The 112,967-nt window shown below is 72.8% G+C and carries 96 protein-coding genes, 1 tRNA gene, 8 pseudogenes and 1 riboswitch (2 of these 106 only partly in view); of the genes and pseudogenes, 49 read left to right on the top strand and 56 right to left on the bottom strand.

Annotated elements, in window-relative coordinates; genetic code table 11:
• Positions 1-1,356: the 3' portion of a glycogen debranching protein GlgX gene (gene glgX, locus ACX25U_RS34460; protein ID WP_454385883.1), read on the top strand. The gene continues 795 nt to the left of window position 1, outside the view; 1,356 of the gene's 2,151 nt are visible here — the last part of the coding sequence; its start codon lies off the left edge, out of view; the stop codon is at positions 1,354-1,356.
• A 59-nt stretch (positions 1,357-1,415) separates the two neighbouring features.
• Here the strand turns inward: glgX and ACX25U_RS34465 are convergent, their stop codons facing one another.
• Positions 1,416-2,213: a VOC family protein gene (locus ACX25U_RS34465; RefSeq protein WP_454385884.1), complete on the bottom strand. Its 798-nt coding sequence runs from the start codon at positions 2,211-2,213 to the stop codon at positions 1,416-1,418.
• A gap of 185 nt (positions 2,214-2,398) precedes the next feature.
• Between ACX25U_RS34465 and ACX25U_RS34470 the strand changes: the two genes are divergently transcribed.
• Positions 2,399-2,740: an ANTAR domain-containing protein gene (locus tag ACX25U_RS34470; protein WP_454385885.1), complete on the top strand. Its 342-nt coding sequence runs from the start codon at positions 2,399-2,401 to the stop codon at positions 2,738-2,740.
• A gap of 58 nt (positions 2,741-2,798) precedes the next feature.
• Here ACX25U_RS34470 and ACX25U_RS34475 read toward each other — a convergent pair whose 3' ends face one another.
• The gene (locus ACX25U_RS34475) at positions 2,799-3,590 is read right to left on the bottom strand and encodes a SigB/SigF/SigG family RNA polymerase sigma factor (RefSeq protein WP_454385886.1); all 792 of its coding nucleotides are present in this window, start codon (positions 3,588-3,590) and stop codon (positions 2,799-2,801) included.
• 331 nt (positions 3,591-3,921) lie between these two features.
• Here ACX25U_RS34475 and ACX25U_RS34480 point away from each other — a divergent pair, with 331 nt between their 5' ends.
• The 4 genes from ACX25U_RS34480 (at position 3,922) to ACX25U_RS34495 (ending at position 6,801) form a co-directional block, all read left to right on the top strand.
• Positions 3,922-4,392, top strand: a complete 471-nt coding sequence (locus ACX25U_RS34480) for a MarR family winged helix-turn-helix transcriptional regulator (protein WP_454385887.1) — start codon at positions 3,922-3,924, stop codon at positions 4,390-4,392.
• Entirely contained in the window at positions 4,389-5,249 is an 861-nt protein-coding gene (locus ACX25U_RS34485) for an ATP-binding cassette domain-containing protein (protein ID WP_454385888.1), read from the top strand. The genes ACX25U_RS34480 and ACX25U_RS34485 overlap by 4 nt, the downstream gene beginning before the upstream one ends.
• A complete protein-coding gene (locus ACX25U_RS34490; protein ID WP_454385889.1) occupies positions 5,209-6,069 on the top strand; it encodes an ABC transporter permease in 861 nt (286 codons plus the stop codon). Before ACX25U_RS34485 ends, ACX25U_RS34490 begins: the two co-directional genes overlap by 41 nt.
• Positions 6,070-6,270: 201 nt before the next feature.
• Positions 6,271-6,801, top strand: coding sequence for a hypothetical protein (locus tag ACX25U_RS34495; protein WP_454385890.1), 531 nt, complete (start codon positions 6,271-6,273; stop codon positions 6,799-6,801).
• A gap of 29 nt (positions 6,802-6,830) precedes the next feature.
• Here ACX25U_RS34495 and hemC read toward each other — a convergent pair whose 3' ends face one another.
• Positions 6,831-7,766, bottom strand: coding sequence for a hydroxymethylbilane synthase (gene hemC / locus ACX25U_RS34500; RefSeq protein WP_454385891.1), 936 nt, complete (start codon positions 7,764-7,766; stop codon positions 6,831-6,833).
• Positions 7,767-8,029: 263 nt separating this feature from the next.
• Here hemC and ACX25U_RS34505 point away from each other — a divergent pair, with 263 nt between their 5' ends.
• Both ACX25U_RS34505 and ACX25U_RS34510 read left to right on the top strand, forming a co-directional pair.
• On the top strand, positions 8,030-9,259 hold the full coding sequence (locus ACX25U_RS34505; protein ID WP_454385892.1) for an RNA-guided endonuclease InsQ/TnpB family protein: 1,230 nt from the start codon (positions 8,030-8,032) through the stop codon (positions 9,257-9,259).
• A gap of 61 nt (positions 9,260-9,320) precedes the next feature.
• Positions 9,321-9,605, top strand: a pseudogene (locus ACX25U_RS34510) (TauD/TfdA dioxygenase family protein); the annotation flags it as partial.
• A 697-nt stretch (positions 9,606-10,302) separates the two neighbouring features.
• On the opposite strand, the gene ACX25U_RS34515 reads toward ACX25U_RS34510, so the two are convergent.
• The gene (locus tag ACX25U_RS34515; protein WP_454385893.1) at positions 10,303-10,923 is read right to left on the bottom strand and encodes an L-threonylcarbamoyladenylate synthase; all 621 of its coding nucleotides are present in this window, start codon (positions 10,921-10,923) and stop codon (positions 10,303-10,305) included.
• Between the two features lie 359 nt (positions 10,924-11,282).
• Here ACX25U_RS34515 and ACX25U_RS34520 point away from each other — a divergent pair, with 359 nt between their 5' ends.
• Together ACX25U_RS34520 and ACX25U_RS34525 are read left to right on the top strand one after the other, a co-directional pair.
• The gene (locus ACX25U_RS34520) at positions 11,283-12,842 is read left to right on the top strand and encodes a helix-turn-helix domain-containing protein (protein WP_454385894.1); all 1,560 of its coding nucleotides are present in this window, start codon (positions 11,283-11,285) and stop codon (positions 12,840-12,842) included.
• A 642-nt stretch (positions 12,843-13,484) separates the two neighbouring features.
• Positions 13,485-14,798, top strand: a complete 1,314-nt coding sequence (locus ACX25U_RS34525; RefSeq protein WP_454385895.1) for an MFS transporter — start codon at positions 13,485-13,487, stop codon at positions 14,796-14,798.
• A gap of 654 nt (positions 14,799-15,452) precedes the next feature.
• On the opposite strand, the gene ACX25U_RS34530 is transcribed toward ACX25U_RS34525, so the two are convergent.
• Entirely contained in the window at positions 15,453-15,929 is a 477-nt protein-coding gene (locus tag ACX25U_RS34530) for a TIGR00725 family protein (protein ID WP_454385896.1), read from the bottom strand.
• A gap of 170 nt (positions 15,930-16,099) precedes the next feature.
• Between ACX25U_RS34530 and ACX25U_RS34535 the strand changes: the two genes are divergently transcribed.
• Both ACX25U_RS34535 and ACX25U_RS34540 read left to right on the top strand, forming a co-directional pair.
• The gene (locus ACX25U_RS34535; RefSeq protein WP_454385897.1) at positions 16,100-17,449 is read left to right on the top strand and encodes a transaminase; all 1,350 of its coding nucleotides are present in this window, start codon (positions 16,100-16,102) and stop codon (positions 17,447-17,449) included.
• A 49-nt stretch (positions 17,450-17,498) separates the two neighbouring features.
• On the top strand, positions 17,499-17,939 hold the full coding sequence (locus ACX25U_RS34540; protein ID WP_454385898.1) for an Lrp/AsnC family transcriptional regulator: 441 nt from the start codon (positions 17,499-17,501) through the stop codon (positions 17,937-17,939).
• A 10-nt stretch (positions 17,940-17,949) separates the two neighbouring features.
• On the opposite strand, the gene ACX25U_RS34545 is transcribed toward ACX25U_RS34540, so the two are convergent.
• Entirely contained in the window at positions 17,950-19,062 is a 1,113-nt protein-coding gene (locus tag ACX25U_RS34545; protein WP_454385899.1) for a PP2C family protein-serine/threonine phosphatase, read from the bottom strand.
• Positions 19,063-19,149: 87 nt separating this feature from the next.
• Positions 19,150-20,349 carry a beta-1,3-glucanase family protein gene (locus tag ACX25U_RS34550; RefSeq protein ID WP_454385900.1) on the bottom strand — a complete coding sequence of 400 codons (1,200 nt, stop codon included), beginning with the start codon at positions 20,347-20,349 and terminating at the stop codon, positions 19,150-19,152.
• A 320-nt stretch (positions 20,350-20,669) separates the two neighbouring features.
• On the opposite strand from ACX25U_RS34550, the gene ACX25U_RS34555 reads away from it, so the two are divergent.
• The gene (locus ACX25U_RS34555) at positions 20,670-20,948 is read left to right on the top strand and encodes a GlsB/YeaQ/YmgE family stress response membrane protein (protein WP_454385901.1); all 279 of its coding nucleotides are present in this window, start codon (positions 20,670-20,672) and stop codon (positions 20,946-20,948) included.
• A gap of 143 nt (positions 20,949-21,091) precedes the next feature.
• On the opposite strand, the gene ACX25U_RS34560 is transcribed toward ACX25U_RS34555, so the two are convergent.
• Positions 21,092-21,322 carry a hypothetical protein gene (locus ACX25U_RS34560; RefSeq protein WP_454385902.1) on the bottom strand — a complete coding sequence of 77 codons (231 nt, stop codon included), beginning with the start codon at positions 21,320-21,322 and terminating at the stop codon, positions 21,092-21,094.
• A 219-nt stretch (positions 21,323-21,541) separates the two neighbouring features.
• Here ACX25U_RS34560 and ACX25U_RS34565 point away from each other — a divergent pair, with 219 nt between their 5' ends.
• The gene (locus ACX25U_RS34565; RefSeq protein ID WP_454385903.1) at positions 21,542-22,360 is read left to right on the top strand and encodes an SAM-dependent methyltransferase; all 819 of its coding nucleotides are present in this window, start codon (positions 21,542-21,544) and stop codon (positions 22,358-22,360) included.
• Positions 22,361-22,370: 10 nt separating this feature from the next.
• On the opposite strand, the gene ACX25U_RS34570 is transcribed toward ACX25U_RS34565, so the two are convergent.
• Positions 22,371-23,294, bottom strand: a complete 924-nt coding sequence (locus ACX25U_RS34570) for a helix-turn-helix domain-containing protein (RefSeq protein WP_454385904.1) — start codon at positions 23,292-23,294, stop codon at positions 22,371-22,373.
• Positions 23,295-23,392: 98 nt separating this feature from the next.
• The gene (locus ACX25U_RS34575) at positions 23,393-23,623 is read right to left on the bottom strand and encodes a DUF397 domain-containing protein (RefSeq protein ID WP_454385905.1); all 231 of its coding nucleotides are present in this window, start codon (positions 23,621-23,623) and stop codon (positions 23,393-23,395) included.
• Positions 23,624-23,809: 186 nt separating this feature from the next.
• Here ACX25U_RS34575 and ACX25U_RS34580 point away from each other — a divergent pair, with 186 nt between their 5' ends.
• From ACX25U_RS34580 to ACX25U_RS34590, 3 genes are all read left to right on the top strand, one after another.
• Complete coding sequence (locus tag ACX25U_RS34580) at positions 23,810-24,355, top strand: hypothetical protein (protein ID WP_454385906.1); 546 nt, start codon at positions 23,810-23,812, stop codon at positions 24,353-24,355.
• Positions 24,356-24,662: 307 nt separating this feature from the next.
• Positions 24,663-24,908, top strand: a complete 246-nt coding sequence (locus ACX25U_RS34585; protein ID WP_454394646.1) for a WhiB family transcriptional regulator — start codon at positions 24,663-24,665, stop codon at positions 24,906-24,908.
• 144 nt (positions 24,909-25,052) lie between these two features.
• Positions 25,053-25,310 (top strand): DUF5133 domain-containing protein, encoded by a 258-nt coding sequence (locus ACX25U_RS34590; RefSeq protein WP_454385907.1) that lies wholly within the window; start codon positions 25,053-25,055, stop codon positions 25,308-25,310.
• Between the two features lie 77 nt (positions 25,311-25,387).
• Here ACX25U_RS34590 and tgmB read toward each other — a convergent pair whose 3' ends face one another.
• The 3 genes from tgmB to ACX25U_RS34605 all read right to left on the bottom strand — a co-directional run bounded on the left by tgmB (position 25,388) and on the right by ACX25U_RS34605 (position 27,041).
• Complete coding sequence (tgmB, locus tag ACX25U_RS34595) at positions 25,388-26,371, bottom strand: ATP-grasp ribosomal peptide maturase (RefSeq protein WP_454385908.1); 984 nt, start codon at positions 26,369-26,371, stop codon at positions 25,388-25,390.
• Between the two features lie 15 nt (positions 26,372-26,386).
• Complete coding sequence (gene tgmA / locus ACX25U_RS34600) at positions 26,387-26,578, bottom strand: putative ATP-grasp-modified RiPP (RefSeq protein ID WP_454385909.1); 192 nt, start codon at positions 26,576-26,578, stop codon at positions 26,387-26,389.
• 121 nt (positions 26,579-26,699) lie between these two features.
• Positions 26,700-27,041, bottom strand: a complete 342-nt coding sequence (locus tag ACX25U_RS34605; protein WP_454385910.1) for a YkvA family protein — start codon at positions 27,039-27,041, stop codon at positions 26,700-26,702.
• 205 nt (positions 27,042-27,246) lie between these two features.
• On the opposite strand from ACX25U_RS34605, the gene ACX25U_RS34610 reads away from it, so the two are divergent.
• A complete protein-coding gene (locus ACX25U_RS34610) occupies positions 27,247-28,278 on the top strand; it encodes a hypothetical protein (RefSeq protein ID WP_454385911.1) in 1,032 nt (343 codons plus the stop codon).
• A 39-nt stretch (positions 28,279-28,317) separates the two neighbouring features.
• On the opposite strand, the gene ACX25U_RS34615 is transcribed toward ACX25U_RS34610, so the two are convergent.
• The 4 genes from ACX25U_RS34615 to ACX25U_RS34630 form a co-directional block, all read right to left on the bottom strand.
• Positions 28,318-29,541, bottom strand: coding sequence for a hypothetical protein (locus tag ACX25U_RS34615; protein WP_454385912.1), 1,224 nt, complete (start codon positions 29,539-29,541; stop codon positions 28,318-28,320).
• A gap of 149 nt (positions 29,542-29,690) precedes the next feature.
• Positions 29,691-30,554, bottom strand: a complete 864-nt coding sequence (locus ACX25U_RS34620) for a hypothetical protein (RefSeq protein WP_454385913.1) — start codon at positions 30,552-30,554, stop codon at positions 29,691-29,693.
• A gap of 155 nt (positions 30,555-30,709) precedes the next feature.
• Positions 30,710-31,072, bottom strand: a complete 363-nt coding sequence (locus tag ACX25U_RS34625; RefSeq protein WP_454385914.1) for a hypothetical protein — start codon at positions 31,070-31,072, stop codon at positions 30,710-30,712.
• Between the two features lie 37 nt (positions 31,073-31,109).
• The gene (locus tag ACX25U_RS34630; protein ID WP_454385915.1) at positions 31,110-32,219 is read right to left on the bottom strand and encodes a YihY/virulence factor BrkB family protein; all 1,110 of its coding nucleotides are present in this window, start codon (positions 32,217-32,219) and stop codon (positions 31,110-31,112) included.
• 401 nt (positions 32,220-32,620) lie between these two features.
• Here ACX25U_RS34630 and ACX25U_RS34635 point away from each other — a divergent pair, with 401 nt between their 5' ends.
• Entirely contained in the window at positions 32,621-33,226 is a 606-nt protein-coding gene (locus ACX25U_RS34635) for a DUF4097 family beta strand repeat-containing protein (RefSeq protein WP_454385916.1), read from the top strand.
• 11 nt (positions 33,227-33,237) lie between these two features.
• Here ACX25U_RS34635 and ACX25U_RS34640 read toward each other — a convergent pair whose 3' ends face one another.
• A complete protein-coding gene (locus tag ACX25U_RS34640; RefSeq protein ID WP_454385917.1) occupies positions 33,238-34,602 on the bottom strand; it encodes an FAD-dependent oxidoreductase in 1,365 nt (454 codons plus the stop codon).
• Positions 34,603-34,756: 154 nt separating this feature from the next.
• Between ACX25U_RS34640 and ACX25U_RS34645 the strand changes: the two genes are divergently transcribed.
• Positions 34,757-35,635: a DMT family transporter gene (locus ACX25U_RS34645; protein ID WP_454385918.1), complete on the top strand. Its 879-nt coding sequence runs from the start codon at positions 34,757-34,759 to the stop codon at positions 35,633-35,635.
• Positions 35,636-35,767: 132 nt separating this feature from the next.
• Positions 35,768-37,426: a catalase gene (locus ACX25U_RS34650; protein ID WP_454385919.1), complete on the top strand. Its 1,659-nt coding sequence runs from the start codon at positions 35,768-35,770 to the stop codon at positions 37,424-37,426.
• 81 nt (positions 37,427-37,507) lie between these two features.
• On the opposite strand, the gene ACX25U_RS34655 is transcribed toward ACX25U_RS34650, so the two are convergent.
• The 5 genes from ACX25U_RS34655 to ACX25U_RS34675 form a co-directional block, all read right to left on the bottom strand.
• Positions 37,508-38,353, bottom strand: a complete 846-nt coding sequence (locus tag ACX25U_RS34655; RefSeq protein WP_454385920.1) for an RNA polymerase sigma factor SigF — start codon at positions 38,351-38,353, stop codon at positions 37,508-37,510.
• 140 nt (positions 38,354-38,493) lie between these two features.
• Positions 38,494-39,945: an FAD-dependent oxidoreductase gene (locus ACX25U_RS34660; protein ID WP_454385921.1), complete on the bottom strand. Its 1,452-nt coding sequence runs from the start codon at positions 39,943-39,945 to the stop codon at positions 38,494-38,496.
• Positions 39,945-41,213: a polysaccharide pyruvyl transferase family protein gene (locus tag ACX25U_RS34665; RefSeq protein ID WP_454385922.1), complete on the bottom strand. Its 1,269-nt coding sequence runs from the start codon at positions 41,211-41,213 to the stop codon at positions 39,945-39,947. The genes ACX25U_RS34660 and ACX25U_RS34665 overlap by 1 nt, the downstream gene beginning before the upstream one ends.
• Before the next feature lie 139 nt (positions 41,214-41,352).
• A complete protein-coding gene (locus ACX25U_RS34670; protein ID WP_454385923.1) occupies positions 41,353-42,195 on the bottom strand; it encodes an MBL fold metallo-hydrolase in 843 nt (280 codons plus the stop codon).
• Between the two features lie 127 nt (positions 42,196-42,322).
• On the bottom strand, positions 42,323-42,778 hold the full coding sequence (locus ACX25U_RS34675; RefSeq protein ID WP_454385924.1) for an ATP-binding protein: 456 nt from the start codon (positions 42,776-42,778) through the stop codon (positions 42,323-42,325).
• A gap of 221 nt (positions 42,779-42,999) precedes the next feature.
• Here ACX25U_RS34675 and ACX25U_RS34680 point away from each other — a divergent pair, with 221 nt between their 5' ends.
• Positions 43,000-44,502, top strand: coding sequence for an MFS transporter (locus tag ACX25U_RS34680; RefSeq protein ID WP_454385925.1), 1,503 nt, complete (start codon positions 43,000-43,002; stop codon positions 44,500-44,502).
• A gap of 181 nt (positions 44,503-44,683) precedes the next feature.
• Here the strand turns inward: ACX25U_RS34680 and ACX25U_RS34685 are convergent, their stop codons facing one another.
• On the bottom strand, positions 44,684-46,297 hold the full coding sequence (locus ACX25U_RS34685; protein ID WP_454385926.1) for a right-handed parallel beta-helix repeat-containing protein: 1,614 nt from the start codon (positions 46,295-46,297) through the stop codon (positions 44,684-44,686).
• Positions 46,298-46,454: 157 nt separating this feature from the next.
• Between ACX25U_RS34685 and ACX25U_RS34690 the strand changes: the two genes are divergently transcribed.
• On the top strand, positions 46,455-46,628 hold the full coding sequence (locus tag ACX25U_RS34690; RefSeq protein ID WP_454385927.1) for a CsbD family protein: 174 nt from the start codon (positions 46,455-46,457) through the stop codon (positions 46,626-46,628).
• A 112-nt stretch (positions 46,629-46,740) separates the two neighbouring features.
• Here ACX25U_RS34690 and ACX25U_RS34695 read toward each other — a convergent pair whose 3' ends face one another.
• A complete protein-coding gene (locus ACX25U_RS34695; RefSeq protein WP_454385928.1) occupies positions 46,741-47,274 on the bottom strand; it encodes a hypothetical protein in 534 nt (177 codons plus the stop codon).
• A gap of 82 nt (positions 47,275-47,356) precedes the next feature.
• On the bottom strand, positions 47,357-47,890 hold the full coding sequence (locus tag ACX25U_RS34700) for a DoxX family protein (RefSeq protein WP_454385929.1): 534 nt from the start codon (positions 47,888-47,890) through the stop codon (positions 47,357-47,359).
• Positions 47,891-47,999: 109 nt separating this feature from the next.
• Between ACX25U_RS34700 and ACX25U_RS34705 the strand changes: the two are divergent.
• The 4 genes and pseudogenes from ACX25U_RS34705 (at position 48,000) to ACX25U_RS34720 (ending at position 51,554) form a co-directional block, all read left to right on the top strand.
• A pseudogene (locus ACX25U_RS34705) lies at positions 48,000-48,298 on the top strand (hypothetical protein).
• A gap of 251 nt (positions 48,299-48,549) precedes the next feature.
• Positions 48,550-48,957 (top strand): annotated as a pseudogene (locus ACX25U_RS34710) (cytochrome P450); the annotation flags it as partial.
• A gap of 238 nt (positions 48,958-49,195) precedes the next feature.
• Complete coding sequence (locus ACX25U_RS34715; RefSeq protein ID WP_454385930.1) at positions 49,196-49,759, top strand: hemerythrin domain-containing protein; 564 nt, start codon at positions 49,196-49,198, stop codon at positions 49,757-49,759.
• A gap of 214 nt (positions 49,760-49,973) precedes the next feature.
• On the top strand, positions 49,974-51,554 hold the full coding sequence (locus tag ACX25U_RS34720; protein ID WP_454385931.1) for a N,N-dimethylformamidase beta subunit family domain-containing protein: 1,581 nt from the start codon (positions 49,974-49,976) through the stop codon (positions 51,552-51,554).
• 6 nt (positions 51,555-51,560) lie between these two features.
• Here ACX25U_RS34720 and ACX25U_RS34725 read toward each other — a convergent pair whose 3' ends face one another.
• Positions 51,561-51,926: an STAS domain-containing protein gene (locus ACX25U_RS34725; RefSeq protein ID WP_454385932.1), complete on the bottom strand. Its 366-nt coding sequence runs from the start codon at positions 51,924-51,926 to the stop codon at positions 51,561-51,563.
• A 320-nt stretch (positions 51,927-52,246) separates the two neighbouring features.
• Between ACX25U_RS34725 and ACX25U_RS34730 the strand changes: the two genes are divergently transcribed.
• Both ACX25U_RS34730 and ACX25U_RS34735 read left to right on the top strand, forming a co-directional pair.
• Complete coding sequence (locus ACX25U_RS34730; RefSeq protein WP_454385933.1) at positions 52,247-53,482, top strand: PP2C family protein-serine/threonine phosphatase; 1,236 nt, start codon at positions 52,247-52,249, stop codon at positions 53,480-53,482.
• A 403-nt stretch (positions 53,483-53,885) separates the two neighbouring features.
• Positions 53,886-54,575, top strand: coding sequence for a hypothetical protein (locus tag ACX25U_RS34735; RefSeq protein ID WP_454385934.1), 690 nt, complete (start codon positions 53,886-53,888; stop codon positions 54,573-54,575).
• Here ACX25U_RS34735 and ACX25U_RS34740 read toward each other — a convergent pair.
• The 3 genes from ACX25U_RS34740 to ACX25U_RS34750 all read right to left on the bottom strand — a co-directional run bounded on the left by ACX25U_RS34740 (position 54,470) and on the right by ACX25U_RS34750 (position 57,468).
• The gene (locus ACX25U_RS34740) at positions 54,470-55,066 is read right to left on the bottom strand and encodes a PP2C family protein-serine/threonine phosphatase (protein WP_454385935.1); all 597 of its coding nucleotides are present in this window, start codon (positions 55,064-55,066) and stop codon (positions 54,470-54,472) included. The two genes, ACX25U_RS34735 and ACX25U_RS34740, sit on opposite strands and share 106 nt — an antisense overlap.
• Before the next feature lie 104 nt (positions 55,067-55,170).
• The gene (locus ACX25U_RS34745; RefSeq protein ID WP_454385936.1) at positions 55,171-55,380 is read right to left on the bottom strand and encodes a hypothetical protein; all 210 of its coding nucleotides are present in this window, start codon (positions 55,378-55,380) and stop codon (positions 55,171-55,173) included.
• A gap of 501 nt (positions 55,381-55,881) precedes the next feature.
• Positions 55,882-57,468 carry an NlpC/P60 family protein gene (locus ACX25U_RS34750; RefSeq protein WP_454385937.1) on the bottom strand — a complete coding sequence of 529 codons (1,587 nt, stop codon included), beginning with the start codon at positions 57,466-57,468 and terminating at the stop codon, positions 55,882-55,884.
• A gap of 8 nt (positions 57,469-57,476) precedes the next feature.
• Positions 57,477-57,651: riboswitch (cyclic di-AMP (ydaO/yuaA leader) on the bottom strand.
• Between the two features lie 129 nt (positions 57,652-57,780).
• Here ACX25U_RS34750 and ACX25U_RS34755 point away from each other — a divergent pair.
• Positions 57,781-58,107, top strand: a pseudogene (locus ACX25U_RS34755) (SOS response-associated peptidase); the annotation flags it as partial.
• Between the two features lie 113 nt (positions 58,108-58,220).
• On the opposite strand, the gene tnpA reads toward ACX25U_RS34755, so the two are convergent.
• Positions 58,221-58,661, bottom strand: coding sequence for an IS200/IS605 family transposase (gene tnpA, locus ACX25U_RS34760; protein WP_454385938.1), 441 nt, complete (start codon positions 58,659-58,661; stop codon positions 58,221-58,223).
• A gap of 24 nt (positions 58,662-58,685) precedes the next feature.
• On the opposite strand from tnpA, the gene ACX25U_RS34765 reads away from it, so the two are divergent.
• The 4 genes and pseudogenes from ACX25U_RS34765 to ACX25U_RS34780 all read left to right on the top strand — a co-directional run bounded on the left by ACX25U_RS34765 (position 58,686) and on the right by ACX25U_RS34780 (position 62,291).
• Positions 58,686-59,966: an RNA-guided endonuclease InsQ/TnpB family protein gene (locus ACX25U_RS34765; protein WP_454385939.1), complete on the top strand. Its 1,281-nt coding sequence runs from the start codon at positions 58,686-58,688 to the stop codon at positions 59,964-59,966.
• Positions 59,967-60,006: 40 nt separating this feature from the next.
• Positions 60,007-60,408 (top strand): annotated as a pseudogene (locus ACX25U_RS34770) (SOS response-associated peptidase family protein); the annotation flags it as partial.
• A gap of 208 nt (positions 60,409-60,616) precedes the next feature.
• Positions 60,617-61,789 (top strand): AI-2E family transporter, encoded by a 1,173-nt coding sequence (locus ACX25U_RS34775; RefSeq protein WP_454385940.1) that lies wholly within the window; start codon positions 60,617-60,619, stop codon positions 61,787-61,789.
• A gap of 88 nt (positions 61,790-61,877) precedes the next feature.
• Positions 61,878-62,291: an SRPBCC family protein gene (locus ACX25U_RS34780; RefSeq protein ID WP_454385941.1), complete on the top strand. Its 414-nt coding sequence runs from the start codon at positions 61,878-61,880 to the stop codon at positions 62,289-62,291.
• A gap of 85 nt (positions 62,292-62,376) precedes the next feature.
• Here the strand turns inward: ACX25U_RS34780 and ACX25U_RS34785 are convergent, their stop codons facing one another.
• Entirely contained in the window at positions 62,377-63,108 is a 732-nt protein-coding gene (locus ACX25U_RS34785) for a hypothetical protein (RefSeq protein WP_454385942.1), read from the bottom strand.
• A gap of 295 nt (positions 63,109-63,403) precedes the next feature.
• On the opposite strand from ACX25U_RS34785, the gene selA reads away from it, so the two are divergent.
• Together selA and ACX25U_RS34795 are read left to right on the top strand one after the other, a co-directional pair.
• The gene (selA, locus tag ACX25U_RS34790) at positions 63,404-64,711 is read left to right on the top strand and encodes an L-seryl-tRNA(Sec) selenium transferase (protein ID WP_454394648.1); all 1,308 of its coding nucleotides are present in this window, start codon (positions 63,404-63,406) and stop codon (positions 64,709-64,711) included.
• A 7-nt stretch (positions 64,712-64,718) separates the two neighbouring features.
• Positions 64,719-66,419, top strand: a pseudogene (locus ACX25U_RS34795) (GTP-binding protein); the annotation flags it as partial.
• 86 nt (positions 66,420-66,505) lie between these two features.
• Here the strand turns inward: ACX25U_RS34795 and ACX25U_RS34800 are convergent.
• A tRNA-Sec gene (locus ACX25U_RS34800) sits at positions 66,506-66,598 on the bottom strand.
• A 141-nt stretch (positions 66,599-66,739) separates the two neighbouring features.
• Here ACX25U_RS34800 and selD point away from each other — a divergent pair.
• Positions 66,740-67,762, top strand: coding sequence for a selenide, water dikinase SelD (gene selD, locus ACX25U_RS34805; RefSeq protein WP_454385943.1), 1,023 nt, complete (start codon positions 66,740-66,742; stop codon positions 67,760-67,762).
• Between the two features lie 14 nt (positions 67,763-67,776).
• On the opposite strand, the gene fdh is transcribed toward selD, so the two are convergent.
• Both fdh and ACX25U_RS34815 read right to left on the bottom strand, forming a co-directional pair.
• Positions 67,777-71,037, bottom strand: coding sequence for a formate dehydrogenase (gene fdh, locus ACX25U_RS34810; protein WP_454385944.1), 3,261 nt, complete (start codon positions 71,035-71,037; stop codon positions 67,777-67,779).
• A 49-nt stretch (positions 71,038-71,086) separates the two neighbouring features.
• Positions 71,087-71,299: a hypothetical protein gene (locus tag ACX25U_RS34815; protein ID WP_454385945.1), complete on the bottom strand. Its 213-nt coding sequence runs from the start codon at positions 71,297-71,299 to the stop codon at positions 71,087-71,089.
• Between the two features lie 480 nt (positions 71,300-71,779).
• Between ACX25U_RS34815 and ACX25U_RS34820 the strand changes: the two genes are divergently transcribed.
• Both ACX25U_RS34820 and ACX25U_RS34825 read left to right on the top strand, forming a co-directional pair.
• Positions 71,780-72,121: a hypothetical protein gene (locus tag ACX25U_RS34820; protein ID WP_454385946.1), complete on the top strand. Its 342-nt coding sequence runs from the start codon at positions 71,780-71,782 to the stop codon at positions 72,119-72,121.
• A 6-nt stretch (positions 72,122-72,127) separates the two neighbouring features.
• Entirely contained in the window at positions 72,128-72,661 is a 534-nt protein-coding gene (locus ACX25U_RS34825; RefSeq protein ID WP_454385947.1) for a hypothetical protein, read from the top strand.
• Positions 72,662-72,702: 41 nt separating this feature from the next.
• On the opposite strand, the gene nrfD is transcribed toward ACX25U_RS34825, so the two are convergent.
• The 6 genes and pseudogenes from nrfD to ACX25U_RS34855 form a co-directional block, all read right to left on the bottom strand.
• Positions 72,703-73,728, bottom strand: coding sequence for an NrfD/PsrC family molybdoenzyme membrane anchor subunit (nrfD, locus tag ACX25U_RS34830; RefSeq protein WP_454385948.1), 1,026 nt, complete (start codon positions 73,726-73,728; stop codon positions 72,703-72,705).
• On the bottom strand, positions 73,725-74,771 hold the full coding sequence (locus tag ACX25U_RS34835) for a 4Fe-4S dicluster domain-containing protein (protein ID WP_454385949.1): 1,047 nt from the start codon (positions 74,769-74,771) through the stop codon (positions 73,725-73,727). The genes nrfD and ACX25U_RS34835 overlap by 4 nt, the downstream gene beginning before the upstream one ends.
• A pseudogene (gene qcrB, locus ACX25U_RS34840) lies at positions 74,768-76,423 on the bottom strand (cytochrome bc1 complex cytochrome b subunit). The gene ACX25U_RS34835 and the pseudogene qcrB overlap by 4 nt, the downstream one beginning before the upstream one ends.
• Positions 76,424-76,566: 143 nt before the next feature.
• Positions 76,567-77,787 (bottom strand): ferritin-like domain-containing protein, encoded by a 1,221-nt coding sequence (locus ACX25U_RS34845; RefSeq protein WP_454385950.1) that lies wholly within the window; start codon positions 77,785-77,787, stop codon positions 76,567-76,569.
• Complete coding sequence (locus tag ACX25U_RS34850) at positions 77,784-78,641, bottom strand: phosphate/phosphite/phosphonate ABC transporter substrate-binding protein (protein ID WP_454385951.1); 858 nt, start codon at positions 78,639-78,641, stop codon at positions 77,784-77,786. The genes ACX25U_RS34845 and ACX25U_RS34850 overlap by 4 nt, the downstream gene beginning before the upstream one ends.
• A complete protein-coding gene (locus tag ACX25U_RS34855; protein ID WP_454385952.1) occupies positions 78,638-79,798 on the bottom strand; it encodes an acyl-CoA dehydrogenase family protein in 1,161 nt (386 codons plus the stop codon). The genes ACX25U_RS34850 and ACX25U_RS34855 overlap by 4 nt, the downstream gene beginning before the upstream one ends.
• Before the next feature lie 218 nt (positions 79,799-80,016).
• Between ACX25U_RS34855 and ACX25U_RS34860 the strand changes: the two genes are divergently transcribed.
• Complete coding sequence (locus ACX25U_RS34860; protein ID WP_454385953.1) at positions 80,017-81,951, top strand: thiamine pyrophosphate-binding protein; 1,935 nt, start codon at positions 80,017-80,019, stop codon at positions 81,949-81,951.
• 270 nt (positions 81,952-82,221) lie between these two features.
• Here ACX25U_RS34860 and ACX25U_RS34865 read toward each other — a convergent pair whose 3' ends face one another.
• From ACX25U_RS34865 to ACX25U_RS34915, 11 genes and pseudogenes are all read right to left on the bottom strand, one after another.
• Complete coding sequence (locus ACX25U_RS34865; RefSeq protein WP_454385954.1) at positions 82,222-82,611, bottom strand: hypothetical protein; 390 nt, start codon at positions 82,609-82,611, stop codon at positions 82,222-82,224.
• A 105-nt stretch (positions 82,612-82,716) separates the two neighbouring features.
• Positions 82,717-84,870 carry an alpha/beta fold hydrolase gene (locus ACX25U_RS34870; RefSeq protein ID WP_454385955.1) on the bottom strand — a complete coding sequence of 718 codons (2,154 nt, stop codon included), beginning with the start codon at positions 84,868-84,870 and terminating at the stop codon, positions 82,717-82,719.
• Positions 84,843-86,627: an N-acetylglutaminylglutamine amidotransferase gene (locus ACX25U_RS34875; RefSeq protein WP_454385956.1), complete on the bottom strand. Its 1,785-nt coding sequence runs from the start codon at positions 86,625-86,627 to the stop codon at positions 84,843-84,845. Before ACX25U_RS34875 ends, ACX25U_RS34870 begins: the two co-directional genes overlap by 28 nt.
• A 308-nt stretch (positions 86,628-86,935) precedes the next feature.
• Entirely contained in the window at positions 86,936-88,099 is a 1,164-nt protein-coding gene (locus tag ACX25U_RS34880) for a carboxylate-amine ligase (protein WP_454385957.1), read from the bottom strand.
• Positions 88,100-88,129: 30 nt separating this feature from the next.
• Positions 88,130-88,582, bottom strand: a complete 453-nt coding sequence (locus tag ACX25U_RS34885) for a hypothetical protein (RefSeq protein ID WP_454385958.1) — start codon at positions 88,580-88,582, stop codon at positions 88,130-88,132.
• Positions 88,583-88,665: 83 nt separating this feature from the next.
• Positions 88,666-89,142, bottom strand: a complete 477-nt coding sequence (locus ACX25U_RS34890; protein ID WP_454385959.1) for a hypothetical protein — start codon at positions 89,140-89,142, stop codon at positions 88,666-88,668.
• Between the two features lie 40 nt (positions 89,143-89,182).
• A complete protein-coding gene (locus ACX25U_RS34895) occupies positions 89,183-89,389 on the bottom strand; it encodes a hypothetical protein (RefSeq protein WP_454385960.1) in 207 nt (68 codons plus the stop codon).
• Between the two features lie 118 nt (positions 89,390-89,507).
• A complete protein-coding gene (locus tag ACX25U_RS34900; protein ID WP_454385961.1) occupies positions 89,508-90,764 on the bottom strand; it encodes a cytochrome P450 in 1,257 nt (418 codons plus the stop codon).
• Positions 90,765-90,818: 54 nt separating this feature from the next.
• Positions 90,819-92,211 (bottom strand): annotated as a pseudogene (locus tag ACX25U_RS34905) (NAD(P)/FAD-dependent oxidoreductase).
• A complete protein-coding gene (locus tag ACX25U_RS34910) occupies positions 92,201-92,413 on the bottom strand; it encodes a ferredoxin (protein ID WP_454385962.1) in 213 nt (70 codons plus the stop codon). Before ACX25U_RS34910 ends, ACX25U_RS34905 begins: the two are co-directional and overlap by 11 nt.
• 181 nt (positions 92,414-92,594) lie before the next feature.
• Positions 92,595-94,253, bottom strand: coding sequence for a multicopper oxidase family protein (locus ACX25U_RS34915; RefSeq protein ID WP_454385963.1), 1,659 nt, complete (start codon positions 94,251-94,253; stop codon positions 92,595-92,597).
• Between the two features lie 533 nt (positions 94,254-94,786).
• Between ACX25U_RS34915 and ACX25U_RS34920 the strand changes: the two genes are divergently transcribed.
• The 4 genes from ACX25U_RS34920 to ACX25U_RS34935 all read left to right on the top strand — a co-directional run bounded on the left by ACX25U_RS34920 (position 94,787) and on the right by ACX25U_RS34935 (position 99,705).
• Positions 94,787-96,832, top strand: a complete 2,046-nt coding sequence (locus tag ACX25U_RS34920) for a DUF1996 domain-containing protein (protein WP_454385964.1) — start codon at positions 94,787-94,789, stop codon at positions 96,830-96,832.
• A gap of 498 nt (positions 96,833-97,330) precedes the next feature.
• Entirely contained in the window at positions 97,331-97,786 is a 456-nt protein-coding gene (locus tag ACX25U_RS34925) for an ATP-binding protein (RefSeq protein WP_454385965.1), read from the top strand.
• A gap of 133 nt (positions 97,787-97,919) precedes the next feature.
• The gene (locus tag ACX25U_RS34930; RefSeq protein ID WP_458633788.1) at positions 97,920-98,141 is read left to right on the top strand and encodes a hypothetical protein; all 222 of its coding nucleotides are present in this window, start codon (positions 97,920-97,922) and stop codon (positions 98,139-98,141) included.
• 355 nt (positions 98,142-98,496) lie between these two features.
• Positions 98,497-99,705: an FAD-dependent oxidoreductase gene (locus ACX25U_RS34935; RefSeq protein ID WP_454394650.1), complete on the top strand. Its 1,209-nt coding sequence runs from the start codon at positions 98,497-98,499 to the stop codon at positions 99,703-99,705.
• Positions 99,706-99,769: 64 nt separating this feature from the next.
• Here ACX25U_RS34935 and ACX25U_RS34940 read toward each other — a convergent pair whose 3' ends face one another.
• Complete coding sequence (locus ACX25U_RS34940) at positions 99,770-100,921, bottom strand: S1 family peptidase (RefSeq protein WP_454385967.1); 1,152 nt, start codon at positions 100,919-100,921, stop codon at positions 99,770-99,772.
• A 221-nt stretch (positions 100,922-101,142) separates the two neighbouring features.
• Here ACX25U_RS34940 and ACX25U_RS34945 point away from each other — a divergent pair, with 221 nt between their 5' ends.
• The 3 genes from ACX25U_RS34945 to ACX25U_RS34955 all read left to right on the top strand — a co-directional run bounded on the left by ACX25U_RS34945 (position 101,143) and on the right by ACX25U_RS34955 (position 105,699).
• Positions 101,143-101,724, top strand: a complete 582-nt coding sequence (locus ACX25U_RS34945; RefSeq protein WP_454385968.1) for a TetR/AcrR family transcriptional regulator — start codon at positions 101,143-101,145, stop codon at positions 101,722-101,724.
• A gap of 26 nt (positions 101,725-101,750) precedes the next feature.
• On the top strand, positions 101,751-102,929 hold the full coding sequence (locus ACX25U_RS34950) for a GDSL-type esterase/lipase family protein (protein WP_454385969.1): 1,179 nt from the start codon (positions 101,751-101,753) through the stop codon (positions 102,927-102,929).
• Positions 102,930-103,008: 79 nt separating this feature from the next.
• Positions 103,009-105,699, top strand: coding sequence for a SpoIIE family protein phosphatase (locus ACX25U_RS34955; RefSeq protein WP_454385970.1), 2,691 nt, complete (start codon positions 103,009-103,011; stop codon positions 105,697-105,699).
• 99 nt (positions 105,700-105,798) lie between these two features.
• Here the strand turns inward: ACX25U_RS34955 and ACX25U_RS34960 are convergent, their stop codons facing one another.
• Genes ACX25U_RS34960 through mdlC form a run of 3 tightly spaced genes read right to left on the bottom strand, consistent with a single transcriptional unit; the run spans position 105,799 to position 110,167 of the window.
• The gene (locus ACX25U_RS34960) at positions 105,799-107,055 is read right to left on the bottom strand and encodes an MFS transporter (RefSeq protein ID WP_454385971.1); all 1,257 of its coding nucleotides are present in this window, start codon (positions 107,053-107,055) and stop codon (positions 105,799-105,801) included.
• A 39-nt stretch (positions 107,056-107,094) separates the two neighbouring features.
• Positions 107,095-108,549: a benzaldehyde dehydrogenase gene (locus tag ACX25U_RS34965; protein WP_454385972.1), complete on the bottom strand. Its 1,455-nt coding sequence runs from the start codon at positions 108,547-108,549 to the stop codon at positions 107,095-107,097.
• A 37-nt stretch (positions 108,550-108,586) separates the two neighbouring features.
• A complete protein-coding gene (mdlC, locus tag ACX25U_RS34970) occupies positions 108,587-110,167 on the bottom strand; it encodes a benzoylformate decarboxylase (protein WP_454385973.1) in 1,581 nt (526 codons plus the stop codon).
• 93 nt (positions 110,168-110,260) lie between these two features.
• Between mdlC and ACX25U_RS34975 the strand changes: the two genes are divergently transcribed.
• Together ACX25U_RS34975 and ctaD are read left to right on the top strand one after the other, a co-directional pair.
• On the top strand, positions 110,261-111,196 hold the full coding sequence (locus ACX25U_RS34975; RefSeq protein ID WP_454385974.1) for a LysR family transcriptional regulator: 936 nt from the start codon (positions 110,261-110,263) through the stop codon (positions 111,194-111,196).
• Positions 111,197-111,384: 188 nt separating this feature from the next.
• Positions 111,385-112,967: the 5' portion of an aa3-type cytochrome oxidase subunit I gene (gene ctaD / locus ACX25U_RS34980; protein ID WP_454385975.1), read on the top strand. It continues 97 nt past the right edge of the window; only the first 1,583 of its 1,680 coding nucleotides appear in the window; its start codon is at positions 111,385-111,387; the stop codon falls past the right edge of the window.

The following is a 112,967-nucleotide window of genomic DNA, read 5'->3' on the forward strand; positions in this document are numbered from 1 at the left end:
GCGGCCGGGCTCGAGGTGATCCTCGACGTGGTCTACAACCACACCGCCGAGGGCAGCGAGAAGGGCCCGACACTGTCCTTCCGGGGCATCGACAACGCCTCGTACTACCGCCTGGTCGACGGCGACTGGGCGCACTACTACGACACCACCGGCACCGGCAACAGCCTGCTGATGCGCCACCCCTACGTGCTGCAGCTGATCATGGACTCGCTGCGGTACTGGATCACCGAGATGCACGTAGACGGCTTCCGCTTCGACCTCGCGGCCACGCTGGCGCGGCAGTTCCACGAGGTGGACCGGCTGTCGGCGTTCTTCGACCTGATCCAGCAGGACCCGGTGATCAGCCGCGTGAAGCTGATCGCCGAGCCCTGGGACCTCGGCGAGGGCGGCTACCAGGTGGGCAACTTCCCGCCGCTGTGGTCGGAGTGGAACGGCCTGTACCGGGACGCCGTACGGGACTTCTGGCGCGGCGAGGAGCACACGCTGGGCGAGTTCGCGTCCCGGCTGACCGGTTCCTCGGACCTGTACGCCCGCCACCGGCGCCGGCCGCGCGCCAGCGTCAACTTCGTGACCGCGCACGACGGTTTCACGCTGCGCGACCTGGTGTCGTACAACGACAAGCACAACGAGGCCAACGGCGAGGGCAACAGGGACGGCGAGAGCGTCAACCGCTCCTGGAACTGCGGGGCGGAGGGCGGGACCGACGACCCCTCGGTCCTGGAGCTGCGGGCCCGCCAGCAACGCAACTTCCTGGCCACGCTGCTGCTGTCGCAGGGCATCCCGATGCTCTGCCACGGCGACGAGCTGGGCCGCACCCAGGGCGGCAACAACAACGCGTACTGCCAGGACAACGAGGTCTCCTGGATCGACTGGCGACTGACGGGCGAGCAGCGGGAACTGGTGGACTTCACGCGGTACGTGATCGGCCTGCGCGCCGCCCACCCGGTGCTGCGCCGCCGCCGTTTCTTCCAGGGCGAGACGGCGACCCGGGACGACCAGCCGCTGCCCGACCTGGTGTGGCTGCTGCCGGACGGCCGCGAGATGGCCGAGGAGGACTGGCAGCGCTCCGACGCGCACTCCGTGGCGGTCTTCCTCAACGGCGACGCCATCGCCGAGCCCGACCGACAGGGCCGCCCCGTGCTGGACGACTCCTTCCTCCTGCTGCTCAACGGCTACTGGGAGCCGGTCGGCTTCCGCCTGCCCGGCCCCGCGTACGGCGACCGCTGGACCACCCTCCTCGACACGGCCGAACCCCAGGAGCCCCCGGACGAAGCAGAACACAAACCAGGCGGCACCCTCCGCGTCGAGCCCCGCAGCCTGATCCTCCTGACCCGCCCCCCGAGAGCCACCCACTGATGCTCACCGGCACGGCGTGGGGCCGCCGCGAGGTGTACGCCGCCCGGGCGTCGGCGCGTTCAGGCCTCGCGGCGCGAAGTCACCGTGAACTGGGCGCCGTCCGGGTCGCGGAGTACGGCCTCGTCGGGGCCTTCGCGCAGGACGCTGCCGCCGTGGGCCTCGGCGGTGCGGGCGCAGGCGGAGACGTCGGCGACGCGGAAGTGGATCTGCCAGTGCGGGCGGATCGTGGGGTCGGGGGCGGCCTCCAGCGCGCCGGACTCGATGCGGGCCACGACCTCGCCGTGGCTGCGCAGCACGACCTCGTCGCCCTCGTAGCGGACCTCGCAGCAGCCGGGCCGCTCCGAGGCCCAGTCCAGGACCTCGCCGTAGAAGATCGCGGAGTCGAAGGCGTCGCGCGTGTGCAGCCGGATGAAGGCCGGCGCGGCCTTGCGCCAGGTCTCCCAGTCGGTGAAGAGGTCACCCTCCCAGATCCCGAAGGTCGCGCCGTCCCGGTCGGCGAGCAGCGCGGCCCGCCCCGGCGGGAAGGAGATCGGCCCGACCGCCGCCGTACCGCCGCGTTCCTGCACCCGCGAGACGGCCCTGTCCGCGCTGGGTACGGCGAAGTACGGTGTCCAGGCCACCGCCATCTGCCACATGGCGGCCACCGCTCCGATCCCCGCGACCGGCGCCCCGTCCGCGAGGGCGATGCGGAAGTGGTCGCCGAGCTTGCCCGCGCGCCACTCCCAGCCCAGCACCGCCCGGTAGAAGTCCTCCGTGGTCTTCAGGTCGCGGCTGGTCAGGCTCACCCAGCACGGCGCGCCGCACACCGAGTGCGTGGAGACGACGTCGGGGGTGGCAGATGTCCTGTCGTGGTTCATGGCACGTCCTGGTCTCGTCGACCGGTGTCCACCGGTGTCCACCGGTCTTACACCAGTCTCCGACCGGCAGCCGGAAGGCGCCTGCCGAGTGCCCGCGCGCCGCCGCCGAAACGGCCCGGGCGGCGGCCACCCCCGGCACGGGCGGGCGCCGGGCCCACTGGCAAAGGCCCGCTCGAGTGACGACGATGGACTCCGTGGAACGCACACCGTACGGCCCCGACGACGCGGCGGACCGGTTGCGCGAGCTCCAGAAGGAGGTCGAGCAGCTGAAGGAGGCCGTGACCTCCCACGCCGTCGTGGACCAGGCGATCGGCATGGTGGTCGCGCTCGGCCGGATCACGCCGGACCAGGGATGGATGGTGCTGAAGGAGGTCTCGCAGCACACCAACATGAGGCTCCGCAACATCGCCGAGCTCGTCCTCATCTGGGGACGCACCGGAGACCTGCCCGAGGAGATCCGGGCGGAGCTGGAGGACGCCCTCGACCGGTACGGTCCCACCCAGATCCCGGGAACGCCGCCGGAGTGAGCGGGAACCCCGCCGGCGCCCGCTCGCGGGGTCGAACGGGCGGGCGCCGCCGCGGGGATCAGCCGGTCTCGGTGAGCAGCTCCTCGCGCAGCTGGGCGAAACAGCCGCTGAGCAGCCGCGAGACGTGCATCTGCGAGATACCGAGCTGCTGCGCGATCCGGCTCTGTGTCATTCCCCGGAAGAACCTCAGGTAGAGGATGGTGCGCTCGCGCTCGGGCAGCGCCTCCAGACAGGGCCTGACGGCCACCCGGTCCACGACCAGGTCGTAGCGCGCGTCGGCCTCACCCAGGCCGTCGCCGAGCGCGTAACCGTCCGTGCCCGGGACCTCCGCCTCCAGCGACAGCGCGGCGAAGCAGTCCAGGGCCTCCATCCCGGTGCGTACGTCGCTCACGCTCAGGTGCGCGTACTCGGCGATCTCGGCGACGGTCGGCGCCCGGCCCGGCGTGGTCTGTGCCAGCTCCTTCGCGGCGCGCCGTACGCGGTTGCGTAGGTCCTGGACCCGGCGCGGCACGTGCAGCGTCCACATGTGGTCGCGGAAGTGCCGTTTGATCTCCCCGGTGACCGTCGGCACGGCGTACGCCTCGAACGCGTAGCCACGCCCCGGATCGTAGTGGTCGACGGCTTTGACCAGGCCGAGCGCGGCCACCTGGTACAGATCCTCCAGGGCCTCGCCGCGCCCGCGGAACCGTACGGCGATCCGCTCGGCCATCGGCAGCCACACCTGGACCAGTTCGTCCCGCAGCGCCTTGCGCTCGGGGCCGTCCGGCATTCGGGCGAGCCGTTCGAACGCCTGTGCGGTATCCGGGGCGTCGTCATGCGGATGGGGCTTTGTTCTGCCGGTGGTACGCATGGGCTGCGCCTCCCTCAGCAGGTGCTGGATGGACGGACACCAAGGGAGGCGCGTGCTCGGACCGAACAGGGATGGACAGCGGGGCCCGGCGCGCCGGCTCCCACGGACGTGCCTCCTGTCCGAAGCACTGGAATGCGGTTTCCCGAAGTCGGCGATATGGAAACAATTCCGGGAATGCGGTGACGTCATGCGACCGCACGATTCTTAATTGTCGACCAGCAGCCGGAGAATCGCCACCGGAGGAAATTCTGAGCATTTCAATGACGCACTCGCGCCGCTCTTGACCCTCTCTTGGGGTCGTTACCTCTCCTACAGAGGTAGCGTCGGGCACGTGGACTCGGACCCGCGGACCGCGCAGACCTTCCCCGAAGAGCTGGCCGACGCGCTCGTCGGCGTCCAGCGGCTGATCCGCCGCCGGCTGCGCGCCGGGCTGACCGTGGCGCGGCTGCGCGGCGCCGAGGTCGAGCTGCTGCGCCTGGTCGAGGCCCGTCCCGGCATCGGCGTGTCGGAGGCCGCGAAGGAGCTGCACCTGGCGGGCAACTCCGTCTCGACGCTGGTCAACCAGCTGGTCCGGGGCGGTCAGCTGGTCCGGGAGACGGACCCCGCCGACCGGCGGGCCGCACGCCTGCTGCTCACCGGGGCCGCGCAGGCCCGGCTGCGCGACTGGCGGGAGCGGCGTGCCGAGCTCGTCCGCCGCCAGGTGGACCGGCTCGACGAGGCGGACCAGGAGGCCCTGCGCATGGTGGTCCCCGCCCTGCGCAGGCTGGCCGAGAACCTGCGCGAGGAGGCCGGCCGGCCATGACCCGGAACGCTGCCGCACCGGCCGACGACGCCGTCACCTGCACCCGGCTCGCCTACGCCTTCGGCGGGACGAAGGCCGTCGACGGCCTGGACCTGTCGGTGCGTCAGGGCGAGGTGTTCGGGCTGCTCGGCCCGAACGGCGCCGGGAAGACCACGGCGATCCGCTGCATCACCACGCTCCTGCCGGTGCCCTCCGGCATGGTCCGCGTCTTCGGCCACGACGCCGCCCGCGACCGTATGGCCGTACGGCGCCTGCTGGGCTACGTCCCCCAGCAACTGTCCGCCGACGCCGCCCTCACCGGCCGGGAGAACGTCACCCTGTTCGCCCGCGTCTTCGACGTCCCGCGCCGGGAACGCGCCGCCCGCGTCGCCCAGGCGCTGGCCGCGGTCGGTCTCGCGGACGCCGCCGAGCGGCTGGCGAACACCTACTCCGGCGGCATGGTCCGCCGCCTCGAACTCGCCCAGGCCCTGGTCAGCGCGCCCCGTCTGCTGATCCTCGACGAACCGACGATCGGCCTCGACCCGATCGCCCGCACCGGGGTGTGGGAGCACATCAACACCGTCCGCGCCGCCACCGGCATGACGGTCCTGGTGACCACGCACTACATGGACGAGGCCGACCAGTACTGCGACCGGGTCGGCCTGATGCACCGCGGCCGCATCCGGGCGCTCGGCACCCCGGCCGAGCTGCGCCGTGGGCTCGGCGAACGCCGCCGCGCCCACGGCGCCCCGGCCACGGACCCGCTGCCCACGCTGGAGGACGTCTTCCGCGACGTCGCCGGCAGCGGCCTCGACGACTCCTCAGGAGACTTCCGCGATGTCCGAAGCACCCGCCGCACCGCCCGCCGCGTCGGCTGACCCCGCCCGCACCGACGGCATCGGCCTGCTGGTGCGGCCGCCGCGACCCCGCGCCGGCCGGCGGCTGCTGCCCGCCCGGGTCGTCGCCCTGTGCGCCGTGGAGCTGCAGAAGCTGCGCCACGACCGCACCGAGCTCTACACCCGCGCGGTGCAGCCCGCCCTGTGGCTGCTGATCTTCGGCCAGACCTTCACCCGCATCAGGGCGATCCCCACGGGCGGCGTCCCGTACATCGACTTCATGGCGCCCGGCATCATCGCCCAGTCCGCGATGTTCATCGCCATCTTCTACGGCATCCAGATCATCTGGGAGCGCGACGCCGGCGTCCTCGACAAGCTCCTGGTCACCCCGACCCCGCGCTCGGCCCTGGTCACCGGCAAGGCGTTCGCGGCCGGGGTGAAGTCACTGATCCAGGCCGTCGTGGTCGTTCTCATCGCCGCCCTGCTCGGCGTGGCGCTGACCTGGAACCCGCTGCGGCTGCTCGGGGTCGCGGCGGCCGTGGTCCTCGGCTCGGCGTTCTTCTCCTGCCTGTCCATGACCATCGCCGGCATCGTGCGCAACCGCGACCGGCTGATGGGCATCGGCCAGGCGATCACGATGCCGCTGTTCTTCGGCTCCAACGCCCTGTACCCGGTGGCCGTCATGCCCGGCTGGCTCCAGGCCGTCAGCAGGGCCAACCCGCTCAGCTACCAGGTCGACGCCCTGCGCGGGCTGCTGCTCGGCACCCCCGCGCACCTGGCCGCCGACTTCGCGGTCCTCGTGGTGGCCGCCGCGCTCGGCATCACCGCGGCCTCCGGGCTGCTCGGCCGGCTGGCCCGCTGACGGCGTCCGGCGGGCGGCCACCGGAGTGATGTGCGGCACGCCCCCGCCGGCGGCCGCGGGACCCGGCGGCGGATTCTTCCTGCACACGGCTTGATCAGCGATCAAAGAAGGAGAATTCCCAGGACACGGCACATTCCGTTCATTTGACAGTGCACTGAGCGCACGGATAGGAAGCAGCTCTTGGAAGTCGAGAGGTGCACTGTGTACGAGCCGAACGTGGTCGGGGACTGGCAGGAGTACGACGAGCATGCCGGTCTGCGGGTCCGCGTCCACCGCCTGGAGCAGGCCGAGCCGCCGCGCGGACGCGACGAGGCCGCCGAGGGGCTGACGTACTTCCGCCTCCGCATCACCGTCGAGAACCGCGGCGGGCGGTGCTTCGGCGTCCACCTGGAGGACGGGCAGATCGACGTGCGGATCGGTCCCGACGGGGAGGGCGCGTTCGTCGACTGGCGCAACTCGCAGTTCATCGAGGGCTACGACGTCTATCCGCTGCGCCGGGCCACCGCGGTGCTGTACGTGGCGGGACCGGAGGCCGCCCTGTCCCAGATCGACGTCCAGGTGCAGCTGCGGGTCGACGACGAGTGGGCCGAGCGCAGGCTGTGGACCGGCGGCATCGGCGTGCACGAGGAGTCCGTCGGCGCCGGCGCGCACACGGCAGGCACGGCCGGCGGCCTGGCGCACCAGATCAGCAACTTCCTGCGCGACCAGGCCGGACCGGGCACCGCCGGCTGACCCCGCCGGGCCCCGCCGGGGCAGTGCGGTCAGTGCGGGATGCCGTCGATGACCTCCCGGGCGCCCTGACGCAGCAGGGCCACGGCGACCGACGTACCGAGCGTGGCCGCGTCCAGCCGGCCCGCCCACTCGTGGGCGTTCAGCCGGGTCTTGCCGTCCGGGGTGAAGACACAGGCCCGCAGGGAGAGCTCTCCGCCGCGGTCCACGCGCGCGTACCCGGCGATCGGGCTGTTGCAGTGGCCCTGCAGCACATGCAGGAACATGCGCTCCGCGGTGGCCGCGCGGTGGGTGTCCGGGTCGCCGAGCGCGCTCACGGCCTCGATGAGCCCGGTGTCGTCCTCGCGGCACTGCAGGGCGAGGACGCCCGCGCCGATCGGCGGCATCATCGTCTCCGGGGACAGCACCTCGCTGATCGCATCCGGCCGGCCGATGCGCCGAAGACCGGACACGGCGAGCAGCAGCGCGTCCGCCTCGCCGGCCGCCAGCTTCTCCAGCCGGCGGTTCGCGTTGCCGCGCAGCGGCACGCACCGCAGGTGCGGGTGCGTCGCGGCCAGCTGGGCGGTCCGGCGCACCGCGGAGGTGCCGATCCGGGTGCCCGCCGGGAGCTCGTCGAGGGTGAGCCCGCCGGGGTGGACGAGGGCGTCGCGGATGTCGTCCCGCCTCAGGAACGCGGCGAACGCCGTGCCGGCCGGCAGCGGCCGGTCGGCGGGCACGTCCTTCAGGCAGTGCACTGCGAGGTCCGCCTCGCCGGTCAGCAGCGCGGCGTCGACCTCCTTGGTGAACGCACCCTTGCCCTCGACCTTCGACAGCTCGCCCGGCCACTTGTCGCCGGTGGTCCTCACCGGGACCACCTCGGTGCGCACACCCGGGTGCACGGCGGCCAGTTCGGCGCGGACCCGTTCCACCTGGGCGAGCGCCATGGGGGAGTCGCGGGAGACGATGCGGATCAGTTCCGTAACGGACATGCCGGACACGATAGACCTCCGGCGCACGGCTCCTGACGCCCATTCACCCTTCCAGGTCGCCCGGCAGGCCCGCCACGGTCTCCTCGGGGCCGGGTCCGTACGAAGGCGTAGCTACCGGGACTCATTCGCAGTGCACCGGCGTTCACGCCGGTGGTGAGGCGAATCCGGCGGTTGCGACGCGGAGCGTCGCCGGATCGTTCCGGCGGAGCCGGATTCAGCTGATCCGCCCCGGGCTGTCCGTGGCTGGTGCTAGCGTCCGGATCATGCAGCTTCGGTACGCCTTCCGTCTCGACCCGTCACCCGGTCAGCGCATCGCGCTGGCGAGGGCGTTCGGGTGCGCACGGGTGGTGTACAACGACGCGGTCGCCGCGCGGGAGCGGGCCCGGGCGGCGGGCGAGCCGTTCCCGACCGCGGGAGTCTTGTCGCGGACGCTGCTCACCGAGGCGAAGAAGACCCGGGAGCGGCGCTGGCTGGGCGAGGTCTCCGCGGTGGTGCTGCAGCAGGCGCTGCGCGACGCCGAGGCCGCCTACCGCAACTTCTTCGCCTCCCTGAAGGGGAAACGCAGGGGCCCGAGACTGGGCGCCCCGCGGTTCAGGTCACGCAAGGACGCGAGGCAGGCGATCCGGTTCACCGCCAACGCCCGCTGGAAGATCACCGGGGCCAGCCGGCTGAGCCTGCCGAAGATCGGCGAGGTCCGGGTGCGCTGGTCACGGGCTCTGCCGTCCGTGCCATCCTCAGTCACCGTGATCAAGGATGCGGCCGGGCGGTACTTCGCATCCTTCGTCATCGACACCGACCCGGAACAGGACCGGACCCGGCTCGGCGAGCCGAACCCCGACAGCGCCGTCGGAATCGACCTGGGCTTGGCCCACTTCGCCGTCCTGTCCGACGGCACGAAGATCGACTCCCCGCGGTTTTTGCGCCGGGCGGAGAAGAGGCTGAAGAAGGCGCAGCGGGCACTGTGCCGCAAGCAGAAAGGATCCAGGAACCGGGAGAAGGCCCGCCGGAAGGTGGCCCGCGCACATGCGCAGGTGGCCGACGCGCGCCGCGAGTTCCACCACCAGCTCTCCACGAAAGTGATCCGTGAGAACCAAGCGGTCGCGGTGGAGGACCTGGCGGTGGGCGGCCTGGCGCGCACCCGGCTGGCCAAGAGCATCCACGACGCGGGCTGGTCTCAGTTCGTGACCATGCTCGCCTACAAGGCTCAGAGGTACGGGCGCACCTTTGTCAAGGTCGGCAGGTTCGAGCCCACCAGCCAGGTGTGCTCCGCCTGCGGCCACCGCGACGGGCCCAAACCCCTGCAGGTGCGGGAATGGACCTGCACCGCCTGCGGCACGGTCCACGACCGGGACCACAACGCCGCCATCAACATCAAACAGGCCGCCGGACTGGCGGTGACAGCCTGTGGAGCGCCGATAAGACCGGACCTCGGTCCGGCACAGCGCGGTGAAGCAGGAAGCCACGGAATCCGCACCGGAACCCGTGCCGCGTAGCGGCACAGACACCGGAGCGGAAGGCCAAAATCCTCGGGCTTCAGCTCGAGGAGCAAGTCAATACGTCGAGCAGATCCAGGACCTCTCCCGCGCCGAGAGCGCGGCGATCCTGTGGATGCTGCTCGAGCAGGCGGTACGGCCCGAGCACACGGTCCGGTTCCGCTGGGAGCCCGGCAGCGTGGCCTTCTGGGACAACCGGGCCACCATCCACCTCGCGCCCGGCGACAACGCCCACCTCGGCCACCCGCGGATCATGCACCGGGTGATGCTCACCGGTGACGTACCGGTCGGGGTGGACGGCAGGCCGTCCGAGCCGATCACGGGCAGCGCGCCGGGCCGCTGGTGACCGGCCCCGGCCGGCTCAGGTCAGCGGAATGACGGCCTCGTCCTCGACCGGCGGGTCGACCTCCTGGGCGCGCAGACCGGTCGCCGCGAAGCAGCGCAGCCGCGCCGCCTCCGGGGTGACGTCCAGACGCGGGAACGACTGAAACCGCCGAGGTCCTCGTACCAGTCGTGGTTGCCGGGGACCGCGTAGATCGGCGCGGGATGGTCCCGGTACGGACGGAAGAACGATGGCGTCCCGCCAGGTGGTGCAGGGGATCGAGGCGCCGGAATCCGCAGGTCGGGGACGACGGCCCCGCCGGATCGGGTGTTCAACCCGCCTCAACGGGACGCTTCGCGGGCTGCCGCCTCCACGGAGACCGCCGTGGGCCTCGTACCGGAACGCGAAGCGCTTGATCCCCTGCACCACGTCGTGGAGCACGACCGAAGAACCTGGGGCCGTAGTCGTCGGTGCTGCCGACGGGGTTGTGAACTGCTGCCACAGAACAGCGCATGAGTGTGTTCTGGCGTGAGTGAGTGAGTGAGTGTTGATGGGAACGGTATCGCGTGAGGACTCGGACACGTCGTGCACCGTAACAACGCCCCCTGGGTGGCCGTACGGCGGGGCCTGCGAAGGTCAACTTCCCTCCGACCCCGCACGCTTCGGCAGCTTCGCGCCCAACTTCACCACGCCGCTGGGGAATTCGCCGTCGGCCGGATTCTCACTCGAACCGTGAGACGTCGCCCGCCCCCCGCCGTACGACCTCGGCCTCCCCGCCGGAGAAGTCGATGACCGTGGTCGGTTCGGTCCCGCAGTCGCCCGAGTCGACCACCGCGTCCAGTACGTGGTCGAGCCGGTCCTTGATCTCCCAGCCCTGCGTCATCGGCTCCTCCTCGTCGGGCAGCAGCAGCGTGCTGGACAGCAGCGGCTCGCCGAGCTCCGCGAGCAGGGCCTGGGTGACGACGTGGTCGGGGATGCGCACCCCGACGGTCTTCTTCTTCGGGTGCTGCAGCATGCGCGGCACCTCCCGTGTCGCCGGCAGGATGAAGGTGTAACTGCCGGGTGTGGACGCCTTGATGACGCGGAAGACGTCGTTGTCGATCCGTACGAACTGGCCGAGCTGCGCGAAGTCCTGGCACATCAGGGTGAAGTGGTGCCGGTCGTCCAGGTGGCGGATCGCCCGGATCCGCTCGATGCCGTCCCGGCTGCCCAGCCGGCAGCCGAGGGCGTAGCACGAGTCGGTCGGATACGCGATCAGCGCCCCCTCGCGCACGCTGTCCGCGACCTGGCGGATGGAGCGCGGCTGGGGGTTGTCGGGGTGCACGTCGAAATACTTCGCCATTCACCGAGCTTATGCCGTGCGCCGGCGGTCGCCGTGCAGGCGGCCTGTCTCCGCTCCTGCGCCGCGCGCACCCGTACGCCGCCTGCGGAGCAACACGCTTCAACTTTCCAGGCGTACGCGGCGGATCCCGGGGAACCAGCACTCATACACCGCTCGGGTGCTGTCCCCCCGGCCCCGGGCAGGCGGCTTCGCCGGCCACTCACCTCCCCCCGTGATCCGCCGGCGAAGCCGCCTCACCTCCCGCTCGCGGGGCCGTGCGGGATGCCCGGCCCCGGACTGCCGTGCCACCTGCTGGTAACGTCCCCGACCGAAAAAGCCGAGGTCAAAGCCACGGACATGCGACGGAGGAGAGGACGGACATGGCCGGGCGCGAGGACGGGACCGACGGGGTCCCAGGAGAAGCCCCGGGACTAGCCTCAGGACGGGCTCAGGGACGGGCCCGGGGACGGGCCCGGGGACCAGAAGGCCCGCGGGCGTCCTGGGCCGAGGAACTCCTCGACCAGTTGCGGCCGGCCGGGCGGGACGTGCGCAAGGTCGTCGCCTGGCTCGCCGGATCCACGCGCGGGACCGCCTGCCTCCTGGACGGTGCCGGCACCCTCCTCGCCGGGGAGCCGCCGACCCTGGACGAGGACCTGGTCGCGGACGTCGCCACCGGCCGGTTCGCCTCCGCCGCGCTGCAGGACCGGGGACGCCACGTCCGTCTGGTGCGCGTGGGCGGTCCGCGCCCGCCCTCGGCCGGCGTCCTGGCCGTCTCCCGCGCCGACCCCTTCGACCGGCAGGCCGCCGAGATGGTCACCCGCACCGCCGCGGTGCTCGAACTGCTGCTGCGGGCCCACGAGACCACCGCGGCCGGACGCCGCCTCGAACAGGCCACGTTCGCGCTGCGGCTGGCCATCCTGCAGCTGCTGATGGTCGAGGACACCGTCTCGGCCCGCCGGGTGGCCGCGGGCCTGTGGCCCGGCCTGCTCGACGCGGACACCGCGTGCGTCTACGTCGTCGAGACCCACCGCGGCGAACGCGACCTGCTGGCCGCCGAGTGCCTGGACGCCACCGAGGGGCAGGCCCTGGTGGTGCGCTGCCCGGCGGTGGACGAACACGTGATCGTGTTCGCGCCCGCCGAGACCGTCGGCCGGGAGCTGCGCTCGCTGGTGGGCGGGCGGCCGCACACGTTCCTCGGCGGCAGCATCCGGCACAGCCTGGCCCGGACCGCGACGGCGTACGGGCAGGCCGTGAGCGCGCTCGCGGTCGCCCGGTTCCGCCCGGACCGTGCGGCCGTGTACGCCGAGCGGACCCACCCCGAGCGCCTCATGGACCCCGAGGCGCTGCACGCCTGGTCCGCCCGGCTGCTGCGGCCACTGGACACCCTGCCGCACCACACGCGCGCCGAACTGCTCGCCACCACCCGGCTGGGTCTGGAGTTCACCGCCGTCAGCGCCGCGAAGGTCCTCGGTGTGAGCCGCAACACGGTGCGCGCCCGGATGGAACGGGTGGAAGCGCTGCTCGGCACGGACTTCAGCCGCCTGACCGTCCGGGCCGCCGTCCACCTCGCCCTGAACACCCAGGCGGGCCTCGGCCACCAGCCGGCCGCCGAGGCGGCGCCCCGGCCGGGTGCCGTACGCCTCGGCGACCTGCTGGCCGGTCCGGCGCTGCGTGGCTGGGCGCACGAACTCCTCGGCCGGCTGAGGACCGACGCGCGGGATCTGCGCGGCACGCTGCGCACCTGGATCACCGCCGGCGGCAACTCCGAGCGCGCCGCGCAGCTGCTCGGCATCCACGCGCAGACCGTCCGGGAGCACGTGCGCGGTGCGGAGCCCGTCCTCGAACGCCAGCTCCTCGCCGCCGGCAGCGACCTGTACGAGGTCGTCCTGGCGCATCTCGCGGTCGGTGACCTCGATCCGCCCGCTCTCGAAGGAGGGTGAAGGCGGGCATTCGGGACTCACTTGTGCACGGGTGAGTCCTCGGCCGGGCGGAAAGGGCATCGGCGCGGTACCCAACGATTTCACTGGGCACGTAAGTTCGTCGGGTCGCGGAGGCGGGACCGGAACGGGGGACCGGTCCCGTTCCGCCGGGCCCCGAGACGCAGGTCACAACACCGCGCGGTGCTGTGAGGAACGCCACCGCACTGCCGACTCCGCCCCGTACGGCGGCAGTTGGGGCGGGTGGCAGCCCGTGGCGGCCGTGGTCCGCACCGACTGGCCCGTGGCGTCTGTGAAGATGGGCAGCCGCTGTGCCGGACCACGTCTCACCGCCGAGCCGCCCCTGGCGGCACAGCACGGCAGTCGTCCGGATCTCATGCGAGAAGCGCCCCACCGTGCCCTCACCCACCCTTCCTGCCTCGTCCGTGCCCGCCACCGCCGCGCGCCGCGTGCTCCTGCTCTCGCCCCGGCGCCGGTCGCGTACCACGGCGACGGGCGAGGACCGTGCCCCCTGGCGGGCCCTGCGCCACCGCGACATGCGCTGGTGGTCCGCGGCCAACCTGGTGTCCAACGCCGGCACCTGGATGCAGCTGACCGCGCAGAACCTGCTGGTCCTCCACCTGGCGGGCCCTGCGCCACCGCGACATGCGCTGGTGGTCCGCGGCCAACCTGGTGTCCAACGCCGGCACCTGGATGCAGCTGACCGCGCAGAACCTGCTGGTCCTCCACCTCACCGGCTCCGCCGCGGCGACCGGCCTGTCGCTGTCCGCGCAGGCGGCGCCCGGGCTCCTGCTGGGGCTCGTCGGCGGCGCCGCGGTCGACGCCTGGCCGCGCCGGCTCACCGCCTCGGTGAGCCAGGCCCTGCTCGCCGTGGTCGGCTTCGTCACCGCGGGTCTGGTCTTCACCGACCGGCTGACGGTGCCGGTCCTCATGGTGCTCGCGGCCGTCACCGGGCTGATCGCCACCGTGGACGCACCCGCCTGCGCCCTGCTCGGCAACGACCTCGTACCTCCCAAGGACGTGCCCTCGTCGATCGCGCTGGGCTCGATGATCAGCGGGACCGGCCGGGTGGGCGGCACCGCCCTGGCGGGCGTGGTCGTCTCCTGGTGGGGTCCAGGGGCGGCGTACGCTGCGAACGGACTGTCCTTCCTGGCCGTCGCGGCGGTGATCCCCTTCCTGCGTCCGCACCCCGACGCGGGACGGGAACCGGCGCCCGCCGGCGCGTCCCGGCCCCGGACCGCCGCCTCGGCATCGCGCCGGCACGGCACGGGCGCCCGTGACGGCCTCGGCTTCTTCCTGCGCCGCCCCCGGCTCGTCGCCCTGGCCGGCATCACCGCGATCAGCAGCGTCTTCGGCCGGAACTACGCCCTGACCCTCGCCGTGCTGGTCACCGGGCCGCTCGGCGGTGCCGCCGGTGCCTTCGGCACGGTGTCCACGGTGCTGGCCGTGGGCGGTGTCGTCGGGGCGGTCCTGGCCGGACGGCTGCACAGCCCCTCCGTACGGCTCGTCGGCGCCCTCGCCGCGGCGGGCGCGCTCCTGCAGATCGCCGCCGGTCTGTCTCCGACGCTGTGGATCCTGCTGCTGCTCGTCGCCCCGATGGCGGTGGCGGAGTCGGTCTCCGACACCGCCGGCACGACGGTCCTGCAGACCGACCCCCCACCGCACATGCGGGGCCGCGTCCTCGGCGTATGGCGCAGCGCCAGCACCGGCTGGAGCCTGATCGGCCCCCCGTTGCTCGGCGTCCTCATGCAAACGGCGGGTGCCCGCGGCGCCCTGGTGATCGGCGGCGTCCTCATCGCCGGAACGATCGGGGCGGGCGCGCTCCTGCGCAACCGCCGTCCCGGCCTCATGAGGCCCGGGCCCGCCCACGTGACACTCCCGTCCCCGCGCACGTCCCCACCCCCCACCGCCACCCGCTCGGCCCCCGTCCCCGCGGCGGGCTGCGCCCCGGCACCCTGAGCGCACGCGCCGGACCGGCCGCGACGCGTCCGCCCGCACCGCGCACGGCAACACGGCTGCCGACGTCCGGGCCGTCGTGCGTGCGATCCGGCCGATCCCGTCATGCGGCCCCGGCCCGCCCACGCCGGGGCCGGTGCGGGCGGGGATGGTGTCCCGGCGGCGGGTCCCGGCCGGTGGAGCCGGTCCTGGAAGGCTTCGGGGCCGGTTCGGGTCCTCGGGGCACGCCGCTCGGGCGTCACTCGTCCGGTGATGGGCCGCGCCCCCGGCGCGGGCGGAGGCGTCGTCCGCTTGCACGCCCGGGGGTCCGGCGCCGCCGCGGCCGGGTCGTGTCCCACGACGTGGTGCAGGGGAGCAAGCGCTTCGTGTTCCGGTGTGAGTCCCACGGCGGTCGCCGTGGAGGCGGCAGCCCGCGAAGCGTCCCGTTGAGGCGGGTTGAACACCCGATCCGGCGGGGCCGTCGTCCCCGACCTGCGGATTCCGGCGCCTCGATCCCCTGCACCACCTGGCGGGACGCCATCCGTGGCCGGCCGTTTCACGCCGTGCGCCCAGGTCGCACCGGTCATGTTTCCGCTCCGGAAGTCGTCGGACGGCCCGTCGGCCGCACGCCGACCCGGCATCAGGGTGAGCGGGTCCCGGCCGCTCGTTCCAGCAGGTTCAGGAGGAGGGCAGAACCGCCTCCACAGCCGCCGTCGGCGTCGCCACCTCGATCGGCCCGTGACTCCCGCCCGTCGCGGACGGAGCCTCCGGGAGGGCCCAGCTGCCCAGCAGGGCCACCGTCTTGCCCGCCCGCAGGGCCAGCGCCACCTCGCTGAGCGTGCCCCAGCCTCCGCCCACCGCGATGAGCGCGTCGCAGGTGTTCACGAGCACCCCGTTGCGCAGCTCGCCCAGCCCGGTCGCCACCGCGACGCTCAGGTGCGGGTTCCCCGCGGCCCGGCCACGCCCGGGCAGCAGGCCGAGGACCGTACCGCCCGCCGACCGCACACCCTCCGCGCACGCCTCCATGACCCCGCCCAGGCCCCCGCACACCACGACCGCTCCCCGCCCGGCCAGCAGCACACCCACCTGCCGGGCGAGCTCCGCCTCCCGGGCGGAGGCCTGTCCGGGCCCGGCGACGGCGATGCAGGGACGCATACGCCCATGGAACGACCGGCCTCCGCCCTCGGCAAGGGGAGTACGAGTTACATCCCCTTGCGCGTGAATCCTTCGCAGTGACGCGCGTATCCACAGCAGACTCTTGCTCATACAGCTGATTCGATCGTACGATCCCCACAATCCGCCGCCCTCGACCATCAGGACATCCCATGGACCGCACCCGCCTGCACCACCTCCTCGCCCGCGAGAGCGCCGAGGCCGAGCGGCGCAACCCGCGCTCCAAGGCCGCCTACGACCGCGCCGACCACCTCTTCGGCCGAGTGCCGATGACCTGGATGAACAAGACCGCCGGCGCCTTCCCCCGCTACCTGGACTCCGCCCGGGGCGCCCGGATCACCGACGTCGACGGACACGAGTACATCGACTTCTGCCTGGGCGACACCGGCGCCATGGCGGGCCACTCGCCCGCGCCCGTGGCCGAGGCGGTGGCGCGGCGGTACGCCGAGCTGGGCGGGGCGACGGCGATGCTGCCCACGGAGGACGCCGAATGGGTCGGCGCGGAACTCACCCGGCGCTTCGGACTCGCCCGCTGGAGCTTCTCGCTGACCGCGACCGACGCCAACCGCTGGGCGATCCGGCTCGTCCGCGCGGTCACCGGCCGCCCCAAGATCCTGGTGAACAGCTACTGCTACCACGGCAGCGTCGACGAGTCGCTCATCGTCGTCGGCCCCGACGGGCACGGCACCGCCCGCGAGGGCAACGTGGGAGCACCCTGCGACGTCACCCTCACCAGCCGGGTCGCCGAGTTCAACGACCTGGATCAGCTGGAGCGCGAGCTCGCCCACGGCGACGTGGCCGCCGTCCTCATGGAACCGGCGCTCACCAACATCGGCATCGTGCTGCCCGAGCCCGGCTACCTGGCCGGCGTACGCGAGCTGACCAGGCAGTACGGCACGCTGCTCATCAACGACGAGACGCACACCTTCTCCGCGGGACCGGGCGGCTGCACCGCGGCCTGGGACCTGGAGCCCGACCTGCTGACCATCGGCAAGGCGATCGGCGGCGGCATCCCGGCCGGCGCCTACGGCCTGTCCGCCGGCCTCGCCGACCGGCTGCTCGGCCGCGCCGACCTGGACCTGGTGGACATGGGCGGTGTCGGCGGCACCCTGGCGGGCAACGCGCTGTCCATCGCCGCGACGCGCGCCACGCTCGAGCACGTCCTCACCGACGACGCCTTCGCCCGTATGGCGAAGCTGTCCGAGCGCTTCGAGGCCGGAGTCCGGGCCGGCATCGGCGCCCACGCCCTGCCCTGGTCGGTCAGCCGCCTCGGCGCCCGCACCGAGTACCGCTTCGCCGACCCGGCCCCGCGCACCGGCACCGAGTCGGCCGCCGCCGCGGACCCCGAGCTGGAGGACTTCCTCCACCTCTACCTGGCCAACCGGGGCATCCTGCTCACGCCGTTCCACAACATGGCGCTGATGTGCCCCGACACCACCGAGCAGGACGTCGACACCCACACCGAGGTTTTCGCCGCCGCCCTGTCCGAACTGCACGGCTGACGGCCGCACTACGCTGGGCCGAGCCGGCCGGAGAGGGAGAGCGACGCACGTGGACGAGATCGACCGGGCCATCCTGCGCGAGCTGCAGACCGACGGACGTATCGCGTACGCGGACCTCGGGCCCAAGGTCGGCCTCTCCGCGTCCGCGGCCCGTCAGCGGCTGCAGCGGCTGCTGGACTCCAAGGCCGTCCAGGTGGTCGGCGTGACCGACCCGATGGCCATGGGCGGACAGGCCATGGCGCTGCTCGGCATCGGCGTGGACGGCGACCCCCGGGCGGTCGCCGACGAACTGGCCGGGCGAGCCGAAGTGATCTACTCGGTGCTGACCTCCGGCGGATTCGACCTGTTCGTCGAAGTGGTCGCCCCCGGCCCGAGGGACCTGCTGGACTTCGTCAACGACGTGGTCCGGCCGATCGAGGGCGTCCGGCAGGTGCAGTCGTTCCCCTACTTCGGCATCCACACCCACCGGTTCCTGTGGGACGTGGGCTGACCGGCCGGGCTCACCGGCCCTCGGGCGGGCGCGGAGTGAGCACCAGCATCGTCACGTCGTCGCTGACGGTGCCGCAGTACGCGAGCAGATCGGCCAGCACATGGTCGGCGAGCACCACCGGGTCGAGGGCGGCGAGCCGGGGCAGCCGGTCGAGCAGCGGGTAGAACGCGCCGTGGGAGTCCCTGGCCTCCGTGACACCGTCGGAGGCCAGGAACAGCACGTCACCGGGGCGCAGCGGCACGGTGAGCCCGTTCTGCCGCGGAACGCTGTCGGGCAGGCCGAGACCCAGGGGCGTCCACGGCGCCACCTCGACCTCCTCGGCCTTCCCGTCGCGCAGCAGCACCGGCGGCGGATGGCCGCAGGTCACCACCCGCACCGATCGCGCGTCGCCGGGGAACTCCAGCAGCACCGCGGTCGCGAACAGCTCCGCGTGCCGCACCTCCTCCGAGTCCACCACCAGCCGGCGGTCCAGGGCGGCCGCGACCGCGGTCAGATCCGGTCGGTCGAGCACCGCCTCCCGGAAGCTGCCCAGCAGCGAGGCGACCGTGGACACCGCCGCGAGGCCGTGCCCCTGCACATCCCCCATCACCGCCCGCACCCCCACGGGCCCGCGCCGCACGTCGAAGAAGTCCCCGCCGACCAGCGTCCCGCGCTGCGCGGCCCGGTACAGGCCCGCGCACCGCACCGGACCGACCTGCTCGGGCAGCGGCGGGACGACCGCGCGCTGCGCCGCCTCGGCGATCGTGCGCTCCAGGCCCAGCTGGGCGTCGCGGCGGCTGCGCACATAGGACAGGAACACGCTCAGCACGGCGACGAACGTGACCGTCTCCAGGTCGGTGTTTCCGGGCCGGTCCAGCTGGAAGGCCGGCACGCTCAGCAGGACCACCACGACGCAGCCCAGCAGCGCGGTCGCCACCGGCCCGTAGGACAGCACGGCCAGCGGCGGTATGGCGCCCAGCAGGAAGCCGATCTCGAGCGGGTTCGGGCTCAGCAGCGTGGCCAGGCACACGACGACGACCAGCACGATCGGCAGCGCGCGCACCCAGCCCGGCGGCGGGGCACCGCGCAGCCAGCCACGCCGGTGCGGATCCCGGCGCGGAACCAGGGCAGACAGCTTCAGCACACCACCACGCTGCTACGCCGCCCCCAGTCCCGCACGCCGGGACCCGCGGGCCCCGGAGCGGCAGGCCGGCCGGGTCAGGGCCTGTCCCTAGAACGGCGAGAGGGTCAGCCGGATCCGGCTCGGGGCGGTGTCCTGGATGTACGAGGCGAAGTCCGCCACGTCGTCGAAGGCGAACCCGTAGGCCCGGCCGTCCTCCGTCGCCGCGTGCATGGCCTTGGCGTAGTGGTTGGTGACCTCGGTGCGGTAGAAGGAGGCGGCGTCGGTCACCGGCTGGGCGGCCGTGGCCAGCAGGGCCGAGCGGTTGAAACCGGCGCCGAGCACCGCGGCGACCGGACCCGTCGTACCGTCGTTGGGCGCGGCGAGGGCGCCGTCGCAGAACAGGACGTCCCGGGTGGAGGGTTTGTCGAAGCCGACGGAGGCAGGGCCGTCGAAGGTGAGCCGCCCGCCGCGCACCCGGCCGGTGAAGGTGCCCGCGCCGGTCGTGACCGTGAGGTCCGTGCCCGTGTAGGTGCTCCACACCTCGTCGATGTACGGCGCGAAGTAGTCCTCGGCGAACAGTCCCGCGTCCAGGCCGTGGCCGGGGGCGATGACACGGGTGTCGTCCACGACGAGCTTCGAGAACTCCTCGACCTGCCGCAGCGCGGCGAACGCGGCTGCCCGCCCGCCGCCGCGCACGGTGCCCGTCGTCCGGTCCTGGGCGCCGGTCAGACGGATGCTCAGCGGCACGCTGAACATGTCGACCATGGTCGTGTTGCAGAACATGCCGGCGGAGTTGTACGTGAACTCGGCGCAGTCGTGCAGGACGGGATGGTTGGGGTCCGAGGACACCCAGCCCGCCGGGTACTGCAGGGCGGCGTTGCCGTTGCCGTCGGTGACGGCCTTGAACTTCAGCTTCTGCCCGAGGGCGACGTAGATCCGGCCGGACATCCGTGGCAGGGACAGCCGGGTCTCGCCGCTGCCCGCCAGGGGTATCGCGTAGTCGGTGAAACCGTCGCCGCCGTTGTCCGACAGGGCGATCGGCGCGAGCGTCCCGTCGGGGGTGACGCGGACCTGCCGGCCGTCCTGGTTGCCCACGATGTACACGTGGACGGAGGCGTTGTCGAAGGCTCCGCTGTTGTTGACGATCGTGAGCGGAAGCGCTTGCGCGGCGGACGTCCCGCTCTCTGAGGCCGTGCCCGCGAGGGCGTGAGGGGCGATCGCGGCGACTGCGGGCGCGGCCGCCGCCGCGCCGCCGAGAGCGGCGAGGAACTTCCTGCGGCCGAGGGGGCGCTGGTGTCGAGAGGCCATGTGGGGGGTCTCCTTGGTGTCTGTCGTGCGTGCGTGGGGTGACGGCGAACCGGGAGAGAGGAGTGGGTACGAGCGATGAGAGCGCTCTCAGCCCGCCGTTGAGCCTTGATGGTACGCATCTCAACCACCCGCGCCAACCGGTCTGTCGGCCACTCAGATCCCCATGACCTGCGGTCGCTTGAAAACCGAACGGGCCTCGGTCAAGGCTTGATCCGGCCTTGAGGGCCACTCAAGCGTCCGAAATGCGCATGCCAGGTTTGCCTGCGCCCGTTGTGTGCATCCGATAAGGGCACGTACTTCCGACGGATTGTGGAGGAGAAGTGGGCATCATCGCCTGGATCCTGATCGGCCTGCTGGCCGGCGCCATCGCCAAGCTGCTCCTCCCGGGCAAGGACCCGGGCGGCATCATCGTCACCATGCTGATCGGCATCGCGGGCGGGCTCCTGGGCGGCTGGCTGGGGAAGGTCATATTCGGCGTCGAGTCGATCAATGGCTTCTTCCACCTGTCGACCTGGATCGCCGCGATCGTCGGCTCCCTGATCCTGCTCGTGCTGTACCGGCTCTTCACGGGCAACCGGAGCTCCCATCGACACGCCTGAGCCATCCCGACCGCGCCCGGCGCCCGCCACGGGCGCCGGGCGCCTGCGTGGTACAGCTCGCCGCTGTCTCTCCGCCGCGCCGAACAGAGTGACGGCCGGCCCTTGCGGGCCGGCCGTCGGTGAGCGTGTGGCAGGAAGCGGAGTCATGCGGCTCGGTGCGGGTCCCCGGGGAGGTCTTCACCCGGTTCGGGCGCGGCCGGGCTCGCGCCGGCTCCGGTGCCGCGTCGGCCACCCGGGATCAGGCGCAGATGTCTGCGGTGCCCGGCATGGCGGCCCCGCGCCGGACCGGGAGCGAGTACCCGGTCCTCCATGCGGTCCATGACCAGCAGCAGCACGGACAGAAGCGGCAGCAACAGAACAGCGACAAGTATCACGACGTCCCCTCGGCCGACACAGGACTCCGGGTGCTCCGAACCACGCCGTTGATGGGCGCGGTGCGGTGAAGGATTCGTGACGATCGGGGCGGATGCCGAGGCGGTCGTGAAGTGCCGTTCAACAGTGGACCCGTTCGGGCGGACGGCGGGTTCCCCGCGCTGTACTCTCAGTCGAACCGGCCCAGTTGGCGCGGTGGAATCGGCGAGTCTGGGGGATCGATGCCTGCGGAGAACCAGCTGTTCACGAACATTGACGAGAACGTGCCGACGGCCGCGCGAATGTACGACCACTATCTGGGCGGCAAGGACAACTACGCGGCGGACCGCGCGGCGTGCGAGGAACTCGACAAGGTCGTCCCCAGCACCCGCCGCCTCGCCCTCAACAACCGGCGCTTCCTGCAGCGCGCCGTCCGCGTGCTCGCCGAGGAGTACGGGATCCGCCAGTTCCTCGACCACGGCTCCGGTCTGCCCACCCAGGACAACGTCCACCAGGTCGCGCAGCGCGTCGACCCCAAGACACACGTGGTCTACGTGGACAACGACCCGATGGTGCTGGTCCACGGGCGGGCCCTGCTGCAGCAGGACGAGCGCACCGCCGTCATCCACGCCGACTTGCGGCAGACCGACGAGATCTTCTCGCACGCCGAGACCCGGCGCCTGATCGACTTCTCGCAGCCGGTGGCCGTGCTGTTCAACTCGGTGTTCCACTGCATCCCGGACAGTGACGCAGACGGCCCCCTCGCGGTGGCCCGCCGCGTACGTGAACGGCTCGCGCCGGGCAGCCTGGTGCTCATGTGCCAACTGGTCAGCGAGGACCCGGAAGTACGCGCCTTCGTCACCGACTTCATGGACCAGGCCACGCAGGGCCACTGGGGCCGGGTGCGCCAGGAGAAGGACGTCGCCGAGTGGTTCGAGGGACTCGAGATCCTCGAGCCGGGCCTGGTGGAGGTGTCCACCTGGCGGCCGGACACCGATGTGGCTCCCCGTCAGCTCACCCACGAATGGGTGGAGTTCGGCGGGATAGGCCTGATCCGCTGAGCCGCGTCGCTCAGGGAGCGGGGGAGTAGCGGTCGTTGGCCGTCCTGCGCAGCAGCGCCAGGGACTCCTGGGGCGTCAGCGCCTCGTCGGCCAGCCTGTCCAGGGCGATCCGGTACTCCTCCGTCTCGTCGCGGTCCTCCAGGAAGTTGGCGCTCCTGATGTGCTCGAGGTAGACGACGTCGGGCAGGTCGAGCCCGCCAAAGCGGAGGTAGGTGATCGGGATGCCGGGCGCGGACGCGTTCGTCACGTCCAACGGGATGATCTGCATGGTCACATTGGGGCGCCGTGCCATCCGGATCAGATGGTCGAGCTGCTCACGCATGACCTCGCGGCTGCCCAGCACACGCAGCAGCACCGACTCGTCGATGACCGCCCACAGCTGCGGAGCGTCCTGACGCAGCAGCAACCGGGCTCGCTGCGTACGCAGTTCCACGCGTCGCTGCACCTCGCTCGCCGAGGCGGTCGGCAGGCCGCGCTCCACCACGGCCCGGGTGTACGCCGCGGTCTGCAGTAGACCGGGGACGTACTGGATCTCGAAGGTGCGGATCGCGGCGGCCGCCTCCTGCAGGCCGACCAGCCGGTCGAACCACTCGGGCATCAGCCGCTTGTCGTAGCGCTGCCACCAGCCGGGCTCGCCCGCCCGCCGCAGCAGCTTGAGCAGGACCGAGGACTCGTAGTCGTCGGTGCCGTACAGCCGCAGCAGGGAGCGGACGTCGCCCTCCGCCGGTGGGCGGCGTCCCTTGCCGGACTCGATGCGCGAGAGCTTCGCGGCACTGAACCCGAGTTCCCGTGCCGCCTGCTCCTGGGACAGGCCGGCGTCCTCGCGGAAGCCCGCCAGCTGGACGCCGACCAGCATCTTCAGCAGAGTCGGGGCCGGCTCGGGCCGGTCCAGATAGGGTTCGAGACGGGAGAGGCGATGCGGCTCGGCGGACATCCTGACTCCCAGTGGACCGGCAGACTTGAGGGTTACACTATCGCACCGCCCCGTCGCGCAGCGCACGCGCCCGCACAAGTCGGCAACTCCCTTCCGCTTCACAGCAGATGGTCGAACTCGCCCTCCTTGGCGCCGGCCAGGAACGCGGCCGCCTCCGCCGGGGTGTAGACCAGGGCGGGGCCGTCGGGATCACGGGAGTTGCGCACCGCGATGCCGCCGCCGACCAGAGCGGCGACCTCCACGCAGTTGCCCTCGGCATTGCTGTGCCGGCTCTTGATCCAGCGGGCGTCCAACGAGCTCGCCCGCACTCCGTTCCGCACTGGTGGCACCGCAGTCTCCTTGCTGTTCACGTTCCCGCGCCCGCGCACTTTCACGAGAAATTTCGCGTGCAATTGCACGCGGACGCCCTTGGCGTGGATAATAGCCGGGGCGTCAACCCCTCGGTGGACGCCGCAGGCTGACGTCGCATCAGGAAGATGCGCCCCCATACGACCGCCGCTGAAAGGCCCGACGCCATGCGCACCGCACCGACGCAGCAGCCGAGCACGCAGCGCACCGACCGCGCGACGCCGTCGACCGGCGTGGCCGCCGCCGCGCCCCTGTCGGCCCTGGGGCGGGTGCCCTGGAACGAGATCAGGGACTCCACCGGCTCCGCGGCCGCCATCCCCCTGCTGCTGGCCGACGTGGCCTGCGGCGATGCCGGCACCGCCCGCGCCGCCCTGGAGGAGCTGCGCAAACGAATCTGCCAGTACGGCTTCGTCGTGGAACAGGCGACCGCCGCCACGGTCCCGTTCCTGTGGGAGCTCGCCCAGCTCCCGCGGGTGACCTGCCGTCCGCAGATCATCCAGCTGCTCAAGAACATCGCCGACGCCCGGCAGTGGGAGAGCGTCGCCGCGGTCTACCCCAAGGTCCTCAACCGCCGGGAGAACCCCGTGGTGTGGGAGCGCAGAGCGCGGCAGGCCGTGCGCGCCCGGAGCGGCGCGCTGCCGGCGCTGCTGGCGGACCGGGACCAGGACATCGCCCGGGCCACGACGGAGCTCGCCGACGCGCTCGCCGAGTGAGCGGCGGCCCGGAATCTCCGGGCCGCCCCGTCCGCTGGGAGACCACTCGATTCGGCCACCAGCACGAACATTTTTTCGTCGGAATCCCCTCTCGGGCGCAAACCCTCCGTTCCTCGGGGTTCACGGCGCCGCGTTCTTCTGTGCACGTCCCTCGAACGGCGCACAGGACCTTGGCCGCGAGACCGAAATGCACCTATATTGCGGATACCTCTGCCGGGTCGTGCGGTGTCCTGTCGCCGCAGACGGGAGCTGCCCGGACAAGTGCGGCCGAGTGTGAGCGGAGGTCCTGGTGAGTGTTGGCCCACAGATGAACTGGCGCGAGCGCGGGGCGTGCCGCTTCGAGGATCCCGAACTGTTCTTCCCGCTCGGGGAGAGCGGCCTGTCGCTGCGGCAGGCAGAACAGGCCCGCGCGGTGTGCCACCGGTGTCCCGTGCTGCGCGAGTGCCGGAGCTGGGCCCTGCGCAACCGTGAGTACGACGGTGTCTGGGGCGGCATGACCGCGAGAGAGCGCCGCGCGGTGACGGGGCGGGGCTCCGAGGACCGGGGCCGGTAGCGCCGACGGGCCCCTGGTGGCGACCGGTGGCCGAGCCACCGGAAAACGACGGAATCCGGTCAAAGGCGTGCCCATGAGGCGGCCGGCATGCATGGCACGGCGTGCCTGGGGCATGAGCAGCAAAAATCGAGAGAGGGGCGCTCCGTGCTGATTCCGGACCCGAAGATCGTCAGGACGTTGCTGACTCGATACGCATCGCTGAAGATCGCTCAGGCGGAGAGGGAGCGGGCAGAGACGGCTCGGGAACTGGCGGACGTCAGCTACACCTTGTGCGTCATGATGGGCACCACCAGCATCGACGACGCGATCGGCAAGGCGGACGCGCTGCTGCTCGCCCCGGGGCGGCCGACGGAGGCCGCCACGGAGGCGGACGGCGAGGGCGGCCTGTCCCTGGCCGTCTGACGTCCGCGCGGACAAGGGCAGGTGGGCGGGGGCTTCTGTGTTTTCGCCGGGCCTTTTGTGGCACGGCGTGCCTGTGGTCAAGGAGCCACGGTGCGCCTGCCGTTGACGGGATCGTGGTCCTCAGGGGTGGGACGGGCCAGCCACTCGGCGATGGTGCGGGCGATCGGCTGGCCGGTCTCCACCTCGATGAATCCGAACTGCCCGGACTGGTTGCACTCCAGAAACCACCACGTCCCGTCCGCGTCCTCGGCGAAGTCGAAGGCACCGTAGGCCAGCTCGGCCTCCCGCAGGTAGGTGCGCACGGCCGTGGCCACACACGGCGGCACCCCGGCCGGCAGCCACGGCGTATCGGACGCGGCGAACCGGACGTCCACTTCGTCGGGGTCGGCGTCCGTCGGGGTCGCCTTGCGGGCGGCCAGCAGCATGTCGCCGACGGCGGTCAGCCGGATGTCGGCGCGCTTGGCGACCCTGCGCTGCAGCAGGGTGGGCCCGTAGGCCACCGCGCCGAAGTCCGTGTCCGGCGCGACCCGGCTGGTCGGCACCGCCCTCGGCGGCTCCTGGGGATGCGCGCCGGAGACCGGCTTGACCACCAGGTCCGGGAAGCGCTCGGCGAACTCCCGGGCGGCCTGCGGGAACGTGGTGATCACAGTGGCCGGCACGGGCAGGCCGCTGCGCTGGGCGAGCCGCAGCTGCCAGGGCTTGTGCCGGGCGCGCCGCGCCGCGTCGGGATGGTTCATCCACCGGGCGGCGCAGCCGCGCAGCATCCCGTAGAGGGCCTGCGTGGCCTCCTCGGTCAGCCAGGCGGAGGGCTGCGCCGCCCGGGCCGCCGGAACCCCCGGCCTGCGCACCCAGACCGAGCGCAGGCCGTTCACGCTCACCAGCCGCCCGCCGGCGGACAGATGGCCGCGGAAGGAGCCGTGGACGTACTCGCCCGACAGGGCGACGCCCGCGGTCAGGTCCGCCGGGTCCAGCCGGACCACCGGGACGGAGGAGGCGTTCAGGTGCACCACCACCATGTCCGCCGTCACGTCCTCCTCGCCTGTCAGGATCAGTACGGTCATCGTCGCAGGCCGTGTTCAGTCGTCGAAGTGCGTCTTGGAGCCCGCGGTGGAGGTCGTGGTGCCCAGCTCCCTGAGAAGCGCGTGGTCGGATGCGGCGATCCGCCCGTCCATGGTGACGTTCAACTGCAGCCCGGAGTCATAGACGTACGGCGTGGTCGCTTCCCATTCCACTGCCGGACGTGCGTAGTTGAGCGCGAACGGTTGCATCGTCTCTCCCCTGTCGGTGCAGCCGCGATCAAGCGGTGGTCGTCCTTGCGGCGTCGCTTGGCCCGCTGACTTTTTTCGGGTTCCCGACCACTTATACGAATCGAACGGGTGAATGGTTTCCTTACGGAGCGTAGTCATTGGCGTCTACGTGTCCGCGACGCCCGGAACGTCCCGTTCGGTGCGCCGGTGCGGGCAGCCGTTCACCTCCGGCTGCGTGCAGCGAGCGCAGCGCCAGGAACAGGACACCGATGTCGTCCAGGTACACCGGGTCGGGCACCAGGTCCGTCGGCAGGACCAGATACAGGACGGCACCCCAGAAGACCCAGCGCGGCCCCGTCGGAAGCCCGGCGCGGCGCAGATCGCGCCGTGTGCGCACCAGCCGCACGAGCAGAGCGACGGCCACGCCGAGCACGGCGGCCGCGAGCACGGCGGCCACGAGCAGCACCTTCTCGGTGGAGTCCACGGTTCCCGTCCCTTCCTGTCGTACTGTTCGCCGGCAGCCGCTCCTTTCGGATGCCCGGTCGCCGCGCTCCCATGACCGCCGGGCGGGGTCACCCGAGTGCCTCGCACCGGTGGTGCGCCGGCAGAGCGCCCCATGCAATGGTCAGGGTAAAGGCGTGCCGCCTTCGGGGGCGCAGTGGCGGCCGCACCCCTGCCATGGAGCACAGATGACCACCCGCACCTCACCACACCGGCCGAACCAGTCCGTCATCGCCTTCCCCGAGGAGATCCACTGGTCCGGGCCGCCCGGCGGCACGGTGGGGGACGGGGAGGACGACGGCGCGGACGGTGATCCGCTCAGTGGCCTGGTCCGGGCCGCCGTCGACGACCGGCCCCTGGAGGAGGTCGTCCGGCTCGTCACCCTTCTGGAGGACACGCCCGAGTACGCCGGCGCCGTCCGCCACGCCCTGCGCGCGGTCGCCCTGCACCGGCCCGTGGAGGACGTCGCCCGACTGGTCGCCGAGCTGACCCGGCCACCGCGCCCGGCCGACAGTGCCGACGACACGATCCGCGCCGCGGTCACGAGCCGCTGTGTGGCGGATGTCACCCGGCTGGTGGCCCTGCTGCACCGGCCACCGCAGCAGCCGCACTGCGCACGGGAAGCGGTTCGCGCGGCCACGGCCGGCCGCACGGTCGAGGACCTCGTGCAGCTGATCGGCCGGCTGGCCCGGGAGCGGCACGACGAGCCGTACGACGAGCCGTGCGCCGCGCAGGCCGTGGGGGAGGAGCAGCCGGTCACCGAGGAGCCGGAGGAGAGGGCGGGACGCCCCGTCTTCTGGCCCGGTTGGATCGCCGCGGCGGCGCTCGTGGTGTGCGGCGCGGCGTACTTCCCGATGCGGTGGGAGGGCGTGCCCGTCCCACTCTGCGTCCTCGCCCTCGCCGTATCGGGGCTGTGCGGGGCACTGGCCCTCGTGCTGGCCCTGCGTGCCGGCGTGGTGGCCCTGGTGGCCGGGGCGGTGCTCCCCGCCGTGCTCGCGGTGGCCGGCTACGTCGAGGGCCGGTTCGCCTCGGCCGAGCTGACCCGGGCGCTGGCGATCACCGTGGCGCCGCCGCGGAGCGCCGGGCTCACCGCGGTGTGCGCCTCCCTGGCCTGTCTGGCCGCGCTGACGCTGCTGCTGATGGTCCAGGTGGCCGAGAGGCATCCCCAGCCCCAGCCGGCCGCACTGGGCTCACGGGCCGTCGACCCGCCGGCGCCGTGAGCACCTCGTCCACGCCGGGCAGCGCGCCCCGGACCGGGCTCAGTCCCCGGGCCGGGGCCGCGTGAGCCCGGCGGAGGAGGACTCGGCGGCCTCCCCGGAGCCGTCGCCGGCCGGGGAGGCCGCTCCCTCCCGGGAGGTCCCGTCCGGGCCGGTGCCGGGGCGCAGCGACAGGGCCGTGTCCTTCAGGCGTCCGAAGCCGCGCGCCAGCTGCTGGAAGGGCGACCCCGCGGACGTACGGCCCTGCCTCCTCGCGGGCAGCGCGCCCTCGGCCTCCGCCTCCCGGTACACGGCGAGCGCCTCGTGGGCCCGCTCGGCGGCCTCCCGGTACAGGTCCCGGGACCTCGTCATCGCCTCCAGGGCCTCGGCGTACATGGCGGCGAGCTCACGCGCGCGGGTGAGCTCCTCCTCCATGGTCATCAGGTGCCACTCCTCGCGCAGCGCGGTCAGCGCCTCGTCGGCGCCGGCCGGCAGGGGCCGGGGCAGCGCGGCGAACCGCGTGATCGCGTCGAGGAGCTCCGTGGGCTCCGTGCCGTCCAGGAAGACACTGCGCACGGAGAACGCGCCCGCGTCGTAGCCGGGCGCCGCCGGGCTGCCGGGCAGGACGACGGCGCCGCCGCGGGGCACCCGGGCGCCGAAGTCGTCCAGTACCCAGTTGACGGCCCGGAACCGGTGCGGTGCGGCGCGGTGTTCCACGACCCGGTGCCGCAGCCCCTCCGGCAGCAGCCGCACCAGCGACAGCCGGCCGCGCTCGTCGGGCGTCATGGCCTCGTGTACGACGACGTGGACGGCCCAGGGGTCCCGCACCGCGTGCTTCAGGACGCGCCTGAGCTCCTTGTCGTCGTCGGGAAGGGAGTTGACGTCCCCGAGCCGCAGGCCCGTGACGGCTTCGCGGTCCCAGCCGGCATCGGGCCGCTGCGGCCAGAACATGGCCGCGGGGGAGGGCCACCGCGGATCCCAGGGCTGCTCCGCCTCCGCCAGCAGCACCCACTCCCGCACCTGTCCGGACCCGGAGCCGGGCGGGGGCGACAGGGCGAGCCGGGCCCGTACGGTCACCTCGCCGGGCGCGAGCCAGCGGGCCTCGAAGACCTGCTCGCGGGCGGGGTCGGCGTCCTCCGGTGCGAGGTGGTCCTGGAGGGCACCGTCGGCCCCGAGCCGCTCCAGGTGACGCCGTACGACATCCTCCGCGGCCGGCCCTTCATGGCGGCCGCGGGCCGGCCACACCGTGGGCGGGGCCGCGGGACGGGAGGGGGGAGAGTTCGACATGAGCCAATCTGCGGGCGGGGGAGGGCATGCACGTTCAGTATCGCCACACCGGATCATGCCCAATCCGGCGGGGTCGACGCCCGTCCTGCCACGCCGACGGCGCCGGCCGCCGCGGCCGTGTGCGTGCCGCGCCGGGGCGTTTGCCGTGGTCAGCCCGGTTGCGCGGTGGACTGGCCGGCCTTGGCCAGCTGGTCGGTGACGTCCGCGGTGTCCCCGGCCGGCGGCGGCGCGACGTTGACGCGGGTGCCGAAGTCCGAGAACTTCAGCAGGGTCGTACTGATCACCTTGGTGTCCTGCTTGCCCGGGGTGCGCTGCTTGAGCGGATGCAGGGTGAGCCGGACGCTCTCCTGCCGCAGCCGGCCCCGGTCGTCCAGCCACAGGTCCACCGGGACCGAGGAGGTGCCGAGCTGCCGCCTGAGCTCCTCGGCCCGCGAGGCGTTGCCCCGGGCCAGGGCGGAAACGGGCACGTCGGCGCGGTAGTGCGTGGTGTCCGCACCGTCCACGGTGTCGCCGCCGACACGGGTGACGTCGCCGGAGCGCAGGTCCTCGAGGTAGTGCAGCGGCTCCGCGGGGTCGCTCACCCGCGAGGCGGCGGAGCCGGAGCGGGACAGGCGGTTCAGATCGATCTTCATCCACGTCCTGCCGCCGGGCAGGTCGACCCGCTGCGAGCCGGACGGCTTCTGGTAGACGACGCCGTCGACGACGCGCTGCTCGATCGTGCTGCCCTGCGAGGTCAGGGTCATCCGGCTGGCGCCGCCCTTGAGGTCCACCACTCCGCTGCCGCGCGCGGCGACGCTCTGCCCCTCGGCCACGGCCTTGGTGGTGACCGTCATCCTGGCGCTGTCCGCGGCCACGGTCCTGCGGTAGGCGTCCTGGACGGCCCGGGCCTTCGGGGTCGCGCTCGGTCCGGCCGACGCGTCCTTGCCCGCCCCGGTCCCGGAGCCGCCGCAGCCGGCCAGGCCGGTGACGAGGACCAGCGCGGCGACGGCACTTCCGGTCTGCGCTCGCGACACGGTGCACTCCTCCCACATCGGGTTGCTCGCACGTGCTTGACCCGTCCCGCATGCCCCGTTCGGAGCATGCCAAGCCCGGGACGGCCGGTGGAACGATACGGACGAGCCGCGCCGGGGAAGGCGCGGCTCGTCCGTTGGGGCGGGGAAGCGGTGTGCTACGGCCGCTCCTCGTCGCCGGGGCGGGGTTCGCCGCCCGCGATGGTGTCCTCGTATCCGGCCTCCTCGCTGCCGTCGTCGCCCGGCCGGACACTGGTCCGGGCGCCGGGCTGGCCGCCGCTGGTCGTGCCGTAACCGCCGGGCACGCCCGGCGTGCTGTCCGCGTCGACCTGCTCGCGGCTGATGTGCCGGGTGGCGCGCACGTTGGCGTGCCGTTCGGGATACGGATAGCTGAACGGACGGGAGGCGGCGCGCTCCTCCTCCCGCCGTTCCATGCGTTCCACGTCGCTCCGCTCGGCCTCCCGCCGCTCCGCGCCGCGGGGGTCCTCGGGTGAGTCGGGGCTGTTGCTGTGGCGAGTCATGGCACCTGGGTACCCGTCGGCCGCGCGGCCATGTGGCTCAGCAGCCCTCGTCCATGCGCCGCTGGTCCCGCTCGTCCCAGGCGCGGGTGTCCCGGGGCTCCACGTACGGCTCGCCGTCCGCCGGATGCCCGCCGTCGATCACACGCTGACGCGCCATCTCGGCGTCGAACTCCAGGCCCAGCAGAATGGCCAGATTGGTCACCCACAGCCACACGAGGAAGACGATGACACCCGCCAGGGTGCCGTACGTCTTGTTGTACGAGCCGAAGTTCGCCACGTAGAAGGCGAAGCCGGCCGAGGCGGCCATCCAGACCAGCAGGGCGAGCAGGCTGCCCGGGGTGATCCACCTGAAGCCGCGGACCTTGGCGTTGGGCGTCGCCCAGTACAGCAGCGCGATCATCATGGTGACCAGGACGACGAGGACGGGCCACTTCGCGATGGACCAGGCGGTCAGCGCCGCGTCCCCCATACCGAGCGCGGTGCCCGCATGCCGGGCCAGGGAGCCGGTGAAGACGACGATCAGGGAGCTGGCCACGGCGAGCACCATCAGGGTCACGGTCAGGGCCACCCGCAGCGGCAGCACCTTCCACACGGGGCGCCCCTCGGGGACGTCGTAGACCGCGTTGGCGGCGCGGATGAACGCCGCGACGTAGCCGGAGGCCGACCAGATCGCGCCGAGCAGACCCACCACCGCCAGTACGGAGCCCACGCCGGCGTTGTTCTGCAGCTGCTGCACCGCGTGGGAGATGATGTCCCGCGCGGAGCCCGGCGTGAGTTTCTGCAGGTTGTCCAGCACCTGCGTGGTGGCCGACTTGCCGGCCACGCCGAGCAGGGAGACCAGGACGAGCAGCGCCGGGAACAGCGACAGCACCGCGTAGTACGTCAGGGCGGCGGCGCGGTCGGTCAGCTCGTCGTCCTTGAACTCCTCGAGGACGCGGCGGAAGACCGCGAGCCACGAGCGGCCGGGCAGGTCGGTGGGCGAGTCGGGAGCGCGCCGTTCGGCCGCGGCGTCGGGCCCGGCCGTTTCGGCGGTTTCGGCCCCCGCCCCCGGGTTGCGGTCGCGTTCTCGCCCGTCGGCCTCGTCGCGCGTCCGGGCATCCTTGCCGGTGGAGTGATCCCGGTGACCGGGAAGGTGCAGACGGTTCATGGTGTCCGGGTGTCCCCGCGCGCTGTGAACACGCGTGATGTCCCCGTCCGGCGTGCGGGTGCCGCCCCGCGTACCGGGTCCGCGGGGCGCGCACGGGGTGTGCGCCCCGCGCCCGGTCCGGTGCCCGCACACGTATGTCGCCCACGACCCCGGGGCTCCCACAATGGCCGCCGGACGGGGCCGCCCACCATCCGCACAGGGGCGCGCCCCGTCCGCCGTGACATGGACGCGTCCGGGCGGGGAAGCCGCACCCCCATGGGGTCGTGGAAGCGTGCGCGGACGCGCGTGCGGGCGGCGGTGGCCGTGCTGGTCGCCGTACCGTCGGCGGCGTGCGGGGGCGATGACGGCAGCGCGGGTCCCGGTACGGCCGCCGGCCGGCCGCGTCCCCGGGCACGCACTTGGTGATCACCACCGGCGACGGCGTGCGGCTGCGCCCCACCGACGCAGGCCGCACCGCCGTGCAGCGCGGTGTCACCCACCGCTGGTCCCACCGCGACGGCACATGGGTCCTGGACCTGTCATGCCCGGCACACGGCGACGGGCCCTGCCCCCGGATGCCTCGGGTCGAGGTCCCGGCGGACACCTCCGTGACCGTCTCGGCCCGCAACGCGGGCATCGACGTCGCCGGCGTCTTTGCGGCCCTGGACCTGACCACCGTCAACGGCGATGTCACGGTGGCCGGTTCGGGGCGCCGCGGCGCCGCCGTACGCCTGGTCACCCGCAACGGCTCGGTGCGCGCCACTCAGGTGCGGGCCGGGGCGCTGCACGCCGGGACCGTCAACGGCGACGCCGTCCTCGGCTGCGCCGCGGCGCCGTCCCGGGTCACCGCGTCGACCACCAATGGATCGGTGCACGCCACCGTCCCGCACGCCGCTCCCGCCTACCGCGTCACGGCGACCACCGCGAACGGCCGTCCCTCCGTCACCGTCCCCACCGACGGCGCACCGCCCGGCCGCACCATGACGCCGACCACCGTCGACGGAGACGTCACCGCGGACCGCGACTGACCGGACGGCGGCTACGCGCCGCTCGCGCGGAGCATGTCCTCGCGTTCGACGATCTTCACTCGCTCCCGGCCCTGCGGTTCGCCCAGGGCCTTCTCCGCGGCGTCCAGCCGGTACCAGCCGTCCCAGGTGGTGAAGCGGACGTTCCGCTCGGCGAGGAAGGCGTCCACGGCCTCCGGGGCGGGGGAGGCCGGGGTGTGCAGGCGGCCGTTCGCGAAGTCGTCGAGCAGGTTGGCGACCGTCTCGTTGGCGTCGCCCTTGGTGTGGCCGATCAGGCCCACGGGGCCGCGCCGGATCCAGCCGGTGACGTACGTGGACCGCACGTGCTCGCCGGTCTCGGTGACGATCCGGCCGCCCTCGTCGGGAACGGTGCCCGACTCCAGGTCCCAGGGCAGCTTGGGCAGCTTGTCGGAGAGGTAGCCCACGGCGCGGTAGACGGCGGTGACGTCCCAGTCCTTGAAGGTGCCGGTGCCCTTGACGTTGCCGGTGCCGTCGAGTGCGGTGCGCTCGGTGCGCAGCCCGACGACCCGGCCGTCCTCGCCGAGGATCTCGGCCGGGGACTCGAAGAAGTGCAGGAACAGCTTGTGCGGCCGGTCGCCGACGTCGCGGATCGCCCAGTTCTCCAGCGTCTTGGCGACCATGTCGGCCTGCTTGTTGCCGCGCCGGGTGGCGATGGAGCCCTCGTCGTAGTCGATGTCCTCGGGGTCGACGATCACCTCGATGCTGGGGGAGTGGTCCAGTTCCCTGAGCTCCATCGGGCTGAACTTCGCCTGCGCGGGGCCCCGCCGGCCGAACACGTGGATCTCCAGTGCCTTGTTGGCCTTCAGGCCCTCGTACACGTTCGGCGGGATCTCGGTGGGCAGCAGCTCGTCCGCCGTCTTGGCCAGGACGCGGGCCACGTCGAGGGCGACGTTGCCGACCCCGAGGACGGCGACCTTCTGAGCGGTCAGCGGCCAGGTGCGCGGCACGTCCGGGTGCCCGTCGTACCAGGAGACGAAGTCGGCGGCGCCGTAGGAGCCGTCGAGGCCCATGCCGGGGATGGGCAGCGCCCGGTCGGCCGTCGCGCCGGTGGAGAAGATCACGGCGTCGTAGAACGCGCGCAGGTCGTCCAGGCCGATGTCGCCCGGGTAGTCGACGTTGCCGAAGAGCCGGATCTGCGGCTTGTCGAGCACCTGGTGGAGCGCGGTGATGATGCCCTTGATCCGGGGGTGGTCGGGGGCGACGCCGTAGCGGATCAGGCCGAACGGGGCCGGCATGCGCTCGAAGAGGTCGATGGACACGCCCGGCTCGGCGGCGACGTCGGACTTGAGCAGGGCGTCGGCGGCGTAGATCCCGGCGGGGCCGGCTCCGACGATGGCTACCCGCAGGGGGCGGGGCATGATCAGGTTCCCTTCGAGCGAGGACAGACGACTGTCACCCTAAGCTGAGGCAAACCTAAGTTGGTACGTGGGTCCGGTCTATGAGGCCATAAAGCGGGCTTATGGCAGGGGCGGGCAGCAGGACGGCACGCCTTCCGTCGGGCATCGTGGATCTGTGATCGGGTTGGCTGTGTGCTTCGCCGTCATGGGAGCCGCCAGCAACGCCACGGGTACGGCCCTCCAGCGCAAGGCAGCCTCCACCGTCGCGCGCGGCGGCGGGCTGCGCCTGCTGCTCGCCCTGGTGCGCCGCCCGGTCTGGCTGGCCGGCATCGGCGGGGTGACGGGAGCCGCTCTGTGTCAGGCGCTCGCGCTGGTCAACGGTCCGATGGCGCTGGTCCAGCCCCTGTTCATCCTGGAACTGCCCTTCGCCCTGCTCATCGCCGTTCCCTTGATGCACCGCAGACTGTCCGGCGCGGGCTGGTGGGCCGTGGCGGGCGTGGTCGGCGGTCTCACGCTGGCCCTGGTCTCGGCCGCCCCCTCCGGAGCGAAGGACCAGGCGGCCATGGTGCGGTGGATCCCCGCCCTGGCGCTGTGCCTGGGAGCGATGGCCACCGCGGTGGTTCTGGCCCGGACCCGGCGCTCCGCCCTGTTCCGGGCCGCCGTGCTGGCCGCGGCCGCCGCCATCGGCAACGCCCTGACCGCCGCGCTGCTGAAGTCCGCCACCGGCACCCTCGCCGCCTCCGGCTTCACGGCCTTCCTGACCGCCTGGCAGACGTACGGCTTCGCCATCACCGGGATCTGCGCCCTGTTGCTGCTGGAGAACGCCCTCCAGGCGGGCGCGCTGGCGGCCTCCCAGCCGGCGCTGACGACAGGTGACGCGACGGTCAGCCTGGTGCTGGGCGTCACGCTGTTCGACGAGCGGGTCCGTGCCGGCTGGTGGCTCGTGCCGGAGCTGATCGGAGCCGGGCTGATCCTGTGGGGCGTCCTGCGGCTCACGCGTGTCGTCCCGCACCTGCAGCAGACCCTGGCCGGCGACGGCCGGACCGCCGGCTGAACGCCCGGCGGCTCCGGGCGGGCGGGTATCCGTTCGGCCTACCTGCGGCCGTGAAGGGTAGTGGAACGGGGCAAAGATGGTCATACCCCCACCCGCGACCGCAGGGACGCATCGTCGAAGGAGTCCACGGGCATGACGGACGTATCCAGCAAGGACCCCGCCCAGGGCGGCAACCGGAAGACCCTCACCAACCGGCAGGGCCACGCCGTCTACGACAACCAGAACCAGCGGACGGTCGGCCCCCGCGGCCCGGCGACGCTGGAGAACTACCAGTTCCTGGAGAAGATCAGCCACTTCGACCGGGAGCGCATCCCCGAGCGGGTGGTCCACGCCCGGGGCGTGACGGCGTACGGCTTCTTCGAGGCGTACGGCTCCTGGGGGGACGAGCCGATCAGCCGCCACACCCGGGCCAGGCTGTTCCAGGAGCGCGGCAAGCGCACGGACGTCGCCGTCCGTTTCTCCACGGTCATCGGCGGCCGGGACTCCTCCGAGTGCGCCCGCGACCCGCGCGGCTTCGCGGTGAAGTTCTACACCGAGGACGGCAATTGGGACCTGGTCGGCAACAACCTGGGCGTCTTCTTCATCCGGGACGCCATCAAGTTCCCGGACGTCATCCACGCCCTCAAACCCGACCCGGTGACCTTCGAACAGCAGCCCCGGCGGATCTTCGACTTCATGTCGCAGACGCCCGAGTCGTTGCACATGCTGGTCAACCTGTTCAGCCCGCGCGGTATCCCCGCCGACTACCGGCACATGCAGGGCTTCGGCGTGAACACCTACAAGTGGGTGAACGACGAGGGCCACACCATGCTGGTGAAGTACCACTGGATGCCCAAGCAGGGCGTGCGCAGCATGACCGAGGAGGACGCCGCCAACGTCCAGGCCGACTCCCTCGGCCACGCGACCAAGGACCTCTACGAGGCCATCGGGCGCGGCGACCACCCCGAGTGGGAACTGCTCGTGCAGATGATGGACGACCACGACCACCCGGAGCTGGACTTCGACCCGCTGGACGACACCAAGACCTGGCCCGAACAGGACTTCCCGCCGAAGCCCGTGGGCCGGATGGTGCTCGACCGGATGCCGGAGAACTTCTTCGCCGAGAACGAGCAGATCTCCTTCGGCACCGGTGTGCTCGTCGACGGACTCGACTTCTCCGACGACAAGATGCTGGTCGGCCGCACCTTCTCCTACAGCGACACCCAGCGCCACCGGGTCGGCCCCAACTACCTCCAGCTGCCCGTCAACCAGGCCAGGCACGCCGAGGTGCGCACCAACCAGCGCGACGGCCAGATGGCCTATCACGTGGACGGCGGCGACAACCCGAGCATCAACTACGAACCGTCGATCACCGACGGCGCTCTGTGCGAGGCCACGTATCCGGCGCACGAGGAGCAGGGGCCCGAGATCCGCGGCCGGCTGACCCGCAAGCGCATCCCGCGCGCCAACGACTACCTCCAGGCCGGTCAGCGCTACATGCTGATGGAGCAGTGGGAGCGCGACGATCTGGTGAAGAACTTCGTGAGCCTGCTGTCCCAGTGCGACCGTCCGGTGCAGGAGCGCATGGTGTGGCACTTCCTGCTGATGGAGAACGAGCTCGGGCTGAAGGTCGGTGAGGGCCTCGGCATCCCACCCGAGGACGTCGCCCGGCTGCAGCCGCTGCCCGACCAGGACCTGACCGACGAGGACCGCAAGCGCCTGTCCAACCTCGGCAAGAACCCGCCGCGCGACGTGGAGGGGCTCACCATGACCCACTGCGTCCCCGACGAGCGGCACGTCGTCACGCGCTGAGGCACACGACGAGCGAACGGGGCCGGACGCCGCCCACCTCCCCAGGACGGCGGCGTCCGGCCCCGTGTCGTGGCCCCGTCGTCAGCGCGTGGTCAGCAGCCCCTGCCGCAGCCGGGTCAGCAGCCGGTTGAGCAGACGGGACACGTGCATCTGGGAGATGCCGAGGCGCTCGCCGATCTGCGCCTGGGTGAGCTCCTCGACGAACCGCATGTGGATGATCTGCCGGTCCCGCTCGTCGAGCTCCGCGAGCAGCGGGGCCAGGCTGTGCACGTCCTCCACGAGTTCCATGCCGGTGTCCTCGGCGCCGATGAAGTCGGCCAGGACACTCTCGCCGTCCTCACTGCCGCCGACCGCGGCGTCCAGGGACGCGGAGGTGTAGCCGTTGGAGGCCACCATCGCGTCGACGACCTCCTGCTCGGGCAGGTTCATCAGCTCCGCGAGCTCCTTGGTCGTGGGCTTGCGGCCCAGCCGGCTGCCGAGCTCCTCGGTGGCCTTGGCCAGCTCGACCCGGGCCTCCTGCAGCCGCCGCGGGACGTGCACGGCCCAGGAGGTGTCGCGGAAGAAACGCTTGATCTCGCCGACGATGTAGGGCACCGCGAAGGACGTGAACTCCACCTCGCGGGCCAGCTCGAACCGGTCGATCGCCTTGATCAGCCCGATCATGCCGACCTGGACGATGTCCTCCATCTCCTGCGGACCCCGGCTGCGGAAGCGGCCGGCCGCGTAGCGGACCAGGGACATGTTCATCTCGATCAGCGTGTTGCGCGCGTACTGGTACTCCGGCGTGCCCTCCTCGAGCGTGGTCAGCCGGTCGAAGAACACCCGCGACAGGGCCCGCGCGTCGGTGGGCGCGACCTGGGAGGGGTCGGCCACCTCCGGCAGCCGAGTGTCTGCCCGAGTCGCCTTCACCTCTGTGGTCACCGCCATTGTGCGGCACCTCCCTCTCAGCCGGAGCCTCTTCCGTACGCGACCGCTGTCGTGATCAAGCGGACGCCGGAGCGTGTACCCGCATGCTGAAACCTCACACACATTTTTCCGCCTTCGGCGCCGACGTGCGAGCCATACGGCTACACGGGGCGGGGCATCTCGATGTCCTCCTGGACGCGCAGGCGGGCGCCCTGGCGCAGCAGCTCCTGCTGGACGAGGGCGTGCGGCACCTCCCGGGGCAGCCGGCCCATTCGGGTGGCCAGCGCGGCGCAGACGCCCGCCGCCTGCCCGGTGGCCATCGCGATGGGCATGACCCGGTACGAGGAGTGCGCCACATGCGATCCGGAGATGCAGCGGCCGGCGACGAGCAGCCGCTCGGTGGCCTGGGGCAGCAGGCAGCGCAGCGGGATGTCGTAGTAGCGGCCCCGGGGGACGCGCCTGATCACGGTTCCGCTGCCCTCCGGGTTGTGGATGTCGATCGGGTAGGCGCCGTGCGCGACGACGTCCGGGAAGGCACGGGCGTCGAGGATGTCGTAGCCGGTCAGCCGGTAGTCGCCCATGACGCGGCGGGTCTCGCGCACCCCGATCTGGACGCCGCTCTGCACCGCGTACGCCTCCTCGAAGCCGGGCACGCGCGAGCGCAGGAAGTGGTCGATCTGGGCCAGCTGGCGGCGTGCGGTCCATTCGGCACGGCTCAGGTCCCACACGTCGATGCCGAGCGCCCCGGTGACGCGGGTGCTGTTGACGGAGAGCTCCCGGGGGTGCGGGGTGCCGAAGAAGAGGATGTCCTCGCGCGGCAGCTGCAGTTCTCCCGCCTCGGTGGCCTCCTGAACGAGGTCCCACAGTCCGTGGACGCCGCGCCACTGGTCGGGGTGGGCCCGGACGTACTCGGCGAAGCGGGGGGCGGCGAAGTCGGCCACCCGGAACATCAGCGTCATCGGCTGCACCCGCCCGTCCTCCCGGCGCCCCACCTCGAAGGGGGCCCCGCACGCGGCGGCCACGTCCCCGTCGCCGGTGCCGTCCACCACGACGTCCGCGTCGATCACCACCGGGCCCGACTTGGTCTCGAACACCACCCGCCAGCCGTCCTCCAGGGGCAGCGCGCCCGACGCGAAGGAGTGGAACAGCAGACTCACCCCGGCCTCGTCGAGCAGGTCCAGCAGCACGAGTTTGAACAGTTCCGGGTCGAACGGCACGGTGTAGCCGGTGTCCAGGGACGGCGGGATGCAGCCTCCGCGCGCGGTGAGCCGGTCCAGCAGCCGCCACAGGAACCCGGCCACCACGGGTTCCCCCTCGCCGTGGTCGCTGGGCAGCAGCCGGCCCCCTCCGCCGTCCTCGGTGAACACCGCCTGCTTGTGCTCGTTGTGGAACGACATCAGCGGCATCACCAGCGCGACGGTGGCGTTGCCGCCGAGGAAGGCGTACCGCTCGACCAGGACCACGTCGGCACCGGCGTCGGCGGCGGCGTACGCGGCGGCGGTCCCCGCGGGCCCGCCGCCCACCACCAGCACATTCGTACGTCCCGCGTGCTGGGCCGAACGCGGAGGGAGCGTCACGGTCCGCGGCTGTTCGGGGCGGTGCAGGATCGGCATCAGGCCTCCCGACCGGCGCTGCGGCTGCGCACCACGCCGTCCTCGGGCACCTCGTCGCCCCCGACGCCCACGTCGTGCTCGGGGCTCAGCAGGTGCAGGCCGGCCGCTCCGGCCGTGTCGTCGGCGCGGTCCATCGCGTCCAGCAGGGCCCCGCACCGCGCGCAGGTCTCCCCGGCGAGTTCCTTGAGGGTACGGACGCGGGTGCCCAGGTCCACCCGGCGCTGCGGAAACTCGTCCCACAGCCGGTCCACCTCGGCCAGCATGAGGCCGACCTGCTCGCGGGCCACACCCACCAGCGCCGGGGCGCCCAGCCGGCGGGCGAAGTCGAAGACCTTGCCGGCGTACGGCAGCGGCAGCACGGGCAGGCCGGAGACGGCCGCGAAGATCAGGAAGTGCAGCCGCATGCCGACCACCAGGTCCAGGTGACGCATCAGGCCCAGCACCTGCCCGGGGGTGTAGGCGCTGTGCAGGATCCGGCCCCGGTCCGGCGCGGTCATCCGGGACAGTACGGCATGGGCGTGGCGGACGTCGTGGCGTTCCATCGGCATGAAGACCACATGGGAGTCCAGGCGGCGCACCAGGAAGTCCGCGACATCGGCGAGCAGGGCGTGGTAGTCGCCCTCGTCCAGGTTCTCCGCCGCCCGGCCGGGCTCGCGCACCGACATGCCCACCAGCCGGGCGTGGGCCGGCACGCCCTCCTGCCGCATCATATCGGCGGTGAACGGCTCCGGCGGCAGCAGCAGCGCCGGGTCGGCGGTGACGACGAGGTCCCGCTCCACCCCGACCTCCTCCAGGACCAGGCGCGACTCCTCGTCGCGGACCACCACCTCGTCCATGTCCGCCAGCACGGTCCGTACGGCCTCCCGGTCGTCGGCCTCGCGCAGCGGGCCGGCGCCGACCGCGTAGGCGAACGTGTGCACGCCCCGGACCTGGGCCGCGCGCACCAGTTTCAGATAGCGGCGCGCCTCGCCGTCGTAGAGGATGCCGCCCCCGCCCAGCACCAGCAGATCCAGGCCGGAGAGCACATCGGTGACCTGTTTCTGCGGCACGCCCTCCCAGTCCACCACCTCGTCCGCCGTCGGCTGGTGGTCGCGGGTGTGCCCGGCGTCGCGGCTGAAGACGACCAGCTGGGCCTGTGGCCGGTGGGACCGCAGGCAGCCGAGGACGCACTGCAGGATGGCTTCGTCGCCGATGTTGAAGCCGCCGTAGGAGCCCAGCAGGCCGATGCGCAGACCGCGCGCGCGGGGTGGCCGGTGCTGTGATGTCATCCGGAACTCCCGTTCCGTGGAGCAGGGGGGTGGCTGGGAGACAGGCCTTCCGCCGGTGTGCGGGCCGAGTTGCCTCCACCCCACGAGGAAAACACCTCCGCGGCCGTCCGGCAGCCGCTGCCTGTCCGGCCGGAGAGGGTCAGCCGACCATGGGCCGTTCTCCGTGGCCCACCACGCGCGCGTGCTGCCCGCGCCGGCAGTGGACCAGCCGCTCCTGCAGGCCGAGCCTGCGCGCCTCGGTCAGGAAGTCGTCGAGCGGGGAGCGGAAGACGGTGTAGTCGTCGTAGTGCACCGGCAGGATGTTCCGGTAGTCGAGCCGGCGGGCGAGTTCGGCGCCCTGCGCGCCGTCCATGGTGACCACGAAACCGCCCGGCAGGGTGGTGCCGCCCAGGTGCAGCACCGCCAGGTCGGCGCCGGGGAAGCGGCGGGCGATCTCCTCCAGGCCGTCGAACAGGAGCGTGTCGCCGGAGACGTACAGCCGCAGCCGTACCGTCCCGTCGCGGGGGCCGAACTCCAGCATGCTGCCCATCACCGGCGGCAGCAGGCGGCGCAGCACGGGCTGCAGGGAGTGCCGGCCGGGCAGGGAGGTCACCCGGACCTGCGCGTCGCCCTGCTGGAAGGTGCAGGACTCCCAGGTGCGCAGGCCCCCGGCCCGCTGGAACCCCTGCCAGGTGCGCAGATGGCGGGCCGCGTGCGGTGTGGTGACGATCGGCACCGAGCGGTCCAGGTGCTGCCGCGTCCTGCGGTCCCAGTGGTCGCCGTGCAGGTGGGAGAGCACCACGGCGTCCAGGCGCGGCAGCTGCCCGGGGTCGAGGGCCGGCTCGGTGAGGCGGCGGCTCATCAGCCCGTACCCCAGGTGGGCGTGCTCGCCGCGGTGCAGGAAGTTGGGATCCGTCAGCAGGGTCAGGTCGCCGTAGCGCAGCAGGACCGTCGCGTTGCCGATGAAGTGCAGGTCGATGGCGTCGTCGTCGAAGGCAGCCATGGTGGTCCTTGCCCGACGGGACGGGGCCCGTCTGTGTGGTCTCGGTGGTCTCGCGGGAACTGTGCTGTCCGACCCACCCGGAGTACCCCCCTGCGGAGACACGCATACGCGCCACGGACCGTGCGGACTACAGGGCGACTTCGGCGGTGATCCGCTTGCCGCCGGACCCGGCCGTGGCCGTCAGTGCGCGGCTGCAGGCGTGCACCAGGTACAGTCCGTGCCCGCCCACGCGCGTGCCGTCGCGCTCGTGGAGCAGCGGGAGCGTGGGCGAGGTGTCCCAGACGGTGATGTCCAGCCGGGCCTTGTCGGCGGACAGCTCCAGCGTCAGGCCGCAGGGGCCCGGCGCGTGCCGTACGGCGTTGGTGACCAGCTCGCTCACGACGAGCTGGGCGTCCTGTTCGGCACGCGTGGTGACACGGGTGTGAGCGGTCCTTGCCGCGCGGACGAGGAAGGCGTGCACGGCGCGTCGCGCGTCGGCTGTGCGGGCGGCGCCGGTGACCCAGGCGACGCCGTAGCGCAGCGCGGCCGCGGGCCGGTTCCGCTCCCGATCGTCCGACGCCTGCTTCCTCAGCGGGATGATCATGGGGGTACCATTTGTGCTGCTGGTTACGGTTTGTGCTCTCTGTCGTGGCTACGGCTACCCAGCGTTCCGCGGCTGAAGCCGGGAAGTCTCGTGGGGCCCTGCGCGTTTCATCCCCTTGTTCGCGTCAACGGGCACTGTATGGCCCAGCGGACGCCGCGCAAGGCGGTGATGGTGTGGTGCCGGGGCGTCGCGTGCTCCGGCGGCGACCGGGAGGAGCCCTCGTGAACAGGGATGCGCGGGCAGGCGGACGCACCGGAGATCCGGTGGGCACGCCCGGCCCCGGGCGCTGGAAGGCTCTGTGGGTGACGCTGGCCACCGGGTTCATGAGCCTGCTCGATGTGACGATCGTGGCCGTGGCACTGCCGTCGATGCAGCGGGAGCTGGGCGCCTCGGCGGCCTCCGTGCAGTGGGTGGTGTCCGGGTACGCCCTGGCGTTCGCCCTCGTCCTGGTGCCGGCGGGCCGGCTGGGCGACGCCGTGGGACGGCGCAGGATCTTCCTCTGGGCCCTGGCCGGCTTCGTACTGTGCAGCGCCGCGGCGGGCGCCGCGCCCACGGTCGCCTGGCTGGTCGTGGCCCGGATCGCGCAGGGCGCCTGCGCGGGCTGCCTCGCCCCGCAGAACTCGGCGCTGATCCAGCAGATGTTCCGCGGCGCCGAACGCGGCCGGGCCTTCGGCCTGTTCGGCGCCACGGTCGGCATCTCCAGCGCGGTGGGCCCGGTCACCGGCGGCCTGATCCTGGCGCTGGCGCACGGCAGCCAGGGATGGCGCTGGATCTTCTACGTCAATGTGCCGGTCGGGGCGATCGCATTGCTGCTGGGCATCCGGCTGCTGCCACGGGTGGCGCCCGGCCGCCGGGAACGGCTCGACCTGCCGGGCGTGGCCCTGCTCGGCGCCGGCGTGCTGGGCCTGATGCTGCCGCTGGTGTTCGCCGAGAGCGGGGGAGTGCGCCGGCTGTGGTGGCTGTTCCCGGTGGGCGTGGCGCTGCTGGTCGTCTTCGCCCGCTGGGAGCGGCGGGTCGCGGTGCGCGAGGGGCAGCCGCTGCTGGATCCGCGGCTGCTGACCAGTACCCGCGGTTATGCCCCGGGCGCGTCCCTGGGCGCGCTGTACTTCGTGGGGTTCAGCGGGGTGTGGCTGGTGTTCGCGCTGTTCTTCCAGAACGGCCTCGGCTACGAGCCGCTGGGGTCCGGTCTCGCGGTGACGCCGTTCGCGATCGGCTCGGCCGCCGCCGCGGTGGTCGCGGGCCGGCTGGTGGAGCGGTTCGGGCGGCTGCTGACCGTCTGGGGGCTGGTGACGGTCCTGGCCGGGCTGGGCGCCACGGCACTGGTCCTGTGCACGGCACCGGCGGGCACGGTGGCCTGGCTCGCCGCGCCCGCGCTGTTCGTGGGCGGCCTGGGCAGCGGCTGCGTCATCTCCCCGAACGTGACGATGACGCTGCGCGATGTGCCGGTGCGGATGGCCGGGGCCGCGGGCGGCGCCCTGCAGACGGGGCAGCGCCTGGGCGGCGCGGTGGGAACGGCGGCCCTGCCGGGCCTCTACTACATGGTGCTCGCGGCGGACGGGAGGAACTACCGCACCGCCGTGACCCTCTCCGTCGCCTCCGCCCTCGTGGCCCTGCTGGCGGCCCTGGCGGTCGCGCTCCTCGACTGGCGCCGCGACCGGCACCACCGTGGCCGGGGCGGTCCGCGGCCGGTCCGCGCCGAGCACTGCCGGGTGAGCCGTGGCTGACGGTCCCGGCTGCGTGGCCCTGGTTCGTCGGTTCGGTTCTGGTGGCGCGGGCCGTCGTGGTCGTCGGCCGGCGTCGTGACGGGTGTCACCGCGGCCGGGGCGGTCCGCGGCAGGTCCGCGCCGAGCACTCCCCCGCGAGCCGCGGCCGACGGGTCCCGGCGCCCTGTTCCGCCGGGTGTCGTCACTCGTCGTTGTCGCGCCACCGTCCCCCGGCGGGCGGGGTGTCGAAGCGGGTGGCCGCGCAGGCGTTTCCGCTCAGGTCGTTGTCGGAGAAGCAGCCGCCGGACCACCTGCCGTCCCGGGTGATCCGCATGCCGTGGGTCTGGGTCCCGGCCCGCTCACCGTCCCCGATCCGGTTGCCGTGCATCTGCGGCCGTGCCATGGGGGCAGCGACCGTCAGTCCGGTGCGCAGCCCGGGAGCGGCGGGCAGCCGGTAGGCGGAGCCCGCCTCGGGCACGCCGTCCGGCCAGGCGGTGTCCGCGCCGGGCCGCACCGGCACCAGGGCGAGCTCGGTGGAGGTGTTGAAGGCGACCATGGCCGTCTGCCCGCCCACGGACACCTCCTTGCCGCGATGCCCGTCCGCGGACCAGTCGGCCTTGTCGTCGGTCAGCGAGAGCGCGGAGAAGGACACGCCGTCACCGCCGCCCTCCACGGCCCCGGCGGCGCGGCGGCCGTTGCCGAGGATCCGGTTGTCCAGGATCGCGGTGTCCCTCATCGGCGCATCGATACGGATGCCGTCCAGGGCGTTGTCCCGGATGTCGTTGGCCTCCAGCACGACGCCCCCGGTCGGTTCCTCGTCCCCGCCGGCCAGGTTGTGCTCCCAGTAGCCGTACCGGCCGTTGTTGCTGACGCGGTTGCCGCGGAAGGCGTACGGCCCCGGGGTGTTGCCCAGCCCGATCCCGTCACGGACGTTGCCGTCGATCACACAGCCGGTGACGATGCCGCCCCGACCGCCGATGTGAGTGGTGCCCTGGGAGGACACGTCGAATCCGGCCTGGTGGTTGCCCAGCATGGTCGAGGAGGTGACCAGCAGCCCGTCCGTGCCCCAGTCGGAGATGCCGAAGTAGTTGTCCTCGGTGTGGCAGGCGGTGATACGGATGCCGCGGGGCGGCGGCCAGTCCTCGTTCTGCAACTCCACGAAGATGCCGTTGGTGCCGTTGCCGATCGCGGTGCACGTGGTCACCGTCAGCCGTTCGACGCCGCCCCAGCCGCCCACGCCGACCCCGATGCCCGCGCCGCCCATCTGCTCGCCGCTGTCCTGCCGCCCGCACCGCTCGGCCAGCACCCCCTCCACCACTGTGTCCTGCAGGAAGTCGCAGCCGAAGCCGGTGGCCGCCGTGTCGTGGATGTACAGGTCGGTGAAGCGGCCGCGCAGCACGTACTGCAGGCCGAGGCCCTTGGCCAGCGGGTCGTACTCCTCGGTCGTCACACCCGAACCGTCGATCTCGAAGTGGGCGAAGGTGATGTCCGCGAGGTGGTTGTCCCGGCCGGCGCCGTGCTGGGCGGTGGTGAACCAGGTCAGCGGTACGGGCGTCGTGCGGTTGCCGGGGTTGCGCAGGACGAAGCAGGTGGCGCCGCGCCCCGCGCCCACCAGGGAGACGCCGCTGCGCCAGACGGTGGGCTCGTCGAGCATCAGGTACCGCCCGGCGGGGACGCACAGGACACGCGGGCGGCCGTCCGCGGCACACGCCGCGCCCAGCGTGTCCACCACACGCTGGAACGCCGGCTGGTCGTTGGTGATCCCGTCACCGGTCAATCCCCGCTCGCGGGCGTCGACGGTCAGCGGTACGGACATGGCGACGCTCCCTTGCTTCCTTCGAGCGGCTGCCCGCCCCGGGTACCCACCGAGCGCGCCGCGGCACCGAAGGCGGAGGAACGAGGTTTGACCGCCGCCCCGCCGAGCACCCGTAGGACTGAACACCGACGTCGATTCCGGCTTGGAGTGAGCGACAGTGGCTGGTGACGAGAAGGCCAAGGCCAAGAAGGAACAGATGAAGGGCAAGGCCAAGGAGACGGTCGGCCGCGCCGTGGGCAACGAGCGCATGACGGCCGAGGGACAGGCCGAGAAGTCCAAGGGCGACGCCCGTCAGGCCAAGGAGAAGACCAAGGACACCTTCAAGGACTGACCCGGCCGGCGTGGACCGGACCGTGAAGAGCCTCAGCGGGGCTCCCGCTCGACGAGCGGGGGTCCCGTCGGCGTCTTCGAGACCGCCGGCGTGATCGGCGTGAGCAGGGTCATCAGCGTGAGAAGATCTGCCCGGCCTGCAGCCTGCGCAGGTCCTCGAGGGTGCGCAGCTGCCGTCGGGCCCGTTCGAGCAGGTCGTCGAGGTGCCGCGGGTCCAGGCGCGCGTCGCGGTCGGCGAGGCCGCGGAGCACCTCCCACGCGCACGCCTTGCCCTGCACGCCGAGCTGCAGCAGCTCCAGCTCCAGCAGGGAACTGAGCGGAGAGCGCCGTACCAGTGCGCCGTTGCTCTTCAGCCGCCCGGCGCGTTCGCCGAGGAGTCCGGCGTACACCTTGTAGCGCCGTACCGGTATGTCCAGCCGGCGCATGATCCCCACCAGGCTCCGGCGGTCCTCGGCGATCTCGGCCGCGAGCGGGGCCATCGCGTCGCCGATCTCGGAGCCCCGGCAGGCCGTGGTGAGGTGGCGGGACCGCTCCGTGCCCACGGTCGCGCCGGCCAGATGGTCGTTGAGGTAGATCCCGAGCAGGTCGTGACCGGACTGTGCGGTGAGCACCGGCAGGCGTGTCCGGGAGCGGGCGTGATGGTGCATCGCGTGTCCTCCTTGTCGACGGTGCGCGGCCGGGCGAGCCGGAGGCCCGGGCCGTCGGGCCGGTCGACCCGGTCACCTCCGCTCAGGCCGACAGCTTGGCGCGCATGCCGCCGACCGCGGCGGCCGGGCGAGCCGTGGCCTGGACGGAGCGGCGCACCAGGCGGGCGTCGCGCTGCAGTTCGTGGCCCGCGTGACGGCCGCGCCACAGCAGGGACGGCGCGCTGCCGGTGTCGTCGGCCGCGATCAGCAGACCACCCAGCATGGACAGGTTCTTCAGGAAGTGGATCTGCTGCTGGGTGCGCCCGGCAGCGTCCTCCGCCTCCCAGAACCGGTGGCCGGCCAGGGTGGTGGGCACCAGGGTGGCGGCGAGGGCCAGCGCGGACAGCCGGGGGAAGCGGCCCAGACCCAGCAGCACACCCGCGACGACCTGGACGCCGCCGCTGAGCCGCACGCACTGTTCGGTGCGCTCCGGCAGCACCGGCACGCGCTCCCTGATCTGCCGTACGACGGGCTCGGCGAGCGGGGTCACCGCCTCGGGGTTGCGAACGGACTCGAGGCCTCCGGTGACGAACATGGAGGCGAGCAGGGGACGACCGACCATGCGCAGCAGACTCATGGCTCTCTCCGGGGGTGAGGGTGTGTGCGGCGTTCGCCCGGGTTCCCGTGCCCGACGAATGCAACCACGTACCACGCGTCCCGCGTACCGGCGACCGGATGGGGAACCGATGGCGGGAATCCGGTGTTACGCGGTGGCGGCCTCCGGCCAGTGGTGGGACGAGGAGGCCGGCTGCCTGCCGGGGAGGTCCACGCCTGGGAGCAGGGCACCAACCAGACGGTGTGCGGTCTGTCCCTGCACCGCTCCCGCCTGACCCGGTTCGCGGGCGTGTCATGGCCCGACGTCCAGCCGGAATCGGGCGGCGCCGCCGATGCCGTCCGCCGAGTCTGCCCCCGCTGCACGGCCGCCGCCACCCGCCGAGCCCCCGGCACCCACCGGAACTGGCACCGCATCAACCCACGGCCGTGAACCGCGGCGTACGTCAGCGGCCCACGTCCGGCCGTGCCGGACCGGACTCCGGCGCGTTTCGTCCCGTGCGCGCGGCCGTCGGGGCCCCGGCCCGCGCACACGGCCGCAGGGTATGCCCGCCCTCCGCCTCGCGGCGTAGGGTTCCAGGCCCGGTCGGCCGACCCGGCGCGCCGTGCCGGACCGGACTCCGGGGTCTCGTTCGTGCGGTCGGCGTGATCCCGGCGTCGGCCGGGGTCGGCAGCGCATCAGCCACGGCTCTGTCCTGGCGCGGGCACACGGTTCCGGCCGGCGGCATGGTGCTGCTCGACGTCTACGGGCAGAACCACGACGAGGACCTGTGGGGCGACCCGTACGCCTTCCGCCCGCAGCGCTTCCCGGACCGCCCGGTCGAGCGCGACGAACTGATCCCCCAGGGCGGCGGCGACCCGCGCACCGGCCACCGCTGTCCCGGCGAGGGCATCACCATCGGCCTGCTCCAAGCCCTGGCGGTCCGGCGGGCCCGGCTGGAGTACGACGTTCCCGACCAGGATCTGCGGATCCCGTTGCGCCGCATCCCGACGCGACCGCACAGCGGCTTCGTGATCAGCCGCGTCCGCGCGGGGGAGAACCGCCCAGCCCCCGTCGCAGCCTCGGCGCACCCGGGCGGCACGAGCACCTGAGCCCCGCCCTCCCCGGTACCCGGCGTACAGACCGGCCGCCCCGGGCAGACGGGCTGACGCGCCGATGGGCGGCCCAATCCACCGCCCCGCACGGCGCCGCTCGCTACACAGGAGGCGCGGGTGCACGGCATCCGCCGAACACGGCCTCGCGCTCGGCGGTGTGCCGCCGTCCGGCGCGGGAACCCGGCGGGCGGTCCACCGGTACGACCACCATCTTCCGACAGCAAGGAGCCCTGCCATGGGACACGGCGGAGACGTCATCCAGGAACTGACCACCGACCACCGCGAGGTGGAGGAGATCTTCCAGCAGATCGAGGCCCTCCCGCCGGGGGACAAACGGCGCAAGGACCTGGCCGACCGGGCCACCATCGAGCTGGTCCGCCACTCCGTGGCCGAGGAAATGTACCTGTACCCGGCGACGCGCCGGTACCTGCCGGACGGCGACGCGGTCGCCGACCGGGAGCTCCAGGACCACGCGGAGGCGGAGCGGACCATGAAGGACCTGGAGGGCTGCGGGGCGGACGACCCGCAGTTCGACCAGCTCATCGGCCGTCTGATGCGGGAGATCCGCGAGCACATCACCGACGAGGAGCAGAACCTCTTCCCGCAACTGCAGCGGACCGCCGGCAAGGAAGAGCTCGACCGGCTCGGCGAGAAGGTGCGTACGGCGAAGAAGACCGCACCGACCAGGCCGCACCCCGCCACACCGCAGACGCCGACCGCGCAGAAGCTCCTCGCGCCCGGCGTCGGAATGGTCGACCGGATCCGGGACGCGCTGTCCGGCCGCGGCAAGACCGACTGAGGTCCGGCCGCACGCAGGCCACCCCTCTCGCGGGGCCGTCGGGACCGTCAGGGGCCGTGCCGGCCCCGTAGTCGTGCCGGCCCCGTAGTCGTGACGGCGGCCCGTCACGCTCGGCGTCCGCCGCCCGTGCGGCCCACCGCCGCAGCCGCTACCTTCGTCGAAGGCGCGCCGGGAATCCCCGAGGAGAGGGTCAGTCCACGCCCAGGGAGGCCATGTGAGCCCGCACGAGTCACGGAAGCGCACCGGGGAGAGCCAGGGACACGGGCCGGGCCGCAGGAGTTTCCTCGGCCTGTGCGCCTGCGCCGGCCTCGGCGCGGCCGCCGCCTGCGACCACACGAACGCCCACCGGCCGCCCCGCGCCGCGGACAGCCACCGCCCGGAGGCGGAGCGGGACCGGCCCGGCGCCCGCGACTGGCGGATCGGCTCCCCCGGCCCGCCGGACGCGGTGGCCGGCTACACCGACCGGGTGAGTGTCACCCCGGGCCAGGAGTGCGGCCTGCACGTGTCGACCACGGCGTCCTCCTTCCGCGTCTCCGCCTACCGCGTCGGCTGGTACGGCGGGAGGGGCGCCCGGCTGATCTGGCGCTCCGAACCGGTGCGCGGACGCGCGCGGTCCGCCTCCCGGACCCCGTCCGCCACCCGCACCGTCCGCGCGGACTGGCCCCGCACCCTCACCCTCAGCACCGAGGGCTGGCCCGAAGGCGCCTACCTGATACGCCTCGACGCCGACCACGGCCACCAGCGGTACGTCCCGCTGATCGTGCGCTCCGAGCACGGCGCCGGCCGCACCGTACTCCTGCACGCCCCGGCCACCTGGCAGGCGTACAACCGGTGGGGTGGCTCCAGCCTCTACAACGGCGCCTCCGGCGCGTATGACACCCGCTCCCTCGCCGTCAGCTTCGACCGGCCCTACGACGCGAACGGTGCCGAGAAGTTCCTGGTGTACGAGTGGGCGGCCGTGGTCCTCGCCGAACGCCTGGGCATACCCCTGGCGTACACCACCGGCACCGACCTGCACCACGACCCGGAGGTGCTGCACGGCGCCACCGCGCTGATCTGCCTGGGCCACGACGAGTACTGGACGCCCCAGCAGCGGGGGCACGTCACCGCGGCCCGGGACGCGGGCACCAACATGGCCTTCCTCGGCGCCAACACCTGCTTCCGCCGGATCCGTCTGGAGGACGGGGAGCCGGGCGCCGAGCGCACCGTCGTCTGCTACAAGTCCTCCTACCGGAGCGACCCCTGCTACCCCTCCCGTCCGGCTCTGGTCACCACCGACTTCCGGCAGGCCCCGGCCGCCGACCCCGAGTCGTCCCTCACCGGAGTGCTCTACGAGGGCTATCCGGTGGACGCGCCCTACGTCGTGCACGCGGCGGACCACTGGCTGTACGAGGGCACGGGCACCCGCCCCGGCGAGAGCTTCGACCACCTGGTCGGAGTGGAGTACGACCGGGTCACCCCGGGCGCGCCCGTCCCCGAACCGCTGGAGATCACCGCGCACTCGCCGCTGGTGTGCGCGGGCAACCGCAGCCACAGCGACTCGGCGTACTACACGGCGCCCAGCGGGGCGGGCGTCTTCGCCACCGGCACCATGCGCTGGGTGGAGGCGCTGATGGCCGGCACCCCGGAGGGGGGCCGCGACCACGGCATGGACGCCCGCACCCGTGCCCTCGTCACCCGGACCACCGAGAACCTGCTGCGCGCCTTCGCCGAGGGCCCCGCCGCCCGCCACCGGCCGGCGCCTCGCCCCAACACCCGACAGGTGTACGGAACCGAGCCTTCCCCGGCCCCGTAGCTCCCCTTAGGCGGTGAGGGCCGCATCGAGGCTGGCGTAGCACGGTATGAGCGTGTCCACGCCGACGAGTTGCAGCACCCGCAGCACCGCCTCCTGCGGTGCGGCCAGCCGCAGCCGGCTGCCGCCCGTCTGGGCGGCCTGATAGGCGGTGATGAGGGCGTTGATGCCGCTGGAGTCCATGAAGGTCACGTCGCTGAGATCGACCACCGTGCCCGGCGCGCTCTCCAGGCAGGACAGCAGCGTGTCGCGGAGCCGCGCGCTGCCGTCGAGGTCGACCTCTCCCACGAGGGCCACGACACATGTGCCGTCGTCGGCCGTGGTACGGGTGATCAGCAGCCGCTCGGGCACCGCCGGTCCCTCGGTCTCTGCCACACTGCCCTCACTTCTCATCAACGTCTGGCCATGGTCAGGAGGTTGTTGGCCATGATGTTAGGGCTTCGTGAAGCCTGTGAGGGGCCGCTTGTCGAGCACGGCGGGCGTTCCAGGCGTATACGCGGGTAAAGGCGGGCGCGGCACCTGCGTGGCAACGCGGTGGTGAAGGCGGGCCGTACGGAGGCTGCTCCCGGCGGGGAAGAGCGGTCGGTGCGCGGCGCCGCCGCGCCGCGCACCACCCCCCACCTCGGTAAGAATCCGCTCCGGTCCCGCCCGGCACCGCGGGTCGCTACCCGTTGCCGCCCCTGCGCGGTGCTGGGATGAGGACGGCACAGCGGCAGAAAGGGGTGGTCGTGGACGGCGACCTGGTGTCGGGGCCCGGGAGCGCTGCCGCGAACCGCTTCGTACGGGCGGAGCGGGCGCTCTCCGCGATCGGTACGACCCTCGACGACCGCAGGACGGCGGCCGAACTCGCCGCGTTCCTGGTCGAGGAGCTGTGCGACTTCGCGACCGTCGACCTCTACGGCTCGCAGAAGGGCCACCGCGCGGCGGGCGAGTCCCTGCGGCCGGTCGCCGCGGCCGGCCGGCGCGACCTCCTCGACAGCCTGGAGAAGGGCCCGCGCGAGGACGTCTCCGTCCGCGCCCTGGACGCGGGCCACCCCATCACCGCCTCCTTCGCACCCGGCAGAGGTACGAACCTGGTCACCCTCTCGGTGCCACTGCTGACCCGGGACCGGGTCCACGGCGTCGCCCTCGCCCTGCGCACCGGGCGCCTCTTCGACGACGACGAGACAGTGGCCGCCCACTACGCGGCCCGGCTGACCGCCGCCCACCTGAGGCACGCGGAAGACCAGCGGGAGGCCGGCCCCAGGGTGTGGGACCTGCGGAAGGTGCTGCCCGCCGACCCCGGACGCCCCCACCCCGACGTGGACCTCGCCATCCGCTGGTCGCCCGGACCGGTGGGCGGCCACTGGTGCGAGACGGTACGCCTGCACTCCGGCCGCACCCTGCTGGTCGCCGGCGACGTCATGGGATACGGCCTGGACGCGGCGGTCGACATGAACGCCTACCGCTCCCTGCTGCGGTACATCGCCTCCACCGACCTCGCGCCGCACGGCATCCTGCGCCGGCTGGACGCCACGATGTCCACGGAGAGCGGCCGCCGCCCGGCGACCTGCCTGCTGGCCCTGCTGGACCCGGCGCACGGCACGGCCCTGCTCGCCGGCGCGGGACACCCGCCCCCGGTCGTCGTCCGTGCCGACGGCACCGCCGCCCCGGTCGCGCTGCCCGTCGGTCCCCCGCTCGGCACCGGCGGCAGCGCCTATCAGGCGACCGGCCTGCCCTTCGCGCCGGACGACACACTGGTGATGTTCACCTACGGGCTGATCGAGCGGCGCGGCGAGGACATCGACACCTCGCTCGGCCGCCTGGCCGCCTTACGGGTACGGCCCGGCCAGGGCGTCGGCGAACTCCTGGACGAGATCCTGGTCGCGGCTCTCGGCGGGCGGGACGACGACATCGCCGTGATCGCGGCCCGCCTGCGCCCCCGGCCCTGACGAACACGTCCGGGCTCCTCCCCTCCCGGCACCCGCGCCACTGACGAGAACCGGCCATCCCGCCCGCCGGGCGGCCGCCGTATGCGAGGCGGACACTGGACGGCATGACCCATGGGCCCGAGTTCGCGGCGCGCCCGGTCGAGCGCCGGACCGTACTGCTGGGCATGGTGGGGGTCCTGCTCGGGACGGCGGGCTGTACGAGCGCCGCGCCCGGGCCGGAGCCGACCGCCTCCGGCGCGTCCGCGTCGGGCACGGCAGGGGCCCTTCCCCGCACCACCCCCTGGCGCCCCACGTCCGCCGAGGTCCACCCCGAGGTGAAACGGCGCGCCGTCGAACTCGTCGAGGCGATCGGAGCCTGGGCCGGCGGAGGGGCGGCGCGCCCGCGGCGAGGGCCAGAGTGGCCGTGCTGCACCTGCCGGCCGCTCTCGTGGCCCGGGCCGGACCGCTGCTGCCGTCCGCCGACGAGGCGGTGCTGCAGGTGGTGGACGCCCAGTACGGCGGGATCCTCGCCGACTCGGCGAGCGTGCTCGTGGTGTGCCGGCAGTGGACCCGGCACGGCGGTGCCGTTCGCGCGGGCGGGACGACGGTCGACGTACGGCTGGCGTGGTCCGGCACCGGATGGACCGTCACCGCCCTGCACCCGGCCCATCCCGGCGCGCCGCTGTCCTCGCCGCCGGCCGGCGTGCGCCGGGTGCTGGACGACGCCCGGGTCGCGCTGCCGCCCGCGGCGCGGGCCGACCTGAACAGCGGCCAGGTCCACGACAGCGTGCTCACCGCGATGCTGCGCCTGGCGGGCACGTACCGGATGTACGTCAGTGTGGTCCGCTCCGGGCACCCGCTGGACGTGTTCGGCACCAGCCGCCCCAGCGACCACCCGCGCGGGCGCGCCTTCGACGTGTGGCAGATCGACGGCCACGCGGTCGTCCACCCCGCCACGCCCCGCTTCCTCGTCGAACGCTTCATGCGGGACGCGGTGGCGGCCGGCTCCTACAACGTCGGCGGCCCTGCCCTCCTGTCCGGCGGCAGCGCCCCGGACCAGTTCTTCAGCGACGCCACCCACCACGACCACGTGCACATCGGATTCCGGACCTGAAAGCCGTCGGGCACGCCCTCGGCGTGACCGATGCCGTCCCACGCGCGCGTGCCGTTCGCGTGCGGCAGGAGGACGGCGATGCCGTCCGTGCGGCGGCCCGCCGGCCAGGTGTGGCCGACGAGGTCGTCGATCAGCTTCTCCAGGTCGTGTGCGTCGGTGTCGGCCAGGTGCTGGGCGAGACCGGCGGTGGTCTCCGCGGCGTCGGTGCCGCGGGCCTCCACGAGGCCGTCCGTGGACAGGGCGAGGACCGCCTCGGGCGGCGGCGTGGCGGCGGTGACGGGGGAACCGGCGCGGATGCCGACGCCGAGCAGCGGGCCGGGGCCGGCGTCCAGCACGCTCGCCTCACCGGGCCGCCGGCGCAGCGGCGGGGGCATGTGGCCGGCGTCGGCCAGTGTGACGTGGTGGCGGGCCAGGCCGAGGTGGACGTACGGACAGGAGACCGGCAGGTCGTACTCCAGGCCGGCGAGCAGCCGGTCGGTGCAGGCCGGCACCTTGTCGGGAGGCCACGCGGCGGGGGACGACCGCGGCGGTATCCGTTCTGCTGCGGGGTCGGCCGGTGGCCGTCGGGCGACGGGCGACGGGCGTCACCCCGCCGTCAGGCCAGTGCCACCATGAGCGCGGCCACCACGGTGAGTGCTGCCAGAGGCACTATGAACAGGCGCGCGCGTTCCACCCAGGCCGGCCGGGCGCAGCCGCGGAGCCAGGGACGGTCGTCGCCGTGCGCGGCGCCCGGTGCGGCGAGGTCACGGACCGGGCCGAGCAGCGAGCGGCACCAGGGGCAGTCGCTGTCCTCCCACGCTTCCACGCCGCGCTCAACGACATGCCCGGGTCCGGGCAACGCCCACGCCCACCATCGTGATGCCGCCGTCACCGGGCCGTGAGCAAGCGGTGCCCCGAGCGGCCCGGGCCAGGCCTCGGGAAACGGCCCGGTGGCCTCCCCGGCCGGCCTCACAGGCCCGGGAGCCCACGGGGTACGGGCACCGCGGGCACCTTGGGCAGCGCCCCGGCCGACGCTCCCCGAGGCACCTCGCCGGACCCGACGCCCCACGGCCGCAGCAGCGGCGTACCGGGCTCGTGTTCGGGTGTGCCCGGCCGCAGGCGAGGCGGGTGGACGGGGGACGGGTGGTCGCAGGGCCCGCTGGTCGGTTCCACGGCCCGGGAAGAGCTGTCCATGCCGGAGCAAACGGCGCGTACGCCCCCCGCGTACTCGTCGCACTCCGGCGTCTCACCGCATCAGGTGAGGACACCCCTCGAACGGCGGCCTCCGCTCATGCGACAAGCTGCCCGGCAGGGGGCCCGGAGTGGCTCAGGCGGGCCGTATCGCGCTGTGGATGGCCTGCGGGCCGGCGAAGAAGATCGACTCCTCGCGTATCGACGCCCCCGGGCTCGGAGCGTGGACCATCGTGCCGCTGCCGGCGTAGAGGCCGACGTGGTTGACCTCGCTGTAGAAGAAGACCAGGTCTCCGGGCCGGAGGTCGGCGAGCTCGACCGGTGTGCCGGAGCCGGCCTGCTCGAAGGCCGCACGGGGGAGCGCCACCCCGGCGGCCCGCCAGGCGGCCTGGATGAGGCTCGAGCAGTCGTACGAGTCCGGCCCGGTCGCCCCCCAGACGCACGGCCTGCCGATCTGCGCGCGGGCGAACTCGAGCGCCTTGGCGGCCTTCCTCTCATAGGCCGAGGCCGGTGTCTCGGCGACGCCGAGGGAGGCGGCGGCGTTGTCCACGGCCGCTGCCTGGCCGACGGCCTGGCTGGCGTCGAAGAGCGAGTTCCCGTCCAGGGGCGGGGTGGTGTCGAACAGCCCGGTGGAGTGCTGCTGCCACTGCGCCGCTCCCTGCTGAGCGGCGTGCCGGGACAGCAGCTCACGGGCCCGGGTGAGCTTGGCCTGCAACTGGCCCTTGGACGACCTCGGCACCGGCTGCCGGCGGCCGGCCACCAAGACACGCGGCGCGCCGGACGCCTGCGGCCGTGTCTCGGCCGCGGGCGGAAGCGTCCCCACGGACCCGAAAGCCGGCCCCGCGGGACCGACGGCCGGCGACTCGATCGGCCCGGTGGGCCGGGGCTCCGTGGGCCCGGTGCCGAGTACGTCCATGCTGCCGGTGGGCGGAGGCTGCATGGACCGACTGGACAGCGCGTCCAAGGCCCCGGTGGGCTGGGGTTCCATGGGCCGGGTGGTGAGTGCGTCCATGGTGCCGGTGGGCTGGGGTTGCATGGCGCGGCTGGTGAGTGTGTCCATGGCACCGGTGAGTTGGGCCTGTGTGGACCGGGCAGCCGGTGCCTCCATGGTCCCGGTGGGCTGGGGCTCCACGGTGCCGGTCGGTCGGGGTTCCATGGACCGGGCGGTCAGTGCCTCCATGGCCCCCGTGGGCTGGGGTTCCATGGACCGGCTGGTCAACTCCGCGACGGGAGCGGCCGACGTGGCGGCAGGTGGCGCCGCGGGCAACTCCCGTACTGGCGGGGCCGGTGCGGCGGCCGTGGGGCCGGCCGGGAGCTCGGGTGCCGGTCTGGTCTGCGCCGGACCCGCGGTCAGCTCCAGCCGGGACGGCCTGCTCTTCAGCCCCAGTTCCTCCAGAACGTCCTCCGGACGCCTACTCGGCTTCTCCGTACGGGAGTTGGCCCGACTCGGCATGCGGTCGGGCGGCAGGACCGCCGGAACGGTCGGGCCCAACTGGGCGCGCGCCGCGTCGAACCACTGCCTGGCCACCCGGTCAAGGGCCGGATCGGATCCCCGGGAACTGCCCCACACCCCCGAACCACCCCGCGCACGCCCGCTCTTGCTCATCGCGCGGGTGGCGTTGAAGTTCCCCGTGGCGCTCTCCGCCTGGTCGTAGAGGCTGCTGATCCGCTGCCGCACCTCAGCGCGGCTGGGCCTGTCGTCGCTCGGTCGTTCCGGCGCCAAGGAAGACGCACTCCTTCCATAGCCCGCCTGCCGAGTCAGCTGTCGGGTTCGGGCGGACGTTCTGTGGAAGGCGTGCCCTACGGCCCTTGTCCGGAGGGACAGTTGAGCCGATTCACCCCAATGTCGGTTGGGTCCCCGGCTCCGGTTGCCGTGGGGGCGTACCGGACTCGGCGGAGGTCGCACGATCCGACGGGACTCGCCGGAGGCAATCGTGCGGCCTGGACGTCAACTTAGCGAACGTGTGTGCCTCGTGTGAAGATTGAAGTGCGGTATGTCCGATACGTAAATGTGACCTTCCCCGGATGAGGCCCCATGTGCGGTCGTTACGTCTCCACCCGCAGCCCTGAGGACCTGGTCCAGCACTTCAGGGTCACCGAGTGGCGCCCGGAGGAGGCGCTGGAGCCCAGCTGGAACGTCGCCCCGACCAACCGGGTGTGGGCCGTACTGGAACGCGCCCCGCGAGAGAACCGTGAGGCCGCCTCCGCGCGCAGGGAGCTGCGGCCGCTGCGCTGGGGACTGGTCCCTTCCTGGGCGAAGGACGCGCGGATCGGCGCCCGGCTGATCAACGCACGGGCCGAGACCGTGCACGAGAAGCCCGCTTTCCGCCGCGCCTTCGTCAAACGCCGCTGCCTGCCACCCGGCCCGACGGCGCCCCCATCTACCTTTGATCTTGCGCAGTGCGCCGTCCTCCAGGGCGGTGGTGAAGCGCATCTTAAGACTGTTCTGGCTCGCACCGTGGGCATTGGTCTGCACTATTGACCTCGGCTCACGGGGCGCTGCTGATTCTCGATGTACTGGCGTACGGCGGTGAGTGGCGCTCCTCCGCACGATCCGGCGAAGTAGGAGCCGGACCAGAAGTGCCCGCCCCACAGATGCCGGCGCACGTGCGTGTCGTATTCCTTGCGCAGCAGCCGGGCGGAGACGCCCTTGAGGGAGTTGACCAGCTTGGAGAGCTGGACCTTGGGCGGGTAGTGCACCAGCAGGTGTACGTGATCGTGCTCGCCGTTGAACTGCTTCAGCTCGGCCTCGAAGTCCTCGCACACCTCCCGCATGATCTCCTCGCACCTGTTGAGCATGGCGTCGGTGAAGGCGCCCCGTCGGTATTTAGTGACAAAAACCAAGTGAACGTGCAGGTTGTAGACGACGTGACGTCCGGTGCGCACATCGGGATTCGGATTCCATCGCGGTGACATAGACCAAATGGTAAGCTGACGACTGTGAGTCAAGAAGCCTTGGTCAAGCGGCAGTTCGGGCACCGCGCCCGGCTTGCGCTGTCGCCTGCCGGGGTGTCGACGGCCGACGCCCAGGCGCATGCGGCCCGTGCGATGTGGAACCTGCTGCACGCGTGGTGGCAGACGATGCCGAAGGACAAGCGGACCCTCGCGAACGCCGACGCCGCGATACGCCAGGCCCGCAAGGACCTCGATTTCCTTGCCGTTCTGCCCGCGCAGGCCGCGCAGGCGGTGCTGAAGACGTACGTCCAGGCATGGAAGAACTGCTGGGAGGGCCGGGCGGACGCCCCGAACTTCAAGGGCCGGTTCCGGTCCGTGATGAGCGTGGACATTCCGCAGGGCCGGGACTTGAACATCAAACGCGTGCACCGCCGCTGGGGCATGGTCAACCTGCCCAAGATCGGCCGGGTCCGATTCCGCTGGACCAAAGACCTCCCCGTCGGGAAGTACGCCACCACCGAGAACCGGATCACCGGAGCCCGGCTCATCAAAGACACGCTCGGCTGGCGCATCGCCTTCCGCGTGACGACCCTGGCGCCCAGGCCCGAGGCTCACACCGGTCCCGAGGTCGGTATCGACGTGGGCGTCACCGTCCCTCTCGCCCTCTCGGACGCTACGACGTACCAGCACGGCGAATGGCTGACCGAGAAGGAGAAGGCCAAGCTTCTGCGCTTGGAGCAGCGCGCCGCCCAGCGCAAGAAGCACCGCGAACCCGGCGAGCGCACCTCGCGCCGCCTGCACCGCACCTATGACCAGATCGCCCAGCTCCGAGCGAAAGCCAAGCGACGGGCAGCGGACTGGCAGCACCAGACGACCACCACCATCGCCCGCACCTACAGCACGGTCGTGGTCGAGGCACTCACCATCACGAACATGGTCAAGTCGGCTCGGGGCACCGTCGAAGAGCCGGGCAGGAACGTCGCCCGGAAAGCCGGGCTGAACCGCTCCATCGCCGCCGAGGCGTGGGGCCGTACGGTCACGATGCTGACGTACAAGACCGCCCGACACGGCGGCACCCTGGTCAAGATCCCCGCCCCTGGCACCTCCCAGCGCTGCTCAGCCTGTGGTTTCACCACTCCGGGCAGCCGGGAGTCCCAGGCCGTGTTCGTATGCAAGAACCCGGACTGCGGCTGGTCGGGCAACGCCGACCACAACGCGGCCCGGAACATCTTGCACCTGTACCGGATCGGCCTCATGGCGATCCCGGCTGCTGGAAGAGCAGTCGTCAGGCGCGCTCGCCGCGTCAAGCCTCCCACCGCAAGGTAGGGCGGAATCTCCCCCCGTTCACGGGGGGAGAACGCTTCAAGAATGGCAGCAGGTCACGTCCGGAACGACCGGCAGGACCCGTAAGCAGCCGTACTTCATCAGCCCCGAGGACGGCCGGCTGATGGCGCTCGCCGGACTGTACGAATACTGGCGCGACCCGGAGGTGAAGCGGGACGACGACCCCGCCGCCTGGCTGACGACCTGCACCATCACCACCACCGAGGCCACCGACGCCGCCGGCCGCGTCCACCCCCGCATGCCGCTCGCCCTCACCTCGGACCACTACGACGCCTGGCTCGACCTCCGCCACCAGAACCCCGACGAGCTGCGGGAACTGCTGAGCCCCCCGGCGGGCGGGCATCTCGGCGCCCGGCCCGTCTCCCCGGCCGTCAACAACGTACGCAACAACGGCCCCGCCCTGCTGGAGGAGACCCCGCCGTGACAGGCCGACCCACCGCGGCCACCCGGCCTCGCGCAGCGCCGTACGCCGGACGGGCACCCGTTCCCCCGGATGCCCCCGACGACCGCCCGGCCGGGCGAACCGCACCCGTGCCCCCGCCCGACCAGCCCTTACCGTGCTCTAGACACGACCGTCACAGCTGACGTGGCGACGGTCCCGACGTGACGGCCGGTCGGAAGCGGGAGGCGCGGTGGCGGATGCGGGCGGTCCGGCGCCCGGGCGGGGCCGCGGGCGCCGGGCGGGCGGCGTGGTGCCGGGCAGCCGCCCGGCGCGCCCCGTACGCCTCCCGCCGCGCGCCCGGCCCGCTCCCGCCGCCACGAAGGCCGAGCGCACGGTGCCCTGGCTGCGCGTCGCCGCCGCCTATGCCTGGCGGCTCATCCTCGTCGGCGGCGTCGTCTACGGCGTCTTCACCGTCCTCGGCCGTTTCCAGCTCATCGCCGTGGCCATCTTCCTGGCCCTGGTCATCACCTCGGTCCTGCGCCCCCTGACCGACCTGCTGAACCACCTCCTGCCACGACCGCTCAGCGTCGCCGTCGCCCTGGTCGGCAGCCTGCTCGCCCTGCTCGCTCTGCTCGGCTTCGTGGCCAACGTGGTGGCGGGGGAGTCGGCAAAGCTGGCGAGCGAGTTCGGCGGCGGCATCCACCGGATCGAGCAGTGGCTGCAGCGTCCGCCGTTCCGGATCAGCCAGGGCAGACTCGCCGGCCTGCAAAAGCAGGTCCTGTCCTACCTGTCCGCGCACCGCGCCGGCCTGGTCAGCAGGGCCCTCAGCGGCTTCGGCCGGCTCGTGGAGCTGGCCGCCGCGGGCGGCCTCGCGCTCTTCTCGTCCGTCTTCTTCATCCACTCCGGCGAGAGATTCTGGCGATGGGTGAGCGAGGAACTGCTGCCCCGCGGGGCCCGGCCGACGTGGGACCGGGCGGGGCAGGCGGCCTGGCGGGCCTTCGCCGGATACACCCGCGGCATCATCATCGTGGCCGCCACCAACGCCGTACTGGTCGGTGTCGCCCTGCTGGCGCTGCGCGTACCGCTCGCGCTGCCACTGATGCTGCTGGAGTTCTTCGCCGCGTTCGTGCCGCTGGTGGGGTCGCCGGTCGCGCTCGGTGTGGCCACGGTGGTCGCCCTCGCCGGGCGCGGCCCGCTCACCGCCGTGGCCGTGCTCGCCCTCATCGTCGTCATCGGCCAGATCGAAGGGCACGTGCTCCATCCCCTGGTCATGAGCTGGGCGGTCCGTCTGCACCCCCTCGTGGTCGCCGTCTCCGTCATCGCGGGCAGCATCGTCGCGGGCGTGATCGGCGCAGTCGTCGCCGTCCCGTTCGTCTCGGTCGCCTGGGCGGTCCTGCGCGCCCTGCGGCCCGCCCCGCCCTGACGCCCCGGACCGGCGGCCGGGGCTTTTCGGCCGCGGCAGAAGGGGCACGCGTTCCTGGTACGACCCCGAGTGGAGGAACGGTGCACCCATGGCCGAGTACGAGCGTTCACGCACCATGCCCGCAGCGCCCGAGCAGGTCTTCGATCAGGCCGCCAACGTCGCCCAGCTCGACGCCTGGCTGCCCGACGACCTGCACGTGCGCCCCGAGGAGCCGCCCGCCGTCACGGTGCACGAGGACCACACCGACCAGGACACCTCCGCGCTGCTGCGCGCCGAACACGATCAGATGCGCATCGAGTGGGGCACCCGCGAGCAGGGCAGCTACGCGGGCTGGCTCCAGGTCGCCGGCATCGGCAGCGGCGCCAGTGAGGTGACCGTCCACCTGTCGTTCTTCGACGACACCCACGACCCGGGCGAACGAGCCGTCCGCGACGCCCTCGACAGCAGCCTGCGCCGCCTGGAGGAACAGGTACGACTGCGCGTCGACAACACGGCGGGCTGACCGAGCGAGGTTCCGCGAGCGGCCGCTGCGACCACGGCCACCGCTGTGGGGACTCGCCGGACGGGGCGTGCTCCGGTTGCGGCTTTCACCGGTCGACGCCAGTGCCCCGGCAGGCACACGTTGCCTGCCGGGGCCAGTGGCCAGTTCGCCGGCCGGCGTCCCGAGATCGAGGCGGCGGTGAAAAATCCCCGCCCCGGTCCGCCACCGTCGTGGTGACGCGTACCAGGCAGGGCTTGCGTGGGGTCGACCCGAAGCCGAAGCGCACGGGCGGTACGACCGCCCCCGGCGGCCCCAGGTCCTCGCCCTCGAAGACGGCACCGGCGCTCCTGACCGGTCGCAGGTCCTGCGCGCCGTACCACTCGTAGCGCCCGCCACCGGCCGTGCCGCAGGTGCGCACGCCCCGCAGCAGGCGTGCCGGCAGGCCCACCGCCTCGATCCAGCGCGGGCGGGCGGCGAGCGCCCGCGGCACGGCGCGCAGCACCAGCCCCAGCGGACCCCGCCGGCCGGTGGTGAAGCGCAGGGTCAGCGAGGTCGCGGTGACGGCCCAGCAGTCACCCCGGACCGTCACCCGGACCGGCTCGACCCGCACCTCGTCGAAGGTGTAGGTCTCGGCGATGAAGCGGGCCGCCCGGTGGTCGGGGGCCAGCAGCACGCGGTGCCCGTCGCGCCGCTCGATCATCACGTCGCCGAACGCCCCGAACGGCGAGTGCGCCCAGCACCCCAGCACAAGACGCGTACCGGAGGCCGTGCCGATCCCGGCGATATGACCGTCGAAGATCCAACGCGTGCGTCCACTGTTCACCCGGCACCTCTTCACTCCTGCCGGCGACGGCGACGGCGACGCGCGCCGACGGCATCGGCGCCGGCAAAGTGGACGGGGATCCGTGCGGGTTCCCGTCGCCTGCCCCGCCAAACGGCGATTCCGCACGTCCGGACGCGTTGTCCGCCGCTGCCCGGGTACACGAGCGGCTGCCCGCGGCGGGACCGGAGCCGACCGTTCCGCGCCGTACGGCGTGTCGTGCGGACGGCCGTGGGCACTGGGAGACGATGGGCGTGCCATGACAGCCACGAGGTCGGGCTGGAGACGGAGGGGCCGGGTGGAACAACAAGTCATGGGGCAGGTGAGCGATGCCCGGCGGCGGATCCCCCGCACCGACGCCGTCCTGCGGGACCCGCGCCTGGTGGACGCGGCGGGCCGGCTCGGGCCCGGACCGGTCAAGGCCGCGGTCCGGCAGGCCCAGGAGCAGGCACGCCACGGCGCCCTCGCCCCCGAGGAGGTGGCGGACACCGCCGTGGCGCTGCTGCCGCGTGCGGCGGGCGGGCTGCGTCCGGTGATCAACGCCACCGGGGTGCTGCTGCACACCAACCTCGGCCGGGCCTCCCTGTCCGCGGCGGCCCGGCAGGCGGTGCAGGACGCCGCCGGGCCCACGGACGTCGAGCTGGACCTGCGGACCGGGGTGCGGGCCCGCCGGGGCCGCACCGCCCTGGACGCGCTGCGCGGCCAGGTGCCGTCCGCCGCGGCGGCGCACGTCGTCAACAACGGCGCCGCCGCCCTCGTCCTCGCCGCCACCGCCCTCGCCGCCGGCAAGGAGATCGTCATCAGCCGGGGCGAGATGGTGGAGATCGGGGACGGCTTCCGGCTGCCGGACCTGCTGGTGTCCACCGGGGCCCGGCTCCGCGAGGTCGGCACCACGAACCGTACGACCGTCGAGGACTACGCCCACGCGATCGGCCCCGAGACGGCCTTCGTGCTGAAGGTGCACCCCTCCAACTTCCGCATCACCGGCTTCACCCGTGCCGCCGGCATCCGCGAACTGGCGGCGCTGGACGTGCCGGTGATCGTCGACATCGGTTCCGGACTGCTCGCCCCCCATCCGCTGCTGCCCGACGAGCCCGACGCCGAGACCCAGTTGAGGACCGGCGCGGCGCTGGTGACCGCCAGCGGCGACAAACTGCTCGGCGGCCCGCAGTGCGGACTGCTCCTCGGTGACGCGGACCTCGTGCGCGCCCTGTCCCGGCACCCCCTGGCCCGCGCCCTGCGCGTGGACAAACTCACCCTGGCCGCGCTGGAGGCGACCCTGACGGGCCCCGACACCCCGACCGCCGTGTCCCTCACCGCCGACGCGGGCCGGCTCATGCGCCGCGCCGAACGGCTCGCCGCCGCACTGAGCGCCGCCGGCGTCGACGTCCGGGCCGTCCCCAGCGCCGCCACGGTCGGCGGTGGCGGCGCGCCCGGCGTGACGTTGCCCAGCGCCGCGCTGTCCCTGCCGGAGCCGTACGCCGCCGTGCTGCGCACCGGCCCGGTGCCGGTCGTGGGCCGGCTGGAGGGCGGCCGGTGCCTGCTGGATCTGCGGGCGGTGCCCGCCGAGGACGACGAACGGCTGGCCGAGGCCGTGCGGTCGGCGGCGGCGGAAGGGTAGGCGAGCCATGCGGGTACTGGCCACCGCGGGGCATGTCGACCACGGCAAGTCCGCCCTGGTACGGGCGCTGACCGGGATGGAACCCGACCGCTACGAGGAGGAGAGGCGCCGCGGACTCACCCTCGACCTCGGCTTCGTGTGGACCCGGCTCGACACCGAAGGCGGGCACCTCGCCTTCGTCGACGTGCCCGGGCACGAGAAGTTCGTGGCCACCATGCTGGCCGGGGTCGGCCCCGTGCCCGCCGTGCTGTTCGTGGTCGCCGCCGACCAGGGCTGGCAGCCGCAGTCCGAGGAACACCTGGCGATCCTCGACGCCCTCGGCGTGCGGCACGCCGTCCTCGCCGTGACCCGCAGCGACCTGGCCGACCCCGGACCGGTGCGCGCCGACGCCCTCCAGCGGCTGGCCCGGACCTCGCTCGGCACCGTGCCGTCCGTCGCGGTGAGCGCGGTGACCGGCGCCGGACTGGACGAGCTGCGCACCGAACTGGCCCGGCTGGCCCGCGCGCTGCCCGTGCCGCCCGCCGACGCGGACGTACGGCTGTGGCTGGACCGCGCCTTCACCGTGCGCGGGCACGGGACCGTGGTGACCGGCACCCTCGGCGCGGGAACCCTGCGCCTCGGCGACCGGCTGGTGACCGGGGACGGCTCGGCCCCACTGAGGGTGCGCGGGCTGCAGTGCCTGCAGCAGGAGCGCAGCGCTGTCAGCGGGGTCGCCCGGGTCGCGGTCAACGTGCACGGCCCGCTCGACGGGGAGTTGCGGCGCGGACAGGTGCTGCTGACCCCGGACCGCTGGCTGCTCACCGACCGGATCGACGTCCGCGTCACCGGAGAGCCGGTCGACGAACTGCCCCGCACCGCCGGCCTGCACATCGGCACGGCGGCCGTCCCGGTGACCGTCCGCCCCCTCGGCGAGGACACCGCCAGGCTGACCCTGCGCCATCCGCTGCCGCTGCGCGTCGGGGACCGGGCGGTCCTGCGCGAGGCGGGCGGGCGGCGCATGCCCTGCGCCGCGACCGTGCTCGACGTGTGCCCGCCGGACCTGACCCGCCGGGGCGCCGGACGGGCCAGGGCGGCGGAACTGGCCACGATGACGGGCCGCCCCGACGGTGCGGCGGAGCTACGGCGCCGCGGGCTCGTCCGCCGCTCCCGCCTGCTGGCCATGGGCGTATCCCCGCCCTGCCCGCCCGTCACCGGAGACTGGCTGGCCGACCAGGCCCACTGGGCCCGGCTGCGCGGGAGGCTGGCCGCCGAGGTCGAGCGGTACGCACGCCGGCACCCCATGGAGCCGGGACTGCCGACCGAGGCGGCCCGGCACCTGCTCGACCTGCCCGACCGGGCCCTGGTGGACGCACTCGCCCGGACACCGGGCGAGCCACGGCTGCAGCGCCGCGACGGGCGCCTGTACGGCCCCGGCAGCGTCGGCCCCAACCTGCCCCCGCCGGTCCGGGCGGCCGTCGACGCGGTGCGGCGCGAGCTGGAACGGGCACCGTTCCGCGCGCCGGAGGCCGACCGCCTCGCTCAACTCGGGCTCGACCGCAAGGCCGTGGCCGCGGCCGTCTCCGCGGGCGCGCTGCTGCGGGTCGGCGACGGGATCGTGCTGCTTCCGGGGGCGGACGTCCGGGCCGCAGCGGTGCTGCGCCGCCTGCCACAGCCCTTCACGCTCAGCGAGGCGCGCAAGGCGCTCGACACCACTCGCAGGGTCGCCGTGCCGCTGCTGGAGTTCCTCGACGCCCGCGGCCACACCGAGCGGGTGGACGACCAGCGCAGACGCTGCCGGGCGGACACCGGGGGGAGCGGAGGCGGACGGGAATCGAACCCGCCTGCCCGAGATCCTCGGGCACCTCGGTTTTGAAGACCGGGAGGGCCACCAGGCACCCACACGCCTCCACCGGCCGACAGGCTACCGGAAGGACCCCGCGCGGTACCGGCGGGCACGGTGCGTTCGAACAGCGCGTACGGCGGTACCCGGCGCGCCGCACAGACGACGCAAACAGACGACGGAAACCGGCTGAGATCAGGAGACCCGGCATGACCGCCACCGCTGACACTCCCGTACGGCTCACGCAGTTCGCCCACGGCGGCGGCTGCGCCTGCAAGATTCCGCCGGGCGAGCTGGAGGACGTGCTCGGCGGACTGTCGGCGGCGCTTCCCGCCGCCGGCGACACCCCGCTGCTGGTCGGTCTGGCCACGGGCGACGACGCCGCCGTCGTCACGCTGCCCGCGCGGGGCGGCGCCGCGCAGGCGGTGGTCGCCACCGCCGACTTCTTCACCCCGGTCGTCGACGACCCCTACGACTGGGGACGCATCGCCGCGGCCAACGCCCTGTCGGACGTGTACGCGATGGGCGGCCGTCCCGTCCTGGCGGTCAACCTGCTGGCCTGGCCGCGTGACGTACTGCCCTTCGACCTGGCCCGCGAGGTGCTGCGCGGCGGGCTGGAGGTCGCCGCCGAGGCCGGCTGCCACGTGGGCGGCGGACACAGCGTCGACGACCCCGAACCCAAGTACGGCATGGCCGTCACCGGCCTCGCGGACCCGGAGCGGCTGCTGCGCAACGACGCGGGATGCCCCGGACTGCCCCTGACGCTGACCAAGCCCCTCGGCCTGGGCGTGCTGAACAACCGCCACAAGGCCACCGGCGAGCGGTTCGCACAGGCCGTCGCCACCATGGTGGCCCTCAACCGCGACGCCTGTGCCGCCGCCCTGGCCGCCGGCGCCTCCTGCGCCACCGACGTGACGGGCTTCGGCCTCCTCGGCCACCTGCACAAGCTGGCCCGCGCCTCGGGCGTGACGGCCGTGGTCGACACCGCCGCCGTACCGTACCTGGACGGCGCCCGGGAGGCCGTACGCGACGGCTACGTCAGCGGCGGCACCCGCCGCAACCTGGAGTGGGTGGCCCCGCACACCGACTTCGGCGACACCGACAGCGACACCCGCCTCCTCCTGGCCGACGCCCAGACCTCCGGGGGCCTCCTCGTCGCCGGCGAGATCCCCGGCCACCCGGTGATCGGTGAACTCGTCCCACGCGGCCCCCACTCGGTCGTCCTGAGGTAACCGGTCGCCCCCGGTCAGGGCTCCGTTCCGGTCCGGGCGTCGATGCCTGCCCGGGCCCGGTAGGAACGGACCAGTTCCGGAGCGGCCGGGCCCCTGGGGCGGCGGCCCGGCCGGATGTCGACGGCGAAGGCCTTGGTCTCCTGGATGTGGGTGTTGGGGTCGAGGGACAGGTGGACCAGCTCGTTGGCGGCGTCGCCGGTGCTGTAGCCGTTCGGCCCCCAGTGGTAGGGCAGGCCCACCTGGTGCAGGGTGCGGCCGTGCACCGTCAGCGGCGGCACCCGGTCGGTGACCAGCACCCGCGCCTCGATCACACCACGGGCGCTGACGATGGTCGCCCAGCCGGTGTGCTCCAGGCCCCGCTCGGCGGCCAGTTCCGGCGACACCTCGCAGAAGAACTCCGGCTGCAGCTCCGCCAGGTACGGCAGCCAGCGGGACATGCCGCCCGCGGTGTGGTGCTCGGTCAGCCGGTAGGTGGTCGCCACGAACGGGAACACCTCCGAGCCCGGCTCACCAGGGCTCGGCTGGTAGCGGTTGTCCGGGTGCGGCGGCATCAACTGCCGTACCGGGTTGCGCTGCTGGCCGTACAGCAGGTTGGGGAACGGCGAGTCCTGCGGCTCGTAGTGCGCCGGCAGCGGCCCGTCGGTCAGCCCGGACGGCACGTACAGCCACGCCCTGCCGTCGGCCTGCATGATGAACGGGTCGGTGCCCGACAAGGCCTCGGGGCCGGTCGCGTCCTTCGGTGGCCGGTGGCCGGGGGCTTTGTCCTTCTTGAAGTCGGCGATGTCGTGGCCCGTCCACTCCGCCTCGTCCTCGTCCCACCACACCAGCGCCTTGCGCTCGCTCCACGGCTTGCCGTCCGGGTCCGCCGAGGCCCGGTTGTACAGGATTCGGCGGTTGGCCGGCCAGGCCCAGCCCCACTCGTTCGCCACCCAGTTCTGCTCCTCGCCCGGCTTGCGGCGGGCGGCCTGGTTGACGCCGTCGGCGTAGACACCGCAGTAGATCCAGCAGCCGCACGCGGTGGAGCCGTCGGGGTGCAGCTGCTCGTAGGAGGCCAGCGGGTTGCCCTCGGCGTCGTAGCCGTTGATCTCGGCAAGCACCGCCTCCGCATCGGGCTCGGCGATCCCGCCCTTCGTGGGATAGTCCCAGCTCAGGTCGAGCACCGGCCGATCCATCGGGTCGGTGGACCGGGCGAGCTTCTGCCGGATGATCCGGCCGAGGTGGAAGGTGAACCACAGGTCGCTGCGTGACTCGCCGGGCGGCTCGACGGCCTGGTGGTGCCACTGCAGCAGCCGCTGGGTGTTGGTGAAGCTGCCGTCCTTCTCGGTGTGCGCGGCGGCCGGCAGGAAGAACACCTCGGTGCGGATGTCCTCCGTGCTCAGCTCCCCGGTCTCGATCTCCGGGCCGTCCTTCCACCAGGTGGCCGACTCGATCAGGGAGAAGTCCCGTACGACGAGCCAGTCCAGGTTGGCCATGCCGAGACGCTGCAGCTTGGCGTTGGCGGAGCCGACCGCGGGGTTCTCGCCCATCAGGAAGTAACCCTTGCAGGTCCCCTCCAGCTGGGCGTTCACCGTCTCGTAGGTGGAGTGCGAGCCGGTCAGCCGCGGTAGGTAGTCGAAGCAGAAGTCGTTCTCGGGGGTCGCCGCCTCACCCCAGTACGCCTTCAGCAGGCTCACCAGGTACGCGCGCATGTTGCCCCAGTAGCCCTTGCTCGCAGCCTCGCCGTGGACGAAGGAGTCCAGGTCCTCGTTCTGGTGCGCGTGCGGCATCGGGATGTACCCGGGCAGCAGGTTGAACAGGGTGGGGATGTCGGTGGATCCCTGGATGGAGGCGTGCCCGCGCAGCGCCATGATGCCGCCGCCCGGCCGGCCGATGTTGCCCAGCAGGCTCTGCAGCACGGCGGCCGCGCGGATGTACTGCACGCCCACGGTGTGCTGGGTCCAGCCCACCGCGTAGGCGAACGCGGTGGTCCGCTCCCGCCCGGAGTTCTCCGTCACCAGCTCGCACACCTGACGGAACAGCTCCTGCGGCACCCCGCAGATCCGCTCCACCATTTCCGGCGTATAGCGGGCGTAGTGCCGCTTGAGCACCTGGAAGACACACCGCGGGTGGGTCATCGTCTCGTCGCGCTCGGGTTCGCCCCCGCCGATGTCCGCGCCGCCCGAGCCGTGGGCCTCGCCGCGTCCCGCCTCGGCCAGCGACTTGCCGCCGCCGGTGCGCCTGTCGTACTCCGCGTCGCGCTGCCCGGAGGCCGCCTGCACCTCCATGCCCTCGTACTGCCAGCTGCTGTTGTCGTAGCTGCGGCCCTCGCGGTCCAGGCCGGAGAACACGCCGTTCAGGTCCTCGGTGTCCCGGAAGTCCTCGCTCAGCACCACGGGCCCGTTGGTGTAGGCCACGACGTAGTCACGGAAGTATTTGTCGTTGCTCAGGACGTAGTTGATGACCCCGCCGAGGAAGGCGATGTCCGAGCCCGCGCGCAGCGGCACGTGCACGTCGGCCAGCGCGCTGGTGCGGGTGAACCGCGGGTCGACGTGGATCACCTTCGCGCCGCGGGCCTTGGCCTCCATCACCCACTGGAACCCGACCGGATGGCACTCGGCCATGTTCGAGCCCTGGATGACGATGCAGTCGGAGTTCTGCAGGTCCTGCTGGAAGGTGGTCGCGCCGCCGCGGCCGAACGAGGTTCCCAGACTGGGAACGGTGGAGGAGTGTCAAACACGCGCCTGGTTCTCGATCTGGATCGCACCCAGGGCGGTGAACAGCTTCTTGATCAGGTAGTTCTCTTCGTTGTCCAGCGTCGCCCCGCCGAGGCTGGCGATACCCAGCGTGCGCCGGGTGCGGAGGTCGTCCACCTCCCACTGCCAGCCGGCCCGGCGGGCCTCGATCACCCGGTCGGCGATCATGTCCATCGCCGTGTCCAGGTCGAGCCGCTCCCACTCGGTGCCGTGCGGGCGCCGGTACAGGACGTGGTGCTCCCGCGCGCCGCCGGTGGTCAGCTGCAGGCTGGCCGCGCCCTTGGGGCACAGCCGGCCGCGGGAGATGGGGGAGTCGGGGTCGCCCTCGATCTGGGTGACCCGCTCGTCCTCGACGTAGACGTTCTGGCCGCAGCCCACGGCGCAGTACGGACAGACCGACTTCACCACCCGGTCCGCCGAGGCGACCCTGGGGGTCAGCCGCGTGCTGGGCCCGCTCTTGGCGGCGGCCCCGCGGCCCAGGGGATCGGTGCCCTTGAGCTGGCGGTAGACCGGCCAGGAGTCGATCCACGTGCGTACACCCATGAGATGTAGCCCTTTCGGTACTGCTGCTCGGTGCCGTGCGGCCGTTCGGTTACGTGTCGTCCCGCTCCGTTCCCCCGCGGTCGGCGGGCCGGACGACCCTGGACCCCAACTGCTCGCGGTCTTCCCGCGGCAGATTCTCGTACAGCCGGGCGAAGACGGCATTCTCGAAGGCGACGTGCCGTCGCAGCTGGTTCCCGAGCTGCTCGGCCAGGTCGACGATGGACTGCCGGCGCAGACGCTGGGCCTGGCTGCGGCTGGGCACGGCTCCCGTCTCCTTCCGGGCCGGTCCGGTGGCTGGTGATGCGAAGTGCCCCGGGCGTGGCGGGCGAAACCGGAAGCCTCCCGCGCGGAAGGCGCGAACCGTGGACGCCGGGGAGGCTCCCGCCTCCGGCATGACGGTGTGTCTGCTCGCAGACCGTCCATCATGTCCGTAATACCCGAACGGCCGCGGTTTCGTAGGGCGGGGACGGGAGTGATCGTATGGCTGCCGGGAGCTTTGGCCACGCGGCGGTGATCAGGTGATCCAACGCCGTATTTTCGGCAGTGCATTCGCCTTGGAGTCCACGATCGCCGGGTTCGTTTTCCTGGTCGTGTGCGCCCTGCTCGGCCACGCGCTCCTCAGGCGGCGTGCCGGACGGCAGCCGACCGCCTCCCGGCGCGAAGCGTCGGGCATCGCTGCAGGGCGGGAAAGCTCACGCGGGGCGCTGCTGGTTCTCGATGTACTGGCGTACGGCGGTCAGCGGTGCCCCGCCGCAGCTCCAAGGTAGGAGGGAATCTCCCGGCTTCAGCCGGGAGAGCACTTCAAGGCGAGAGCTCCCTGGTCTTCTGGCTGTGGGGCGGGGTCGTCGCGCTGCTGGAACTGGCCGGAGTGCTGGTGCTCGCCTCCTCGCGTCTCGGCCCCGACCAGCACGTCCGCTACCGGATCCCGGACCGCGGGGCCGGAGCGGTACCGGTCGCCGCGTTCGGCTTCGCGCTGGTCGCCCTGGCCTTCGTCTACGGCCTGTGGCTGCTGGCCCTGGCCGTTCCGCTGCTGGGCGTGGCGATCGCGCTGGCCGTGCACGGCACGAGCGCGGCGGAGAGGTGAGGCGGCATGGACCACTCCGCGCATCCGGCGGGGCTGTCGCCGGCCGTGGCGATGGGCCTGTCCGGGTTCGTGCTCGCCGCGGTGGTCCCCGGCGTCGTACGGCTCACCCGGCGCTCCCCGCTGTGGCGGTGGGCGAGCCTGCCGGCGGGCGCGGCCCTGCCGCTGCTGGTGGTGGTGCACGCCTGGGCGGTGCTCGGCGACCTGGCCGGGCTTCTGCCACCGGCCGGTGCCTGGCTGACGGAGCCGGTGCTGCTGGTGTCCGCGGTGCTCTTCTGGCTCCCCGTCCTCGCCCGCACCCGGCACCGCCTGAGCGATCCCGGCCGGTGCCTGTACCTGTTCCTGGCGGCCCCGCTGCTGGACCTGCCCGCCCTCGGCGTGGTCACCGCGGGCCGCCCGGCGGAGGGGATCGCCATGATCGTGGGCATGCTGCCCCTCGGCATCGCCGCGGCAGCGGTCACCTGGTCCTGGGCGAACCGCGAGGAACGGCTGGCCGTGGACGACCTCGCCCTGTCCCCGGGCAGTGCCCCGCATGCCCCCTGACACCCGCCCGCACGCGGGGACCGCCGTAGGCCGGCCGGGCGTCAGCCCGCGCCGGTCCGTAGCCGTTCTCGCTGGGGCACGACCGTGTACTTGGGGTCCTCCGCGGAGGTCACGCCGGCGTGGAACACACCGAACCTGAGGGCGGCGGAGCCGGAGAGGAGGGCTGCCCCCGCCGCCACGGCCAGGGGCCGGCTGCGGCGGCGGCCCGCGAGCGCGGACAGCGCCGCGCCGCCTGCCGTGAGAAGCTCCGCCGCGCGCAGCAGCTTGTGCGGTTTGCCCTGCTCGAACGGCTCGGCCGCCAGACCCATCCGGCGTTTCATCAGCTGGAAGGCGCCCATCTCCAGTGCGGCACCGAGCACTGCCATGCGGCGCGCCGGACCCGCCTGTTCGGTCGGCACGCAGGCCAGCGCCAGCCCGGCCGCCGCGCTCGCGCCGGAACCGGCGAACACGAACGGCATCTCCCGGTAACCCTCGTGCCACGAGGGCACCGCCGTGTCGGAGATCAGCACGGCGGTGTAGGTGGCCACCGCCGGACCCAGGACGGCGGCGGCCGCCGTGGAGCCGGCGCCCAGGACGCGGTAACGGCCCGCCACCTCGGCGGCCGCGGCGGCCACCGTCAGCGGCGCGTACCCGGCCAGCAGCCAGGAGCCCACGCTCATCGGCGAGGTCGGCTTGAAGACGCGGAGCATGTTGACGAACCGGGCGGGCCGGCCGAGGTCGTGCACCAGTGCCGCCAGCGACGCCGAGATCGCGCCCGCCGCACCCAGCTTCGCCGTCCGGGCCAGCGCCGGCCGCCCCGTGGCCTGCGCCCCGGCCGCCAGCAGCGACGACCCTCCGGCCAGCCCTCCGAGCCAGAGGTAGCCGGCGATGTCCAGGGGTTCCCAGACCGGCTTGTTCAGGACCGGTTTGCCGTAGTAGGACGAGAACCGGGCCTCCGGCACCATCGGCTGCTCGCCGCGTCCGCGACGCCGCCTGTGCCGCCCGCGTCCGCCGCCCGCGCCCGTCGGGACGTCCCGCCCCGGCCGCGCTCCCTCGACACCCCCGCGGGTGACGTCCGATCCGCTCACCGTGGCCTCCTGACAAAACTGGCGACGGCCAGCGCGGCGAGCGACACGGCGGCCGTCGCCGCGTGCTTCCACATCGCGGGCAGATCCCTGGTGGTGACCACCGGGTCCGGCGGCAGACCGTAGACCTCGGGCTCGTCGAGCAGCAGGAAGAACGCGCCGTCGCCGCCGACCCCGTCGTCCGGGCTCTCCCCGTACAGCCGTGCGTCCGTCACACCGGCCGCGTGCAGTTGCGCCACCCGGGCGGCCGCCCGCTCCCGCAGCTGCTCCAGCGGCCCGAACTGGATGGAGTCGGTGGGACAGGCCTTGGCGCAGGCCGGCTCCATGCCGACGCCCAGCCGGTCGTAGCACAGCGTGCACTTCCAGACCCGCCCGTCGCCCTTCCGCTGGTCGATCACCCCGTACGGGCAGGCGGGCACGCAGTACCCGCAGCCGTTGCACACGTCCTCCTGGACCACCACCGTGCCGAACTCGGTACGGAACAGCGCCCCCGTGGGACACACGTCCAGGCAGGCCGCGTGAGTGCAGTGCTTGCACACGTCGGAGGACATCAGCCAGCGCAGCTCGGTCCGCCCGTCGGGCGACACCGGGGAGATCTCCCCGGCCGGCGCGTCCGCGGGCGCCGACTCCGGCGGGGGCACCGTGGCCCCGGGACCGGGGGAGGAGGGCGAGGTGCCCGGCTGCCGGGCGGCCTCGAACACGTCGAACCCGCCGTGCCGGCCCCCGGGCTCCTGACCGCCCAGCGGCTTGCGCTGCTCGATGAAGGCCACGTGCCGCCAGGTGTCGGCACCGAGCCCCTGGGTGTTGTCGTACGACATGCCGGTCAGCTCCAGGCCGTCCTCCGGCACCGAGTTCCACTCCTTGCACGCCACCTCGCAGGCCTTGCAGCCGATGCACACCGAGGTGTCGGTGAAGAAGCCCATCCGGGGCGGGGCGTCGGGGTACCCCGACGCCCCCGCCACGTTCGGCTGCGGCCCGAACAGCAGGTTCCCCGGGGACGCGGCCTCGCCCGCCCCGTTCACCGCCGCCGTACTGCCTTCGGTCATGTCCGGACCTCCTTGGCTCCGCTCTCACTGCTCTGCTCGGCCTCCTCCGGACCGGCCCGCGCGATCCCGATCCGCTGCCGCTGCCACTCGGTGGCGGGCATCTCCACCCGTTTGCCGAAGAACCACCGGCTCAGCGCGTTGCGGATCCGGTGCCTGCGGAACCAGCGCCAGACCTCCGTCCCGTGTGCCCGGGGCCGTGGTTCGGCACGCACGAGGATGCGGTACGCCTCCTCCCCGGACAGCAGCGTCCGCGCCTCCTCGTAACCGCCCCCTGACGTGCGCCGCACCTGCGCCGTGACCTGGCCCTCCAGCAGCCGCCGGCGGTCGGCCGCCTGCAGCCCGAGGCAGGCCCGCCTGGTGGCGTGGTAGACCACGAACGGCACCACGAACACACCGGCGCGCAACCAGTACGTCAGCAGCTCGAACGGGACGTGGAACACTTACGACAGGACGTCCTGGCCACCCGCCAGCAGCAGCACGCCGTAGACTGAGACGGCCGCGGCCCCCAGGGTGGTCCGGGTCGGCTCGTTGCGCGGCCGGTCGCACAGGTGCTGCTCGGGGCGCGGGCCGGTGAGCCACCGCTCGAAGTACGGATAGGCGTACAGGACGAGGAACAGCAGCGTGGGCAGCGCCACGCCCGGCAGGAACACGTCCCAGGCGACGGTGTGCCCGGCGATGTTCGTCTCGGCGGCGGGCATCAGCCGCAGGGCGCCCTCCAGGAAGCCGAGGTACCAGTCCGGCTGGGCGTCGATGGAGACGTGGTCGGTGCGGTAGGGGCCGAAGTCCCAGATCGGGTTGATCTGCATCAGCGCACCCATCAGGGCCAGTACGCCCATCAGGGTGAAGAACAGGCCGACGGACTTCGTCGTGTACTGCGGGACGAGGGGCTTGCCGATCACGTTCCGGTTGGTGTGGCCGGGCTTCGCCCACTGGGTGTGCTTGTGGTACACGATGAAGCCCAGGTGGATGCCGACGAGGGTGAGGAACAGGGCGGGCAGCAGCAGGATGTGGAACACGTACAGGCGCGGGATGATCTCGTGCCCGGGGTACTGGCCGCCGAAGACGAAGAACTGGAAGTAGGTGCCGACCACCGGGATCGACAGCATGATGCCCTGGGCGGTGCGCAGACCGGTGCCGGACAGCAGATCGTCGGGGAGCGAGTAGCCGGCGAATCCCTCCAGCAGGGCGAGCCCGAACAGCGTCACCCCGATCATCCAGTTCGCCTCCCGCGGCCGGCGGAAGGCACCCGTGAGGAAGATCCGCATCAGGTGCACTCCGATCGCGGCGACGAACACCAGCGCGGCCCAGTGGTGGACCTGCCGCAGCATCAGGCCCCCGCGGACGTCGAAGCTGATGTGCAGCACCGACGCGTACGCCTCGGACGTCCGCACCCCGCGCAACGGCGTGTAGGAGCCCAGGTAGGGACGCTCCGTCATGTCCGGGTGGAAGAAGAAGCTCAACCAGATGCCCGTCAGCACCAGCACCAGCAGGCTGTACAGGGCGATCTCGCCCAGCAGGAACGACCAGTGGTCGGGAAACGCCTTGCGCAGGAACTGCTTGCCCGCCATGGACAGCGGCAGCCGTTTGTCGAGTGCGGACGCCACCCGTTCGCCGCGTGCGGGCGGCTCGGAGGAAGCGTGCCTGTCAGCCACCGCCACGCCGCGCCCGCCTTTCCGCCGCCGTGTCCGGCCCCGCACTCCCGGTGCTCGTCCTGAGCCTGGCACGGGTGCCCGGACGGCGCGCGCTCGAAACCGCGTCCGGGCGTACGCCGCCGGGCGGTGTGTGCGGTTGCCCGCTACATGAAGTTGCGGGTGTGCAGCGCCGACAGGGCGGCGGCCTCGTCGTCGGGGAAGCCCAGCCGGGACAGCCGGTGACGCCGTCCCTCGTCCATCTCCGCCTGCAGCCGCTGCACCGCCTGCCAGCCGCGGGCGATCGCCTCCGGGTCCCACGATCCGGCGGCCAGCAGCACGAGCGCGTCGAACACGTCCCGGTTCAGGCCCGCGGTGTCGGCCAGCGCGTCGTGACGACGCTCCACGGCGGCCCGCAGCCGGCCGCGCAGACGCGGGTCCACGCCGGCCCGGTGCTCCAGATGGCCCAGTCCGAAGGCGACGTGCCGGGCCTCGTCCTGCCGCACCAGACGGCTGATCCGGCGTGTCACCGGGTCCGGCGCGTGCCGGTCCAGGAACGTCAGCAGACTGAGGAAGCTGCCCTCCCCGAGCACGGACAGCAGGAACGACGCGATGGAGAAGTCCGGTTCGGTCAGCAGGGTCGCGAGCGACGCCCGGCCGCCCGCCGACGACGTGCCCATCACGCCGCCCTTCAGCAGTGCCCGCCGGGTGAAGACCTCCACGTGCCGGGCCTCGTCGGCGGCCTGCACGGCCAGCAGTTGCAGCACCTCGCGGAAGTGCGGGTGCACCTGGACCAGCAGCCGTGCGGGTACGACCAGCGCCACCTGCTCGTTCTCCACCAGGTACGTCATGACCTGGACGACGGCCGCCTCCACCTCGTCCGGCAGGGTGAACGGCGTCTGCCACGGCACCGCGGTCAGCGGGTCCCACTGCGCGGCGGCCGCCTGCCGGTACAGGCGCGGCGCGAGATCCGTCCAGGCCGTGTCCCGGTCGGTGACCGTGAACGGCAGCCGCGGCCCGCCGGCCTCCACCAGCGCGCCGCGTGCCGCCGGCCCCCAGTGCAGCGGCGCCCGGCCGGTCACCTGCACCGCCCGCGGATCCCCGGCCCGCTCGGCGCCCCGCAGCCGGTCGGCCCCTCCGGAGCCGCGCACCACGTACGCCCGGACCGGCGCGTCGCCGGGCGGCACCGCCGAGACGCGGTGGCCCTCCCGGCGGCACCAGACGGAGAGATGGGTGACCAGGGCCGGATCGGTGCCGGACACGGCCAGGCGCCCGCCGGACGGCAGTGTGCGCAGCGCCCGGTCGAGCAGCAGGTGGGCTCCCCGGTCGAGGCCGAGCCCGGCCAGGTCGAGCAGGGCGGTGCCGGGCGGTGGCGGCCCGGCGGTCATGGGCGGTAGCCGGTGGCCGTGACCCGGCCGTCCGCGTCGTAGAAGCCCTCCTCGTCCACCGCGGCCGTCAGGGCGGCGTACCCGCTCCCCCGCGCGGGCAGCCACCGCGTGAGCCCTTCGAGGTCCATCAGGTGGCGCACCTCGGGGTCCGCGGCGGACATCGACAGCAGCAGCGCGGTGAGGCGTTCGCCGAGCTCCGGGTCGAGGGACGGCCCGGCCGCCAGGACGCAGTGGTCGAAGGGGGCGGTGCGGGTCAGCAGTCGGGTGGCGCCGGGAGGCAGGGTGCCCTCCTGGCCGAACAGCAGATGGTTGGCGTCGATCATGCAGGCCGCCGCCACCTCGCCGGCCATCAGGGCGCGGGCCGCGTCCCGCTCGCCGCCGATGTGGTCGCCGTGCAGGCCCACTCCGGTGTCATGGCGTACGACCCGGAAGTCCACGCCGGGTTCGAGGCCGAGTTCCCGCAGGTGGTGCAGGGGCAGCAGGGTCGCCTGCGGCGAGTCGACCGCGCCGACGGCGACGGTCCGGTCCTTGAGGTCGGCGACGGCGCTGATCGGCGTGTCGGCCCGGACGACGACCACCGAGGTCAGGTCCCGGTCGGTGTCCCGCATGACGAGCGGCCGCACCGGCACGCCCGCCGCCCGCGCCAGCCGGCGGGTGCGCAACCAGGCCAGCGGGGAGTGCCAGGCGGTGTCGATGCGGCCGCGCACCAGGTCCTCGGCCTGCCGCTCGTAGTGGGCGTGGAGCACGAAGTCGAAGGGCAGGTCGTGCCGGCGCAGCCAGGCACGGAAACCGGACCAGATGGTGACGACCTTCGGGTCGTAGGCCACGGCGCCCAGGACCAGTGGACCCTTCACCGGGCCTCCTCGAACAGCGGCAGCCCCAGGCCGGCCCGGCCGCAGAAGTCGTGCAGGGTCTCGGTGGTCGGTGCCATCACCCGCGCCGCCAGCGCGTCACGGAACCGCCGCTCCACACCCAGCTCCCGGCGGAAGGCAGCCCCGCCGCACAGTCGCATGGCGCCGTCCGCCACCTCCGCGGCGGTCTCCGCCGCCAGTGCCTTGACCTGCAGCACCCGCAGTCGCGCGTCGGGGCGGTCCGTCGTCAGCGCGGTGAGCGTGTCGTTCAGGAGGCAGCGGGCGGCGTCGGCGCGCAGCCGTAGCCGGGCGTAGCTCTGGCGGGCCGTCGGCTGCTGCGCCAGGGTCTGGTCCAGGTGCTCCAGGCGGCTGCCGCGCAGGTGCTCGGCCGTCAGGTCCAGCAGTGTGCCGGCCACACCGAGGGAGAAGGCCGCGCTCAGGACCAGGAAGACGGGCATGACCAGGCTCAGGGCCGTGTCCAGACCCTCGCCGTCCACGCCCAGCAGGGCCGTCTCGGGCACCGTGACGCCCGTGGCGGTGACGGGGCTGGAGCCGTTGCCGCGCAGTCCGAAGCCGTCGTAGTCGCCCTGTACGTGCAGTCCCGCGCTGCCGCCGGGCACCAGCCACAGCGACATGACGCCCTCGGCCCGCAGTGGCCTGCTGGACCACACATAGCTGTCGGCCTCCCCTGCGGAGGTGACCCACGACTTCTCCGCGTCCAACCGGACCGCGCCCTGCCGTCCCGGTGTCGCGGTGCCGCAGGGCGCCCAGAAGTGGCTGCGCGATCCGCGCTCGGAGAACGCCAGCGTGCTCAGGTGCCGGCCCTCGGCGACCGCCCGGCGCACGTCCCGCGGCCCGTACCGGTCGATGACGGTGACGGCCGCGTAGTGCATGAGCAGGACCATGGCCGTGGATCCGCACGCGCCGGCCAGCCGCTCCACCACGCCGGCCGCCTGCCGCAGGTCGCCGCCGCCCCCGCCGTCCTCGGGGGAACCGAGCAGCCCCAGCAGCCCGGCCTCGGCCAGGGCCCGCACGCCCTCCCTCGGGAACCGGCCGGTGCGGTCCACCTCGCCGGCGAGCGGTCCTACTGTCTCGCGGAGCACCGCCTCGAAGTACTCGCCCATGACGAGGGCCGGCGGGGCCTCGGTGGATGCGGTCATACGGCTCCCTCGCAGATGGGCGGAAACGTCCGGGTCCTGGGGGGCCACTCAACCAGGACCGACGGCGCGTACAGGGGAGCGCGCGCCTGCCCGCACGAAAGAATGATGATCAGCTCACGACCGGGCGAGAGGTCGCCGGTTGATCATCGGCGGTTTGGCGGCGTGGGGGCGGGCTACCCGGTGCCGCGATCCTCGGCTCCCAACTGCGGGAGGTCCACGTGGCCGGCGTTTGTGAGCTCATCGCGGCGCGCCTGCGGGCATGGGGAGTGGACCGGGTCTTCGGCGTCCCCGGACCGGACGTCGACGCCCTGGTCGGCGCACTCGGCGACGAGCGCCACGGCCCGGAGCTCGTCCAGGCCCGGCACGCGGAGTCCGCCGCGCTCATGGCCTGCGCCCACGCCAAGTTCACCGGCCGGCCGGGCTGCTGCCTCGCCCCGGCCGGCTCCGGCGCCCTGCATCTGCTCAGCGGTCTGTACGACGCCGCGCTGGACCGGCAGCCGGTCGTGGCCCTGGTGGGGGAGGACCGGCCTTCCCCGGACGCGGACGTCCGGCGGCGAGCCGTCCCGGCGGTACGGCTCTTCGCGGATGTGTCCGAGTTCTGCGAAGTGGTGTCCGAGCCGGGGCGGGTGCGGGACGCGCTGGACCGGGCGGCACGCGCCGCGCTCACCGGCCGGGGCGTCGCCACGCTGATCGTGCCGCGAGCGGTCCTGCGGACCGAGGCCGCACCGGAACCCGCGCACGAGGACCGGCCGGCCGACGCCCCCGTCGACTTCCGCCCGCCGGCGCGGTGGGCGGACGAGCGGGAAGTGCGGCGGGCGGCGGTCGTCCTGAACGAGGGGCACAGGGTCGCGGTCGTGGTGGGGCCGGGCGGTGCGGCCGCCTCCGGGCAGGCCGTCGGCGCGGTCGAGCTGCTGGGCGCCGGAGTGGCCAAGACACCGCTCGGCCGCGACGCACTGCCCGACGGCCTGCCCTACGTCACCGGTGTGGCGGCCCCCTCCGGCAGCGCGGTCGCCGCCGCCCTGCTGCGGGAGTGCGACACGCTGCTCCTGGTGGGAGCGGAGGACTTCGCCGGGCGTCTGCTGCCGGGCCGCGGCCCGCGCGTGATCAGCGTCGATCCGGACGTCTCCGCGCGGCCGGCGATCCGCGGCGCGTCCGAGGCCGTATGGCTGACCGGGGATGTCACCGCCGCGCTGGACACGCTCGTCCCGCTGCTGCACCGCAAGCGTGACCGTCGGTGGCGCACGGACGTCGAACGGGCGGTGGGCCAGTGGCGTGCTCAGGGCCGCCAGAAGGCGGCGCGGTTCTTCGGCGCCCTGGTCAACCCCCGCTCCGTCGTCGCCGAGCTGTCCGCGCGCCTGCCGGACCGCTGCGTCGTCGTCACCGACTCCGGCTCCGCCCTGGACTGGTGGACACGGCACCTGGAACTGCGCAACGGCATGCGTGCCTCCCTCTCGGGCCACCTGGGCACGCCCGGAGCCGCCGTGCCCTACGCGGTGGCCGCCCGCCTGGCCTTCCCCGATCGTCCGGTCGTCGCCCTGGTCGGCGACGGAGCGCTCCAGGCGAACGGCATGAACGAGCTGATCACCGTCCGGCGGCATCTGCGACGGCTGGCCCAGGCGCCTCCGCTGGTGTTCTGCGTCCTGAAACAACGGCGACCTCAGCCGGCTGACCTGGGAGCGCCGCGCCGAGGCCGGGGACCCCCTCCTCGCCTCCTCCGGCGAGCTGCCCCGGGTGTCCTACGCGGACTACGCCCGGCTGCTGGACCTGCCCGGTGTGCGCTGCGAGCACCCGGGCGAGGTGGCCCCCGTCTGGGAGGGCGCCCTGCGGTCCACCGGCCCGGTCCTGCTGGAGTTCGTCGTGGACGGCGAAACCCCGCCCGACTGGGCGTCGGCCATCGGCGCGGGAGAGGTCAAACGGCTGTTCCTGCCCGGCATCGCGCGCCGCACCCTGCGGCGAAGGATCGCCGCGGCGGTCGGCGGTCTGTTCCGCACGGCCTGACCGGCAAGGACGCGCACCCATGCGGGTGGACGGCGACGGACGCGGTTTCGGCACCGCCGGAAAGGAAACCTGCGCAGAGCCCACGCCGGCCGACTGTATCGACCGGTGCCTGGAGCACGTCCAGGCCCGCACGGCCTGCGCGGACGCCTGCCTGAGCGAGGACATGGCCGCCGAGCTGCGCAGACGCATCCGAACCGACCTGGACTGCGCGGACGGCTGCGACGCGACCGCGCGGATCCTGCCCCGGCACACGGGGTACGGCGCGGACGTCACCCGCGATGTCCGCGCGGCCTGCGCCGCATGCGCTCAGGAGTGCGCCCGGCACGCGGAGGCGCACGAGCGCCGCGCGATCCGCGCGCAGGCCCGCCGGCGCTGCGAACAGGCGCGCCGGCCCCTGCTCGCCTTCCTGGGCCGGCCCGGGACGCTCACGGCTCGGGCCGCTGCCCCAGGTGCGCGTTGTGCCAGGCGATGGCACGCCGGATCTGGGGATCCTGCAGGCCGGTACGGCAGCCGAGCTGCCCCATCGTGAGGAACCGGGTGCTGCCGCTCAGGGCGCGGTCGATCTTCGCGGCCCACAGCTCCTCCGGCACGAACTCACGACCCTCGTACTCCTCCCGGACGGCGGCGAGGTGCTCCTCACAGCAGGCGGTGACACGGCGCAGGCCGTCGAACCAGTCGTTGGTGGGATGAACGGCGGAGGAGTCGGGGACGTAACCGCGCACCGCCTCGTCCTCCGGGAAGGTCGCGCCACACAGGTCGCACAACTCCAACGGCAGCGGCTGAGCCGGCCGTGCCCGCTTCTTGCGCTTCCACATCGGGACTCCCGATCACGGTACGTCTCCCAACATATAGGAGTTTCCGCACATGGAGGAGCTGTAGCAGAAGCCGGTGGCGAAACGCCCGGTACGGGTGACGCGGCGTCAGCCGACCAGGTGGCGCTGGATCCAGTCGGCGGCGGCCCTGCGGAAGGTACGGCGGTTGTCCGCGCGCCGGAAGTCGTGCCCCTCGTCGCGCAGGACAAGGAGCTCCGCCTCCACCCCGTGCTCCCGTGCGGCCCGTACGAACTGCTCGGACTCGCCCGGCGGCACGTTGGTGTCGTGCTCGCCGTGCACGGCCAGCACCGGAACGCGCAGCGCGTCGACGCGGCTCATCGGCGACAGCTCGTGCAGCAGTTCGCGGTCGCGCTCCGGGTGCCCGTACTTGTGGGCGGCCGACCGGGCCAGCCACGGCTCGGTGCCGGCGAAGAACGTCGCGAGGTCCGACATGCCGCACACCGGGACGCCGGTGCGGAACAGGTCCGGATGCCACACGAGGGACGCCATCGTCAGATAGCCGCCGTAGGAATGGCCCATCACGGCCAGCCGGCGCGGGTCGGCCAGGCCCTCCAGGACGGCGTGGGCCGCGCAGTCGGCGACGTCGTCGATCGCCGCGAACCTCCCCCTGCCCAGGTCCGCGTCGACGAAGGAACGGCCGTACCCGGAGGAGCCGCGCACGTCGGGGGCGAAGACGTCCAGTCCCCGGCCCAGCAACTCGTGGTACAGCGGGTCGAACACCGGGCGCTCCTGCTCCTCCGGACCGCCGTGCAGGTGCAGCACGCACGGCGCGGGCTCCGCGGGCGAGCGGCCCGGCGCACGGTAGTACCAGCCGCCCAGGCCCAGTCCGTCCCGTGCGACCGGGCGCACCGGCACCGGCCGTACGGGAGGGTGGGCCCCCGGGGCGACGTCCTCGTCGCGCGAGGACCACGGGGTGCGCAGGGCGGCGCCCTGGGGCAGCCACCACACGCCGGGCCGGCGCAGCGATCCGGACAGCGCCACGACGGGCGCGTCCGGGTCGGTGGTGACGGCCACTCGGGTGACGACCTCGTGGGGGAGCGGTACGGCGCGGGACGGCCCGGCGGTACCGGTCGCGGCCAGCGGGGCGACCTCCAGCTCGCTGACGCCGCGTACGTTCCAGGACAGCACGGCGCCGCGGCCGTCGCGGTCCAGGGCCAGCAGGTCCAGGCCGCTGCCGTCGCGTTCGGCGGCCACCGTCAGGCCCAGCCGGTGTCCTGGCCGGTCGAGGGCGACCGCGTACAGGGCGGCGTGCTCACGAGCGTGGTCGCTGCGCAGCCACAGCGTACGGGCGTCCGGCGCGAATCCGCCGACCCAGGGGTCGCCGTCGGCGACCGGCACACGGCAGGTCACCCGCAGGTCGTGCGTACGGACGACGAGTGCCTCGCGCCGGCCGCGCGGTCCCCGGCGCAGTAGCGCCAGCCGCCCGTCCCGGCTCACGTCGCACACCCGCAGGGCGGCGGCGTCGCGCTCGCTCGCCAGCAGTACGGGGGCGGCCGAGCCGTCGGGGTCGACGAGGTACGCCGACAGGGTCCTGGGCGTGAGCTCGGCGGAGGAGGGTGAGCCCCCGGCGGCGAGAGCGGCGGTCGACGGGCGCGACGGCGCGGTCAGAAGGGTCGCGCGGCCGTCGCGTGCGGCCCGGTCATCGGGAGCCTCGGCGACCGTCACCGCGAGCGCCGAACCGTCGTGCGTCCAGCAGCCCAGGTGCGCGGAACTCCCCGGCTCGCCGCCCGCCAGAACCCTCCGTCCCGTACCGTCGGGGCGCACGCACAACACGCGCGTGTGCTCACCGCCGCCCGGCGCGGTGGTGTACGCGATCCACCGCCCGTCGGGCGACCAGGCCACCTCGGTGACCGGATGGGGCTCGGCGTCCAGCAGGTGCACCTCGTCACCGTCGACCGGCCCCGCCCACAGCTGGGGCACACCGGCCCGGTCACACACGAAGGCGACGTACCGCCCGCCGGGATCCACCGACGGATACGAGCACCCGTGCGAAATCGGCAACCGCGGCATCGCGTCCACGGGGACGGCCGCGTCCGGCAGGAGTACAGGCTCGGGCGCGGGCCGCGCCTCGACGGGCCCCACCCCACCGGGCAGCTCGGTGGCGACCGCACGCACAAAAGGGCCCGCGCCCTCTGCCCGGACCGTTCCCGCCCCGCCTGCCGTGGTCAGGTCTCCCGAAGCGGCCCCGCCCGGCGGCGACAGAGGGGCCTCGGTCACTGGATTCCGTGGGTCTGCAGCCATATCTCCAGCAAAGCAACCTGCCACAGCGCGTTGGCCCCGCGCTTGGTGCGGTGGGTGTCGGGAGCGGCGAGAAGTTCGTCGACGCAGGTCTGGCGGAAGATGCCGCGGGTTCTCGCCTCGGGGGCACAGAGGACCTCGCGGACGCGCTGCAGCACCGGTCCGGCCATGTGCTTGATCGCCGGGACGGGGAAGTAGCCCTTGGGCCGGTCGACGACCTCCCGCGGCAGGACCCTGCGGCCCGCGGCCTTCAGTACGCCCTTGCCGTCGTCCGCGAGCTTGAGCCCGGGCGGGCAGGCGGCCGCCAGCTCGACCAGTTCGTGGTCGAGGAACGGCACCCGGGCCTCCAGGCCCCAGTCCATCGTCATGTTGTCGACCCGCTTGACCGGGTCGTCGACCATCATCACGTGTGTGTCCAGCCGCAGGTCCGCGTCGAGCGCGGTCTCGGCGCCCGGCGCGGCCATGTGCGCGCGCACGTAGTCGCCGGAGACGTCGCGCGCGGGCAGCACGGCGGGCTCCAGCATGCGTGCGAGGTCGGCGTGCGGCCGGTCGAAGTAGGTCTCGGCGTACGCCTCGGCCGCCCGCCGGCGTGGCACCCGTGCCATCGCCGGATACCAGTGGTAGCCGGCGAAGACCTCGTCGGCGCCCTGGCCGCTCTGTACCACCTTGACCTCCTTGGCCACCTGCTCGGACAGCAGGTGGAAGGCCACCACGTCATGGCTGATCATGGGCTCGCTCATGGCCCGCACGGCCCCGTCGAGGGCCTGCGAGACCCGGTCGGAGGGGACCATCAGCTGGTGGTGGTCCGTGCGGAAGTGCCGCGCCACCAGGTCGGAGTAGCGGAACTCGTCGCCCTCCTCGTCCCCTTCGGACTCGAAGCCGACGCTGAAGGTGGCCAGGTCCTCCTGCCCCTCGTCGGCCAGCAGCGCCACGATGAGGCTGGAGTCCAGGCCGCCCGACAGCAGCACGCCCACCGGCACGTCGGCGACCATCCGGCGGCGTACGGCGGTGCGCAGGGCCTGAAGGACCGCGTCCGTCCAGTCCTGGGCGGACAGGCCGGCGTGCTCCGGGCGGCGGGTGTAGAGCGGCTGCCAGTAGCAGTGGTCCTCGGCGGAGCCGTCCGGCTCGACCACCCGGACCGTGGCCGGCGGCAGTTTGCGTACGCCGCCCAGTACGGTGCGGGGCGCGGGCACGGTGGCGTGCCAGCTGAGGTACTGGTGCAGCGCCACGGGGTCGATCGAGGTGTCCACGCCGCCGCCTGCCAGCAGCGCGGGCAGCGAGGAGGCGAACCTCAGCCGCCCGGGGGACTCGGCGACGTACAGGGGCTTGATGCCCAGCCGGTCGCGGGCCAGGACCACCCGCCCGCTGTCCTGCTCGACGATCACGAAGGCGAACATGCCGTAGAAGTGATCGACGCAGGAGGTACCCCACTCCTGGTACGCCTTCAGCACCACCTCGGTGTCGGAGTCCGAGAAGAACCGATGCCCGCGGGTGACCAGATCGGCACGCAGCTCCCGGTAGTTGTAGACGCACCCGTTGAACACGCCCACGAGGCGCACCCGCGGATCGGCCATCGGCTGAGCCCCGCTGTCCGACAGGTCGATGATCTTCAGCCGGCGGTGCCCGAGCGCGACCGGCCCCTGCGACCACAGCCCGCGTCCGTCGGGTCCGCGGGGCGCGAGCCGGTCGGTCATGCGCTCGAGTGCGGCCAGATCCGGCCGCCCGCCGTCGAAGCGGACCTCGCCGCTGAGCCCGCACATCAGACGGACCTCCCTTCCGCGGCGGCGCCAGGGCCTGTCCGGAGTTCCCCGCCCGCGCCGCGCCGCTCCCCCGGCCCGGCGGCCGGGAGGTGCCCCCGGCACCGGGCGCCGCGGCGCCCGCCCTCCGGGCGGACGACGGGAAACTCCGGACAGGCCCCAGGGGCGGTCGGTCGGTCGGCTGCGGTCGCAGGAGCGGGGACGTGGGACATGACGGGAACGACTCTCCTCGAACGGTCGTACGGCAGCGTCGGCGACAGGCGGCGAAGCGGGCCGGGCGGACGGACATCAGGTGCGGACGGCCGGCGCCGTCAGGTTCCGGCCCCGTCGGTCACCGGGCTGGGACGGCGGGCGCGGGTGGTTCCGGCCGGCGCGGCGGCACGCGGGACGGGCGCGCCGCGGGTCTCGGCGACCATCAGGTCGACGCTGGCGAGCAGGTCCTCGTCCTCGGCCGCCCGCCGCAGCCGGTGCGCGGCACTGCCGTCGGCCAGGGCCTCGGCCATCAGTTCGCGCACGGTCTCCCAGTCGCCGGACGCCTCCAGCGCCGGGTGCAACCGGGCCACCATGCCCTGCAGCACCACGGGGGCGGGGACGGCGCATCGGGTGACCGGGTCGACCAGCGGTCCCTCGAGGCCGGAGCGAGCGGCCCGCCAGGTGGCGGCCCGCAGCCACTCGTGGTGGCCGTCGCACCGGGGGCCGCCCCCACGGGCCAGCCGGTCGCACGCGTCCCGGACCAGGGCCCGGAAGAGCCCCGCGATCAGCACGACCGTCTCCACGCGCGGGCAGGCGTCGCAGATCCGCAGCTCCAGCGTGCGCTGGTGCGCGCAGGGCCGTACGTCGTGGTAGACCATGCCGGCGTCACTGATGACGCCCGAGCGGATCAGCTCCTCCAGCGCGGCGTCGTACGCGGCGGCGTCCGTGTAGTGGCCGGCCGGCCCGGCGGTGGGCCAGCGCTGCCACAGCATGGTGCGCCAGCTCGCGTAGCCGGTGTCGGTGCCGAGCCAGAACGGCGAGCTGGCGGACAGCGCCAGCAGCGGCGGCAGCCACGGCGAGACCAGGCACATGGCACGTACGGCGGTGTCCCGGTCGGGTACGTCGACGTGCACCTGCGCGCTGCAGATGAGCTGTTCGTCGGCGACCCTGCGGTACTCGTCGGCCATGTGCAGGTAGCGGCGGTCGGCGGTGACGTGGCCGGAGGTCACCCGGGCCAGCGGTACGGTGCCGGCGGCCACCGACGCCAGGCCCAGCGAGGAGGTCGCCGCGTCCAGCCGCCGCCGGGAGTCGGCCAGGTCCGCGTGGAGGGCGTCGAGGGTGTCGTGGACCCCGCTGTTGCTCTCCACGACCGACTGCTGCAGCTCGGTCGTGAACCCGGGTCCGTCCAGCCGGCCCAGTACGGCGCGGGCGCGCGGCACCAGCCGGCCGCTCTCCACGTCCAGCACGTGGAATTCTTCCTCTGCCCCGATGCGCAATGTCACGGTCTTTCCTTGCCCTCGTGATCCGCCCGCTCAGCGCAGGGCCTGGTACACCGATGCGGTGGTGAGGCCGTACACCAGATGCGGTACGACGTCGGACACCCACGACTTCAGATCCCACGAGGTGGGATCGGTCACCCGCAGGGCGGTGGCCGGGACGTCGTTGCCTGCCATGGCCGCGGCGCCGAGCGCCGGCCCGGCCGCCCAGTTCGGCAGGGGTGCCCGCCGGTGCCGGAGCAGCCCGTACGCCGCTCCCGTGCCCAGACCGGCGGCGTATCCGAGCAGCGCGCCGGCCGCCTGGGCGCGGTTGCCCTTCTCCTCGCCCTCCCCGGGCGGCACCCCGGCGCGGTCGGCGAGACGTTCCGCCACCTGGGCCGGCATGCCACTGGATCCACGGCCGCGGAGCAGCATGTCGCCGTAGGCGGCCAGATCCAGCGCGAGCGTACCCGCGGCGCCGGCCAGCAGGCCTTTGGTCACTGAGTGCATACAGGGCGCTCCCTCGGTCGTGCCGGCTCTCCGAGTTCCCAGATGCCACGACCGAAACAGCGCCCCCGGCCCGCTACGGCCGGTCAGTCCCAGAGAGGATAGGTCTCCACCCGCTGGTAGCCGTCCGGCCGCCCGGCCGGGAAGTCCAGGCTCAGACGGGTGAAGCGCTGCATGTGGGGGCGCTTCTTCCAGGGCTCCGGGCGGTCGAGCCGCACGATCACCGGGTACGAGTGGAACCTGCCGGCCGCGCAGTACGGCTTGCAGTCGTTGACGAAGTTCAGGCCCTTGGCCTCCGCGGACCGGCCGTTCCACTGAGACCAGTGCAGGGAGGACAGACGGCTGTTGCCGTCGCCGCAGGCGAGGATGAAGGCGTCGGGGCGGGCTTGCGGCTTGAAGAAGCAGTCCACGAGCACGGGCTGCCCCTTCGGCCGCTGCACGGCGTGCGCCGGGTGCGCGCTCGCGGGGGGCGCCACCGGTGCGGCGGATGCCGTGCCCGTGCTCGCGGCGAGCAATCCCGCGGCGCAGAGCGTGACCGCTGTCCTCACTGACTGTCCGCCCATGTTCCCTCCCGGCCGACGGCTTCCTGACTCGCTGACGACGCTACGACCGGGGCGGGTGACGCACCACTCGTACCGCGGTACCGACGGGCGGGCCGTCGTCCGCGCCCGGCTGGCACGTGTCGCACAGTTCGTGGTCGCCGTCGCGGGTGACGACGGTCCCCCAGCCCAGGCAGTGCTCGCAGTCGCGGGCCAGGCTCAGGTCGGGGTGGGGAGGCGGGGTGGGACTGTGGGGGGTTCCGTACGCCATGCGAGTGCGGCTCCTCGGCGTCGCTGCTGTGACGCATGCCATTTTGTCCAATTTTATGAATATGTCCAGGAGTCCTTTTCGGTGATCACCCCAGCACAACGCGTGGTGGGCGCCGGTACTAGGAGCGCACCGTGTCGCTGGGACGTACCGCGTCGACGGCGACGTGCAGATGCCGCGGGCCGCGCAGCACGGCGTTCGGACGGTAGGGCGGCGGGTCCTCGACCAGGCGCGGGTTGTCCAGGCGGCGGGCCGGCTCGGCCAGCGCGAGCTGCGCCTCCAGTCGGGCCAGCGGGGCGCCGAAGCAGATGTGGATGCCGCTGCCGAAGCCGAGGTGCTCGATGTCCTCGCGGTCGGGGTCGAAACGGTCGGGGTCCCGGAAGCGCTCCGGGTCCCGGTTGCCGGCGGCGAGGACCAGCCAGATCCGCGAGCCCTTGGGAATCGTGACTCCGCGCAGCTCGATGTCGGCGAGGCAGGTGCGCTGCGGCACCAACTGCACCGGAGGCTCGTAACGCAGCAATTCTTCCACGATCCTGACGGACAGTCCGGGATCCTCGCGCAGCCGGTGCAGGAACTCCGGGTGGCGCAGCAGGGTGAGCATGCCGTTGGTGATCAGGTTGACCGTCGTCTCGTGCCCCGCGATCAGCAGCAGCACCGCCGTACTGAGCACCTCCATCGTCGACATGGACCCTCCCGGGCCGTGACCGGCCGCCAGGTCGGACAGCATGTCGTCGCGGGGCTCCCTGGCGCGCTGCTCGACCAGCCCGGCCAGATACATGCCCAGCTGCATCCGCGCCTCCTGCGCGGCGCGCCGGAACTCGGCGTCGGCGCCCTGTCGCGTGTCCGGGTCCAGGGCGGCGACGACCGGGTCCACCCAGCCGCGAAAGCGCGGCTCGTCCTCGCGCGGCACCCCGAGCAGCCGGCAGATGACCGTCACCGGGAAGGGGTAGGCGAACTGGTCGACGATGTCGATCTGCCGGGCGTCGCCGAAGCCGTCGACGAGTTCGGTGACGATCCCGGCGAGCTCCCCGCGCAGGGAGTCGATCCGGTGCGGCCGGTGCGGCGGGCCGAAGGAGCTGTTGGCGATCCGCCGCAGCCGGTCGTGCTCGGGCGGGTCCAGCCGGATGAAGCTCGGCGGCAGCCCCGTGGCCTCCGGACCCGACAGCTCGTCGTCGCCCGCGGCGGCGAGGTTGGCGGCGTCGGAGCTGATCCGCGGGTCGTGGAGCAGGCCCAGGATGTCGTAGTACGAGCTGACGACGTACGGACCGCCCTCCTCCTCGTGCAGCACGGGAGTCCTGCGGAGCTCCTCGTACAGCGGGTAGGGGTTGGCACGACTCGCGTAGTCGGTGATACGGCGCAGGAGCGAGGCTTGCGTCATGACGGGTCCTTGGGGAAGTCCGGGCGGAGAAGGGCCGGGCAGGGCGCGCGCCGGTCAGTGGCGGGCCGGGGTGAAGACCAGACGCCGGTCGGCCGGGGAGTAACCGCTGAGCGTCACGGTCGGGCCGTGCGTCGGCAGCGACGGGTCGGGGAAGTCGGCCGGCACCGGCTTGCGTCCCTCGGGGCGGCGGTCCACCGTCGGGTACTCCACCGGGAACGGCGCGCCCATCTCGATCTGCCGCTGGTAGAACTCCAGCCACCGCGTGTTGTCGAAGCTCACGGCCGCGATCACCCGGCCCTGGTGGCCGTACACCCCCACGAACCGCCGCTCGGCGAGCGACCCCTGGGTGATCATGATCTCCTCGCCCATGGTCGGCACGCCGACCGGCTTGATGTTCACGCCGAACTGCGAGGACCGGAACGCGGGCACCCACATGTGCGGGCGCCGGTCGGCGCTGGCGCTGATCATGTTGTGCGCGGCCACCTCGGCCTGCGCGACGGCGTTGCCCCAGTGCTCCAGCGACAGGAACTGATAGCCGAACAGCGGATGCGGGGAGCGGGCGACGTCGCCGGCGACGAAGACGTCGTCGGTGACGATGCCCCGGAAGTCGAAGGCCCGGCACCCCGCGTCGCAGGCGATGCCGCGAGGCCCGGCGCCCAGCCCGGAGCCCGTCAGCCAGTCGGTGTTGCGGGTCGCGCCGAGCGAGACCACCACGACGTCCGTCTCGACGACACCGCCGTCGGACAGATGGGCGGCCCGTACCCGCCCCGTCGCGTCCCCCTCCAGTCCGGTGACCGTGACTCCGGTGCGCAGGTCCACTCCGTTGTCACGCTGCAGATCCGCGGCCACCACGCCGATCACCCCACCCAGCGCACCCACCAGCGGCCCGTCCGCGCGCTCGGCCACGGTGACCGCGATGCCCCGCTCCCGGCAGGCGGAGGCGATCTCCGACCCGGTGAAACCGGCACCGACGACGAACACCCGGCGCGGCGGGGCCATCATCCGCCGGTGCAGCCGTACGGCGTCGTCCCGGGTGCGCAGCACGAAGACCCCGTCCAGCTGGGCCTCCTCCTTCGGCCAGGGCCGGGCACGTACACCGGTCGCGATCAGCAGCCGGTCGTAGGGCACCTCCTCGCCGTCGGCCAGCCGCACCCGCTTGGCCGCCATGTCCAGACCGGTCGCCGCGACCCCGAGCCGCCAGGTCGCGTCGATCTCCCGGCGCCGGGGCAGCTCGGTGTGCTTCGGGAGAGGCCTTGCCGAGCAGCACCGCCTCGGACAGCGGCGGACGGTCGTACGGCTCGTAGGGCTCGTCACCGATCATGGTGAGCGATCCGGCGAACCCCCCGGCGCGCAGCGACTCGGCCGCCCTGAGTCCCGCCAGCGAGGCACCAACGATCACGATCCGGCCCTCGCGCCGGAGCCACTCGTGGAACTCCTCACCCGGCATCGGACGCCTCCCGCAGCCCCTCCGCCATGATCGCCTGCACCGGGCAGGCCGCGGCGGCGCGTGCCACCTTCTCCCGCTGCTCCCTGCCGGCCCGCGGGTTGTAGACGAGCGACTCCTCGCCGTGCATGGTGAACACGTCCGGCGCGAGGAACGCGCACTGCGCGTATCCCTGGCACTTGTTGAGGTCGACGACAAGCCTCATCGGCGATCCGCCCTCCCGGCGGCCAGGTCCTCGGAACCACCCGCTCGGCGGGCACCCTCGGACGGCGGTCGTCCCACCCCAGCATCGAAGCCCCGCCACCGTCCCCGCGCGCCGGAACCTCCCGGAGGGGTGACGGTCCCCGCCGGGCGCGGCGAACCGCCCGAGAGCGGCGGCACCCGTGTCACCTGCGGTAGCCGAGGATGGTCATCATGCCGGACTCGGAGTGGTACTGGTTGTGGCAGTGGAGCATCCACAGGCCCGGGTTGTCGGCGTAGAAGTCCACCACCAGCTTGCGGTGCGGCAGCACGATCGCGGTGTCCTTGCGGGTTCCGACGTCGTCGAGGCCGGTCAGCGCGAAGGTGTGGCCGTGCAGGTGCAGGGGGTGCCACATGTCGGTGGCGTTGATGAGGGTGAGCCGGACCCGCTCGTCCTGACGGATCGGATGGCGCTGCTCGACCGAGTAGGGCCGGTGGTCGAACATCCAGTTGTACTTCTTCATGCTGCCGGTCAGTCTGATCCGGATGTGGCGGTCCGGCTTGCGGTCGGAGTAGGCCACCGAGTCGTCGGGGACCATGCGCCGGGCCGGCACGACCCGCCCGTCCAGCTCGGTGGGGTGGACGGAGGGCGCCGGAAGGGTCTTGCTCCTGCCGGTGTTCAGCACGGCCAGCGCGCGGGCGTTCTTGCCCTCGGCCAGCGCGACCAGCGGGAACACCCCGTCCTTGGCGGTGACGACGACGTCGTAGCGCTCGGCCATGCCCAGCAGCAGCGCGTCCGTCGTGTGGTGCTCCACCGGATAGCCGTCCGTGTGCGTCACCGTCAGCTGGTGGCCGCCGAGGGCCACCCGGAAAGGGGTGTCGGAGCCGGCGTTGATGATCCGCAGCCGGATACGGTCGCCCGGCCGTGCACGGAAGACCGACGGAGCCTGCGGGAGACGGCCGTTGACCAGGTAATAGGGGTGGGCGACATTGCCACCCATGCCGTGCAGCATCGCGCTGTGGGAGTGCCGCAGGATCCGGGAGGGCCCGCCGCCGGACGTGCCGTGGGGGGCGGCGTGCCCCGCGGCTCCGCCGTGCCCGCCGTGGCCGGACCCGCCCATGTCCATGCCCTTGGGTGCCCTGCCTCCGTGCAACTGTGAGAGCACGCCCTCCGGGGTGGAGCCGGCCACGCCGTCCAGCCAGTCGTCCAGGACCACCACCCATTCCTTGTCGTACGACAGCGGCTCCTTGGGGTCCTCCACGATCAGCGGCGCGTACAGGCCGCGGTCCAGCTGCATGCCCTCGTGCGAATGCAGCAGATACGTGCCCGGGTGGGCCACGGTGAAGCGGTACCTGAAGTCCGCGCCGGGCTTGATGGCCTCCTGGGTCAGCCCGGGTACGCCGTCCATGTCGCAGCGCAGCCGCACACCGTGCGAGTGCAGCGTCGTGGCAACGGGCAGGTGGTTGGCGAGCGTCAGGTCGAGGACGTCACCCGTGGTGACCCGGACCGCCTCGCCGGGCACCGCACGGTTGTACGTCCATGTCCTGACGGACTTTCCGCCCAGGTCGACCGAGGTCTCGGCGGCCGTGAACCTGAACGTGCGCACCGGTCCGGACCCGCGCTCCCTCTCGGCGGCCAGGACCTCGGGGTCGGACGGGTTCACGTACCCCTTGGGCCCCCTGGGAACGAAGCCGCGACCGCCTTCTGCGGGCCCGGAGTTCCGCGCGGGCCCCGAGCGCCGCGCGGACCCCGAGCGCGGGCCGGACTCCGAGGAGGAGTCGGCCCCGGAACAGCCGGCCAGGAGTCCCGCACCGGCAGCCGTGATCGATGCACTGAGCAAGGTGCGCCGCGTATATGTGTGCATGACTGAATAACACACGTTTTGCGGCAATATGTGGGAGAAGCGCGACGGCGCGTCCGCCGATCCCGGCGACCAAAATTCCGGAAGCGAGGTGGCCGGGTGCTCCACCGCACGGGTGAACGCCTTCCGATACGACCCCTGGCCCGCGCGGCGACGTGCCGGGTCCGTGCACGTGGGCTATGCTCGATCTTGAGCGGGTCGCCGGAACCTCCGGCGCTCGGCCATGCGTTGGTCGTCTAAGGAAAGACGCCCCACTTCCTGTGGGGAGATGCAGGTGCAAGGCCTGCCCGGCGCTCGTGGACAAGCCCCACTCCCGTCACGGGAGTGGGGCTTTCGTCTTGCGGGCCCGGTCGGCCGCCTCCGGTCCACGCGTCATGAGATTTCCGTGAATTCGTGGGGCCGTTGAACATCCCTGCGCTCAACTCCGTATGGGACGGAGGGGATTCCCATGCCCGGCCATGATGCGTAGGAGAACTTCGGTGAGACGCAACACGCGCAGACGACCCACAGGTCCGCGACGCGCCACGCTCGGGGCGATGGCGCTCATCCTGGGCGGAGGCGGGCTGATGGTAGCCAACGTGTATGCCTCCGCCACCGAAGGCGCTTTGAGCGGGCAGTCCGTCGAGAAGTCGGACTCCGGTCAGGACTGGGCGGCGGCGGGCGCCACGATCGACTGCCCGGACGTCGGCACCCGGCTCACCGCGGTGCCGGACGAGGCCAGGGCGACGGTCGACGAGCAACTGGCGGCGCTGGACCAGCAGATCGCCAAGGCGTACCAGCAGGTGCAGAGCGCGGCTCAGGGCGGCCGGCTGGACGCTGGCGCCGTCGAGAGCACGATCATGAATCCGCTCAAGGAGGAGCGGACCGGCACGATCGGGCGCATCGCGGACGCGATCGACCATGCCGGGGACCGCCCGGAGGGACTCGACGACCTCGCGGCCTGCACCCTGCGGGACGCCGGCAACCAGGACGGCGACGGGCAGTCCGGCCAGGACCAGAGTCGGAACGGTCAGGACCAGGGCGGCCAGGATCAGGGTCAGAACGGCCAGGATCAGGGTCAGAACGGCCAGGGGCAGGGTCAGCAAGGAGACGGGCAGCAGGGCGGCAACGGAGGGCAGGCCGGCAACGGCCCCGTCGCCTCGGACTACGTGGACATCACCACCGTGCAGCCCAACGCGCGGAAGCCCAGTGAGGGCGCGGACGCCTCCCGCGGCACCTTCGCCTCCAGTTGCGGAGTCAACGAGAACGGCCTGTTCAACTCCGACAACGTGATCGTCGCCCCCGGCGTCACCAACGGCGCCCACCACTTCCACGACTACATCGGCAACCAGGCCAACAGCGCCTTCGCCAGCGACCAGGATCTGGCCAACGGGGACACGAGCTGCGAGGACAAGGGCGACAGGTCCACCTACTACTGGCCCGTGCTGCGCCTGCAGGACGGCACCCAGGAGCGGGACGCCAACTCGCCCGGCGGCGGAATCGAGGGCAACGCGGGCAGGATCGTGACGCCGAAGCAGGTCACGCTGTCCTTCGAGGGCAGCCCGCGCGGCAAGGTGACGGCCATGCCGCGCTTCCTGCGCGTCATCACCGGTGACGCCAAGGCGTTCGTCAACGGCCCCGCCAACGCCAACGCCTCCTGGTCCTGCACCGGGTTCGAGGACCGGCAGCTGAAGGACAAGTACCCGCTGTGCCCGCAGGGCAGCGACGTGGTGCGCACCTTCAAGTTCCAGAGCTGCTGGGACGGCCGGAACGCCGACAGCGCCAACCACCGTACGCACGTGGCGTTCGCCGACGCCGACGGCAACTGCCCGGACGGCTTCCGGGCCATCCCGCAGCTGGTGCAGCGCATCGTCTACGACGTCGACGCGCCGAGCCTGCAGGACGGCGGCAGAACCACTCCGCTGTTCGCCGTGGACTCCTTCCCCGAGCAGTTGCACAAGCCGGTCACGGACCACGGCGACTTCATCAACGTCTTCGACGAGGACCTGATGCGCCAGATGGTCGACTGCATCAACAGCGGCAAGCAGTGCGGTTCCGGGACCGGTCGGGGTTCCGAGCCCAGTGAGCAGCCGCAGCAGCCGCAGCAGCCGCAGGACCCTCAGGGCAAGCCGACCCGGACCGCCGAGGCGCCGGCCGGAGGCAACGACGGCGCGGGCAACGGCGAGGACGGCCGGGACGGCAACGACGGCGCGGGCAACGGCAAGGACGGCCGGGACGGCAAGGACGGCAAGGCGGGTGGAGAGCAGTCCGCGGAGCCCACGGCCGGCGCGCCGGCCGAGGAGCCGGAGCGCGGCAGCGCGTCCACCGCTCCCGGCACCGTGGAGCCCAAGGTCGACGTCTCCCGTCCGGCCGCGGAGAACACCACGGGTGCCGCGTCCGCGAGCGGCGGCGAGGTGGGCACGCCCACCCAGACGCCGGTTCCCGGCGGCAACGACCAGGCCGCGGGCTCACGGACCGAACCGCAGGCCGTCAGGGGCGATCTCGCCGAGACCGGAGCCCAGTTGTGGCCCGCCGCCGCCGGAGGGGTGCTCGTGATCGCGGGCTTCGTCCTGCTCCGCCGGATCAGGCGCGGCGCCGTGTGACGCTCCGCAGGCCGTGAAAAGGGGCGGCGGCAGGACCGTGGAACCGGTCCTGCCGCCGCCCCTCCGCCGTGTCACTCGCTGCGGGCGAGACCCCTTCGAGCGTTGTTGTAGATGCGCAGGAGGTGCTTGGCCACGGCACACTGCACGGCGTGTACATGACACTGACGGCATGTCCGCATGTGCTGTTCGTAATCGGAACGCGCTTGCTGCAGAGCGTCATCCGGAGACGGCATGAGGATCCTTCGCAGGGGGTGTCTGACGGCGCGGTGTTCCCTACTCGGCAGTAGGAAACACCTGCGTCAGAGTTGATCATGTTACTGCCGGTAGCGAAAAACGGAGCCCGGCAACGCTGTGCGACGGGAATCGGGCAGTTCACGGCATGAAACGATGTGCCGTCCTCCGATGTCCGTGTGACGCAACCGACACGAATTCAGGAGGCGTGCCCGGTGAGAAGAGGGGTATGTGCACGCCGTGAACAGGGTGGTGAAGGCGGTTGGGATGGAATCCGTCCTCCTCGGTGGCGAGGAATCGGTGACGGGCGCCGAAGTGATACGCATGGAGGCCGCCCTCGACGGGGACGGTGCGTGCATCGCCGAGGCTCGTCGTCTCGCGGCAGGCTTTCTGACCCGGGTACGGGAAAGTCACGGGCCGGCGGTCTCGGACCGGGCCATGGACCTGACCCAGTTGGTGGTCAGCGAGCTGGTCACCAACGCCCGCAAGTACGCCTCCGGTCCCATCCTGATGGATCTGTGGATCGCCGGTGAGGCCGTGGACGTCGCCGTCTGGGACAGCGATCCGGTGCTGCCGGTGGCGCGGGCCGCCGATCCCGGCCGGGTGGGTCAGCACGGCCTGGAGATCGTGATGGCCGTCGTGGAGCGGTTCGAGGTGCGGCGGGAGCCTGTGGGCAAGCGCATCGTCGCCCGTATCGCCCTGCACGACGACGCGGAGCGGTGACGCCGGGCCCGGCGGTCGACTCCCCGTTTCCGGTGGACTTTTCACCCGAATGGCCGTTCGTGGCTGCGTGCGGACGGCCCACTCGGTGTCTCCTGGAGTGAGAGAGGCGTCCATCCAGGGAGTGGAGCCGATCATGTATGAGATGTGTGCAGGAGTCGAGAAGCCCGGCGGGGCACTGGTCTGGCACGTCATGGCCAAGCACACGACCACCACCTTGTGCGGCCAGACACTCAGTCAGCACGTCGACGGCGCGGACGCACAGCGGGCTGGGCACTGTTCCACCTGCATGGCCTTGTTCGGGAAGCTGATGACCGCGCCACCCGCGGTCGGCTCCCCGGCCGCCACGGACCACTAGGTCCCGGCCCAGAACCGCCGGCTCCCGTCGTCCGCCCGGACGACGGGAGCCGGCGGTCACGTCCGAAAACAGGCAGGGGGTTTCGGCTGCCGCGTTGTCGGTGGGTAAACAACCCGACCATTTTTCGGCAACGTGTCCCCATATCGCATTCCGGCATCGGCTCATGGGTAACACTGAGCGGCGGAGGGGGGAGGAGCGCGGCGGCGCTGTGCCGGCGCGCCCGTCCCGGAGTGTCACGCCGGCCTTGGGGAAGGCGGCGAGTGGACCGACGGGGGGATGCATGACGCAGTCGCTTCCGGGGCAACGGCCTGCCCGCGACGGGGCGTTCTCGGGAAACCGGACGCTTCCGGTCGTGGTGGTCGGCGCCGGGCCGTACGGACTGTCGGTCGCCGCGCACCTGCGGGGCGCGGGAGTCCCGGTGAGTGTGTTCGGGGAGGTCATGGGCAGTTGGCGGCACGCCATGGCGACCGGGATGTTCCTGAAGTCGACACCCGACGCCGTCGACCTGTCCGCGCCGGAGCCCGGCGGGCGGCTGGCGGACTTCCTCCGGGTGCACGGTGAGCCGGAGCTGACCGAGCTGACGCCGATCCCGTGCGAGGTGTTCGTCCGCTACGGGCAGTGGTTCCAGAAGCGGTACGTCGGCGAGGTGGAGCCGGCGCGGGTGGCGGCCGTCCATCCGGCCCCGTCCGGTCCGGGGTTCGCCGTACGGCTGGATGACGGCCACGAACTCGCGGCCGGCGCCGTGGTCGTGGCCACCGGCCTGAACGGACTGGCCCACATACCCGGGGAGTTGCGGCAGCTCGCACCCACGGGTCCGGGCATCACGGCCCCGGTGTCCCACACCAGCCAGCACACCGACCTGTCCCGGTACGCCGGCCGGCGCATCGCCGTGATCGGCGGCGGCCAGTCCGCCCTGGAGAGCGCCGCACTGCTGCACGAGGCCGGCGCCCGGGCGCAGGTGCTGGTCCGGGAGAGGAGCGTGCTGTGGGGGACGACACCGGATCCGGTCCGGTCCCGGGTACGGCGGATCGGCAGGCCCCGTTCACCCCTGGGCACCGGCTGGGTCCTGGCCGCGGTCTGCCGGGCGCCCGGCGGAGTGCGGCGCCTGCCCCCGGCGGCCCGGCTGCTGCTGTTCCGGCGCGCGCTGCGGCCCTCGGGCGGGTGGTGGCTGCGGGACCGGGTCGAGGGCGTCGTACCGGTGCGCACATCGTGCCGCGTCGTGCGGGTCGAGACGGCCGGGTCCGCCGTACGGCTGACCGTCGCCGGACCGGGCGGCCGTACGGAGGTCCTCGACGTCGACCATGTGCTGGCCGCCACCGGATACCGCCTCGACCTGGACGCCGTTCCCTTCCTGGCGCCGGAGATACGCCGTGTCCTGCGGTACGTGCCCGGCTCGAGGGCCCCGCACCTGAGCCCGGGGTTCGAGTCCTCGGTGCCCGGCCTGTACTTCGCCGGCTCGCTCTCCGCCCCGATGTTCGGGCCGATGATGCGCTTCGTCGCCGGCACCACGTACGCCGCGACCCGCCTCGCCCGGGACGCGGGTCGCCGAGTGGCCGCGCCCTGACCACGTACGCCGCCCGTGCACAAGGGGGTTCCGCCCGGGTCCGGCCGGAACCCCCGGGCCGGTGTCAGGCCGTGTGCAGGGTCAGGCCGTAGCGGTTGAGGATCTCGTTGACCGGCTGGAACCAGGTCTCCCCGCCGCCGGAGCAGTTGCCCCAGCCTCCGGAGGTGACGCCCTGGGCCTGGTCACCGCTGATGAAGGAGCCGCCGGAGTCGCCCGGTTCGGCGCAGACACTGGTCTTCGTCAGTTGGTGTACCGCGCCCTGGCTGTAGTTGACCGTCTCGTTCTTCGCCAGCACGGTGCCGCAGTGCCAGTGCGTCGTCGAGCCGGAGCGGCAGACCGAGGCGCCCACGGGTGCCTCCGCGGAGCCGCGTACCAGCTGGTCCGGGACGGTGCCCCAGCCGAGGACCACCGGGACCGTCCACCAGCCGCTGCCGACGCTGACCCAGGCGTAGTCGTCGCCGGGGAACGAGGAGCCCTGGAAGGTGCCGATGTAGGAGCCGTCCCAGCCGCTCACCCCCGCGCCGGGCCGCCCGCAGTGACCGGCGGTGACGAAGCCGCCGTATACCGAGAAGCCTATGGAACAGCGGGCGTTGCCGGTGTAGTACGGGTCGCCGCCGACCGTGCCGGCCGCGAAGGTCCGAGGCGCCGAGGAGACCGTGCGGACGGTGACCGGGCCGGCTTCGCGGGCCCGGGCGAGGAAGCGTTGGACATCGTTGTCGATGCGCTCGGCGCGGACGACGTCCACGGCCACCGTGTTGGCGGCCGGGTCGACCCGCCAGGCGCTCACGCCCCGGGGCGCGGGGGAGCGGTCCAGGCGCGCCTTGGTCATGTCGAGCTGCCGCGCGCTGTGCTCGACGGTACGGACGGCGGCGCCGGTGGACCGTACGGCGCGCAGGGTCGAGGCGGGAGCGCCGGAGGTGACGGCCACGGTGAGCCGTCCGGTCTCGGCGTCGAACCACGAGCCGCCGTAGGCGGACCCCGCGGCCTTCCGGGCCTTCGGTTCCGCGGCCGTGGCGGTGCGTTCCGCCGCCAGCCGGGCCTGGGTCCGGGGCGCGGAGAGTCCCAGGTCCCGCTGCATCGCCTGCAGCAGCCCGGGAGAGGTGGAGGGTGCGGTGGCGGGGGAGGCCGCTGTGGCCGGCAGGGTGCCCGCCGCGGCCCAGCTGCCGAGCAGCACGAGCGCGGCCACGGCGACGCGGTGAAGTCGGGTGCGTCTCACAGGAGGTGCCCTTCGTCGTTCCAGACAAGGTGGGGGTGGAACAACCGCGACCTGAGAGCGCTCTCATCCGGTTCGGGGAGCAGCTTAGCCAGGCTGTGTGATCAGGTCCATGCCAATGCGGAAGATTCTCGTCAGGTTGTACGGGGACAGTATTTGCCTAAAAGGCTTAGGCAGATGTTGAATGGCTTCAGGTGTGCGAAGGGCTCACGGAGGGAGACGGCGTGGCGCGAGCGGGGTTGACCACCGAACGCCTGGTCAGGGCCGGGGCGGAGCTGGCCGACGAGGTCGGCTTCGACCGGGTGACCGTCTCGGCGCTCGCCAGACGGTTCGACGTCAAGGTCGCGAGCCTGTACTCGCACCTGAAGGGCTCCCAGGACCTCCGGACCAGGATCGCCCTGCTCGCCCTGGAGGAACTCGCCGACCGGGCCGCCGAGGCGCTGGCCGGCCGGGCCGGCAGGGACGCCCTGATCGCCTTCGCCGACGTCTACCGCGACTACGCCCGCGAACACCCCGGCCGCTACGCCGCGACGCGGCTCCGGCTCGGCCCCGAGGCGGCGGCCGCGAGCGCCGGGGGCAGACACGCGCAGATGACCCGCGCGATCCTGCGCGGCTACGACCTGACCGAGCCGGACCAGACACACGCCGTCCGCCTGCTGGGCAGCGTCTTCCACGGCTACGTCGGCCTCGAGCTGGCCGGCGGCTTCAGCCACAGCGCCCCCGACTCGCAGGAGACCTGGGTGCGGATCCTCGACCGCCTCGACATGATGCTGCGCGACTGGCCCCGCCCTGACCCCCACGACTGAAACTCCCTCGTCAACCGGCTGAGAGTATGAATACCGAGTACGACTGGATCACCACGCCCATCACCGCCGGCCTCCTGCGCGGTGCCCTCGACCTGGAGCGCACCGCTCACGGCCTCCTGCCGCACCGGCTGCCCGCCCGGGCCCGCGCCCAGTACGCCGACGGACAGCTCGCCATGGCGGAGTCCCAGCCCTCCGGCGTACGGCTGGTCCTCCGCACCCGGGCCACCGCCGTCGAACTGGACACCCTGCCCACCAAGCGCCGCTACGCCGGCGCCCCGCCCCGCCCGGACGGGGTGTACGACCTGCTCGTCGACGGACGCCTGGCCGGCCGGGGCAGTGTGGCGGGCGGCAACACCCTGACCGTCGACATGGTCACCGGCACCGCCGAGCACCGGCCCGGCCCGGTGGGCACCCTGCGCTTCACCGGCCTGCCCGACACCGTCAAGGACGTCGAGATCTGGCTCCCGCACAACGAGACCACCGAACTCGTCGCCCTGCGCACCGACGCCCCCGTCGAGCCCGTACCGGACCGGGGCCGCAGGGTGTGGCTGCACCACGGCAGTTCGATCAGCCACGGCTCCGACGCGGCGAGCCCGACCACCACCTGGCCCGCCCTCGCCGCCTCCCGGGCCGGCGTGGACCTGATCAATCTGGGGCTGGGCGGCAGCGCCCTGCTCGACCCGTTCACCGCCCGCGCCCTGCGCGACACCCCCGCCGACCTGATCAGCCTCAAGATCGGCATCAACCTGGTCAACACCGACCTGATGCGCCTGCGCGCCTTCACGCCCGCGGTCCACGGCTTCCTGGACATCATCCGGGAGGGCCGGCCCACCACGCCTCTCCTGGTCGTCTCGCCCCTGCACTGCCCCATCCACGAGGACACACCCGGCCCCAGTGCGCCGGACCTCACCGCCCTCGGCGAGGGGCGGCTGCGGTTCCGGGCCGCGGGCGACCCCGCGGACCGGGCGACCGGCAGACTGACCCTCGCCGTCATCCGGGACGAGCTGGCCCGGATCGTCCGGCAGCGCGCGGCCGAGGACCCCCACCTGCACCACCTCGACGGCCGCGACCTCTACGGCGAGGCCGACTACGCCGAGCTGCCGCTGCCGGACGAACTGCACCCGGACGCCGAGACCCACCGCCGTATCGGCGAACGCTTCGCCACCCTGGCCTTCGCGGCCGAGGGCCCTTTCGGTGCCGCGTAGCCCTGGAGGGAGGGTTCCCGCCGATCGATCAAACGACCGGGTCGTGACGATTCAGGAGTGTTGATGCTAGAAAGGCCGGATGGTTGACCGTTTCACCCGCCTTCGGCGCATATCGTGGCGTTCGCTGGTGGGAAAGAGCCCGCGGAGCGTCGCCGGACAGGTGTTCGTTCTGCAGGTGGCGCTGGTGGTGCTGCTGGTGGCCTTCGCCGTCTTCGCCCTGATGCTGCAGTCGCAGCGGGACACCGACGCCGAGGCCAAGCGCCGTTCCATCGCCGTCGCACAGACCTTCGCGCACTCCCCGGGCGTCCTGGCCGCGCTGCGGACACCCGACCCGTCGAAGGTGCTCCAGCCGCTCACCGAAGAGGGGCGCACGTCGGCGGGGGTCGACTTCATCGTCGTCATGGACACCAAGGGCATCCGCTACACCCATCCCCTGCCCGACCGCATCGGCCAACGCTTCGTCGGCGCCATCGGGCCGTCGCTGGCCGGGAAGGTCCACATCGAAAGCGTCCACGGACCGCTCGGCCAGGAGGTCCAGGCCACCGTCCCCGTCCGGAACGCCGGCGGCCGTGTGGTCGCCCTGGTCTCCGCGGGGATGAAGGTCAAGAACGTGACCAGCCAGGTGGAGCGGCAGATACCGGTCATCCTGGCCGGCGGGGCGGCGGCACTCGGCCTGGCCACCGGGGTGACGGCACTGGTGAGCAGGCGGCTGCGGCGGCAGACCCACAGCCTCGCGCCGGACGAGATGAGCCGGATGTACGACCATCACGACGCGGTGCTGCACTCCGTGCGCGAAGGCGTGCTCATCGTCGGTGACGACGGACGGCTGCTGCTGGCGAACGACGAGGCCAGGCGGCTGCTGGACCTGCCGCCGGACGCCGAGGGCAGGCCGGTGACGCAGCTGCCGGGGCTGGAGTCCCCAACGGTCGACCTGCTCACCTCCGGGCGGGTGGCCACCGACGAGGTGCATCTCGCCGGAGCCCGGCTGCTGGCGGTCAACCAGCGGCCCACGGACCGCGCCGGCGGCCCCAAGGGCACGGTGGTGACGCTGCGCGACTCCACCGAACTGCAGGCCCTCTCCGGCCGGGCCGAGGTCGCCCGGGAGCGGCTCGAACTGCTCTACGACGCCGGACTGGGCATCGGCACCACCCTCGACATCGCCCGTACCGCCGACGAGCTCGCCCAGGTCACCGTCCCCCGCTTCGCCGACTTCGTCTCCGTGGACCTCGCCGACGACGTCCTGTGCGGCGAGGAGCCGGCCACCACGGCGACGGGCATGCGCCGCATCGCCGTACGCGGCGTTCAGGACGACCCACCGCTGTACGAGAAGGGCCGGCTGATCGACTTCCTCCCCTCCACGCCCCAGGCGCGCGGCTACGGCACCGGGCATCTGGAGCTGGTGACGGAGCTGTCCTCCGCGTCGGGCTGGTACGCGCAGGACCCGGAGCGCGCCGCGGCGATCGTGGACTACGGCATCCACTCGCTCATCTCGGTCCCGATCCAGGCCCGCGGAGTCGTGCTGGGCATGGCCAACTTCTGGCGCTCCAAGGAGCGCGGCTCGTTCGACGAGGAGGAGCTGTCGCTGGCCGAGGAACTGGTCGCCCGGGCCGCGGTCAGCATCGACAACGCCCGCCGGTACGCCCGCGAGCACGCGCTGGCGGTGACCCTCCAGCGCAGCCTGCTGCCACGGGCCCTGCCCGAGCAGAGCGCCCTGGAGGTCGGCTACCGCTACCTGCCCGCCCAGTCGGGCGTCAGCGGCGACTGGTTCGACGTGATCCCGCTGCCGGGCGGCCGGGTGGCGCTCGTCGTCGGCGACGTGGTCGGGCACGGGCTGCACGCCGCCGCCACGATGGGCCGGCTGCGGACCGCGGTGCACAACTTCTCCACGCTCGACATGCCGCCCGACGAGCTGCTGAGCCACCTGGACGACCTGGTCGGCCGGATCGACCAGGACGAGGCCTGTACGGACGCCGCCGCGGCCGTCGTCGGAGCCACCTGCCTGTATGCGATCTACGACCCCGTGACCCGCCGCTGCGCCATGGCACGCGCGGGCCATCTGGCGCCCGCCCTGGTCGCCCCCGACGGCAGCGTCACCTTCCCCGACCTGCCGCACGGGCCGCCACTGGGCCTGGGCGGCATGCCCTTCAGGACGGCCGAGCTCGAGCTCGCCGAGGGCACCCAGCTCGTCCTCTACACCGACGGCCTGATCGAGGACCGCAGGCGCGACCTGGACGTCGGCATGGAACTGCTGCGTCAGGCCCTCGCCGGCCACCCCGACCGGCCGCCGGAGCAGAGCTGCCAGGCCGTGCTGGACGCGCTGCTGCCGTCGCGGCCCAAGGACGACGTCGCCCTGCTCATCGCCCGCACCCGCGCGCTGCCGCCCGACCGGGTCGCCGACTGGGACGTACCGTCCGACCCGGCCGCCGTCGCCGGGACACGTCTCTCCGCCATCGGCAAGCTCGACGAGTGGGGCCTGTCCGAGCTGGGCTTCAGCATGGAACTCGTCCTGAGCGAACTCGTCACCAACGCCATCCGCTACGGCTGCGAGCCGATCCACGTCCGCCTGATCCACGACCGCACCCTGATCTGCGAGGTCTCCGACGGCACCAGCACCTCACCGCACCTGCGCTACGCCGCCACGACCGAGGAGGGCGGCCGCGGCCTGTTCCTGGTCTCCCAGATGACCGAACGCTGGGGCACCCGCTATTCACCCCAGGGCAAGGTCATCTGGGCGGAACTCCCCCTCCCGGAACCCGCCGCCACCCGCTGACCGGACACAGCCGGCGCGCGCCCGCGTGCCGTGCGCACACGGCGACGGCTTGGGCCCCGTCCCTTGCGGGCGGGGCCCAAGCCGTCGTGAGGAGGAGTGTCAGGCGGTGGGCTCGACGGCCTCCGGCTCCGTGTGCTGCGGGCGGCGCGGCAGGGTCAGTACGGCGAGGAAGCCGAGGACCGCGACCACGGCGAAGAAGTAGAAGCCCCAGGGGTGGCCGATGCCCGCGGTGACCAGGGCGCCGGTGATGGTCGGGCCGACGATCGAGCCGATCCGGCCGATGCCGGAGGCCGAGCCGAGGGCGGTGCCGCGCACCGAGGCCGGGTAGAAGTTGGTCACGTAGGCGTAGACCAGCACCTGGGCGGAGAAGACGAACACGCCGGTGAGGAAGACGACGGTGTTGAGCAGCAGGCCGCTGCTGATCTTGATGCTCAGGCAGGCCAGCATGACCACCGACACCCCGAACCAGCCGAGCGTGGTGCCCTTGATGCCGCGCTGGTCGGCGACGAAGCCGCCGAGGACCAGGCCGATGACGCCGCCGACGTTGAGGATGAGGAGCTGGGTGACGGCGGTGGCGACGGGGTAGCCGGCGTCGTTCATGAGCTTGGGCAGCCAGGTGTTCAGGCCGTAGACCAGCAGCAGACCCATGAAGGACGCCACCCAGATGCCTATGCCGGCGCGCAGGTAGGCCGGCTTGAGCAGCTCGGTGAACGGGACCCGCCGGGAGCCGGTGCTCTGCTTGGCCTGGGCGAAGGCCTCCGACTCCGGCAGCCGGAACCACTGGATGGCGGCGATGACCAGGCCGGCGACACCGGCGACGTAGAACAGGACGTGCCAGTCGCCGGTGAACTGCAGTGCCAGCAGCGAGGTGATCACGGCACCGGTGTGGTAGCCGGTCATCGTCAGGGTGCTGGCCCGGGCGCGGCGGCTGGCCGGCATGTGCTCGGCCATCATCGTGAGCGACACCGGCATGCAGGCACCCAGACCGAGGCCGGCGATCAGGCGCAGGACGGCGAACATCGTCACGGAGCCGGCCAGCGGCACCAGGAAGGTGAAGACCGAGAACAGCACCACCGACCCGATGAGCAGCAGCCGGCGGCCCAGCCGGTCGGCCAGCGGGCCGACGCACACGGCACCGATGGCGACACCAACGAGCGACAGCGTCGCGATCATGGTGGCGTCACCCGCGGTCATGCCGAGGTGCTGGGTCTTGAGCAGGGTCGGGATGATGGCGCCGAGGACGACGAGGTCGTAGCCCTCCAGCATGACGGTGATCCAGCACAGGAGCACGGTCCAGGCGCCGCGCCCGGCGGTGGCGGTCTGCGCCGGCGCGCCGGACGAGATGGTGGATGTCATCGGGAGATTTCTCCTGGGGACGGGAGCGAGCGGGCGGGGTCAGAACGGGTAGTCGGCGATGTCGGGGCGGACGGTGACCCACTGGGTCTCGGTGAAGGCCTCGACGTTGGCGGCGGCGCCGCCGAAACGGGAACCGGTGCCGGAGGCCTTGACCCCGCCGAAGGGGGCGTTGGGCTCGTCGTTGACGGTCTGCTCGTTGATGTGGACCTTGCCGGAGTCGATCCGGTCGGCGAGCTTCATCGCGGTGCCCACGTCGCCGAGGATGCCGACGGACAGCCCGTACTCGCAGTCGTTGACGATCCGCGCGGCCTCCTCCAGCGTCGAGAAGCCGATCACGGGGGCGACGGGGCCGAAGATCTCCTCGCGCCAGGCCGGCATGTCGGGGGTCAGACCGGTCAGTACGGTGGCGCGGTAGCCGGCCCCGACGATCTCGCCGCCCGCGGCCAGGGTGGCTCCCGCGGCGACGCTGTCGGTGACGATGCCGTGCACCCGCTCCAGCTGCCGGCGGTCGATGATCGGGCCGAGCGCCACGTCCTCGCGGGCGGGGTCGCCGACCGGCAGCGCCGCGGCCTTGGCGGCGAGCGCGGCGGTGTACTCCTCCAGCAGCGACTCGTGCACGATGTGCCGGCCGGTCGTCATGCAGATCTGACCCTGGTGCAGGTAGGAACCGAACGCACCGGCGGAGGCCGCCTTCTGCACATCCGCCCCGTCCAGCACGACCAGCGCGTTGTTCCCGCCGAGCTCCAGGTGGGCCCGCTTGAGCAGACGGCCGGCCTGCTCGCCGATGGCCCGCCCGACCGGGGTGGAACCGGTGAAGGAGATCACCCGGACCTCGGGCGCCTCGACGACCGCCCGGCCGACCGAGCCGTCGCCCGGCAGCAGGTGCAGGACGCCGGCCGGCAGCCCGGCCTCCTCGAAGACGCGCGCGATGACGACGCCGCCGCTCACCGCGGTGCGCGGGTCCGGCTTGAGCAGCACGGCGTTGCCCAGGGCGAGCGCGGGCGCCACCGAGCGCAGGCCGAGGATGAGCGGGAAGTTGAAGGGCGCGATGACACTCACGACGCCGGCCGGGCGGCGGCGGGCCAGCGACCAGCGGGCGTCCTCGGAGGTGAGCACCTCGCCCTGCGGGTGCGTCGGCAGGCCCGCGCACTCGAAGCACTCGCCCACGGCGAGCTCGACCTCGAAGGCCGCCTTGGCCCGTACGGAACCGGCCTCGCGCACCAGCCAGTCCTGGACCTCGGCGGCGTGCTCGGCCAGCAGCTCGCCCGCCCGGCGCAGCACGGCGGCCCGCTGCTGTGGGGAGGTCGCCGCCCAGGCACGCTGGGCCTCGGCCGCCCGGGCGGAGGCACGGGCCACGTCCTCGGCGGTGGCCAGGCCCGCCGTCGCCAGCTGCTCGCCGGTGGCCGGCTCGACGACCGGCTGCTCGGCGGACGCGGCCCGCCAGCCGTCGCTGAAGAACTTCTTGCCCCAGACCTCGCTGTCCAGGAGTGCCATCGGGTTCCCTCTCTTCTTCCTTCTTCGCGGGGGTCGGTCAGGACGGGGTGGTGAGCGCGGTGTCCACCTGGATGAGCCGCGGGTGGTCCGGGCGCTCGGCCAAGGCGGCACGCAGCTCCTCGACGCCGCCGACGTGCTGGGAGCGCACGCCGTAGCCCTCGGCGATGCGGGTGAAGTCCAGACCGGGGATGTCCAGACCGGGCGCGTCCGGCACGCCCAGCAGACCGCTGAACCAGCGCAGCGCCCCGTACGTGCCGTTGCGCAGCAGTACGACGGTCAGCGGCACCCGGTGCTGGGCGGCCGTCCACAGGGCGGTGATCCCGTAGTTGGCCGAGCCGTCCCCGACGACACCGACCACCGGACGGTCGGGCCGGCCCAGAGCGACCCCGACCGCGCCGGGCAGCCCGAAGCCGAGTCCGCCGGCCGCCGGGAAGTAGTAGGAGCCGGGGCGGCGCAGGTCCATCTGGCGCCACCAGGAGGAGTTCGTCGAGGTCGACTCGACCACGTAGGCGGTGTCCTCGGGCAGTTCGTCGCGCAGCGCGGCGAAGACCTGCTCGGGGTGCAGACGCGGACCCTCGGCGGTGGCCGGCTCGGGCACCGGCCGGTAGGAGCCGGCCGGCTCCTTGGGGGCGTCCAGCAGCTTGACGAGCAGCTCGATGACCGCGCCGGGATCGGCGACCAGCGCCTCGCCCATCGGCGCCCGCGCCGCCGCGGCGGCATCCTCGGTCACCTGGATCAGCCGGGTGCCCTCGGGCAGGTACCGGCCGGGCAGGTACTCGTGGTAGCGGAACACCGGCGCGCCCAGCACCAGTACGAGGTCGTGGCCCTCGAACGCCTCGCAGATGGGCGCGATCCCGGCGGGCAGCACCCCGCGGAAGAGCGGGTGGCGGTTGGGGAAGGGCAGCCGGAACTGCGACGGAGCCGCCCACACCGGGCCGCCCAGGCGCTCGGCCAGCCGGACCGCGTCGTCGAAGAGACCGGCCGAGTCGATGTCGCCGCCCAGCACCAGCGCGGGCCGCCGGGCGGCGGCCACCTGCTCGGCCAGCCGGCGGCCCTGCTCGCCGTCGGGCACACCGGCACGCCCGACCCGCCGGTCGAGGACCGCCAGGGCGTTGTCGCCGGCGTCGGCCGTCCAGTCGTCGTAGGGGACGGACAGGTAGGTCGGCCGGCGCTGCAGCTCGGCCTCGAAGACGGCCTGCGCCAGGGCGCGCGGCACGTCCTCGGCGCACGCCGGCTCCGCCGCCCAGCCGACCAGGGGCTTCATCAACGCCGGGGCGTCGACGTTGGCCAGGTTGGCCTCCGGGCCGATGGCGGAGCGCACCTGCTGGCCGGCCACCACCACGAGCGGGGTGCGGGAGGCCACGGCGTTCGTCAGCGCGCCCATCGCGTTCCCGGAACCGGAGGCCGCGTGCAGGTTGACCAGGACGGGCCGGCCGGTCGCCTGCGCGTAACCGTCGGCCATGCCGACGACGGCGCCCTCGTGCAGGCCCAGGACGTAGCGGAAGCCGTCGGGGAGGTCGGCGAGGAAGGGCAGCTCGTTGGAGCCCGGATTGCCGAACACGGTCGTGAGTCCCTGGCGCTCCAGGAACTCGTGGGAGATGCGGCGTACGGATGGCACAGACGTTCCTTTCGGACGATGCACGACACGCTAAACACGCGCTGACATGGGCACCAATAAATCTTTTGCCCTGGCGATATAGAGTGCTTCGATATGAGGAGCTTCGACCTCAACCTCGCCCGCGTCTTCGTGCTGCTGTACGAGACCGGCAGTGTCACGGCCACCGCCAACGCGCTCCACGTCACCCAGCCCACCGTCAGCTACAGCCTGGGCAAGCTCCGCCGGCACTTCGGCGACGAGCTGTTCCGACGTACCGGACGCGGACTGACGCCGACCGCCGGCGCCCGCCGGCTGTACGAGCCGCTGCAGCGCGCCCTGGCGGACATCGACAGCACCGTCCGGCAGGCCGACGCCTTCGACCCCGGGACCATGCCGGGCCGCTTCACGGTGGCCCTGTCCGACCTGGGCGAGGCGACCCTGCTGCCGCGCCTGCTGGCCACGGCCCGCGAGCGCGCGCCCCGGGTGTCCTTCACCGTCCGGGCGCTCGACGTGGACGAGGCCGAGGACCAGCTGCACCGTGGCGACCTCGACGCGTTCGTGGCCACCCCGGTGCTGACCTCCCACCGGACCGTGCGGATCCCGCTCTTCAACGAGCGCTACGTCGGCATGGTCGCCGCCGACCACCCCCGCGTGCGGGGCGAGGCGGTCACCCTGCCGGAACTCGCGGCCGAGCACCACGCGACGGTCTTCGGCCCCAGCGGGCACGTCCTGCCGCGGGCGGCGCTCGCCGCGCACGGGCTCCTGGACCGGGTGGTGGTGGACGCCACCCGCTTCTCGATGCTGCCCTACCTGCTCGAGCAGACCGACCTGATCGCCATCGTCCCCGAGTACGTCGGCGAGGTCTTCACCTCCTCGCACCGCCTGCGCCTGGTCCGGCTCCCGTTCGAGACCGAGCCGATCGAGGTGGCTCTGTACGCCCGGCACGAGTCCTCCCGCACTCCCTCCCAGCGGTGGCTGGTGGAGTTCATGTCCAAGGTGCTGGGGGAGCGGGTGAGCCCGGCGCAACTGCCGCCGTACGCCGTCCGGTAGGCCGCACCGGCGGCCGTGACCGTGAGCGGTGTGGGCCAATCGGGTGCAATGGGCCGGGTGTTGCTCCGTCAGGGTGACGACAGCCGCGGGTTCGGCGGCGCGAAGCGGAAGGATGCTTCTGGGCCCTGCGGGACACCGCGTGGACCTTCACGTACCCGTCTCTTGAGAGAAAGCGTGTCACGGGCCGCATGACAGACGTCCAGCACCCCACGCGGGAAACCGCCGCTCCCCGTCGTCCCCTGCGGCCCGGTGCCGTGGTGGTGAAGTGGGTGACGACGACCGATCACAAGACGATCGGCTCGCTCTACTTGGTCACCACGTTCCTGTTCTTCCTGTTCGGTGGCGTCCTGGCGTTGGTGATCCGCGCGGAGCTGGCCCGCCCGGGCCTGCAGATCGTGTCGACCGAGCAGTACAACCAGGCGTTCACGATGCACGGCACGATCATGCTGCTGATGTTCGCGACGCCGCTGTTCGCCGGCTTCACGAACTGGATCATGCCGCTGCAGATCGGCGCGCCCGACGTCGCCTTCCCGCGGCTGAACATGCTGGCCTACTGGCTTTACCTGTTCGGCTCGCTGATCGCGGTCGCCGGTTTCCTCACCCCTCAAGGTGCCGCCGACTTCGGCTGGTTCGCCTACTCCCCGCTGAACGACGCGATCCACACGCCCTACATCGGCGGCGACCTGTGGATCATGGGTCTGGCCCTGTCCGGCTTCGGCACCATCCTCGGCGCGGTCAACTTCATCACCACGATCGTCGGCATGCGCGCGCCGGGCCTGACCATGTTCCGCATGCCGATCTTCACCTGGAACGTGCTGCTCACCAGCGTGCTGGTGATCCTGGTGTTCCCCGTGCTGGCGGGGGCACTGCTGGCGCTGGAGGCGGACCGCAAGTTCGGTGCCCACGTCTTCGACGCGCCCAACGGCGGTGCGCTGCTGTGGCAGCACCTGTTCTGGTTCTTCGGGCATCCGGAGGTGTACATCATCGCGCTGCCGTTCTTCGGCATCGTCACCGAGGTCATCCCGGTCTTCTCCCGCAAGCCGATCTTCGGCTATGTGGGCCTGATCGGCGCCACCATCGCCATCGCCGGCCTGTCCATGGTGGTGTGGGCGCACCACATGTTCGCGACCGGCGGCGTGCTGCTGCCCTTCTTCTCCTTCACGTCGTTCCTCATCGCGATCCCGACCGGAGTGAAGTTCTTCAACTGGACCGGCACCATGTGGAGGGGCAGTCTCTCCTTCGAGACACCGATGCTGTGGGCGATCGGCTTCCTGGTCACCTTCCTCTTCGGCGGGCTGACCGGTGTTCTCCTCGCCTCGCCACCGCTGGACTGGCACGTCACCGACAGCTACTTCGTGGTGGCGCACTTCCACTACGTGGTCTTCGGCACGGTCGTCTTCGCGATGTTCGCCGGCTTCTACTTCTGGTGGCCGAAGTTCACCGGGAAGCTGCTCGACGAACGCCTCGGCAAGATCCACTTCTGGACGCTGTTCGTCGGCTTCCACACCACCTTCCTGGTGCAGCACTGGCTGGGCGCGGAGGGCATGCCGCGCCGGTACGCCGACTATCTCGCGGCCGACGGCTTCACGACGCTCAACGAGGTCTCCACCATCGGCGCCTTCCTGCTCGGTCTGTCGACGCTCCCGTTCCTCTACAACGTGTGGAGGACGGCCAAGTACGGCAAGAAGGTCGGCGTGGACGACCCCTGGGGCTACGGCCGCTCCCTGGAGTGGGCGACCTCCTGTCCGCCGCCCCGGCACAACTTCGTCAC

Source organism: Streptomyces sp. JNUCC 63 (assembly GCF_054366325.1).

Bases quoted from the DNA above. Each gene is read 5' to 3' on its own strand.
- tgmB (WP_454385908.1), bottom strand. From the start codon at position 26,371: ATGACCGTACTGATCCTGACAGGCGAGGAGGACGTGACGGCGGACATG.
- ACX25U_RS34530 (WP_454385896.1), bottom strand. From the start codon at position 15,929: ATGCGTCCCTGCATCGCCGTCGCCGGGCCCGGACAGGCCTCCGCCCGG.
- ACX25U_RS34700 (WP_454385929.1), bottom strand. From the start codon at position 47,890: ATGAGTCTGCTGCGCATGGTCGGTCGTCCCCTGCTCGCCTCCATGTTC.
- ACX25U_RS34825 (WP_454385947.1), top strand. From the start codon at position 72,128: ATGGACCACTCCGCGCATCCGGCGGGGCTGTCGCCGGCCGTGGCGATG.
- ACX25U_RS34585 (WP_454394646.1), top strand. From the start codon at position 24,663: ATGAACTGGCGCGAGCGCGGGGCGTGCCGCTTCGAGGATCCCGAACTG.
- ACX25U_RS34965 (WP_454385972.1), bottom strand. From the start codon at position 108,549: ATGGCACTCCTGGACAGCGAGGTCTGGGGCAAGAAGTTCTTCAGCGAC.
- ACX25U_RS34525 (WP_454385895.1), top strand. From the start codon at position 13,485: ATGCGCTGGTGGTCCGCGGCCAACCTGGTGTCCAACGCCGGCACCTGG.
- ACX25U_RS34955 (WP_454385970.1), top strand. From the start codon at position 103,009: ATGGTTGACCGTTTCACCCGCCTTCGGCGCATATCGTGGCGTTCGCTG.
- ACX25U_RS34930 (WP_458633788.1), top strand. From the start codon at position 97,920: ATGTATGAGATGTGTGCAGGAGTCGAGAAGCCCGGCGGGGCACTGGTC.
- ACX25U_RS34660 (WP_454385921.1), bottom strand. From the start codon at position 39,945: ATGCCGATCCTGCACCGCCCCGAACAGCCGCGGACCGTGACGCTCCCT.
- ACX25U_RS34870 (WP_454385955.1), bottom strand. From the start codon at position 84,870: ATGGCTGCAGACCCACGGAATCCAGTGACCGAGGCCCCTCTGTCGCCG.
- tnpA (WP_454385938.1), bottom strand. From the start codon at position 58,661: ATGTCACCGCGATGGAATCCGAATCCCGATGTGCGCACCGGACGTCAC.
- ACX25U_RS34920 (WP_454385964.1), top strand. From the start codon at position 94,787: ATGGCGCTCATCCTGGGCGGAGGCGGGCTGATGGTAGCCAACGTGTAT.
- ACX25U_RS34855 (WP_454385952.1), bottom strand. From the start codon at position 79,798: ATGACCGCATCCACCGAGGCCCCGCCGGCCCTCGTCATGGGCGAGTAC.
- selA (WP_454394648.1), top strand. From the start codon at position 63,404: ATGGGGCAGGTGAGCGATGCCCGGCGGCGGATCCCCCGCACCGACGCC.
- ACX25U_RS34610 (WP_454385911.1), top strand. From the start codon at position 27,247: ATGACCACCCGCACCTCACCACACCGGCCGAACCAGTCCGTCATCGCC.
- ACX25U_RS34580 (WP_454385906.1), top strand. From the start codon at position 23,810: ATGCGCACCGCACCGACGCAGCAGCCGAGCACGCAGCGCACCGACCGC.
- ACX25U_RS34570 (WP_454385904.1), bottom strand. From the start codon at position 23,294: ATGTCCGCCGAGCCGCATCGCCTCTCCCGTCTCGAACCCTATCTGGAC.
- ACX25U_RS34490 (WP_454385889.1), top strand. From the start codon at position 5,209: ATGTCCGAAGCACCCGCCGCACCGCCCGCCGCGTCGGCTGACCCCGCC.
- ACX25U_RS34655 (WP_454385920.1), bottom strand. From the start codon at position 38,353: ATGGCGGTGACCACAGAGGTGAAGGCGACTCGGGCAGACACTCGGCTG.
- ACX25U_RS34485 (WP_454385888.1), top strand. From the start codon at position 4,389: ATGACCCGGAACGCTGCCGCACCGGCCGACGACGCCGTCACCTGCACC.
- ACX25U_RS34960 (WP_454385971.1), bottom strand. From the start codon at position 107,055: ATGACATCCACCATCTCGTCCGGCGCGCCGGCGCAGACCGCCACCGCC.
- ACX25U_RS34875 (WP_454385956.1), bottom strand. From the start codon at position 86,627: ATGTGCGGGCTCAGCGGCGAGGTCCGCTTCGACGGCGGGCGGCCGGAT.
- ACX25U_RS34895 (WP_454385960.1), bottom strand. From the start codon at position 89,389: ATGGCGTACGGAACCCCCCACAGTCCCACCCCGCCTCCCCACCCCGAC.
- ACX25U_RS34890 (WP_454385959.1), bottom strand. From the start codon at position 89,142: ATGGGCGGACAGTCAGTGAGGACAGCGGTCACGCTCTGCGCCGCGGGA.
- ACX25U_RS34835 (WP_454385949.1), bottom strand. From the start codon at position 74,771: ATGACCGAAGGCAGTACGGCGGCGGTGAACGGGGCGGGCGAGGCCGCG.
- ACX25U_RS34550 (WP_454385900.1), bottom strand. From the start codon at position 20,349: ATGGCCTCTCGACACCAGCGCCCCCTCGGCCGCAGGAAGTTCCTCGCC.
- ACX25U_RS34915 (WP_454385963.1), bottom strand. From the start codon at position 94,253: ATGCACACATATACGCGGCGCACCTTGCTCAGTGCATCGATCACGGCT.
- ACX25U_RS34615 (WP_454385912.1), bottom strand. From the start codon at position 29,541: ATGTCGAACTCTCCCCCCTCCCGTCCCGCGGCCCCGCCCACGGTGTGG.
- ACX25U_RS34715 (WP_454385930.1), top strand. From the start codon at position 49,196: ATGGGACACGGCGGAGACGTCATCCAGGAACTGACCACCGACCACCGC.
- ACX25U_RS34685 (WP_454385926.1), bottom strand. From the start codon at position 46,297: ATGTCCGTACCGCTGACCGTCGACGCCCGCGAGCGGGGATTGACCGGT.
- ACX25U_RS34520 (WP_454385894.1), top strand. From the start codon at position 11,283: ATGGCCGGGCGCGAGGACGGGACCGACGGGGTCCCAGGAGAAGCCCCG.
- ACX25U_RS34910 (WP_454385962.1), bottom strand. From the start codon at position 92,413: ATGAGGCTTGTCGTCGACCTCAACAAGTGCCAGGGATACGCGCAGTGC.
- ACX25U_RS34780 (WP_454385941.1), top strand. From the start codon at position 61,878: ATGGCCGAGTACGAGCGTTCACGCACCATGCCCGCAGCGCCCGAGCAG.
- ACX25U_RS34640 (WP_454385917.1), bottom strand. From the start codon at position 34,602: ATGCCCCGCCCCCTGCGGGTAGCCATCGTCGGAGCCGGCCCCGCCGGG.
- ACX25U_RS34865 (WP_454385954.1), bottom strand. From the start codon at position 82,611: ATGTGGAAGCGCAAGAAGCGGGCACGGCCGGCTCAGCCGCTGCCGTTG.
- ACX25U_RS34650 (WP_454385919.1), top strand. From the start codon at position 35,768: ATGACGGACGTATCCAGCAAGGACCCCGCCCAGGGCGGCAACCGGAAG.
- ACX25U_RS34470 (WP_454385885.1), top strand. From the start codon at position 2,399: ATGGACTCCGTGGAACGCACACCGTACGGCCCCGACGACGCGGCGGAC.
- ACX25U_RS34515 (WP_454385893.1), bottom strand. From the start codon at position 10,923: ATGGCGAAGTATTTCGACGTGCACCCCGACAACCCCCAGCCGCGCTCC.
- ACX25U_RS34975 (WP_454385974.1), top strand. From the start codon at position 110,261: ATGAGGAGCTTCGACCTCAACCTCGCCCGCGTCTTCGTGCTGCTGTAC.
- ACX25U_RS34505 (WP_454385892.1), top strand. From the start codon at position 8,030: ATGCAGCTTCGGTACGCCTTCCGTCTCGACCCGTCACCCGGTCAGCGC.
- ACX25U_RS34670 (WP_454385923.1), bottom strand. From the start codon at position 42,195: ATGGCTGCCTTCGACGACGACGCCATCGACCTGCACTTCATCGGCAAC.
- ACX25U_RS34475 (WP_454385886.1), bottom strand. From the start codon at position 3,590: ATGCGTACCACCGGCAGAACAAAGCCCCATCCGCATGACGACGCCCCG.
- ACX25U_RS34630 (WP_454385915.1), bottom strand. From the start codon at position 32,219: ATGAACCGTCTGCACCTTCCCGGTCACCGGGATCACTCCACCGGCAAG.
- ACX25U_RS34625 (WP_454385914.1), bottom strand. From the start codon at position 31,072: ATGACTCGCCACAGCAACAGCCCCGACTCACCCGAGGACCCCCGCGGC.
- ACX25U_RS34695 (WP_454385928.1), bottom strand. From the start codon at position 47,274: ATGCACCATCACGCCCGCTCCCGGACACGCCTGCCGGTGCTCACCGCA.
- ACX25U_RS34665 (WP_454385922.1), bottom strand. From the start codon at position 41,213: ATGACATCACAGCACCGGCCACCCCGCGCGCGCGGTCTGCGCATCGGC.
- ACX25U_RS34925 (WP_454385965.1), top strand. From the start codon at position 97,331: ATGGAATCCGTCCTCCTCGGTGGCGAGGAATCGGTGACGGGCGCCGAA.
- ACX25U_RS34730 (WP_454385933.1), top strand. From the start codon at position 52,247: ATGAGGACGGCACAGCGGCAGAAAGGGGTGGTCGTGGACGGCGACCTG.
- ACX25U_RS34885 (WP_454385958.1), bottom strand. From the start codon at position 88,582: ATGCACTCAGTGACCAAAGGCCTGCTGGCCGGCGCCGCGGGTACGCTC.
- ACX25U_RS34900 (WP_454385961.1), bottom strand. From the start codon at position 90,764: ATGACGCAAGCCTCGCTCCTGCGCCGTATCACCGACTACGCGAGTCGT.
- selD (WP_454385943.1), top strand. From the start codon at position 66,740: ATGACCGCCACCGCTGACACTCCCGTACGGCTCACGCAGTTCGCCCAC.
- ACX25U_RS34565 (WP_454385903.1), top strand. From the start codon at position 21,542: ATGCCTGCGGAGAACCAGCTGTTCACGAACATTGACGAGAACGTGCCG.
- tgmA (WP_454385909.1), bottom strand. From the start codon at position 26,578: ATGCAACCGTTCGCGCTCAACTACGCACGTCCGGCAGTGGAATGGGAA.
- ACX25U_RS34535 (WP_454385897.1), top strand. From the start codon at position 16,100: ATGGACCGCACCCGCCTGCACCACCTCCTCGCCCGCGAGAGCGCCGAG.
- hemC (WP_454385891.1), bottom strand. From the start codon at position 7,766: ATGTCCGTTACGGAACTGATCCGCATCGTCTCCCGCGACTCCCCCATG.
- ACX25U_RS34950 (WP_454385969.1), top strand. From the start codon at position 101,751: ATGAATACCGAGTACGACTGGATCACCACGCCCATCACCGCCGGCCTC.
- ACX25U_RS34675 (WP_454385924.1), bottom strand. From the start codon at position 42,778: ATGATCATCCCGCTGAGGAAGCAGGCGTCGGACGATCGGGAGCGGAAC.
- ACX25U_RS34845 (WP_454385950.1), bottom strand. From the start codon at position 77,787: ATGACCGCCGGGCCGCCACCGCCCGGCACCGCCCTGCTCGACCTGGCC.
- ACX25U_RS34465 (WP_454385884.1), bottom strand. From the start codon at position 2,213: ATGAACCACGACAGGACATCTGCCACCCCCGACGTCGTCTCCACGCAC.